Origin of the sequence: Mangrovicella endophytica, from assembly GCF_002893625.1 — a bacterium.
Lineage (GTDB): Bacteria > Pseudomonadota > Alphaproteobacteria > Rhizobiales > Rhizobiaceae > Mangrovicella > Mangrovicella endophytica.
The window spans coordinates 453687-564746 of record NZ_PKMZ01000003.1; the positions used below are offsets into that span (position 1 = coordinate 453687).

Annotated in this window: 111 protein-coding genes, 2 tRNA genes and 1 pseudogene (2 of these 114 running past the window's edge); 50 read left to right on the forward strand and 64 right to left on the reverse strand. The window is 65.6% G+C overall.

Annotated elements, in window-relative coordinates; all coding sequences use genetic code 11:
- The 4 genes in view from C0R46_RS10970 to C0R46_RS10985 are tightly spaced (at most 58 nt apart) and all read right to left on the reverse strand, a layout consistent with a single transcriptional unit that may run on beyond the window.
- On the reverse strand, positions 1-717 hold the 5' portion of the coding sequence (locus C0R46_RS10970; protein ID WP_102959642.1) for an ABC transporter permease. The gene continues 135 nt to the left of window position 1, outside the view; only the first 717 of its 852 coding nucleotides appear in the window; its start codon is at positions 715-717; the stop codon falls past the left edge of the window.
- A complete protein-coding gene (locus C0R46_RS10975) occupies positions 714-1637 on the reverse strand; it encodes an ABC transporter permease (protein ID WP_102959643.1) in 924 nt (307 codons plus the stop codon). The genes C0R46_RS10970 and C0R46_RS10975 overlap by 4 nt, the downstream gene beginning before the upstream one ends.
- 58 nt (positions 1638-1695) lie before the next feature.
- Positions 1696-3246 (reverse strand): ABC transporter substrate-binding protein, encoded by a 1551-nt coding sequence (locus C0R46_RS10980; protein ID WP_102959644.1) that lies wholly within the window; start codon positions 3244-3246, stop codon positions 1696-1698.
- Positions 3247-3287: 41 nt separating this feature from the next.
- Entirely contained in the window at positions 3288-4709 is a 1422-nt protein-coding gene (locus C0R46_RS10985; protein WP_102959787.1) for an amidase, read from the reverse strand.
- A 234-nt stretch (positions 4710-4943) separates the two neighbouring features.
- Here C0R46_RS10985 and C0R46_RS21105 point away from each other — a divergent pair, with 234 nt between their 5' ends.
- Positions 4944-7460 carry a winged helix-turn-helix domain-containing protein gene (locus C0R46_RS21105; RefSeq protein WP_245413525.1) on the forward strand — a complete coding sequence of 839 codons (2517 nt, stop codon included), beginning with the start codon at positions 4944-4946 and terminating at the stop codon, positions 7458-7460.
- A gap of 215 nt (positions 7461-7675) precedes the next feature.
- Here C0R46_RS21105 and C0R46_RS10995 read toward each other — a convergent pair.
- Positions 7676-7749 (reverse strand) — tRNA-Gln (locus C0R46_RS10995).
- Between the two features lie 572 nt (positions 7750-8321).
- On the opposite strand from C0R46_RS10995, the gene C0R46_RS11005 reads away from it, so the two are divergent.
- A complete protein-coding gene (locus tag C0R46_RS11005) occupies positions 8322-9752 on the forward strand; it encodes a Ppx/GppA phosphatase family protein (protein ID WP_483428505.1) in 1431 nt (476 codons plus the stop codon).
- Positions 9749-10480 carry an RlmE family RNA methyltransferase gene (locus tag C0R46_RS11010; RefSeq protein ID WP_102959647.1) on the forward strand — a complete coding sequence of 244 codons (732 nt, stop codon included), beginning with the start codon at positions 9749-9751 and terminating at the stop codon, positions 10478-10480. The genes C0R46_RS11005 and C0R46_RS11010 overlap by 4 nt, the downstream gene beginning before the upstream one ends.
- A gap of 30 nt (positions 10481-10510) precedes the next feature.
- Here the strand turns inward: C0R46_RS11010 and C0R46_RS11015 are convergent, their stop codons facing one another.
- Positions 10511-11902: an MFS transporter gene (locus C0R46_RS11015; protein ID WP_102959789.1), complete on the reverse strand. Its 1392-nt coding sequence runs from the start codon at positions 11900-11902 to the stop codon at positions 10511-10513.
- Between the two features lie 195 nt (positions 11903-12097).
- Between C0R46_RS11015 and C0R46_RS11020 the strand changes: the two genes are divergently transcribed.
- From C0R46_RS11020 to C0R46_RS11030, 3 genes are all read left to right on the forward strand, one after another.
- On the forward strand, positions 12098-13117 hold the full coding sequence (locus tag C0R46_RS11020; RefSeq protein WP_102959648.1) for an MBL fold metallo-hydrolase: 1020 nt from the start codon (positions 12098-12100) through the stop codon (positions 13115-13117).
- A gap of 210 nt (positions 13118-13327) precedes the next feature.
- Positions 13328-13750, forward strand: a complete 423-nt coding sequence (locus C0R46_RS11025; protein ID WP_102959649.1) for a VOC family protein — start codon at positions 13328-13330, stop codon at positions 13748-13750.
- 283 nt (positions 13751-14033) lie between these two features.
- The gene (locus C0R46_RS11030; protein ID WP_245413527.1) at positions 14034-15017 is read left to right on the forward strand and encodes a helix-turn-helix domain-containing protein; all 984 of its coding nucleotides are present in this window, start codon (positions 14034-14036) and stop codon (positions 15015-15017) included.
- Here C0R46_RS11030 and C0R46_RS11035 read toward each other — a convergent pair.
- Positions 14983-16041, reverse strand: coding sequence for an alpha/beta hydrolase family protein (locus tag C0R46_RS11035; RefSeq protein ID WP_157944621.1), 1059 nt, complete (start codon positions 16039-16041; stop codon positions 14983-14985). The two genes, C0R46_RS11030 and C0R46_RS11035, sit on opposite strands and share 35 nt — an antisense overlap.
- Positions 16042-16307: 266 nt before the next feature.
- Here C0R46_RS11035 and guaB point away from each other — a divergent pair, with 266 nt between their 5' ends.
- The 3 genes from guaB to C0R46_RS11050 all read left to right on the forward strand — a co-directional run bounded on the left by guaB (position 16308) and on the right by C0R46_RS11050 (position 19570).
- Positions 16308-17813, forward strand: a complete 1506-nt coding sequence (guaB, locus tag C0R46_RS11040; protein ID WP_102959651.1) for an IMP dehydrogenase — start codon at positions 16308-16310, stop codon at positions 17811-17813.
- A 57-nt stretch (positions 17814-17870) separates the two neighbouring features.
- Entirely contained in the window at positions 17871-18317 is a 447-nt protein-coding gene (locus C0R46_RS11045; protein ID WP_102959652.1) for an MAPEG family protein, read from the forward strand.
- A 74-nt stretch (positions 18318-18391) separates the two neighbouring features.
- Entirely contained in the window at positions 18392-19570 is a 1179-nt protein-coding gene (locus C0R46_RS11050) for a Gfo/Idh/MocA family protein (RefSeq protein ID WP_102959653.1), read from the forward strand.
- Here C0R46_RS11050 and C0R46_RS11055 read toward each other — a convergent pair.
- Positions 19555-20604 carry a Gfo/Idh/MocA family protein gene (locus C0R46_RS11055; RefSeq protein ID WP_102959654.1) on the reverse strand — a complete coding sequence of 350 codons (1050 nt, stop codon included), beginning with the start codon at positions 20602-20604 and terminating at the stop codon, positions 19555-19557. The two genes, C0R46_RS11050 and C0R46_RS11055, sit on opposite strands and share 16 nt — an antisense overlap.
- Before the next feature lie 107 nt (positions 20605-20711).
- Positions 20712-21647: a hydrogen peroxide-inducible genes activator gene (locus C0R46_RS11060; RefSeq protein WP_245413528.1), complete on the reverse strand. Its 936-nt coding sequence runs from the start codon at positions 21645-21647 to the stop codon at positions 20712-20714.
- Positions 21648-21743: 96 nt separating this feature from the next.
- Between C0R46_RS11060 and C0R46_RS11065 the strand changes: the two genes are divergently transcribed.
- From C0R46_RS11065 to C0R46_RS11090, 6 genes are all read left to right on the forward strand, one after another.
- A complete protein-coding gene (locus C0R46_RS11065) occupies positions 21744-23297 on the forward strand; it encodes a catalase (protein ID WP_102959655.1) in 1554 nt (517 codons plus the stop codon).
- Between the two features lie 148 nt (positions 23298-23445).
- Entirely contained in the window at positions 23446-23715 is a 270-nt protein-coding gene (locus C0R46_RS11070; protein WP_102959656.1) for a type II toxin-antitoxin system prevent-host-death family antitoxin, read from the forward strand.
- Between the two features lie 118 nt (positions 23716-23833).
- Positions 23834-25123: an RsmB/NOP family class I SAM-dependent RNA methyltransferase gene (locus tag C0R46_RS11075; RefSeq protein WP_102959657.1), complete on the forward strand. Its 1290-nt coding sequence runs from the start codon at positions 23834-23836 to the stop codon at positions 25121-25123.
- Between the two features lie 76 nt (positions 25124-25199).
- Positions 25200-25862 (forward strand): 5'-methylthioadenosine/S-adenosylhomocysteine nucleosidase, encoded by a 663-nt coding sequence (locus C0R46_RS11080; protein ID WP_102959658.1) that lies wholly within the window; start codon positions 25200-25202, stop codon positions 25860-25862.
- Positions 25863-26017: 155 nt separating this feature from the next.
- Positions 26018-27574: a glutamine-hydrolyzing GMP synthase gene (guaA, locus tag C0R46_RS11085; RefSeq protein ID WP_102959659.1), complete on the forward strand. Its 1557-nt coding sequence runs from the start codon at positions 26018-26020 to the stop codon at positions 27572-27574.
- 293 nt (positions 27575-27867) lie between these two features.
- On the forward strand, positions 27868-29124 hold the full coding sequence (locus C0R46_RS11090) for a tyrosine-type recombinase/integrase (RefSeq protein ID WP_102959660.1): 1257 nt from the start codon (positions 27868-27870) through the stop codon (positions 29122-29124).
- Here C0R46_RS11090 and C0R46_RS11095 read toward each other — a convergent pair.
- Positions 29090-29374, reverse strand: coding sequence for a helix-turn-helix transcriptional regulator (locus C0R46_RS11095; protein ID WP_102959661.1), 285 nt, complete (start codon positions 29372-29374; stop codon positions 29090-29092). The two genes, C0R46_RS11090 and C0R46_RS11095, sit on opposite strands and share 35 nt — an antisense overlap.
- A gap of 453 nt (positions 29375-29827) precedes the next feature.
- Positions 29828-30202 carry a DUF5818 domain-containing protein gene (locus C0R46_RS21345; RefSeq protein ID WP_102959662.1) on the reverse strand — a complete coding sequence of 125 codons (375 nt, stop codon included), beginning with the start codon at positions 30200-30202 and terminating at the stop codon, positions 29828-29830.
- A 317-nt stretch (positions 30203-30519) separates the two neighbouring features.
- Between C0R46_RS21345 and C0R46_RS11105 the strand changes: the two genes are divergently transcribed.
- Positions 30520-30780 carry a DksA/TraR family C4-type zinc finger protein gene (locus C0R46_RS11105; RefSeq protein ID WP_102959791.1) on the forward strand — a complete coding sequence of 87 codons (261 nt, stop codon included), beginning with the start codon at positions 30520-30522 and terminating at the stop codon, positions 30778-30780.
- Positions 30777-30944 carry a hypothetical protein gene (locus C0R46_RS20785; protein ID WP_157944622.1) on the forward strand — a complete coding sequence of 56 codons (168 nt, stop codon included), beginning with the start codon at positions 30777-30779 and terminating at the stop codon, positions 30942-30944. The genes C0R46_RS11105 and C0R46_RS20785 overlap by 4 nt, the downstream gene beginning before the upstream one ends.
- A 140-nt stretch (positions 30945-31084) precedes the next feature.
- Here C0R46_RS20785 and C0R46_RS11110 read toward each other — a convergent pair whose 3' ends face one another.
- From C0R46_RS11110 to C0R46_RS11130, 5 genes are all read right to left on the reverse strand, one after another.
- Positions 31085-32194, reverse strand: a complete 1110-nt coding sequence (locus C0R46_RS11110; RefSeq protein ID WP_102959663.1) for an L-dopachrome tautomerase-related protein — start codon at positions 32192-32194, stop codon at positions 31085-31087.
- Entirely contained in the window at positions 32194-32868 is a 675-nt protein-coding gene (locus C0R46_RS21350; RefSeq protein WP_102959664.1) for a putative quinol monooxygenase, read from the reverse strand. The genes C0R46_RS11110 and C0R46_RS21350 overlap by 1 nt, the downstream gene beginning before the upstream one ends.
- A 57-nt stretch (positions 32869-32925) precedes the next feature.
- Positions 32926-33765 carry an aldo/keto reductase gene (locus C0R46_RS11120; RefSeq protein ID WP_102959665.1) on the reverse strand — a complete coding sequence of 280 codons (840 nt, stop codon included), beginning with the start codon at positions 33763-33765 and terminating at the stop codon, positions 32926-32928.
- Positions 33766-33963: 198 nt separating this feature from the next.
- Positions 33964-34272, reverse strand: a complete 309-nt coding sequence (locus tag C0R46_RS11125) for a putative quinol monooxygenase (RefSeq protein WP_102959666.1) — start codon at positions 34270-34272, stop codon at positions 33964-33966.
- Between the two features lie 39 nt (positions 34273-34311).
- Positions 34312-34725 carry a GlcG/HbpS family heme-binding protein gene (locus C0R46_RS11130; protein WP_102959667.1) on the reverse strand — a complete coding sequence of 138 codons (414 nt, stop codon included), beginning with the start codon at positions 34723-34725 and terminating at the stop codon, positions 34312-34314.
- Between the two features lie 216 nt (positions 34726-34941).
- On the opposite strand from C0R46_RS11130, the pseudogene C0R46_RS11135 reads away from it, so the two are divergent.
- The 3 genes and pseudogenes from C0R46_RS11135 to C0R46_RS11145 all read left to right on the forward strand — a co-directional run.
- Positions 34942-36108: pseudogene (locus C0R46_RS11135) on the forward strand (zinc-dependent alcohol dehydrogenase); the annotation flags it as partial.
- A gap of 261 nt (positions 36109-36369) precedes the next feature.
- A complete protein-coding gene (locus C0R46_RS11140) occupies positions 36370-37041 on the forward strand; it encodes a TMEM175 family protein (protein WP_102959669.1) in 672 nt (223 codons plus the stop codon).
- A gap of 226 nt (positions 37042-37267) precedes the next feature.
- Positions 37268-37352, forward strand: a tRNA-Leu gene (locus C0R46_RS11145).
- Between the two features lie 240 nt (positions 37353-37592).
- On the opposite strand, the gene C0R46_RS11150 is transcribed toward C0R46_RS11145, so the two are convergent.
- The gene (locus C0R46_RS11150; RefSeq protein ID WP_157944623.1) at positions 37593-38483 is read right to left on the reverse strand and encodes an NmrA family NAD(P)-binding protein; all 891 of its coding nucleotides are present in this window, start codon (positions 38481-38483) and stop codon (positions 37593-37595) included.
- Between the two features lie 146 nt (positions 38484-38629).
- Between C0R46_RS11150 and C0R46_RS11155 the strand changes: the two genes are divergently transcribed.
- Complete coding sequence (locus C0R46_RS11155) at positions 38630-39226, forward strand: TetR/AcrR family transcriptional regulator (RefSeq protein ID WP_102959671.1); 597 nt, start codon at positions 38630-38632, stop codon at positions 39224-39226.
- 398 nt (positions 39227-39624) lie between these two features.
- Here the strand turns inward: C0R46_RS11155 and C0R46_RS11160 are convergent, their stop codons facing one another.
- Positions 39625-40455, reverse strand: a complete 831-nt coding sequence (locus C0R46_RS11160) for an AraC family transcriptional regulator (RefSeq protein ID WP_102959672.1) — start codon at positions 40453-40455, stop codon at positions 39625-39627.
- 130 nt (positions 40456-40585) lie between these two features.
- Between C0R46_RS11160 and C0R46_RS11165 the strand changes: the two genes are divergently transcribed.
- Genes C0R46_RS11165 through C0R46_RS11175 form a run of 3 tightly spaced genes read left to right on the forward strand, consistent with a single transcriptional unit; the run spans position 40586 to position 43262 of the window.
- Positions 40586-41281, forward strand: a complete 696-nt coding sequence (locus C0R46_RS11165) for an O-methyltransferase (RefSeq protein WP_102959673.1) — start codon at positions 40586-40588, stop codon at positions 41279-41281.
- Positions 41281-42024: a siderophore-interacting protein gene (locus tag C0R46_RS11170; RefSeq protein WP_245413529.1), complete on the forward strand. Its 744-nt coding sequence runs from the start codon at positions 41281-41283 to the stop codon at positions 42022-42024. The genes C0R46_RS11165 and C0R46_RS11170 overlap by 1 nt, the downstream gene beginning before the upstream one ends.
- Before the next feature lie 38 nt (positions 42025-42062).
- Positions 42063-43262 carry an FAD-dependent monooxygenase gene (locus C0R46_RS11175; protein WP_102959674.1) on the forward strand — a complete coding sequence of 400 codons (1200 nt, stop codon included), beginning with the start codon at positions 42063-42065 and terminating at the stop codon, positions 43260-43262.
- 142 nt (positions 43263-43404) lie between these two features.
- Here C0R46_RS11175 and C0R46_RS11180 read toward each other — a convergent pair whose 3' ends face one another.
- The gene (locus tag C0R46_RS11180; protein ID WP_102959675.1) at positions 43405-44049 is read right to left on the reverse strand and encodes a TetR/AcrR family transcriptional regulator; all 645 of its coding nucleotides are present in this window, start codon (positions 44047-44049) and stop codon (positions 43405-43407) included.
- A gap of 133 nt (positions 44050-44182) precedes the next feature.
- Here C0R46_RS11180 and C0R46_RS11185 point away from each other — a divergent pair, with 133 nt between their 5' ends.
- From C0R46_RS11185 to C0R46_RS11195, 3 genes are all read left to right on the forward strand, one after another.
- Complete coding sequence (locus tag C0R46_RS11185; RefSeq protein ID WP_102959676.1) at positions 44183-44920, forward strand: SDR family NAD(P)-dependent oxidoreductase; 738 nt, start codon at positions 44183-44185, stop codon at positions 44918-44920.
- Complete coding sequence (locus C0R46_RS11190; protein WP_102959677.1) at positions 44917-46119, forward strand: TCR/Tet family MFS transporter; 1203 nt, start codon at positions 44917-44919, stop codon at positions 46117-46119. Before C0R46_RS11185 ends, C0R46_RS11190 begins: the two co-directional genes overlap by 4 nt.
- 210 nt (positions 46120-46329) lie before the next feature.
- The gene (locus C0R46_RS11195) at positions 46330-47241 is read left to right on the forward strand and encodes a LysR family transcriptional regulator (protein ID WP_102959793.1); all 912 of its coding nucleotides are present in this window, start codon (positions 46330-46332) and stop codon (positions 47239-47241) included.
- 104 nt (positions 47242-47345) lie between these two features.
- Here the strand turns inward: C0R46_RS11195 and C0R46_RS11200 are convergent, their stop codons facing one another.
- The 38 genes from C0R46_RS11200 to C0R46_RS11375 form a co-directional block, all read right to left on the reverse strand.
- A complete protein-coding gene (locus C0R46_RS11200) occupies positions 47346-47567 on the reverse strand; it encodes a DUF2274 domain-containing protein (RefSeq protein WP_102959678.1) in 222 nt (73 codons plus the stop codon).
- A gap of 1 nt (position 47568) precedes the next feature.
- Positions 47569-48777: a TraB/TrbI/VirB10 family type IV secretion system protein gene (locus tag C0R46_RS11205; protein ID WP_102959679.1), complete on the reverse strand. Its 1209-nt coding sequence runs from the start codon at positions 48775-48777 to the stop codon at positions 47569-47571.
- Positions 48774-49802: a P-type conjugative transfer protein TrbG gene (gene trbG, locus C0R46_RS11210; protein WP_102959680.1), complete on the reverse strand. Its 1029-nt coding sequence runs from the start codon at positions 49800-49802 to the stop codon at positions 48774-48776. Before trbG ends, C0R46_RS11205 begins: the two co-directional genes overlap by 4 nt.
- Complete coding sequence (trbF, locus tag C0R46_RS11215; RefSeq protein WP_102959681.1) at positions 49799-50482, reverse strand: conjugal transfer protein TrbF; 684 nt, start codon at positions 50480-50482, stop codon at positions 49799-49801. The genes trbG and trbF overlap by 4 nt, the downstream gene beginning before the upstream one ends.
- Positions 50482-51840, reverse strand: a complete 1359-nt coding sequence (gene trbL / locus C0R46_RS11220; protein ID WP_102959682.1) for a P-type conjugative transfer protein TrbL — start codon at positions 51838-51840, stop codon at positions 50482-50484. The genes trbF and trbL overlap by 1 nt, the downstream gene beginning before the upstream one ends.
- Before the next feature lie 4 nt (positions 51841-51844).
- A complete protein-coding gene (gene trbK-alt / locus C0R46_RS11225) occupies positions 51845-52231 on the reverse strand; it encodes a putative entry exclusion protein TrbK-alt (RefSeq protein ID WP_102959683.1) in 387 nt (128 codons plus the stop codon).
- 10 nt (positions 52232-52241) lie between these two features.
- Entirely contained in the window at positions 52242-53006 is a 765-nt protein-coding gene (gene trbJ / locus C0R46_RS11230; RefSeq protein WP_102959684.1) for a P-type conjugative transfer protein TrbJ, read from the reverse strand.
- Positions 53003-55441, reverse strand: coding sequence for a conjugal transfer protein TrbE (gene trbE / locus C0R46_RS11235; RefSeq protein WP_102959685.1), 2439 nt, complete (start codon positions 55439-55441; stop codon positions 53003-53005). The genes trbJ and trbE overlap by 4 nt, the downstream gene beginning before the upstream one ends.
- Before the next feature lie 8 nt (positions 55442-55449).
- Positions 55450-55731, reverse strand: a complete 282-nt coding sequence (locus tag C0R46_RS11240) for a VirB3 family type IV secretion system protein (protein WP_102959686.1) — start codon at positions 55729-55731, stop codon at positions 55450-55452.
- A complete protein-coding gene (locus C0R46_RS11245) occupies positions 55731-56063 on the reverse strand; it encodes a TrbC/VirB2 family type IV secretion system protein (RefSeq protein WP_102959687.1) in 333 nt (110 codons plus the stop codon). The genes C0R46_RS11240 and C0R46_RS11245 overlap by 1 nt, the downstream gene beginning before the upstream one ends.
- Positions 56060-56995 carry a P-type conjugative transfer ATPase TrbB gene (gene trbB / locus C0R46_RS11250; RefSeq protein ID WP_425349877.1) on the reverse strand — a complete coding sequence of 312 codons (936 nt, stop codon included), beginning with the start codon at positions 56993-56995 and terminating at the stop codon, positions 56060-56062. Before trbB ends, C0R46_RS11245 begins: the two co-directional genes overlap by 4 nt.
- A gap of 216 nt (positions 56996-57211) precedes the next feature.
- The gene (locus C0R46_RS11255) at positions 57212-57646 is read right to left on the reverse strand and encodes a ribbon-helix-helix protein, CopG family (RefSeq protein WP_102959689.1); all 435 of its coding nucleotides are present in this window, start codon (positions 57644-57646) and stop codon (positions 57212-57214) included.
- 7 nt (positions 57647-57653) lie between these two features.
- On the reverse strand, positions 57654-59648 hold the full coding sequence (locus C0R46_RS11260; protein WP_102959690.1) for a conjugal transfer protein TraG: 1995 nt from the start codon (positions 59646-59648) through the stop codon (positions 57654-57656).
- Positions 59649-59676: 28 nt separating this feature from the next.
- Complete coding sequence (locus tag C0R46_RS11265) at positions 59677-61413, reverse strand: relaxase/mobilization nuclease domain-containing protein (RefSeq protein WP_102959691.1); 1737 nt, start codon at positions 61411-61413, stop codon at positions 59677-59679.
- Positions 61414-61657: 244 nt separating this feature from the next.
- A complete protein-coding gene (locus C0R46_RS11270) occupies positions 61658-62434 on the reverse strand; it encodes a lytic transglycosylase domain-containing protein (protein ID WP_102959692.1) in 777 nt (258 codons plus the stop codon).
- Between the two features lie 3 nt (positions 62435-62437).
- Complete coding sequence (locus C0R46_RS11275; protein WP_102959693.1) at positions 62438-62788, reverse strand: DUF736 domain-containing protein; 351 nt, start codon at positions 62786-62788, stop codon at positions 62438-62440.
- Between the two features lie 35 nt (positions 62789-62823).
- Positions 62824-63369 carry a S26 family signal peptidase gene (locus C0R46_RS11280; RefSeq protein ID WP_102959694.1) on the reverse strand — a complete coding sequence of 182 codons (546 nt, stop codon included), beginning with the start codon at positions 63367-63369 and terminating at the stop codon, positions 62824-62826.
- Positions 63366-63887 carry a DUF2840 domain-containing protein gene (locus tag C0R46_RS11285; RefSeq protein WP_102959695.1) on the reverse strand — a complete coding sequence of 174 codons (522 nt, stop codon included), beginning with the start codon at positions 63885-63887 and terminating at the stop codon, positions 63366-63368. The genes C0R46_RS11280 and C0R46_RS11285 overlap by 4 nt, the downstream gene beginning before the upstream one ends.
- A complete protein-coding gene (locus tag C0R46_RS11290) occupies positions 63884-64138 on the reverse strand; it encodes a ribbon-helix-helix protein (RefSeq protein WP_102959696.1) in 255 nt (84 codons plus the stop codon). Before C0R46_RS11290 ends, C0R46_RS11285 begins: the two co-directional genes overlap by 4 nt.
- Positions 64135-64773 carry a ParA family partition ATPase gene (gene parA / locus C0R46_RS11295; RefSeq protein ID WP_102959697.1) on the reverse strand — a complete coding sequence of 213 codons (639 nt, stop codon included), beginning with the start codon at positions 64771-64773 and terminating at the stop codon, positions 64135-64137. The genes C0R46_RS11290 and parA overlap by 4 nt, the downstream gene beginning before the upstream one ends.
- Positions 64774-64981: 208 nt before the next feature.
- Complete coding sequence (locus C0R46_RS11300) at positions 64982-65866, reverse strand: replication initiator protein A (protein ID WP_102959698.1); 885 nt, start codon at positions 65864-65866, stop codon at positions 64982-64984.
- An 8-nt stretch (positions 65867-65874) separates the two neighbouring features.
- Positions 65875-66156 carry a helix-turn-helix transcriptional regulator gene (locus C0R46_RS11305; protein ID WP_102959699.1) on the reverse strand — a complete coding sequence of 94 codons (282 nt, stop codon included), beginning with the start codon at positions 66154-66156 and terminating at the stop codon, positions 65875-65877.
- Positions 66157-66282: 126 nt separating this feature from the next.
- Entirely contained in the window at positions 66283-66684 is a 402-nt protein-coding gene (locus C0R46_RS11310) for a DUF2285 domain-containing protein (RefSeq protein ID WP_245413530.1), read from the reverse strand.
- Positions 66685-66733: 49 nt separating this feature from the next.
- Positions 66734-67219: a transcriptional regulator domain-containing protein gene (locus C0R46_RS21310; protein ID WP_342586506.1), complete on the reverse strand. Its 486-nt coding sequence runs from the start codon at positions 67217-67219 to the stop codon at positions 66734-66736.
- Complete coding sequence (locus C0R46_RS11315; RefSeq protein WP_102959700.1) at positions 67168-67431, reverse strand: DNA -binding domain-containing protein; 264 nt, start codon at positions 67429-67431, stop codon at positions 67168-67170. The genes C0R46_RS21310 and C0R46_RS11315 overlap by 52 nt, the downstream gene beginning before the upstream one ends.
- Positions 67432-67551: 120 nt before the next feature.
- Positions 67552-67794 (reverse strand): helix-turn-helix domain-containing protein, encoded by a 243-nt coding sequence (locus C0R46_RS11320; RefSeq protein ID WP_102959701.1) that lies wholly within the window; start codon positions 67792-67794, stop codon positions 67552-67554.
- 186 nt (positions 67795-67980) lie between these two features.
- The gene (locus C0R46_RS11325) at positions 67981-68307 is read right to left on the reverse strand and encodes a DUF736 domain-containing protein (RefSeq protein ID WP_102959702.1); all 327 of its coding nucleotides are present in this window, start codon (positions 68305-68307) and stop codon (positions 67981-67983) included.
- A 561-nt stretch (positions 68308-68868) separates the two neighbouring features.
- Positions 68869-69312: a hypothetical protein gene (locus C0R46_RS11330; protein ID WP_102959795.1), complete on the reverse strand. Its 444-nt coding sequence runs from the start codon at positions 69310-69312 to the stop codon at positions 68869-68871.
- A 140-nt stretch (positions 69313-69452) separates the two neighbouring features.
- Positions 69453-69620 carry a hypothetical protein gene (locus tag C0R46_RS20950; protein WP_167713022.1) on the reverse strand — a complete coding sequence of 56 codons (168 nt, stop codon included), beginning with the start codon at positions 69618-69620 and terminating at the stop codon, positions 69453-69455.
- Positions 69621-69854: 234 nt separating this feature from the next.
- Positions 69855-70811, reverse strand: a complete 957-nt coding sequence (locus tag C0R46_RS20790; protein WP_157944624.1) for a hypothetical protein — start codon at positions 70809-70811, stop codon at positions 69855-69857.
- A gap of 115 nt (positions 70812-70926) precedes the next feature.
- Positions 70927-71850 (reverse strand): DUF2493 domain-containing protein, encoded by a 924-nt coding sequence (locus tag C0R46_RS11340; RefSeq protein ID WP_102959796.1) that lies wholly within the window; start codon positions 71848-71850, stop codon positions 70927-70929.
- Between the two features lie 298 nt (positions 71851-72148).
- Positions 72149-73183 carry a DUF7146 domain-containing protein gene (locus tag C0R46_RS11345; RefSeq protein ID WP_102959704.1) on the reverse strand — a complete coding sequence of 345 codons (1035 nt, stop codon included), beginning with the start codon at positions 73181-73183 and terminating at the stop codon, positions 72149-72151.
- A 64-nt stretch (positions 73184-73247) separates the two neighbouring features.
- Entirely contained in the window at positions 73248-75356 is a 2109-nt protein-coding gene (locus tag C0R46_RS11350; RefSeq protein ID WP_198598299.1) for a ParB/RepB/Spo0J family partition protein, read from the reverse strand.
- A 197-nt stretch (positions 75357-75553) separates the two neighbouring features.
- Positions 75554-76750, reverse strand: a complete 1197-nt coding sequence (locus tag C0R46_RS11355) for a DUF932 domain-containing protein (RefSeq protein WP_102959706.1) — start codon at positions 76748-76750, stop codon at positions 75554-75556.
- 182 nt (positions 76751-76932) lie between these two features.
- Complete coding sequence (locus C0R46_RS11360; protein ID WP_102959707.1) at positions 76933-77622, reverse strand: Fic family protein; 690 nt, start codon at positions 77620-77622, stop codon at positions 76933-76935.
- Between the two features lie 51 nt (positions 77623-77673).
- A complete protein-coding gene (locus tag C0R46_RS11365) occupies positions 77674-78174 on the reverse strand; it encodes a hypothetical protein (RefSeq protein WP_102959708.1) in 501 nt (166 codons plus the stop codon).
- 3 nt (positions 78175-78177) lie between these two features.
- Positions 78178-78519: a hypothetical protein gene (locus C0R46_RS11370; RefSeq protein WP_102959709.1), complete on the reverse strand. Its 342-nt coding sequence runs from the start codon at positions 78517-78519 to the stop codon at positions 78178-78180.
- Between the two features lie 28 nt (positions 78520-78547).
- On the reverse strand, positions 78548-79102 hold the full coding sequence (locus C0R46_RS11375; RefSeq protein ID WP_102959710.1) for a hypothetical protein: 555 nt from the start codon (positions 79100-79102) through the stop codon (positions 78548-78550).
- A 377-nt stretch (positions 79103-79479) separates the two neighbouring features.
- Here C0R46_RS11375 and C0R46_RS11380 point away from each other — a divergent pair, with 377 nt between their 5' ends.
- Together C0R46_RS11380 and C0R46_RS11385 are read left to right on the forward strand one after the other, a co-directional pair.
- Entirely contained in the window at positions 79480-80757 is a 1278-nt protein-coding gene (locus C0R46_RS11380) for a PDDEXK family nuclease (protein WP_157944625.1), read from the forward strand.
- A complete protein-coding gene (locus C0R46_RS11385; protein ID WP_102959712.1) occupies positions 80754-81440 on the forward strand; it encodes a hypothetical protein in 687 nt (228 codons plus the stop codon). The genes C0R46_RS11380 and C0R46_RS11385 overlap by 4 nt, the downstream gene beginning before the upstream one ends.
- A gap of 95 nt (positions 81441-81535) precedes the next feature.
- On the opposite strand, the gene C0R46_RS11390 is transcribed toward C0R46_RS11385, so the two are convergent.
- The 3 genes from C0R46_RS11390 to C0R46_RS11400 are packed head-to-tail and all read right to left on the reverse strand — an operon-like array spanning position 81536 to position 84907.
- The gene (locus tag C0R46_RS11390; RefSeq protein ID WP_102959713.1) at positions 81536-81994 is read right to left on the reverse strand and encodes a M67 family metallopeptidase; all 459 of its coding nucleotides are present in this window, start codon (positions 81992-81994) and stop codon (positions 81536-81538) included.
- Positions 81969-83693, reverse strand: coding sequence for a ThiF family adenylyltransferase (locus C0R46_RS11395; protein ID WP_102959714.1), 1725 nt, complete (start codon positions 83691-83693; stop codon positions 81969-81971). Before C0R46_RS11395 ends, C0R46_RS11390 begins: the two co-directional genes overlap by 26 nt.
- Positions 83690-84907, reverse strand: a complete 1218-nt coding sequence (locus C0R46_RS11400) for a nucleotidyltransferase domain-containing protein (RefSeq protein ID WP_198598301.1) — start codon at positions 84905-84907, stop codon at positions 83690-83692. Before C0R46_RS11400 ends, C0R46_RS11395 begins: the two co-directional genes overlap by 4 nt.
- Before the next feature lie 108 nt (positions 84908-85015).
- On the opposite strand from C0R46_RS11400, the gene C0R46_RS11405 reads away from it, so the two are divergent.
- From C0R46_RS11405 to C0R46_RS11430, 6 genes are all read left to right on the forward strand, one after another.
- Positions 85016-86149, forward strand: a complete 1134-nt coding sequence (locus C0R46_RS11405; protein WP_102959715.1) for an SAVED domain-containing protein — start codon at positions 85016-85018, stop codon at positions 86147-86149.
- 95 nt (positions 86150-86244) lie between these two features.
- Positions 86245-86838 (forward strand): DUF6088 family protein, encoded by a 594-nt coding sequence (locus C0R46_RS11410; RefSeq protein ID WP_102959798.1) that lies wholly within the window; start codon positions 86245-86247, stop codon positions 86836-86838.
- A complete protein-coding gene (locus tag C0R46_RS11415; RefSeq protein ID WP_102959716.1) occupies positions 86831-87850 on the forward strand; it encodes a nucleotidyl transferase AbiEii/AbiGii toxin family protein in 1020 nt (339 codons plus the stop codon). The genes C0R46_RS11410 and C0R46_RS11415 overlap by 8 nt, the downstream gene beginning before the upstream one ends.
- Before the next feature lie 20 nt (positions 87851-87870).
- Entirely contained in the window at positions 87871-89655 is a 1785-nt protein-coding gene (locus C0R46_RS11420) for an ATP-dependent nuclease (RefSeq protein ID WP_102959717.1), read from the forward strand.
- The gene (locus C0R46_RS11425) at positions 89642-91459 is read left to right on the forward strand and encodes an ATP-dependent helicase (protein ID WP_102959718.1); all 1818 of its coding nucleotides are present in this window, start codon (positions 89642-89644) and stop codon (positions 91457-91459) included. The genes C0R46_RS11420 and C0R46_RS11425 overlap by 14 nt, the downstream gene beginning before the upstream one ends.
- Before the next feature lie 2 nt (positions 91460-91461).
- A complete protein-coding gene (locus tag C0R46_RS11430) occupies positions 91462-92379 on the forward strand; it encodes a restriction endonuclease (protein ID WP_245413533.1) in 918 nt (305 codons plus the stop codon).
- A gap of 423 nt (positions 92380-92802) precedes the next feature.
- Here C0R46_RS11430 and C0R46_RS11435 read toward each other — a convergent pair whose 3' ends face one another.
- Positions 92803-93696 (reverse strand): LysR family transcriptional regulator, encoded by an 894-nt coding sequence (locus C0R46_RS11435; protein WP_102959719.1) that lies wholly within the window; start codon positions 93694-93696, stop codon positions 92803-92805.
- Positions 93697-93803: 107 nt separating this feature from the next.
- Here C0R46_RS11435 and C0R46_RS11440 point away from each other — a divergent pair, with 107 nt between their 5' ends.
- From C0R46_RS11440 to C0R46_RS11450, 3 genes are all read left to right on the forward strand, one after another.
- The gene (locus C0R46_RS11440) at positions 93804-94673 is read left to right on the forward strand and encodes an SDR family oxidoreductase (RefSeq protein WP_102959720.1); all 870 of its coding nucleotides are present in this window, start codon (positions 93804-93806) and stop codon (positions 94671-94673) included.
- A 43-nt stretch (positions 94674-94716) separates the two neighbouring features.
- Entirely contained in the window at positions 94717-95190 is a 474-nt protein-coding gene (locus C0R46_RS11445; RefSeq protein ID WP_102959721.1) for an SRPBCC family protein, read from the forward strand.
- A gap of 357 nt (positions 95191-95547) precedes the next feature.
- Positions 95548-96627, forward strand: coding sequence for an AbrB family transcriptional regulator (locus C0R46_RS11450; protein WP_280953020.1), 1080 nt, complete (start codon positions 95548-95550; stop codon positions 96625-96627).
- A 91-nt stretch (positions 96628-96718) separates the two neighbouring features.
- On the opposite strand, the gene C0R46_RS11455 is transcribed toward C0R46_RS11450, so the two are convergent.
- Positions 96719-97633, reverse strand: coding sequence for a dihydrodipicolinate synthase family protein (locus tag C0R46_RS11455; RefSeq protein WP_102959723.1), 915 nt, complete (start codon positions 97631-97633; stop codon positions 96719-96721).
- Positions 97634-97748: 115 nt separating this feature from the next.
- Here C0R46_RS11455 and C0R46_RS11460 point away from each other — a divergent pair, with 115 nt between their 5' ends.
- The 4 genes from C0R46_RS11460 to C0R46_RS11475 all read left to right on the forward strand — a co-directional run bounded on the left by C0R46_RS11460 (position 97749) and on the right by C0R46_RS11475 (position 102149).
- A complete protein-coding gene (locus C0R46_RS11460; protein WP_102959724.1) occupies positions 97749-98480 on the forward strand; it encodes a GntR family transcriptional regulator in 732 nt (243 codons plus the stop codon).
- A gap of 42 nt (positions 98481-98522) precedes the next feature.
- Complete coding sequence (locus tag C0R46_RS11465; protein WP_102959725.1) at positions 98523-99761, forward strand: NAD(P)/FAD-dependent oxidoreductase; 1239 nt, start codon at positions 98523-98525, stop codon at positions 99759-99761.
- An 11-nt stretch (positions 99762-99772) separates the two neighbouring features.
- Positions 99773-100774: a 4-hydroxyproline epimerase gene (locus tag C0R46_RS11470; protein ID WP_102959726.1), complete on the forward strand. Its 1002-nt coding sequence runs from the start codon at positions 99773-99775 to the stop codon at positions 100772-100774.
- 76 nt (positions 100775-100850) lie between these two features.
- Positions 100851-102149, forward strand: coding sequence for an alpha/beta fold hydrolase (locus tag C0R46_RS11475; protein WP_198598306.1), 1299 nt, complete (start codon positions 100851-100853; stop codon positions 102147-102149).
- Between the two features lie 29 nt (positions 102150-102178).
- Here C0R46_RS11475 and C0R46_RS11480 read toward each other — a convergent pair whose 3' ends face one another.
- Positions 102179-103111, reverse strand: a complete 933-nt coding sequence (locus C0R46_RS11480; protein WP_245413534.1) for a LysR family transcriptional regulator — start codon at positions 103109-103111, stop codon at positions 102179-102181.
- A 159-nt stretch (positions 103112-103270) separates the two neighbouring features.
- Here C0R46_RS11480 and C0R46_RS11485 point away from each other — a divergent pair, with 159 nt between their 5' ends.
- From C0R46_RS11485 to C0R46_RS11505, 5 genes are all read left to right on the forward strand, one after another.
- The gene (locus tag C0R46_RS11485) at positions 103271-104113 is read left to right on the forward strand and encodes a transporter substrate-binding domain-containing protein (RefSeq protein WP_102959728.1); all 843 of its coding nucleotides are present in this window, start codon (positions 103271-103273) and stop codon (positions 104111-104113) included.
- A 78-nt stretch (positions 104114-104191) separates the two neighbouring features.
- On the forward strand, positions 104192-105301 hold the full coding sequence (locus tag C0R46_RS11490; RefSeq protein WP_102959801.1) for an NAD(P)/FAD-dependent oxidoreductase: 1110 nt from the start codon (positions 104192-104194) through the stop codon (positions 105299-105301).
- On the forward strand, positions 105282-105593 hold the full coding sequence (locus tag C0R46_RS11495; RefSeq protein WP_102959729.1) for a (2Fe-2S)-binding protein: 312 nt from the start codon (positions 105282-105284) through the stop codon (positions 105591-105593). Before C0R46_RS11490 ends, C0R46_RS11495 begins: the two co-directional genes overlap by 20 nt.
- On the forward strand, positions 105590-107125 hold the full coding sequence (locus tag C0R46_RS11500) for an NAD(P)/FAD-dependent oxidoreductase (RefSeq protein WP_102959730.1): 1536 nt from the start codon (positions 105590-105592) through the stop codon (positions 107123-107125). The genes C0R46_RS11495 and C0R46_RS11500 overlap by 4 nt, the downstream gene beginning before the upstream one ends.
- On the forward strand, positions 107122-107466 hold the full coding sequence (locus C0R46_RS11505; protein ID WP_102959731.1) for a RidA family protein: 345 nt from the start codon (positions 107122-107124) through the stop codon (positions 107464-107466). Before C0R46_RS11500 ends, C0R46_RS11505 begins: the two co-directional genes overlap by 4 nt.
- A gap of 6 nt (positions 107467-107472) precedes the next feature.
- Here the strand turns inward: C0R46_RS11505 and C0R46_RS11510 are convergent, their stop codons facing one another.
- Entirely contained in the window at positions 107473-108171 is a 699-nt protein-coding gene (locus C0R46_RS11510) for a GntR family transcriptional regulator (protein WP_245413535.1), read from the reverse strand.
- 99 nt (positions 108172-108270) lie between these two features.
- Here C0R46_RS11510 and C0R46_RS11515 point away from each other — a divergent pair, with 99 nt between their 5' ends.
- The 3 genes in view from C0R46_RS11515 to C0R46_RS11525 are tightly spaced (at most 48 nt apart) and all read left to right on the forward strand, a layout consistent with a single transcriptional unit that may run on beyond the window.
- The gene (locus tag C0R46_RS11515; protein ID WP_102959803.1) at positions 108271-109695 is read left to right on the forward strand and encodes a M20 family metallopeptidase; all 1425 of its coding nucleotides are present in this window, start codon (positions 108271-108273) and stop codon (positions 109693-109695) included.
- Between the two features lie 48 nt (positions 109696-109743).
- Positions 109744-110463, forward strand: a complete 720-nt coding sequence (locus C0R46_RS11520; protein ID WP_102959732.1) for an ABC transporter permease — start codon at positions 109744-109746, stop codon at positions 110461-110463.
- A protein-coding gene (locus tag C0R46_RS11525; protein ID WP_102959733.1) for an ABC transporter permease crosses the window boundary here: on the forward strand, positions 110463-111060 show its 5' portion. 128 nt of this gene lie beyond the right edge of the window; the window shows 598 of its 726 coding nt (coding positions 1-598); it begins with the start codon at positions 110463-110465; its stop codon lies beyond the right edge, outside the window. The genes C0R46_RS11520 and C0R46_RS11525 overlap by 1 nt, the downstream gene beginning before the upstream one ends.

Here is a 111060-nt window from a genome sequence, read left to right on the forward strand (position 1 = left end):
TCCCGATGCGAGTATGGCGCCCCATTCCGGCGAGGGCGGCTGGACGCCGAGCCCGAGAAACGAAAGCCCGGCGGCCGACAGGATGGCCGAGGAGAAACCGAGCGTGCCCATGACGATGAGGCTCTGTCCGATATTCGGCATGACGTGGACGCGCACCAGGCGCCCCGAGTTGATGCCGGCAAGCCGAGCGGCCTCGATATAGGGCTTGGCCCGTTCGGCGGCGGCAAGGCCATAGGTGACGCGGGCGTAGAACGGCACCAGGCTGATGGCGATCGCCAGCGTGGCGTTCTCGATGCCAGGTCCCAGAAAAGCCACCAGCGCCAGGGCGATCAGCGTATCCGGAAACGAGTAGAGGACGTCGACCACACGCAGCAGCACCGCCTCGACGGCGCGGCCGGCAAAGGCGGCGAGGAGCCCGAGCAGGCCACCGACCACGAGCCCGCTGACCACCGCCGCGATGCCGATGCCGAGCGACAGGCGCCCGCCGGTCAGGACGCGGCTGAGGAGATCGCGGCCGAACTCGTCGGTCCCGAACGGGTGCGCGATCGAGGGCGCGGCGAGCCTTGGGCCCGCAGCCATGCGCATGGGATCGAACGGCGTCAGATACGGCGCCAGCAGCGAGGCGGCGGCGATCACGACCGCCAGCCCAAGTCCCAGAATGACGGTGACGGGCATGCGCCGCCGGCGCGGCTTGATCGTGGCAGTCGCGACGGTCATCTCTGCCTCATGCGCGGATCGAGGAAGCCGTAGAGGATGTCGATCAGCATCGAGACGATGACGACCGATGTGGCGAAGACGACAATGAAGCCCTGGATCATCGGATAGTCGCGCTCCAGCATCGCCTGCACGGCAAGGCGGCCGATGCCGTTCCAGGAGAAGACGTTCTCGATGATGACCTGACCGCCGAGCAGATAGGCGAAGACGAGCCCCACCACCGTGACGATGCTGATCAAGGCCGGGCGCAGGGCATGGACGAGCAGCACCTGGCGCTCGCGCAGGCCGCGCGCCCGGGCCGTGCGGATGTAGTCCTCCGCCAGCACCTCGATGAGCGCCGAGCGCGTCATGCGCGCGACCAGCGCGCAATAGGTGAGGCCGAGCGTCAGCGCCGGAAGGATGATGTTGCGCCAGCTCGATCCGGCGACCGGAAGCCAGCCGAGCTTGAGCGAGAACACCTGGATCATGATGAGGCCGAGCCAGAAGGCCGGGATCGAGACGCCGAGAACGGCGATCACCATCACGGCCGTATCGGCGAGCCGGCCGCGCTTGATGGCGGCGAGGAAGCCGAGCGGTATGCCGATCGCCAGTGCGACGGTGAGGCCGCAGACCGCCAGCGAGAACGTGTTCGGCAGGCGCTGGAGGAGCAGCCAGGCGACCGATTCGTTCCCGCGGATGCTCCGCCCGAAATCACCCTGCAGGACGTGCCAGGCATAGAGGCCGACCTGCTGCCAGACCGGCAGGTCGAGGCCGAGGCGGGCACGCATGTCCGCCATCGCCTCCGGCGTCGCGCTGACCGACTGCGCCATCATGGCGGTGACGGGATCGCCGGGCACCACATGGATGAGGATGCCCGACAAGATGATCACCGCGATCACGGTCGCGAAGGCGGCGAGCACACGTTTGGAGATCAGGAACAGCATCGCAAGCCGGGTTCGTGGACGACGGGCCGCTCCGCCCGGAGGCGGAGCGGGACGATCGTCATTCTGCGACGGTGACGTCGTTGAAGAGCAGCGACACCATGAAGCCCAGCTTGAAGCCGTCGACCTTGGCGGTCGAGGCCATCAGCCATCCCCAGCCGGGCGAGACGAGCGGGACGGTGTAGGCGTTCTCCAGGAGATACTTCTCGATCTCGTGGATCTTGGCGGCACGGGCCTCGCCGGACAGCCGGCGCTGCTCGTCGACCATGGCGTCGACCTGCTCGTTCAGGCCCATATTGACGAAACCGGGCCGCTTCCACAGGAAGTTGAGGTAGTCCGGATCGACGCCCGACATGCCCATCGTCCAGACGAACGGCTCTCCGTCCGTGCGGCCGTTCTCGCCCGACATGTGATCGAAATGGGCCGCGACCTCGCGGGTCTCGATCTCCGTCTGGACGTTGATGGCGGCGAGGTCCTGCTGCATGATCTGATGCATCTGATCCCAGCCGGCCAGCTTGTGAGCCAGCAGCTTGATCTTCAGCGGCTTGTCGGCGGTGTAGCCGGCCGCTTCCATGATCGCCTTGGCGCCATCGGGATCGTATTTCACGCCCCAGCCGGCGCAGAGCTCCTGGTCCGTCGCGAAGAGGTTCGGCGCAACCGGGCAGTTGGCGGTGTTGACGAGACCCTCGAAGGCGATCGAGGCATAGGCATCGCGGTTCATCGCCATGCCGATCGCCTTGCGGATCTCGGGATTGTCGAGCGGCTTGATCTTCCAGGAGAAGGCCGCCAGCACCTGCTGGCCCGAAAGCTCGGCGGCATAGACCTTGAAGTCGCTGTTGCTCTTCAGGTCGGCCGTTTCCTCCAGCGACGGCTCGACGAGATCGGCCTCGCCCGAGCGCAGGGCCGCCATGCGCGCGACCGCTTCCGGGATTACCTTGAACGTCAGCGTATCGACATGCGGCTTGCCCGGATTTTCGATCAGCGGATTGAAGTTCTTGTAGTCGGCATTCGCCTCAAGCTGCAGGCTGTCGTTGCGTGTCCAGCTGACGAACTTGAAGGGGCCGGTCCCGATCGGCTTGAAGTCAGCCGTGGCGAACGAGGACGGGCAGACGAAGCCCGCCTGGATGCCGGTCAGGAATGAGGGAAACGGGCTGTAGGGTTCCGACATCGACACCGTCAGCACCTTGCCGTCGACGCTGGTCCCGGTGATCGGCCCCCAAAGCGAGCGGTCCGGATTGACCGTGGCCGGATCGATGGCGCGATCCACGCGTGCCTTGGCGGCGGCCGCGTCGAAGGTGCTGCCGTCATGGCACTTCACGCCGTCGCGGATGGTGAAGGAGTAGGCCTTGCCGTCGTCGGAGACGGACCATTCGCTTGCAAGGCCCGGATGCAGCGAGCCGTCCTTGCTCATGGTCAGCAGGGTGTCGAAGATCAGATTGGTCATCTGCAGCGACTGCGTGGTGCTGGTCTTGTCGGGGTCGAGGCTGTCGGCATCGACGGCGCGGGCGACGGTGAGGTCCGCAGCTGCGGCGATGGAGAGGCCGAGGCCGGTGGTAAATGCGACTGCGGCCAACAGCCTCTGGGTATGCCGGCGGCGATGATTCTGACTCATGCTGTATTCCCCTCTACTCTGTGATTGGACTGCATGCGGTATCAGGCGATGGATACGGGCGGCCGCTTCTGGCTCCAGGGCCGGACGGCTTCGAGCTGCGATGCCAGTCTGAAGAGCAGCCCTTCCGCCGCGGGCGCTGCGGCAAACTGGACGCCGATCGGCAGACCGTCGGCATTCCAGACGAGCGGCACCGACATGGCCGGCGAGCCGTTGACGTTGAAGATGTGGGTAAAGGGCATCCACGACAGGTAGAATTCGTAGTGCCCGCGCATGCTCGTCGATTGCGGGAAGGCACCGTGCGGCAGCGGCGGCTGCGCCAGCGTCGGCGACAGAAACGCATCGTAGCGGTTGAAGGTCGAGGTCACGGCAGCGGCGACGGCATGCAGGCGGGTCGTCGCGACATTGACCTCCACGGCCGAGATGCGATTGCCGGCTTCGATCATCTCCCAGAGCATGGGCGGGAAGTCGTCGGCCGACAGCTTGCGACCGAGGACGCCCTCCTCGAGCCGCATGTCCGTGGCGTATTCCGCCAGGATGAACGTCTCGAAGGCGCTCCAGCCGTCCTGCGGCAGCTCGATGTCGTAGGGCTCGCAGATGTGTCCGAGATCCTCCAGCAGCTTCACCGTCTGGTCGACGGCGGCGATGCAGTCGGGATGCGTCGGTGCGCCATAGGGGGCCCTGGTCGACACGGCGATGCGCAGCTTGCCGGGATCGCGGCCAATCTCGGCGGCGAAGTCGCCGCCGGCGGGGCTGTTGAAGAACTGGCCGGCGACGCTGCCGGCGGTGGCGTCCAACATGGCGGCGCTGTCGCGGACGGAGCGCGACAGCACATGCTCCACCAGCATGCCCTGCCACGTGCTGCCGGACGGGGCGACCGGATTGCGGCCGCGCGTCGGCTTGAGGCCGAAGCAGCCGCAGACGGAAGAGGGAACGCGGATTGATCCGCCGCCATCGTTGCCATGTGCCATCGGAACGATACCGGCGGCGACGGCCGCCGCCGTGCCGCCGCTGGAAGTTCCGGCGGTCCGGCTCGTATCCCAGGGATTGTTGGTCACGCCGTGGGCCCGTGAGCGCGTGGTCCAGTCCATCGCGAGCTCAGGAACGGCGGTCTTGCCGAAGATCACCGCGCCGGACTGCTTGAACCGGCGCACGAGCTCGGCGTCGCTGTCCGGCTTCACCGAGGCGCGCGGCGGCCATCCGGCACCCGTCGGCTGCCCGCCGTAATGCGCCGTCAGATCCTTCAGGAGAAACGGAACGCCGCGGAACGGGCCATCGCCAAGATCCTGCTTGATGAAGCGCCGCGCCTCGTCCTCGAAGGTCGCGACGACAGCGTTGAGTTCCCCGTTGACCGCCGCCGTCGCGGCGAGGGCGGTGTCGAGCAACTCGTCGGCCGTGACTTCGCCCGTTGCGATGAGCTGTGCCAGGCCCGTGGCGTCGTAGTTCCGGTATTCGCTCAACTGCAAGTTCATCATCCTTGCCTATGGACTGCCCAAATCTACGGCAGGTCCAGAATGGCAGCATGATCCGGAGGGGTGACGCGGACGAAACTTCTTCATCTCACCTGAAAGGGTGATATGCCTGTGGCGACTTCAGCAGCTGCGGTTATCTCCTTGTCGGATCGGACCAGCTTCAGCAACCGTCATATTCTACCGCCGAGGCCGCCGCAGGGCGTCATCGACCGCCCGCGGCTCACGACCTTGGCTGCGGTCCTGCTGCAATATCGGCTGGTTCTCGTGCATGCCCCGGCCGGATCGGGCAAGACGACGCTGCTCTCGCAATGGCACGAGATGCTGGCCGGCACCGGCGTCCTGACGGTGTGGTATTCCACGAACGATGCCGATGGGGAGCTTCTCGGCTTCGGGGATGGCCTGATCCGCGCCATTGATGCGGGCCTCAGCCGCGACGGCGATCCGGTTCTCTCACTCGACGGTCGGGACGCGCTCTCGCAACTGATCCCGCTCCTCTCGGCTCGGGCGGCACGCGAGCCGATCACCCTCTTCATCGACGACTACCATCTGGCCGAGGCAGGCAATGGCGCCGATACGCTGAACCGCCTGCTGGCGGCGCGCATACCCCAACTGACCATCGTACTGGCCAGCCGCAACCGCCCGGCCATGCCGGTCAGCCGCCTGCGTGTCAGCGGCGAACTGCTGGAAGTGCCGGTCGAGGAGCTCTTCTTCAGCGAGGCCGAAACCGAGGACTTCTTCCGCGCCGCCACCGCCACCGCCCTCAGCGCGCAGGAATCGCGGCAGATGCATCGCTACACCGAGGGCTGGGCCGCCGGGCTCCGGCTTGCCGCATTGGTAGCGGGACGGATGCCGGGCGCGCTCAGCGCCTCGCCGACGGTGGGAAGCCACCGGGCGGTCGCCGAGTACTTCCTGGAGGAGGTGATCCTCGGTCTTCCCGAGGAGGTCTACCGCTTCCTCACCATGACTTCGATCCTCGACACGCTCAGTGCCGGCCTCTGCAATGCCGTGACGGGCCGGAGCGATGGCGGCGAGATGCTGTCGTTCCTGGAGGAGGCGCAGCTGTTCCTCAGCGCGCTGCCTGGGTCGCAGCGCTGGTACAAGTACCATCACCTGTTCCAGGAGTTCCTGCAGGCGCGCCTCTACAGCGACGGGAGGGACGAGATTGCCGAGCTTCATTCCCGCGCGGCGCAATGGTTCATCGCCAACACCTCGCCGATGGATGCGGTGCGACACGCCTTCCTGGCACGCAAGCCGGCCTGGGCCGCGGAGCTGATCGAAGACTACTGCCTCTACGATTATCTCAGCCACGGCCGCTTCGAGGTCTTCTCACGCTGGATGCAGCAGCTGCCACGCGGCGCCCGGGAGGAGCGGCCGCTGCTCTTGTTCCTGCAGGTGTGGCGATCGATCAACCTGCGGCGCTTCCTCAAGGCCGAGCAGACCTTGCGCACGATCGAGCAGGCGGCGAGCGACCCGACGAGCCGCATGTCGGTCATCTCGCGTGAAACCGGGCTGGACATCGAAGGGCGTCTGCATCTGATGCGGGCGCTGATCGGCGCCTATGGTGGCGATCTGGCAGGCGCCCTCGGTCATATCGAGGCGCTCGAGGGCCGCGAACTCGATCGCCTGGCCTTCGGTCAGGTCGACCTCGACTCCATCCACAGCTACCTTGCCCTGCAAGTCGGCGATCTCGCTCTGGCTGAAAAGCTGACCTGGCGGGCGAAGGGCGTTTATCATGAGATCGCCGTGCATTGGGGCGGTCTCCATTCCCGCTCCATCGCGGCCATGTGCTATATCGCGCGGGGATTGTTGCACGAAGCCGAGCACGTGGCGGCCGATGCGCTGCGGATCGCACGCACCAACTTCGCCGAACATTCCTACATGGTCGCCCTGCCATCCGTGCTGCTGGGGATCGTCGCATTCGACCGCGGCGAGTTCCTGGAGGCCGAACGGCTCTGGGAGCGCGCGATCCCGCCCGAACATGCAACCGATGTTTCGGGCCTCTGCGAGCGCATCCTCTTCGCCACGATCGGCCTCGTCCGCCTCCATGATGTGACCGGCTGTTCGGACAAGGGAACCAACGTGCTGGTGCGAGCCAGCCGTCGAGCCTATGAGGCGGAGGATTTCCGACTCGAGTTCCAGCTCGCCATCGAGCGCGCCGACCGCGCCTTCCGGCTTGCAAATCCCGCTGAGGGCATGCGGGAATGGGAACGGCTGTGCCTGCATCTCCCGGAAGCGCGGCGCCGCTTTCCTGCCTCCGCCTGGCAGATCTGGGATGCGTTTCAGGTCGTTGAAGCGCGCATGCTGATCGAGGCCGGGAATCGTCCGGCGGCTCTTGCGACCTTGGGCGGGATCGCACGCGCTGCCCACGACAGCGGGCGCCTCCTCAGCGCGCTCCAGGTCGAACGTCTGCTGCATGCGCTGGAGGGCACGAGCCCTGCGCCTCATGCGGAACTCGGCTGTCTCCTCGATGTCTATCTGCCGCCGCAGCCCCCGAGCGCCACGGCCGCGACAGCCGCTCGTCGGCTGCCTGATCCGGTCGCCGTGTCGCCGGAGGGGCTGACGGCCAGGGAGGACGAGGTTCTCGCCTTGATGCAGCGTGGCCTGTCGAACAAGGACATCGCCGCGCGGCTGGACGTCAACATCAACACAGTGAAATCGCATATCCGCAACATCTTCTCCAAACTCGGCGTGAACACGCGCACGCAAGCCGTCTTGAAGAAGATCCGTCCCGGCCTGAACGACTGACGCCTGCTTCAGCCGGTCGAGACGGCCTGCGGCAGGCGCGGAGCGGCCGGAGGCCGGCCCAAGTCCGCGGCGCAGCAATCCCGCCGTTCGGACGAGGTTCTGTGCGCTTGCGTCTGGATATGGAATGGTGTGCAGGTTCTTACGGCGCCAATGCGGCGCTCGTTCCGTATCGTCCGATCTCGGATGGGGAAAGCCTGTAAATTCAGGCTTGAGAGTGGCTGGGGGACCTGGATTCGAACCAAGACTAACGGAGTCAGAGTCCGCTGTTCTACCCTTAAACTATCCCCCAGCAGGGAAGAGCGATGCGCCATGGCATCGGCTCGGCGGGCTATATATCGTCGTCGGCCGCCGATGGGAAGCCCCGAAATCACATTGCGCGCGATGGCCTTCGCACAAGCCCGTGCGGATCTCCCTGCCAGCAGGCCCGGCAGCATCTGAATCTACCTCCTCGGCGCCGGGTCTCCCGTTCGGCAGGCGTCTGACTGGTCCCGTCCGCGCAGCTCCGAAGCCGCGCCTCGATCAGCCCTCGCTGCAGCCGCGCTCTTGTGCTGACGCGCTCGTTGACTACACTTGCCGCAACTTCAGGACAGCAAGGCTCGGCATACGGCCTCAGCGGCCGCTCCGCGCCGGAGAGACAGTGTGAACATCCATGACGGCAAGGGACAGCAGCATAGCTCCGCGACCTTAAGCCCAGACGAGCGCACCTTCGGGCACCGCCGCAGCGCCGATGCGGCGGGTGGGCCAGCCGGAGCGTCGAAGCCATTCGAACAGGATCGCGCGCGCCGTCGTGATGCTTCGGCCGCGAGCGAGACGACAGCGGGTGACGCCGCCGAGGGCCGCGATGGGCAGGATGGCGGACGGCTGACCAAGCGCCAGAAGCGGCGCCGACGCAGGGCGCCGCTGCCCGGCGAGGGCGGTCATGCCGCGCTGTCCGCAGACGCAACATCATCGCCACAGCCGTCCGCCGACACTGCGGCGAAGGCCAAGGACGCTGCCGGAGAAGCGGCTGGGAAGGCGGCTGTGCAGGCGAGCGGGCAGCCGGATCGGCGCAGCCGCCGTGGCGGCCGCCGGCGCAGGCGTGGACCGAAGACGGCCGCGCCATCCACTCCACCGGCGAGTGCAGAGATCGGCCCGCCGCCGCTGGTTCAGCCGGCCGACGAGGTCGCGCGCCTTGCGGCCGAAGCCGAGCGGCGCATGGCCGAGCGTCTTGGGTCACGTGTCGCGGCGTCGCCAGTCCCGCCCATTCTCGCCGCACCGAGCCCACCGGCGGATGGCGAACGCGTGCGCCCGCCGGTGTATGCCGCGCTCGATCTCGGCACCAACAACTGCCGGCTGCTCGTCGCCGTGCCAACCCGTCCTGGCCAGTTCCGCGTCATCGACGCTTTCTCGCGCATCGTCCGGCTCGGCGAGGGTCTGAGCCGCACCGGCCGGCTTGCTGCGCCCGCGATGGACCGCGCCGTTGCGGCGCTCGCCATCTGCAGCCAGAAGCTCGCGGCCCGGCAAGTCGCCGGGGCCCGGCTGATTGCGACGGAAGCGTGCCGGGCGGCTGACAACGGCTACGAGTTCATCGAGCGCGTCCGGGCGGAAACCGGCCTGAAGCTCGAGATCGTCAGCCGCGAGACCGAAGCGCGCCTTGCCGTGTCCGGCTGTGGCTCGCTCGTCGATCGCTCGGCCGACGGTGCGGTTCTCTTCGACATCGGCGGCGGCTCGTCGGAGATCGCCCTCCTCGATCTGCGCTCCGGCTATTCCCGCCGCCTGTCCAACGCGATTGTCGGCTGGACCTCGCTTCCCGTCGGCGTCGTGACGCTGGCGGAGCGCTATGGCGGCCGCAACGTCACGCCGGCGGTGTTCCGCGACATGATCGACGAGGTGAGCGGACTGATCGCGGGATTTGCCGGCCGCGGCCGGCTGGACGAAGTCGTCGGCGGTGAGCGCTTCCACCTTCTGGGGACGTCCGGCACGGTCACCACGCTGGCCGGCGTGCATCTCGGTCTGGAGCGCTACGATCGCAGGCAGGTGGATGGGCTCTGGCTCACCTCGGCCGAGGTCGACGAACTGGTCGGGCGGATTGCCGGCTGGAGCTTCGAGGAGCGCGTTGCCAATCCCTGCATCGGCAGCGACCGGGCGGACCTGGTGCTGGCCGGCTGCGCCATCCTCGAGGCAATCCGCATCGCCTGGCCGGCGCGCTCATTGCGCGTTGCCGACCGTGGCCTGAGGGAAGGCCTGTTGACGGAAATGATGGTGGCCGACGGCGTCTGGCGCAGCGGCTCGCAGGCAAGGAACAGCGCATGAGCGGCGGCGGACGTGGCGATGATCGCGGCCTGACGGTGCGCGTCAAGAAGAACCGGGGGCTCAAGGCCTCGTCCCGCCGCTGGCTGGAGCGGCAGCTGAACGACCCCTATGTGCGCCGCGCCAAGGCGGACGGCTTCCGGTCGCGCGCGGCCTACAAGCTGATCGAGATCGACGAGCGCTACAAGCTTCTGAAGAAGGGCATGCGGATCGTCGACCTCGGCGCGGCGCCCGGCGGCTGGTGCCAGGTGGCGGTGGAGCGGACCGGCTCGACGGAGGCGGATCTGCGCGTCGTCGGCATCGACTACCTGCCCGTCGATCCGATGCCGGGCGCGACCATCTTAGAGATGGATTTTCTCGACGATGCAGCTCCGGCCCGGCTCCTGGAGGTGCTCGGCGGCGCGGCGCCTGACATCGTCCTCTCCGACATGGCCGCGCCGACGACCGGCCATCGCCGTACCGATCATCTGCGGACGATGCATCTCTGCGAGGTGGCGGCCGATTTCGCCGTCCGCACGCTGAAACCCGGCGGTCACTTCCTGACCAAGACCTTCCAAGGCGGCACCGAAGGCGACCTCCTTGCCATGCTGAAGCGCAATTTTGCGGCCGTCCACCACGTCAAGCCGCCGGCCTCGCGCGAGGATTCGGTCGAGCTCTATCTCCTTGCCAAGGGCTTCAAGGGCCGGCGGGAGGAACTCGGTGCCGAGGACGAGGCGCCGGAGACGCTCTGATCCTCAGCGGCACTCGCGGGCGGTTCGCGATCACTCCGCCGGCTGCGCCCGCCGACCGGAGATCTCGGCGCCGGCCTCAGACGGCAGTCGCAGGAACGGGATGGCCGCTGCCGCGCTGATCAGGCCGACAATGGCGAAGGCGACGGTGAAGTCGCCCGGCATCGGGCTTGTGCGTCCGGTGGTGACGAGAAACAGCTCCAGTATGCCGCCGGCCACCGCCACGCCCGTGGCGATCGAGACCTGCTGCACCGCCGCCAGCATCGCCGTGCCGTCACCGGCGCGCGTGTGCGGAATGTCGGCGAAACCGAGCGTGTTGATGCCGGTGAAGAACAGCGAGCGGAAGAAGCCGCCGGAGAGCAGAAGCACGATCAGGACGGCCAGCGGCATGTCCTGCGTGAACAGGCCGACGCAGGCGGTCAAGAGGCCGCCGACCAGCGATGTGCCGATCAGCGTCCCCTTGAAGCCGAAGCGCCTTAGCGCCGGCCGCACCAGGAACTTCATGACCATGGCGCCGCCGATGGATGCGATCGTGATCATGCCGGACTGGAACGGCGAGTAGCCGAAGCCGAGCTGCAGCATCAGCGGCAGCAGGAACGGCAGGGCGCCGGTGCCGATCCGGAAGAGGATGCCGCCTGACAAGGCCGCCCGGAAGGTGCGGACCTTCAACAGCGAGAGATCGAGGACGGGCCGCTCCGTCCGCCGCGCATGCCGGATGTAGACGAGCGCCGCGAGCGCGCCGGCGCCGGCGAGGAACAGGCCGAGGATCGGCGGCAGTGCCGGAAGCGAGACGACGGACAGGCCGAACACGATGCCGGCGCAGGCAAGGCCTGACAGGACGAAGCCCTTCCAGTCGAAATGGACGTCCGGCACGCCATCGACATGCGGCAGGTACTTCGTGGCGAGCGCGATGCCGATGATGCCGATCGGCAGGTTGATCAAGAAAATGTAGCGCCAGTGCCAGAAGGTGGTGATGGCGCCGCCGACCGGCGGGCCGACGAGGGGGCCGATCATGGCCGGGATCGAGAACCACGCCATGGCCGAGACAAGATCGGACTTCGGCACCGCGCGCACCAGGAGAAGGCGCCCGACCGGCGTCATCATCGCGCCGCCCATGCCTTGGAGGAAGCGCGCTGCAACGAAACCTTCCAGCGAGCTGGCGGCGCCGCAGGCGAGAGACCCCGCCACGAAGGTCGCGATCGCCAGCCGGAACACCATCTTCGGGCCGTAGCGATCGGCAAGCCGTCCGGAAATCGGGATGAAGATGGCCAGCGCCACATAATAGCTGGTCAGCGCCAGCTTCAGGGCGATGGGGCTGGTGCCGATATCGGCGGCGATCGTCGGCAGCGAGGTCGCGATCACCGTCGAGTCCATGTTTTCCATGAACAGGGCGACGGCAAGGACGACGGGAACGATGCGGTTCACAGGCAGGACCTCGGGGGCGCCGGAGACAACCATGCTAAGGGGAGCTTAGGTCCCCTCAAAACAGCATCCGTGCGCTTTGGCAAGCCGCAGGGTGACGCAGATCGACTGGCCAAGCGGTGCCGCTCTTGTTCGGGGCGGCGTCGCTCCCATTTCGGGGCGCAGCCGATCCGCAATCCGAACTGCCGGAGAAAAGCCATGATCAAGAAGCCAGCCACGGACCGCCGGTCCGCTCTCAAGCTAGCGGCCGCGGCGGCGGCGCTGGCCGCGGGCGCCGTGTCGACGTCACGCGCGGGCGCGCAGGCGCAGAAGACTGCAGCGCCGGACGAAGACGAGAGCCCGAACAAGGGCCGCTCGCCCAATTTTCAGAAGATCCCGTTCGGCGACGCGCGTCTGACGGTGATTTCGGACGGCATCCGCGAGGGCGAGGGGCCTCATCCGACCTTCGGCGCCAACCAGCCTGCCGAGGCCGTCGCGGCGTTGATGCGCGAGAACTATCTGCCGGAGACGCGCTTCTCCAACGGCTTCAACCCTGTCCTGATCGAGCTCGGGGATCAGCTGATCCTGATCGACACCGGAATGGGTGCGATGGGGCGCGAGAACGGCATGGGCCGGCTCACCAGGCGTATGCAGCGCGCGGGCCACAAGCCGGAAGATGTGGATGTCGTGGTGCTGACGCATCTCCACGGCGATCATATCGGCGGGCTGATGGAGGATGGCCAACCGGCCTTTCCCAATGCCCGCTACGTCGTCGGCAAGGCGGAATACGACTTCTGGACGTCAGATGCGGCCAGGAGCGGCAAGTCGGCCGGCAATGCCGAGCTGGTGACCAAGAACGTTGTGCCGCTGAAGGACAAGATCACCTTCATCGCCGAGGGCGACGAGGTCGTGCCGGGGCTGACCGCCATGGAGGCCTTCGGCCACACGCCGGGACACATGATCTTCGAACTGAAGACCGGGGACAAGCGTCTGTGGCTGACGGCGGATACGGCGAACCACTTCGTCGCCTCACTGCAGCGACCGGACTGGGAGGTCGCCTTCGACATGGACAAGGCGATGGCGGCCGAAACGCGCCACAAGGTGTTCGACAGAGTAGCCGAAGAGCGCATCCCCTTCATCGGCTACCACATGCCGTTCCCCTCGATCGGCTTTGCCGCCAGGCAAGGCGAGGGCTACCGCTTCATTCCGCTGACCTATCAGTTCGACGTCAAGGCGTGATCCAATCGGCCCTCGCCGAACCTGCCCGGTGCGGCGATGTCGCTTGCCATTCCAGGTCAGCGGGGTGATGATCGCACCGTCTGAAACAGGTTAGGTCGGTGCGGTTGGCCCGGCCCCGCTGAAGCGGTCCTTTCGCCTCGCTGGTGCGACGCGTCCCAAGACCTTCAACGCCCGCGCACTCCCGTGCGGGCGAGCGAAAGGTCCTGAGCCATGCAACAGCACGTCTCCGTCATCACCCTCGGCATCGACGATCTGCCGCGATCCCGACGCTTCTATGCCGAGGGTTTCGGCTGGACGCCGGTCTTCGACAATGACGAAATCGTCTTCTACCAAATGAACGGCTTCATCCTGGGCACTTGGCTGCAGCACGCACTGGAAGGCGACATGCAGCGATCCGGTCTCGTGCGGCCAGGCGCCTTCGCGCTGGCCCACAATGTCGGGACGAAGAAGGAGGTCCAGCCGTTGATCGACCGCCTGGCAGCGGCCGGCGGCGACGTCCTTCGCCCTGGCGATGCCCCGGTGCATGGTGGCTTCCGCGGCTACGTCGCCGATCCCGACGGCCATGCCTGGGAGATCGCCTGGAATCCGTCCTTCGCCATGGACGAACACGGCCACATCACGTTCGGTCTTTGAGCGTCAGCCGGGTCTGCGTCTCTGCGAGGCGGGCCTGGCGTCCTGTCTGACAATTTACGGTTGACGGGAGGACGCCGGCGAATTGGCTGCACAGCTGGCTGTCCATCTCTGGCCAGGTGGGGCGGCCGGGCTCGCGATCCTTGGTAAGCCTATGGCGGTCGATTAGAACACCTCACTGCGATGCCGTCCGTTCCGCTGCCCTTCGTGGTCTCCCTCCTCCTCTCCATCCTGCTCGCCCGGCTGGCGCAGCGGGGGGGACCGAAGCCGCGTCGGCCTCCTGTTTGTGGCGCTGGTCGGCCTCTGCGCCATCCAGTCCGCGATCGTCGGCTTGCGCTGGAGTCTCGCCTTTGCACCCGCGGGCCTCCTGCAGCCGGTGATCGCCTCGCTCATTCCCGTGCTGGCCTGGCTCTCCTTTGCGGGCCTGAGGAGCGAACGCGCCGGCGCTGCCACCGCGCGGCCCTGGCTGCATGGCCTGGCGCCCGTCGTGATTGCCCTGCTCGTGATGGGGTGGCGCCCGCTCATCGATCCCGTATTGTTTCTCATCTTCGGCGGTTACGGCGCAGCGCTGCTGCGCCTCGCCTGGCGCGGACCGGATATGCTGGCGGCCACGCGCCTCGGCGACGAGACGACGGCCCATCGGGCGCTCGTTGCGACAGCGCTGATGCTGATCCTGTCGGGCGCGGTGGATCTCGCGGTAGCCGCGGCGCTGGCGGGTGGGCAGTCCGGCCGGGCGGCTTCGATCGTCGCCATCGCCGATCTCCTGGCGCTGCTGGCCGCGGCCGGGGCGGCGGCTGTCGGCGGACGCAGCCACCCGCCCACTGCGGCCGCGGCGATCGAGCAGCCTCCCCCTTCGCCAGTCCGCCCGGAGCCCGCCTTGTTGGCCGCGGACGATGCTGCTGTGCTGCAGGCGATCGACACGCTGATGCGCGAGCGCAGGCTCTACCGCGATCCGGATCTGACACTCGATCGCCTGGCGCGCCGTGCCGGTATCCCGGCGCGGCAGATCTCCGGTGCGGTCAACCGCAGCCTCGGCCGCAACGTCTCGCAACTCGTCAACGAATATCGTGTCGAAGAGGCCAAGCGCCGGCTCGCGGCGACGGACGAGCCGGTGACGGCCGTTATGCTGGAGTCCGGCTTCGGGACGAAGTCGAACTTCAATCGCGAGTTCCTGCGCGTCGCCGGCATGAGCCCGAGCGCGTGGCGGCGGATGAGCGGCCGACTTGCGGCGGACGCTAGCGAGACGGCAGCGCCTTTGCCAGGAAGCTGAGGATCTCGGCCGCGACCGCATGATGAATTGCGGGGCGGGACCGGCCGCCGCCATCGGCGCAGACATAGCTTTCGCCGGGATTCTCCGCCTCGATCAGCGCGGCCGCCCCAGGCCTGCAGAGCTGCACGAAGCTGAAATGGCTGGTGTCGCCGATCTCGGCGACATGCGACGCGGGCGCCGTCATATTCGCGGCGAGATGCCGGGCGTCGTCGTGGCTGGCGGCGATCATGGCCGTCTCATGCCCGGCCGTCATGACGAGGGCCGGAACTTTCAGAGCGGCGAGACTCTCCGGCGTCAGGCCACGCGCCGGACCCGGATCGAGCCCGACAACCGCGCCGATCCGCCGGTCGCGCAGATCGTCGCCGAGTTGCTCCGACGGCTGGTCGCTCGCCAGGAGGCCGAGCTCTTGCAGGGCCGCGCAGAGCGGCGTCGCCATCGCCGATGCTGGGCAGTCGGAAGCATAGACGCGGGGATCAAAGCGAGCGCCGGCAAGTTCGAGCGCGGTCCAGCCGCCAAGCGAATGGCCAACCACGGCGATGCGCTTCGGATCGATATCGCCGAGAAGCGACGCGTCGGCAGAAACCGCATCGATGACGCGGCTCACATCCTTCGGCCGCTCCCAGAGCCGCCGTGCCTTGGCAGGGTCGCGGTCGGCCCTCGTCGTGCCGGGATGATCGGGGGCGGCCACGACATATCCGGCGTGCACCAATTCGGCGGCCAGCCAGGATAGATTGCGCCAGGTGCCACCGAGCCCGTGCGACAGGACGACCAGAGGGTGGACGCCATCGGCTGGCTTGGCGCCGACCCTGACCCCGATGCCTTCGAAGGCAGGGTTGCCGGCGACGAGCGTCGACGTGCCGGCGCCTTCTTCAGCCGAATAGAACAGGCTGACATGCATCGGGCGCTCACCGGCGCGATCTGTCAGCGTTGTCTCCTTGAAGCCGATGCGAGGCTCGGCCAGCGCAGGCGCAGGTGACGGGTGCAAGACGGCGAAGAGGATGAACAGCAGGGCGCGTTTCGACATGGCGGGTTCCGTTGGATGATGAGACCCGGTCGTCATGCCTGAAGTGCTCGTCGAGGGAGACCTCGAACGCGATCGAGGACCTTGGCAGCCCGCGATCTGCCGCCGAACCGCGTCGCATGTGCATTGCGGGATGGGTGACGAGACCGTTTCCCGCATCGCCCTTCCCATGGCACGGCCCCCGTGCTAGCAGCCCTTGCCATTCCTTTTTCCGCCCCGCGCGCCGCTCCTCCACCGCGCCGGGCGTCTCAAAAGCGCAAGGACTGGCCATGGCCCGCATCATCGAGACCGCTACCGGCGCCATGGCGCTGACCTTCGACGACGTGCTGCTCCAGCCCGGCCATTCCGAAGTCATGCCCGGGCAGGTTGACGTGCGCACCCGCATCACCCGTCAGCTCCGCCTGAACATCCCGATCCTTTCCGCCGCCATGGATACGGTGACGGAGTCGCGGCTCGCCATCGCCATGGCGCAGGCCGGCGGCATCGGCGTCATCCATCGCAACCTTTCGCCCGCCGAGCAGGCCGAGGAGGTGCGGCAGGTGAAGAAGTTCGAGAGCGGCATGGTCGTCAATCCCGTCACCATCGGACCGGATGCAACTCTTGGCGACGCCCTGAAGCTGATGGTGCAGCATCGCATCTCCGGCATCCCGGTCGTCGAGAACGGCGGCACCGGCGGCCAGACCAAGGGCCGGCTTGTCGGAATCCTCACCAATCGCGACGTGCGCTTTGCCTCGGACGAGCGCCAGACGATCCACGAGCTGATGACGAGGGACAATCTCGTCACGGTGCGCGAGACGGTGGACCAAAGCGAGGCCAAGCGCCTGCTCCACCAGCACCGCATCGAGAAGCTCCTCGTCGTCGACGATGAAGGCCAATGCATCGGCCTCATCACCGTCAAGGACATCGAGAAGTCGCAGCTCAACCCGAACGCCGCCAAGGACGCACAGGGGCGGCTGCTGGCGGCCGCGGCGACCAGCGTTGGCGATGACGGCTTCGAGCGGGCCGAGCGCCTCATCGATGCCGGCATCGACCTCATCGTCGTCGATACCGCCCACGGCCACTCGCAGCGCGTGCTGGAGGCGGTTACCCGCGTCAAGCGCATGTCGAACGAGGTGCAGGTGATCGCCGGCAACGTCGCGACGCCGGAGGGGACGAGGGCACTGATCGATGCCGGCGCCGACGGCATCAAGGTCGGCATCGGCCCCGGCTCGATCTGCACCACCCGTATCGTCGCCGGCGTCGGCGTGCCGCAGCTCTCCGCCATCATGGGCGCCGTCGAGGCCGCCGCGGATGCCGACGTACCGGTGATCGCCGATGGCGGCATCAAGTTCTCCGGCGACCTTGCCAAGGCGCTCGCGGCCGGCGCGTCCGCCGCGATGGTCGGCTCGCTGCTGGCCGGCACGGAGGAGAGCCCCGGCGAGGTCTACCTGCATCAGGGCCGCTCCTATAAAGCCTATCGCGGCATGGGCTCGGTCGGCGCGATGGCGCGTGGCTCGGCCGACCGCTATTTCCAGGCCGAGGTGCGCGACACGCTGAAGCTGGTGCCGGAGGGCATCGAGGGGCAGGTCGCCTACAAGGGTCCGGTCGGGGCCGTGATCCACCAGTTGACCGGCGGCCTGCGCGCGGCCATGGGCTATACGGGCGCCGCCACCTTGCAGGACTTCCGCGAGCGGGCGACCTTTGTGCGCATCACCAATGCGGGCCTGCGCGAAAGCCATGCCCATGACGTGACGATTACGCGCGAGAGCCCCAACTATCCCGGCGCCGGCGTCTGAGGCAGCATCCCGCCGGAGCCTCCGGTCCGGCGGGCACAGGACGGGAGGAGGGAACCCATGCAGGGCAATATCGCGATCTTCTGGCCGATGATCGTCCAGGCGGCCCTGACGCTCTGCGTCTACCCGCTCCTGACGATCCGCCGCCGGCGGGTCGCCGCGCGCGGCGAGGCGCGGTTCGAGGACATCGCCAACGGTCACCCTGAGCCGGAGGAGAGCCGGGTCGTCAGCCGCAACATCGCCAATCAGTACGAGCTGCCGGTTCTCTTCTTCGTCGTCTGTCTGTCGCTCTATGTCACCAATGGCGCGTCCTGGCTTGCCGTGGTGCTGGCCTGGATCTTTGCGCTCTCGCGCATCGTCCACGCAGTCATCCATCTCGGGCCGAATGTCGTCATCCATCGCGGCCTTGCCTTCATCATCGGCTTCATCGTCGTCGCCGTGCTTTGGATCATGCTGGCGCTGCACGTCCTGAACGTCGGCGCGGTTGTCGGCGCACCGCTCGCCTGAGGCGGCGGCTGGCTGCTTTACGGAATCTTGGCGCCTCCATGCGCCTGATGCCTTAGCATCTCGCGGAGACCGTCATGAAGATCGCCATCGTCGGATGCGGCTTCGTCGCCGACTACTACATGCTGACGCTTGCAAACCATCCGGAGCTCGAGCTGGTCGGCGCCTATGACCGCGATCCGGTTGCTGCCGCGCGCTTCGGCCGCCATTTCGGCGTCGCCATGGCCGACAGCCTCGACGCGCTGCTCGCCCTGCCGGGTTTCGAACTCGTCCTGAACCTCACCAATCCCGGCAGCCACTTCGCAGTGTCGAAGGCCGCGCTCGACGCCGGCCGGCATGTCTATTCCGAAAAACCCTTGGCGATGAGCGTCGAGGACGCCGAGACGCTGGTGCGCCTTGCGGCCGACAAGGGGCTGGAGATCGCCGCCGCGCCCTGTTCCTATCTCGGCGAAGCGGCCGAGACGGTGCGCGGCGCGATCGAGCGGTCCGACGTCGGGGCGGTGAAGCTCGTCTATGCCGAGATGGAGGACTCGATGGTTTTCCACGAGAACTACCGCTCCTGGACCAGCCCGTCCGGTGCGCCCTGGCCGGCGGAGGACGAGTTCGCCGTCGGTGCGACGCTGGAGCATGCCGGCTACTTCCTCACCTGGCTCTGCGCCTTCTTCGGTCCGGTGGAGGAGGTCACCGCCTTTGCGGCCCGATGCTTCGACGACAAGGGCACGAAGCAGCCGCCACAGGCGCTTGCCAACGACTTCTCGGTCTCGTGCCTGCGTTTCCGCTCCGGCATCGTTGCGCGCCTCACCTGCGGCCTGGCGGCGCCGCGCGACCGCTCGCTGCATGTGATCGGCACGGACGGGGTCCTGTCGCTGACGGATGGCTGGGACTACCAGTCGCCCGTTTACCTCCGCGAGCCGGACGGCGCCTGGGGCTCAAGCCCCGCGATCCTCGGCAAGGTGCTGCGCCGGCTGGAGCGCGGCCGGCCGTTTCGGCAGTGGTTCGGCCGGCGGCTCCCTGTGAAGCCGAGCACTGCCAAGGTGCCGGGCACCTCGTCACGCATGGATTTCGCGCGCGGCCCGGCGGCGCTGGCCGCGTCGATTAAAGCCAAGCGGGCACACGATTTCGGCGGCGACTTCGCCCTTCACATCACCGAGCTTGCGCTGGTTGCCCAGCATGCCGAGCGCTACCCGATGCCCTATCGGCCGCGCTCCACCTTCGCCCATGATGGCAAGGCGCCGAAGGCTCAGGCCGCGGTCTGAGCCAGCGCCCTCTCGATCATCTCCAGCACCGCGATCGATTCGGCCAGCGGCATCACGGGGCTGTCGGCGAGCCCCTTCGCCAGGCAGTGGGCAAAGTGGTCGGCCTGGTAGTGCAGCCCGCTGCCGACATAGACGGTCGGGATGCGCCGTACCTTTGCCGCGCGGGCGAGCGTCTTCAGCGCCGGCAGGGCGGCGAACCGCTCCGGCTTCGGCGGCAGGGCGTCCGCCACTTCCGAGACCACCGTTCCGGCCGATCCCGTCCGGCGCAGCGACAGCATCGGCGGGCACAGCACCGGGCGATGCGCCGTGACGATCCCTCTCGTGCCGGTAATCACCGCCTGGTTGAGGCCTTCCGCGTCGAAGCCGCAGGAGAGGGTGGCGAGCGCATTTCGGTATGAAAGCACGAGGCTCGCCGCGGCGGGCGCCCCGCTCGGCGATTGCACGGCGAGGGCGCGTATGTCCGTCGGCCGTCCCGCCAGCTGCAGCGCCAGCGACACGGGATAAACGCCAAGGTCGGTGAGTGCGCCACCGCCCTCCGGCGCGTAGAGGGCGCTGCCGGGGTCGAACGAATGATCGAAGGACAGCGACGCTTCGATGCGGCGGATATCGCCAATGGCACCGGAGCGCACGATCTCCACCAGCCGGACGATGCCGGGCGTGAAGCGCATCCACATGGCTTCCATGGCGAGGAGCCCGGCTGCCGCGGCGGCCTGCGCAATGTCGCGCGCATCGCTCGCGCTGGACGCCAGCGGCTTCTCCACCAGCACCGGCTTGCCTGCTGCAAGAGCGGCCAGCGCGTGCTCCCGGTGGAGCGCATTCGGCGTCGCGACATAGACGGCGTCGACATCGGGCCGGTGCAGCACCGCATCGATCGTACCGCCGGGGATTTCGGTATGGATGGCGGCGGCGAAGCGCCGGGCCTTGTCCGTCGAGCGCGAGCCGATGGCGGTGATCCGACCGGTCCTCGAATGGCGCATGTCCGCGGCAAAGCGCGCCGCGATCGCGCCCGCTCCCAGGATCGCCCAGCGTATCATCGCGGCCTCCGTGTCGTTCCACCGTTGAGCCCGACTATCGAAGAAAACTCCTCGCAAAGGCTGAAGGGACGCTGCGCCTCAACTGCTGGGCGCGGCGTCCGGCCGCTTCACGCCAGCGCGGTTTGGTCCGGCTCGGACGTCGCGGCATGGAGCGCTGCCGGCGCGCAGGCGATCGCCGCCAGCGCTTCAAAATCGCGGCGCCGCGCCGTCGAGGGCCGGAAGGCGAGGGCAAGCGTGCGCATCGGCGCAGGCGCCTCGAAGGGCAGCACGCGGATGCCGCTGCCGCGTGCCTCGTCCGCAATCGCCATCTGCGGGATCAGCGTTGCGCCGAGGCCGCCTGCCACCATGCGCAGGATCGTCGTCAGGCTCGTCGCGCCAAGCGAGGACATCTGTCCGGCGCCGGCGATCTGGCAGACCTGCAAGGCCTGATCCCTCAGGCAATGACCCTCCTCCAGGAGGATCAGCCGCTCGCCCTTCAACGCATCGAGCGGCACGCTCGCGGCAAAACGCGATGCCTCGGCATCCGGCACGGCGAAGAAGAACGGGTCGTCGAAGAGGGTAATCGTTTCGAGGCCCGGTTCCTCCACCGGCAGCGCCACGATGGCGCAGTCGAGCTCGCCGCCGAGAAGGTCGTCGATCAGCGTTCGCGTCACGCTTTCGCGGATCTCGCAGTCCAGCGACGGGTGCTCGGCGGCGAGCCGGGCGAGAAGCTGCGGCAGGAGATAGGGTGCGACCGAGGCGATGAGGCCGAGCCGCAGCCGGCCGCTCAGGATGCCGGTGCCGGCCGCCGTCAGGCTTTCGAGCTCGGCCACCTCGTTGAGGATGCGACGTATCCGTTCGCGCACCAGGAGCCCGTCGCTCGTCAGCGACACGCCGCTCGCGCGACGCTGGAACAAGGCGCCGCCGAAATGAACTTCCATGGCTGCAATCTGCGCCGAAAGGGCGGGCTGGCTGATATTCAGCCGCTTGGCGGCGCGGCCGAAATGCAGCGTCTCGGACAAGGCATCGAAGTAGCGCATTTGGCGAAGGGTCAGCATGCCCATAGGATAAACTGATCGGCGATGTCTGCAATTCCGATTTGAATTGATCGGCCGGCTATGGTGGAACCGTTCCAAATTCCCTCAGCACAGGAGCGGACCATGGCCGACGAACGCACACTCCTCACCACTTCGGCGGGCGCGCCGATCGGTGACAACCAGAACGCCATGACGGTTGGGCCGCGCGGGCCGCTGCTGGTGCAGGACTATCAGCTGTTCGAGAAGCTGGCGCACCAGAATCGCGAGCGCATCCCGGAACGCGTCGTCCATGCCAAGGGCTGGGGCGCCTTCGGTGAGCTGACCGTCACCAACGACATCACGAAATACACCAACGCCAAGCTGTTCTCGGAAGTCGGCAAGAAGACGCCGCTCCTGATCCGCTTCTCGACCGTTGCCGGCGAGCAGGGTGCGGCCGACGCCGAGCGCGACGTGCGCGGCTTCTCGATTAAGTTCTACACCGAGGAAGGCAACTGGGACATCGTCGGCAACAACACGCCGGTGTTCTTCGTCCGCGATCCCTACAAGTTCCCCGACTTCATCCGGACCCAGAAGCGCCATCCGAAGACCAATCTGCGCTCGCCGACGGCGATGTGGGACTTCTGGTCGCTCTCGCCGGAGTCGATCCATCAGATCACCATCCTGATGTCCGATCGCGGCCTGCCGATCGGTCCCCAGTACATGAACGGCTACGGCTCGCACACCTTCTCGTTCTGGAACGACGCGGGCGAGCGCTACTACGTCAAGTTCCACTTCAAGACCCGCCAGGGTCACAAGCACTACACCAACGAGGAAGCGCAGAACGTCGTCGGCCGCTCCCGCGAAAGCTACCAGGAGGAGCTCTACGGCACGATCGACCGCGGCGAGTTCCCCAAGTGGGACTTCAAGGTCCAGATCATGACGGAGGCGCAGGCCGAGGCCTACGACAAGTTCAATCCGTTCGACCTGACAAAGGTCTGGCCGCATGCCGAGTTCCCGCTGATCGACGTCGGCACGGTTGAGCTGAACCGAAATCCGGAGAACTACTTCGCCGAGGTCGAGCAGGCGGCCTTCTCGCCGTCCAACATCGTGCGCGGCATCTCCTTCTCGCCGGACAAGATGCTGCAGGCGCGCATCTTCTCCTATGCGGACGCGCATCGTCACCGTCTTGGCGCCCACTACGAGGCACTGCCGGTGAACCGCCCGCATTCGCCGGTGAATCACTACCACAAGGACGGATTGCTGCGCTTCTTTGCGGACAACAACCCGAAGGACGCCTATTACGAGCCGAACTCCTTCAACGGCCCGACGCAGGACCCGCGCTACCTCGAGCCGCCGCTGAAGGTCTCGGGCGAGGCGAAGCGTTGGGACCACCGCGAGGGCAATGACGACTACATGCAGGCCCGCGCGCTCTTCGAACTCTTCGACGAGGGCGAGAAGGAGCGGCTGTTCCTGAACATCGCGGAGGCCATGTACGGCATTCCGCAGTTCATCATCGACCGTCAGCTCGGCCACTTCGATAAGGTCCATGCCGACTACGGTGCGGGCGTGCGCAAGGCGCTTGCAGGCGTCGCGGCACGCGGCGGCGACGATGCCACGCAGATCACCGAGAAGAAGATGGACCAGATGGCAATGGACCAGACCGACGCCGCGCCGCTGCCGAACGAGGCGGCGGAGTAAAGCGTTTCCTTTTCGACGAACTGGAAGGCCGGGAGCGATCCCGGCCTTTTGCATTCAAAGCGATGGTGACCTTCTTTGAGGCCTCCCAAGCTTGAGCCTTGTTGTCGCTCGGCCTGCAGCCTACTCTCCGGCAACCATGGAGCTGGCGATGGACAGGATCTGGACGCTGCAGGAGGCCGAGACGCAGTTCGCTGGGATCGCCGACGCCGCGCCGGCCGGCGAGCCGCAGCGCGTCGCGACCGAAGGTGCCGAGGCGGTGATCGTCCTGTCCGCCGAGGATTACGAGCCGCTGGCCAAGCGGCCGAAAACCCTGGTTCAGCATCTCATGGACGCGCCGGTATTCCCGGACGCGTTCCATGATCTGTTCGACAAGCGCGAGCCGATGGTGATCGAAATCCGCGACATTGCTCTTTGCTGAGCCACCGGCTTCTAAGGCGTCGACCGGCGCCAAGAGCCTTAACCCCTACGAAGTCTGATCGATTGTCTCACTTGCTGATTGCCACGCCGTCCGAGATCCGCGCCGGAGGCGCTTCGTCATGCGTCTAGGCGGACGGATGGGGGCCGCCATCGAGGTGCTGGCGGACATGGAGTCGCGCCGCCGGCCCGTTGCCGACGCGCTGAAGGACTGGGGCCTGTCGCATCGCTTTGCCGGCTCGGGCGATCGTGCCGCCATCGGCAACCTCGTCTACGACGTGCTTAGGCGCAGGCGCTCGCTCGGCTGGCGCATGGATGACGCCTCGCCGCGCGCGCTCGTCGTTGCGGCGCTTCTGGATGCCGGCTCGGCCGAAGCGCTCAGCGCGCAACTCGCCGGCGATCGCTTTGCTCCGGAACTTCCGGAAGAGGCACAGCTGCAAGCCTTCGCCGACCGTGATCTCGCGTTGGCGCCCGACCCCGTGCGGGCCGACGTGCCGGACTGGCTGGCAGGGCCGCTGCGCGAAAGCCTCGGACACGACTGGGTCGAAGAGGCCGCGGCGCTGAGCCGGCGCCCGCCGCTCGACATGCGCGCCAACACGCTGAAGGCCGACCGCGCCAAGGTGCTGAAGGCGCTGGAGCCGTTTGCGCCGGAGCCGACGCCGCTCGCCCCCGAGGGCCTGCGCGTCCCGCCGATCGCTGGTGACGGGCGCCACCCCAACGTCCAGGTGGAAGCGGCCTTCCAGAAGGGCTGGTTCGAAATCCAGGACGAGGGCTCGCAGCTCGCCGCCCGCCTCGCCGGTGCGACTCCGGGCGCCCAGATCCTCGATCTCTGCGCCGGGGCCGGCGGCAAGACGCTGGCGCTCGCCGCCGCCATGGAAGGTCGCGGCCAGGTGCATGCCTATGATGCCGACCGCCAGCGGCTCGCGCCCATCTACGATCGCCTGCAGCGCGCCGAGGCGCGCAACGTGCAGGTCCATGCGCCCCGCGATGATCTTTCTGCGCTGGACGGGGCGATGGATCTCGTCCTGGTGGATGCGCCCTGCACCGGTAGCGGCACCTGGCGCCGACGCCCCGATGCCAAATGGCGCTTGTCCGAGACCGCACTCGCCAAGCGCATCATTGAGCAGGACGCAGTGCTGGATCGTGCCGCGCCCTTCGTCAAGCCGGGCGGACGGCTCGTCTATATCACCTGCTCGGTGCTCGCGGCGGAGAACGCCGACCGCGTCAAAGCCTTCACCCACCGCCACCCGGAGTTCCAGGTCCTCGATGCCGAAGCCCTCTGGCGGGAGGCGCTGCCGGATCGTCCGACGGCCTACCGGGCGAGCGCCCTTGAGGGTGGCGCCGTACTGACGCTGACGCCGCGCACCTCCGGCACCGACGGCTTCTTTTTCGCGAGCTTGGAGCGGAAGTGACCCTCGTGCCATTGATGGTGCTCGGAACGGCCGGAGCGGCCGGCCCACATTACGCACTCCAGCCAGCGGAGCGGCCTTGAGCGACTTCGATCCCGGTAAGAGCGATCTCGTCACCGACGAGGTCGCCGGACTGAAGGTGCTGTTCGTCATGGCCGCGGTGCCGGAATACGGCCCGGCACTGCAAAAGCGCATCCGGCCGCTTCTGACCGGCGTCGGGCCGATCGAGGCGGCGCTCGGCACCGGCATCGCGCTGAACGCGCTCGCCTCCGCCGGCTATGCGCCCGACCTCGTCGTGTCGCTCGGTTCGGCCGGATCGCGGACGCTGGAGCAGGGGGCGGTCTACCAGGTCGCCTCCGTGTCATGGCGGGACATCGACGCCTCGCCGCTCGGCTTCACCAAGGGCGTCACGCCCTTCCTCGACCATCCCGTCGACACGCCGCTGCAGACGCCGATCCCGAGCATCGACGCGGTACGCCTGTCGACCGGCTCCGACATCGTTTCGGGTCTGAAGTACCACGCGATCGACGCCGACATGGTGGATATGGAGACCTTTGCGGTGCTCCGGGCCTGCCAACGCTTCGGCATCCCGATGGTTGGCCTGCGCGGTATCTCCGATGGCGCTGCCGAGCTTCACCACTACGACGACTGGACGACGCTCCTCCACGTCATCGACGAGCGGCTCGCAGATGCCGTCGACCGGCTGGAAGTGGCGATCGAAGCAGGCCTTCTCGCCCGCTGACCGCATTCGCCTGCCACTCATCCAGCGCTCGCCGGCGGAGCCGACACAACCGGATGACGGACCCGATCCTTCGGGCGTTCACACGCATGAAACGGGCTGTATGCTGACGCGCGCGATCCCTTCCCAATCGGGTTGAAAGGCTCTAAAGCCTCGCCATGACAGCGCATCCAGACACCGTCCTCATCGTCGACTTCGGCAGCCAGGTCACGCAGCTCATCGCCCGCCGCGTGCGCGAGGCCGGCGTCTATTCCGAGATCGTGCCTTTCCAGTCCGCCGCCGAGGGCTTTCAGCGCCTCAGGCCGAGAGCCGTGATCCTGTCGGGCTCACCAGCCTCCACCACGGAAGCCGATGCGCCCCGGGCGCCGGATGCGATCTTCGACGCCAACGTTCCCGTGCTCGGCATCTGTTACGGCCAGCAGACCATGTGCGCGCAGCTTGGCGGGCGCATCGAGGGCGGCCTGCACCGCGAGTTCGGCCGCGCCTTCATGGAGGTCCGCCAGCCCTCGCCGCTGTTCGATGGGATCTGGGCGGAGGGAACGCGTCACCAGGTCTGGATGAGCCATGGCGACCGCGTCACCGCCCTGCCTGAAGGCTTTGAGGTGATCGGCACCTCGCCCGGCGCGCCCTTCGCGGCAATCGCCGATGAGGTCCGGCGCTTTTACGGCGTTCAGTTCCACCCCGAAGTGATCCACACGCCGGACGGGGCGAAACTCCTGTCCAATTTCGTCCATCGCATCGCTGGCCTGCGCGGCGACTGGACTATGGCCGCCTTCAAGGATCAGGCGATCGAGGAGATCCGCGCCAAGGTCGGCTCCGGCCGGGTGATCTGTGGCCTCTCCGGTGGCGTCGATTCCTCTGTCGCAGCCGTGCTGATCCATGAGGCGATCGGTGAGCAGCTGACCTGCATCTTCGTCGATCACGGCCTGATGCGGATGAACGAGGCGGAGGAGGTGGTCGCCATGTTCCGCGACCACTACAACATCCCGCTCGTGCATGTTGAGGCGCAGGACCTCTTCATCGACGCCTTGACCGGCGAGATGGATCCCGAGGTCAAGCGCAAGACGATCGGCCGCCTGTTCATCGAGACCTTCGAGGCCGAGGCGAAGAAGCTCGGCGGCGCCGACTTCCTGGCGCAGGGCACGCTCTATCCCGACGTCATCGAGAGCGTCTCCTTCACCGGCGGCCCGTCGGTGACGATCAAGTCGCACCACAATGTCGGCGGCCTGCCCGAGCGCATGAACATGAAGCTCGTGGAACCCTTACGCGAGCTCTTCAAGGACGAGGTGAGGGCGCTTGGCCGCGAGCTCGGCCTCCCCGAGCATTTCGTCGGCCGCCAGCCGTTTCCGGGTCCGGGCCTCGCCATCCGCTGCCCCGGCGGCGTGACGCGCGAGAAGCTCGACATCCTGCGCCAGGCCGACGCGATCTATCTCGACGAGATCCGCAAGGCCGGTCTCTACGACGCCATCTGGCAGGCCTTCGCGGTGCTCCTGCCCGTTCAGACCGTCGGCGTCATGGGCGACGGACGCACCTACGAGTTCGTCTGTGCGCTCAGGGCTGTGACCTCCGTCGACGGCATGACGGCCGACTTCTATCCCTTCGACATGGAGTTCCTCGGTAGAGCCGCGACCCGCATCATCAACGAGGTGCGCGGCATCAACCGCGTCGTCTACGACGTGACCTCGAAGCCGCCCGGCACGATCGAGTGGGAATGATTTTGGCCTGTTCGGGCGTATCCAAAACTACGCTACGGCGCGATCTAACCCACTGATAAAAATAAATATTCCCTTCGATATCTGTCGATACCTATCGGTGGGCAGAGATCGGGGCTGTCGGCCCTGTTGACGGTCCTCGCCCATATTGATCGCGGCGAAATTTGAAAGTACCGTCAGGGCAGATGAGGCTCCTGACGGTACTTTTTTAACCCTAAGCTGCTGACAATACGCAGACTTTTCCGACAAGAGCCCCCCGAAACCGCGTGACGGTACTTTTTTGGAGGTGGCCTACCATGTTGACGGACGCAGCGATCAAGGCGCTGAAACCCAAAGAGAAAATGTACAAGGTGACGGACCGCGACGGCATGTATGTGCGCGTCGCGCCGTCGGGCGCTCTCTCGTTCAGGCTGGACTATCGGCTCAGTGGACGACGCGAGACGGTTTACCTCGGCAAATACGGGCGAGATGGAATCTCGTTGGCGCGAGCCCGGGAGCTGTGCCTGGACGCGAGGCGAGCGATCAGCGAGGGCCGGTCGCCGGCCATTGAGAAGCAGCGCGAGAAGCGCCGTATCAAGGAAGCGAAGAGCTTCGGTGAGTTCGGCGAAAAATGGCTGGTGAACGCGCCAATGGCCGATAGCACCCGAGCGATGCGTCGTTCCATCTTTGAACGAGAGCTACTGCCGGTGTGGCGCAATCGCTTGCTCACCGAGATCACCCCGGACGATCTTCGTGCCCAATGCGGCAAAATTGTCGATCGCGGCGCGCCAGCGACGGCGATCCACGTCCGGGATATCCTGAAGCAGATCTACGGCTTCGCGATCTTGCACGGCGAGAAGGTTGCTAATCCGGCCGATGATGTCGGACCAGCATCGATCGCGACGTTCACGCCAAAAGATCGGGCTCTTTCGCCAGCGGAAATTCGCGTGATGCTGAAAGAGTTGGAGAAGGTCGCGACGCTGCCGACGATCCGCTTGGGGATGCGGCTCTTCTTACTTACGATGGTGCGTAAGAGCGAATTGCAGGACGCGGTATGGGATGAGGTCGACTTCGAGAACGCCGTTTGGACGATTCCCAAGGAGCGAATGAAGCGCTCCAAAGCGCACAACGTCTATCTGTGCCGCCAGACCCTCGACATTATGATCGCGCTCAAGACCTGCGCAGGCAACTCCCGCTATCTGCTGCCCTCACGCTATGACGCCGATGCCCCAATGTCTCGAGCGACGTTCAACCGGGTCACCTATTCGGTCGTTGAGCAGGCCAAACAAGATGATCTGCCGCTCGAGCCGTTCACAGTCCACGACCTGCGGCGGACAGGGTCAACCCTGTTGAACGAACTTGGTTTCAATCGGGATTGGATCGAAAAGTGCCTCGCGCACGAGGATGGGCGCTCGTCGCGCGGCGTTTACAACAAGGCGGAATATGAGGTGCAGCGCCGCCATATGATGCAGGAGTGGGCCGACATCGTGGACGCCTGGGTAGATGGTCGGAAGCATGTCCCGACTTTGCTGCCACCGGCTATGCCTCTGATCGAGCTTGACCCCGCCTTTTAACCGAACGCGATTTTCGCTTGGATACGTCTGGATGTTGTGCGCGGCGGACCGGAGAAGCCCGCCGCGCCATCAACCAAGCTTCGACTTCTTCCAAGTCCCAAACAATACAACGCGGCGATAGCGCAAATCGGCGGGGAAAATCGCCGCGTTGTTCCATTTCGTAAATCGTGCTGTCAGCCATTGGCACCATCTCGCGCAATTGGTGGCGCCGGATTGTCCGCCTGATTTGGTTAGCTTCGGGCTTTGGCATTCTCAATCTCCTTCATTGCTGAGGCGATTGAGACCGATAGGTATCGGTACTGGAAGTCCCCTCAAACTGCCGTGCGGCATTTTCGGGCCATGGCGTACACATCGGCGGGTTCGCTCTGATCTGTAGGTGCGGCATAGGAGCGAACAGATGCTGCTGAACGAACTCGAATAGGGATAAGCTCGCCCCACGAAGGAGGCATTCGGTAGACTCGACTCCCTTCAAAAAAGCGGTTTGTCTACCATGCGACAGATTGCCGCGACGAGCTAAAACCGGCCTGAAAACAAAGACTTGCATTAGTGGGATTTCAGGCGAAGTTGCGCGAGAAAACTTGCTAGGTGCCGAATAGGTGCAGAGACAGCGAGTGCAATCGGCCACAGCGGCGAGCGTTCGGCAGCTTTACCTTCACGTCCGTCAGCCGAGCTGACCATCGCGTCTCAGCCATGACTACTCGAGTTATTGAAGTGCGCGTTCGCGTGGTCGACGCGTTCTGTTAGAGGAGACGGAACGTGGTCGGTTCCAATTAGCCCACGTCGGCGACCGAGCCTGAGCTACGCCCACACGAGCTGAGCCATAACGTGTGCGCCGCTGAACGGCCGTCACGAGCCGCGCCCACCAAGGTTCCGAAAAGTCCTGCCCCGCTGTGACCACCGCGGTCACGTCGAGAAGGTCGAAGCCCGAGCGGATACCACGAACCCGGACGCGGCGACCCAGGAGACGTCGCGGTGGCCGAAGCAAGTCGAGACGCCAGTGGCCGCCGTCGTCGGCGCGCAGGCACCATCCCGCCCTGTCGATAAGCAGCAGGCCTTCCAGTTCGCGGCGCGACCCCATCGGCGTGCGCCTCACCGTCAGTCGAACCTAGGATGCAGCAACGGTTGGCCGGACGCCGAGTGGCAGCTTGCGGGTGATCAATTCTTCGTTCAGCTAACGCCCGCAGCGGCAAAGGACCCATTCTCGGTCACTCGCCGGCTCTAATCCGCACCCTGGAACCGCCACTCGTTCACCTTTGTCAGTGCAGGTTTGTGGCTTCCAGGGCCTGTAACGCCGTGCCGAGTATTCCAGCGCGCCTCGGCAATGGTGCCATCGATGCGTTCACGATGGCGTTGACGCGTGCCACTTCCCATATCGTTCGCGACGAGGAGAGGCGGATGGCTGGCGGTTGGACGCGCGACGGCGCAGTGCAGGATCAGATTGAGGATACGGTAGTGGACGCGGTTCTCGCCGCTCGGGCCAGCATGCCTAGCTGTGAGAGCGAGCCCTTCTGCGCGATCTGCGGGGACGACATCCCTGAGGGTCGCCGCCGGGCCATTCCTGGCGTACGCACCTGTGTGACGTGCCAGAGCGGGCGTGACCGGCCGCTGACCTCAGCGTTCAACCGGCGGGGCAGCAAGGACAGCCAGCTGCGGTGATCGCGCCAGTCATTGACGGTGCCGCACCCAGCTTCGTCGTGATCATCGTCAAGGCGGCGTACGCGCAGGTCATCAATATTTTTCAGCTCGGTATTGTCGGCTTCCACGACGAACGCGAGGTCTTCGCCTGGGAGATGCAGTCGCTAGCGGGCGGGACTCCATGATGCCGCGTCCGGCACGTTCAGCGACGAACCCACACGGCGGGCGTCAATCACGCAACAGATGACCTAGGTTAGCTTTTCGGTCGTGCTTCGGCTTGACTAACTACATCAAGACACTGGTCGTTAAAACCGACCGCGTCGCGTCACCGCTGAAAGGAAAAAAGCGCGGTTGGCAGCGAAGCGGGGGCGCCCGGCTTATACCAGTTCGTATCCTGGATATGCGAGGCAGTGACGTAGATCGTCCCGTCCGGCCCTTCCGACAGCGTATCGGGCCAGCGCAATCTCTTGTCGGTTACCACCGGCTCCAGCGCATCGCCCGTCCAATACTTCACGGAATTGTCGGTTGGTGAGGTGACATAGAGCGTGTCGTCGCTGCCCATCCAGAGGCCGTCCGCAACATTGGTCGTGCCGACGGTCTTCACCGCCGCTTCAACGTCCGAGGCAGAAGTGCCCTTGCTGAGTTTCGATGTATCGATCGAATAGAGCGTTCGGCCGGTCAGCGCCTGCCAGTAAAGCGTCTCTCTGTCGTTGGAGATCGCAAGGCCGTCGGACGAGAAGCTGGGCTGGCGACCATCGGGCCGACGAAGCGGCTTGCCATCGATTTCGACGATCACGTCCTTCTCGACCTGCGTGGACTTATGGCCGTCGAGCGCGCGGAAGGCGTCACCGGTGTCAAGGTTGACGACTATGATCGCGCCGCGTGTGCCCGAATCAGTAATGTAACCGGTCTTGCCGTCAGCGCTGAAGCGGATGTCATTGAGATAGGTGCCCTGAAGCGCCACCGTCTCGTCGAACAGGATCGTCTTGGTGACTTGGTCGGTCGCGAGGTCGACACGGACCAGCTTGGGGCCGCCGGGCAGGATCTTTTCGTTGCCGGGCGCGGCGGGATCGAGCACCCACAAGGCGCCCCGACCATCCGCCACGATCGATTGCACGCAGACGAAATACTCGCCGACCGGCATTTCGCTCGCCTTCGCGTTGCGCCAGGAATTCCATCTCTCGTCCGGATAGGCCTTGAGCTTTCCGCTCGGCAGCAACTCGGCGACTGAGATCGGGGCGTCGTCGGTCCAGCGCGGGAAACAGACGAAGATCCGCCCGTCCTCGGTGACGCTTACGCCGGTCACCTGATGGTCGAAATCCGCGACCTTGGTGAGTTTCGAATCCGTGCCCGCGAACTTGAACGCGAACGCGGCTCCGGCTGCTGCGGTGCCGGCAACGGCGGCTCCGACGAGCGCCTTCTGCTTCGTGTCCATCAGACTGTCCCTCCCTCAAGCGGCCGCGCGACCGACGTGTTCCTGCTCGTCCTCTCCTCATCACCAGCGGATGCAATCTTGAACGCCAAGATTTGTGCGCGGTGGATCTGGGGAGGCTCGGCGAACAGCGAAGCAGCGCTTCCGGATAGCGCCGTGCCGATTTCGCCCGACAGATGCGCCTCGCGCCCTGCCTCGTCGGCGAAGGTATCGACGATGGCGAACCGAGTCTTTCCGAGACGCAGAGCGTACCACGACAGGGTGCCCGGCTCCCGCTCCACGGCCGATCGGGCTCCTTGCAGGAAGCGGGCAACCTCTTCCTCCGCACCATCCCGTGCTTCAAGCGGAACGTGCAGGGCCAAGCGCGGCAGGGCGTCCGCCGCCGGCACCTTGAGGGCGAGGATGTCGGCCGGCTCGATCTCCGGCAATCCGTTGAGGATGGTGAAGGTCTTCACCACCAGCGCCCGGCCGACCGTGCCGAACAGATGCTTCAGCCGGCCGGCATTGCCGGGGAAGGTATCGAAGATGGCGAAGTCGGCGGGGCCAAAGCGCAGCGCGTACCAGTGCCGCGTGTCCTGCTCATGCTCGACCGGCTCCAGCGCACCCCGGAGGAATTCAGCGGCATCTTCCTGGTGGGTCGGCCCGGCTTCAATGCCTACGAACAGTGCCTTGTGCATCTTTTCTCTCCTTGTTCCGATGGTAGCGCCTCGAGCTCTGGGGAAGGCGTCCTGGGCCTAAATCATGGGAAGTTCGCGCGGCCGGTCGCCAAGCGGGAACGCCGCGTCGATCATGGCGAGTTCGGCGTCCGTCAGCCGCAGCGCGCCGGCGCCCGCATTGTCGGCAGCGTGCTCCGCGCTGGACGCCTTGGGGATAGCGAACAGCGATGGCCGACGCACAAGGAAGCGCAGCGCCACCTGGCGTGCTGTCGCGCCATGGCTCGCTGCAATCTCCTCCAGCACGCGGCCGCCCGGCGTGTCCGGGCCAGGGAAATTGCCATGGCCGAACGGGCTGTAGGCGGTTACCGCGACTCCGTGCTCCTCGCACCAGGGGACCACGGCGTGCTCGATCGCGCGCTCACCTACGTTGTAGAGCACTTGGTTGCAGGCGATGCGGCCTTCGCCCCCCGCTTTCCACGCGGCCTCCAGGTCGGGCACGTCGAAGTTGCTCACCCCCCACGACAGGATCTTGCCCTGCTCGCGGAGCTGCTCGAAAGCGGCGAAAGTTTCCTCGAGCGGGTGTGAACCCGGCCAGTGCAGGAGGTAGCAGTCCAGCCGGTCGGTGCGCAGCCGCGCGAGCGACCGCTCGCAGGCAGCCACCGTCCCGTCGCGGGAGGCGTTGCTGGGGAGCACCTTGGAAACGAGGAAAACCTCGTCGCGCCGGCCGGCGACCGCCTCGCCGACCACATCCTCGGCGTCGCCATACATCTCGGCGGTGTCGATGTGGGTCATGCCGAGGTCGAGGCCCCGGCGCAGGGCGGCGATCGCCGTGGGACCGTGCGCGTCGTCGATGTACCAGGTCCCCTGGCCGATCACTGGGACGTAGTGCGGGACGACGCCGAACGGGCGCCGCTCCATGCCCTCCGGCCCCGGCGAAGATGGCGCGTGCTGCGCGGTGCCGGTCGCAGGAGCAGGCGTCACGCGGCTGTCGCCTCGTCGAGCGCCTTGCGCGGCTCGGTCATGTCGACCTGCTCGAAGCCGTCCGTCACCCAGATCACGACGGTCAGGACATTCAGAGTCTCACTCGCCATCTTCCCATCTCCAATGACGAATGGTCTACGCGGGCTGCTTCTCCGCGACGACGTCGAGCTGCTCAATCGTGGGCTCTTCGAAGAGCACACCCGTATTCTCACCGAGCGCTTTCGCGACCTCGCCCGACAGGTGCGCCTGGCGCCCGTCTTCGTCGGGAAAGGCGTCGAAGATCCCGAACGACGAGGGTCCGAACTGGATTCCGAACCACCTGACGGTTTTGGGCTCGCCTTCGACGATCGACAGCCCCTGGTTCAAGAAGCCGCGGACGTCGTCCTCCCTGCCGGGCAGTGCTTCCAGGCGCACCAGAAGCGCCTTGCTGACCTGTGTCGCCATCTCGGGTCTCTCCTCTGCTCGTTCCCGTTGTCGCGATGATCAGAACGCGGCTGCGGCCGCCTCGGCGACCGTCTGATCCTGCTCGCCTGTGCCCCCGCTCACTCCCACCGCCCCGACGACCTGGCCGTCCTGGCGGAGCGGGATGCCGCCGGCGAAAATCATCACCCGGCCGTGGTTGGAGTTCTGGATGCCGTAGAACGGCGCGCCGGGCTGAGCGTTCTCGGCCAGGTCCTTGGTCGCGATGTCGAACGCGCGCGCCGTGAAGGCCTTGTTGATCGAGATGTCGACGCTGCCCACCCACGCGTTGTCCATGCGGATGTGGGAGACGAGGTTGCCGCCCGCGTCGACCACGGCCACGTTGCTCGGCGACCCGATCTCGGCCGCCTTGGCCTGACCGGCGGCGATCACGCGTTGAGCGTCTTCGAGCGACACGGACTCTTGCTTAATGGTCATGAGACTCTCCTTGGCTTGCTCGCAAGCGCCTTCTGCTTCGTGTCCATCAGCTGTGCCTTCAGGTCATTTGGAGGCGTGATCGATAGCGTCAACAAGCCGGTGAGCAGCCGGGTTCCTGAACATTCCTCATAAAATAGCTTGCATAGCGTCATAACGACGGAACGTTCCGTCAGACGGCTGGTTCACCTGCCATCAACGAAAAAAGGGAGACCCAACATGCGCGCGCTCTGCTGGCACGGAAAAGGCGACGTTCGGGTGGACACTGTCCCCGACCCCGAAATCAAGCATCCGCGCGACGTCATCATCAAGATCACCGCCTGCGCGATCTGCGGCTCCGATCTGCATCTCCTCGACGGCTACCAGCCGACCATGGAGAGCGGCGACATCATGGGCCACGAGAATATGGGCGAGGTGGTCGAGGTCGGCTCCGAAATCACCACCCTGCAGAAGGGCGACCGGGTCGTCGTTCCGTTCACGATCAGCTGTGGCTCGTGCTGGTTCTGCAAGCAGGGTTTGTTTTCTTGCTGCGACACCACCAATCCCAATGCCGCGATGGCGATCAAGGCGATGGGCCATTCGCCCGCCGGCCTCTTCGGCTTCAGCCACATGATGGGCGGCTATTGCGGCGGTCAGGCCGAATATCTGCGGGTGCCGATGGCCGATGTGGGCCCGATCAAGATTCCGGACAACATCACGGACGAACAGGCCTTGTTCCTGTCGGACATCTTCCCGACCGGCTACATGGCCGCCGAGAACGCCCAGATAAAGCCGGGCGACACCGTGGCGATCTGGGGCTGTGGCCCGGTCGGCCAATTCGCAATCCGTTCGGCCCTGATGATGGGCGCCGGCCGCGTCATCGCGATAGACGAAGTCCCGGAGCGGCTGGCGATGGCCGAGGCCGGCGGAGCCGAGACGATCAACTTCGCCGACGTCGATGTCTATGACGAGCTGATGGCGCGCACCGACAATCGCGGGCCCGATAGCGCGATCGACTGCGTGGGCTGCGAAGCCTCCGCGCACGGGTCGGCCGACGCCGTGCTCGACAAAGCCAAGGCGACCGTCTTCCTCGCCACCGACCGCGTGCATGTTCTGCGCGAAGCGATCATGAGCGTGCGCAAGGCGGGGACGATCTCTATCCCTGGCGTCTATGTCGGCATGGGCGACAAGATCCCGATTGGGGCCGCGATGAACAAAGGCCTGACTCTCAAGATGGGGCAGACCCACGTCCAGGCCTACACCAAACCGCTGCTCGACAAGATCGTCGCCGGCGAGATCGATCCGAGCTTCGTCGTCACCCACCCGGCCAGCCTCGAAGACGCCCCGGACATGTACAAGCAGTTCCGCGACAAGAAGAACGGCGTAATCAAGGTCGTGCTGCGGCCCGGAGACGCAGCAAGCTCAATGCGATCTGGATCGACCTCGTCGATGGAACCCACATCTCCGATGCCGGAGCATGATGGTTAGGCCGATCTGAGGGCCTCTTTGGGACGAGTCAGCGTCAAGGTACGACTCTATCTGAGCGAGAGATGGGACATGAAGTCGCGGCCGCAGGCATCCCGCGTCACCGGCCGGACCTCGCCTGCTACCGAGCAGCTGCAGCGGACGCTCGTATCCGCGAGCTAGGAGTTTGGCAGGGACAGGCTGATGGCTTTCACGCACGGTGCTGAGCAAGGCTTGAAGCGCTTCGTAGGGTTCACTGACGCGGTCTTCGCGATCGCGCTGACGTTGCTGTTCGTCGAGATCCAGCCGCCCGGCAGCCCGGATGGGCCGCCCGCCGCTGCGGACGCGGCGCGGGCGGTCGCCGAACAGTGGCGGGATCATCTGGCGCTGATCGTAAGCTTCCTCGGCATCGGCATCTACTGGCTTCAACATTATTACAGCGACCGTCTCTACGCCAAGAGCGACCATGTCTTCAGTTTGTTCAACCTCGGCTTCCTGTTCGGCATCATGGCTTTGCCATACCCGGCGCGGCTTTGGGCTTTTCACCTGGGCGGACCAGGTGAGGCTGAGGCGACTGCGATCCTCGCGGCCGCGCTACTGCTTCCATCGCTGTTTTGGCTGATGAAGTGGTTCTACGCGAGTTGGCACCGGCGGCTGATCGATCGTCGCCTCGCGCCCGATTACGTCAGCCAGATGACGCGGCGCTATGTGGTGGGAACAACGGTTCTGGCGCTTGCGGTGCTGATCGCGCTGGTCGCTCCTCGGCTCGGCCTTGCCCTTAGCTTTGCCGCCACGGCCTACTGGATACTGCCGCAGCCCAGCCCCCGCTACCAACCTGGCGAGGAGCCCGACGAAGAGGAGCGGACCGGAGATTGAGGAGCTGCGATAGACGTCTCAGCGAGTAGGCAGGACTCTAAGGTGCGGCATAGGTGCAGCGAGATGAAACCGTCAGTTGGAGAGGAGGGCCGCGCGGAGCATCGCAAACGCAGTCGGCTACAAGCCTCTAGACGAAAATCGCGTGTCGTGGCATCGCGACTCCTAGGTGCTGCATAGGAGCAGCGAGGTGCAAACAGACCCACGCTTCGTTCGTATGCCGCCCTGCGCGGGCGTGGTGGAATTGGTAGACGCGCCGGATTCAAAATCTGGTTCCGAAAGGAGTGTCGATTCGATTCCGACGGCCCGCACCATCATTCAATATCAACCTTAGGGACTTGTCCCAGTTGGTGAGCGCTGCGGCTCGATCGCCGATCGCGCCGATGAACTTGCGGCGGCCGAGAGCCGAAGGCTGTTGATCGCGCATCACGCGCTCTGAGTGGAGTGTTTGCTTTTTCGTTGGGCGCCATGCCGGTCAGGGCCGGCGCAATTCGATCCGCATTGGCAATCTCCGAAAACGTCACAGTTGACCTGGTAGCCACCCAGCATGACGCCTAACACCCATGCTTCTCTGCCCACTGCCGGAGCGTCATGGTCTTCAAGCCAAAGGAATGCGCGACTTCGGGGCGCGCGGGCAGTCCAACCTCATTATGCCACTCCTGCGCTTCCACCATCGGCACCATGAATCCCACCGCGATGACTTGCTCAGGGCTCATGGCTGGTGCCTCGATCGTCCGCCCCCACGCTGATGAAAGGATCGTGGCGACTTCGGGCATCGTCAGGAAATCGCCCGCCAGCTCGACGGTAGCACGGTTAAACCGGTCGCGCTCACGGAAGGCAGTCGCAGCGGCACCACCGATATCGTCCACTGCGATCAGCGGAACAGGAGCGCAGGGATCATAAGCTGTCACCAAACGGTCGCCTCGCAGAATATAAGGTATGTTCTCCATGAAGAAGGCCGGGCGCAGGATAGTCCAGAAGGGAAAGCCTGCCGCGCGAACGCAATCCTCAAGTTGCCCCTTTATAACGACGCTGTTGTTATCAGTCCGCCTCTCGGCCCAGCCCGATTGACGATAATAGTCTCCGACCCCCGTCGCCGTCGTCTGGATGAAATGCGTCACCCCTGCGATTTTGGACGCATCGACCAGGTTGCGGCCCCTCACGCCTTCCGTGTCGGCTTCCAAATTGTCGAAATCCGGGTTTTGGACCGAGAATACGCCATAGGCGCCGGAACAAGCCGAAATCAGCGTCCCGCGATCATCGAGATCGCCAACGACCAACGTGGCCCCTAGGGCTTCCAGCGCGCCTGCCGCCTCGGCCTTTGGGTTGCGAACCAGCGCATGAACCAGCGCCCCCTCGGCGAGAAGCGCGCGGGCGGTCGCGCCGCCCTGCTTTCCCGTCGCTCCTGTCACCAGGATCGGACCGAGTTCCTTGAGAGCTGTCATGCTATCTCCCCTACCAACGAGCCCCTGGAACGACATGGTGATCGAGCGGCTTGCAGCGGGTGCTAGCGCGCTCACAACATTATTGCAACGTGTTTGTTGCTTTAATTGACTTTATTCTGGCAGGTCTTCGGGATAAGAGTGCCCCGATGACAACGAAACCGTTGACGAAACGGAAGCGCGGCGCGCCGTTGATCGCGCAGATCCTGGACGCGGCGCTCGCGGAAATTGCGCGCGTCGGGCCTAATGACCTGTCTATCGACGAGGTCGCCAAGCGCGCTAACGTCAACAAAACAACCATCTATCGCCGATGGCCTAGCCCCGAGGCGCTCGTGTTCGCGGCCTTCGAACACGGCTCGACGACCGCGCCGATGCCGAACACGGGATCCTTGAGAACCGATGTCATTGAAAGCCTGAAGCTGATGCGTGAAGTCTGCAAGACACCGGCCATGCTCTCGTTGGCGCGCATGCAACTTACCGGCGAGTTTACCGGAGAGCTTGGTGCGATGGTCAGGGCGCGCATCGAATGCGGTGACTGCGACACGTTGATCATGTTCAAGCGTGCGCTGGCGCGCGGGGAGCTGCCGCCCAGCACGGATATCGGACTCGTGCGCGATGTGGTTCTCGGCAGCGCACAGTATCAACTTTACTTTCGGGATGCCATGCTTCCGGACTACAAGCTCGAGCAGATCGTCGGCATGACGTTGGCCGGCGCGGGCTACACGCCTCCTACGGCAGACCGCTAGGTCGCATAACGCGCCTCACTTCAAGGTGCGCCTGCGTGAGCGTGGCGACCTCCGTTACTGGGCGGCAATATATTTGGCGCGTGCGGCGAGCTGGACCTGAAAGCGTTCGCCGAAGCGCAACGGGGTTGGAGCCTCACCGGCCTTGATCCATCGGCGCATATGCTTGAGCTGGCGCGAGACGTGCTGGGCCGCTCGTTACCCGTATCACTTTGCAGGAGGGCTTCATCGACTATGCTCCGGCGGGGCCATTCGATGGTGCTACCCGCCTGCTGACGATGCACCTCCTTGGCCGGACAGATCGGTTCGGTTGCACGTCCTTCCGGAGGTGCGCCACCGGCTATAATCGGGCCATTCGCAATTCGATCAAGGCCGCGGGGACTACGCCATCGCAACGACAGTTATCTCGCGCTTGTGGCTGCATCTTTAGCAACGTACCTCTCGGCCATGTAACGACCTGGCGACGCGCCCAACGCTTTCCTGAACATGGTGACGAAGCTTGGCACGCTCTCATAGCCGAGGCCAGCGGCGACCTGCTGGATCGTCATGCCGCCCGCCATCCATTTCACCGCCAGCACAATCCCCATCTGCTGGCGCCAGCGGCCGAAGCTCATGCCGGTCTCGCGGCGAATGAGGCGCAGTAGCGTGCGCTCGCTGAGGCCTGCGCGGCTCGCCCAGCTCTCCACCGTATCCCGGTTGGAGGGCGCCTCTAACATCGCATCGAGAATCTGACGCAGGCGCGGGTCCGCCGGCACCGGCAAGTGGAGGTCTTCGACCCGCGCTGAGGCCAGCTCGTCGAACAGTACCGAGACGAGGCGCGAATTGGCGCCCGCTTCCTCATAGAGCAGCGGAAAATTGGCGGCGCGAATCAGCAACTCGCGCAGCAACGGTGTGACCGCGACGGCGCAGCAGCTTGTCGGCAGACCAACGTCGAGGCCGCCGGCGAAGAAGGCGCCGTAGCCCTCGACCGCGCCGGTCACTTTGATGGCGTGGACCGACCCGCCTGGAATCCAGATCGCACTGCGCGGCGGCACGATCCAGAGCCCGCTCTCGACCTCGCAGCTGAGAGCGCCACGCTGAACCAGCAGCAACTGGCTTTTGGCATGATGGTGCATTTCCAGTTCGAAGTCCCCGAATGTCTCCGACGCGAAGCCATAGGTGACGAGCGGGCGCGGCACGTCATCGGGCTCGATCCAGTCGTCTTCGGCGGACAAGTCCGTCAGCAGCGGCATGGCGCCTCAAGCGGTTTGGCGGATTTGAGTAACAAATTATCAGTCCTTCGGAATGACGCCAGAGGCTCCAGCCTGTATTTTCGAAAAGCGGCCTGTCAAGTGATCGCCAGCGGCCGCGGAAAGGACAGTCGTGAATACTCTGAACATCCAGCCAGTCGCCGACCTCCTCGCTAAGCTTCACCAGGAGGCCGAAGTCACCGACGCGCCCTTCATCGAAGAAATGATGACTCGCCTGCAGGCGTCCGGCGATACGCTCGAACATGCAGCGGCCGAGTTGGTGGCACAGGAGCGCGACGATTACCGGCACGCCTATCGCGAGCATGCCGACCACTTCCTGTCGATCACGCCGCAATATGGCCGGTTCCTCTACGCGATCGCGCGAGCTTGTCGGGCTGCGCGCATTGTCGAATTCGGCACCTCGATGGGCATCTCCACCATCTATCTCGCCGCCGCGCTGCGCGACAATGGTGGCGGCCAGTTGATCGGCTCCGAATTGGAACCGGCCAAGGTGGCGCGGGCGCGGGGACACATCCAAGCCGCAGGTCTGTCGGACTTGGTCGAAATCCGCGAAGGCGAGGCACTGGAGACCTTGCAGGATGTCGGCGGGACGGTCGATCTGGCTCTCATCGATGGCGCATGGTCGCTCTATCTCCCCGTGCTCAAGCTGATCGAGCCGCGCTTGCGCCCCGGCGCGGTGGTGCTCGGCGAGAATGGTTTCGCGGCGGACTATCGCGACTATGTCCGCGATCCCTCCAACGGCTATGTGGCGCACACGCTGCCGATCGACGAGGGGCGCGGCAACGAATTCGCCGTGCGGGTCGGCTGATGACCAGCCCGGACATGGGCGGCGCGCTCGCCAAGGCACCCGGCCGTCTCAGCCAGGCGATCACCCGCCTTTTCATGCGGGCCGCCACGGTCGCAGCGATTAACGATGTCGCGGATCGTTTCCGTCTGGTGACGCTTCAAGACGACAGCCTGGCCCGCGTCGCGTGGACGCCGGGTCAGAAGGTCCAGATCACGATGGGCTCTGCGTTCGTCGCGCGGAGCTACACGCCGATCGACTGGGACGCTCAGCGCGGACGCGGCCGGATACTTGGCTATGCGCATGGCGACGGGCCCGGCAGCGCGTGGCTGCTCGGCTTGCGGGTCGGCGATGGCTGCAACCTGTTCGGGCCGCGCCGGTCGCTCGACGTCGCGGGCCTCCGCGGCCCGCTCGCCGTCTTCGGCGACGAAACCTCGATCGGGCTGGGTTACGCGCTGGCGCAGGCGGACCAGACGCGATCGGTTGCGTGCTACTTCGAGGTCAGTGACGAGGTGAGCACCGGGCAGGCGGTCACAGCGCTCGGCATCGGAAGGGTCCGGCTCTTTGCCCGGCGCAGTGACGAAACCCAGATCGCGCGGATGGAAGCCGAGCTGCCCGGCCTCGCCGAGGCCGGCGCATCCTTCGTGCTAACCGGAAAGGCCGGAACGGTCCAGCGGCTGCGACAAGCGCTCAAGCGCCATCAGGTTGCGGCAAACCGCATTGCCGCCAAGGCCTATTGGGCGCCCGGCAAGACCGGACTGGACTGAGATATGCCGCGTCGCGGTCGATCAACGAGAGATGCGTTATGGAAATCGCGAAGAAGATCCTGATCTGCGGGGCTGGCATCGCTGGCCCAACCTGCGCCTATTGGCTTCACCGCTACGGCTACTCGGTCGTGATCGCCGAGCGCGCCAAGACCCTGCGTGACGGCGGGCAGAATGTCGACATCAAAGGTGCTGGCCAGGAGGTCATCAGGAAGATGGGGCTCGCCGAGAAAATCGAGGCGCGCAACACGCAGGAGCAAGGGCAAAAATATTTCGATGCAGCCGGCGAGCTCGTCGCGACCTTCCCCAAGGGCGCTTTCGGCGGCCTCACTGCCGACTTCGAGATCCTGCGCGGCGACTTCGCGCAGATTCTTTATGAGGCCACGCGAGATATCTGCGACTATCGCTTCAGCACCTTCGTCACCGGCCTCACCGAGACGGCCGATGGTGTCTCGGTCACGTTCAACGACGGCACGGCAGAAGACTTCGAACTGGTGATTTGCGCCGAGGGGCTTAATTCCGTGACGCGCGCGATGATCCTGGGGGACAAGACGGAGCTTCGCTACTTCGGCGCCTATATGGCGTTCTTCAACATCCCACGTTGTCCCGAGGACGACAATTGGGCATGGACAGTCAACGGCATCGGCGGAACGTTCATCACGCTGCGGCCGGGCACCGAGAGCCACACGACCGTGCTCATGACCTTCCTTCGCGAGAAGCCCGACATCGCGGCCGACGACAATGCGGCGCGCAAGACAGTGCTGCTGCGGGCCTTGGAGGGGCGCGGCACGATCGCCGACCGCATCAGCGCAGCGCTCGGCTCCGTCGACGACTTTTACTTCGGCCCGATGAGCCAGGTTCACGCGTCGACTTGGTCGAAGGGTCGCTTCGTGATGATCGGCGATGCGGCGCACAGCCCGACGCCGTTCACCGGCGAGGGTACGGCGCTGGCGCTGGTCGGCGCCTATGTGCTCGCCGGCGAAATCAAAGGCCGCGCCGATCACCGCGCCGCGTTCGAGGCGTATGAATCGCTTGTGCGACCCTATGCCGAGGCGTCGCAGCGTAAGATGAATCCGACACTCATTCGCCTGATGCACGTCAAGAGCGGCTTTGGCGTGGCCGTCACCCGCTTGATCCAGCGCTTTTTCGCGAACAGCAGCGTTCAGAAGATGCTCAAGCCGAGCGACGCCACGCGGGCCAAGCGGAGGCGGAAGGATTTCCACCTCTCAGATTATGCGTGAACTTGGTAGCCATTTAAGCGACCGTCCCAGGGCACAGCCCGCGACATCGTCGCCGGCTCGCGCGACGCCTTTTTGGCGTAGTGCGTGAGAGTGCTAGAGGCGGGAAAACACACATTCTACGTGGCTTCAGAGGCGGGACGGCCTATGGTTTCGTGTAGGGCGTATCGACCATTGCCGCTTGAACGCCAAGCGCCCCCTTGTCGGCGATTGCAAGAAAGACGGCTTTTGCTGCCTCGCAATCTTGCCGTTGCTGGAAGACCCGATGCGCCTCGAGGAACGCCGTGGACCACGTCGCTATCAGCATGGCGGCAGCCAAGCGCGCGTCAGAGTCTGCAGGGTCATTTCCAAGGCATTCGGCGAGAGACTCAGCCACCGCCTGCGTGAGTTCGTCACGTATCGCCCTCGCTCTAGCTTTCAGGGTTTCGCTGCGCTCTACCGTTTTGACGAAGTCTTGGCTGCGTCCTGAGAATTCGAGGTAAGGCGCCTGTTCCGCAATCAGCCGGTGGAGGAGCAGGCGTAGCGTCTCAATTGGAGATACGCTCAAATCGCGCTGGCGTATGGCTTCCCGCACCGCTTCGCGACCCTCTTCGTCGCGATCAAAGAACATATCTTCCTTTCGGGGAAAGTAATTGAAGACCGTCATCCGCCCGACATCCGCCGCGGCGGCAATTTCGTCCACCGTCACATTGTCGAAGCCCCGCTCCAGAAACAGGCGATCGGCAACTTGCGAGATCGCTCGCCGCATCGCGCGGCGCTTTCGAGATCGGATATCGGATGACTCTGGCATACCGCTATCCGTACCTCAGATCGTATACCGAGTACATAATTTATTGACGCGGTAGCGTGCTGCGTGTAGAGAAATATATACTCGGTACAAAATTGTACCACGAAGTTGGTTATCTGATGCGCGTGGAAGTGTCATGGATATGAAAACTGCTTTGATCACCGGCGTCAGTCGCCCACTCGGGCTCGGGTTTGCCGTCGGTCGCCAACTCGCTGAGTTGGGATATCATGTGATTCTGACTGCCAGAGACATCGGCCAGGCGGAGCTTCTCGCTGCGGAGTTGCGCCATGCGGGCTTTAGCGCCAGCGCCCTACGTCTAGATCTCGCTGACCGCGCCAGCATCGAGGAACTTTCTGCTCGTCTGACCAAAACAGTCGCCTGTCTCGACGTGCTGGTGAACAACGCCAGTGCCATGCCGGACTTTCAAACGCGATCGGCGTTCGAGGTTGATCTCGAAGCCCTTCAGACGTTGTTCGCGGTCAATGTGATTGGCTGTTGGGGGCTCATCCAGGCCCTGCTGCCGCTGCTCCAGCGAGCGCCCGCTGCTCGCATTGTCAACGTCACGAGTGCGGCCGCACAGCAAATCGGAAAACATGCTCCAGGTCCATTGTTCGCACCGGCCTATTCGCTCGCCAAATACACCCTCAACGCGTTGACGGCCACGCTCGCCAATTCGCTTGTCGACACGCCTATCCTGATCAACGCCGTTGATCCCGGATCGGTCGCCAGCCATCCCGAACGGGGCGACGACGAGAATGATCGCCCTCCGGCCGAGGCCGCTAAAGACATCGTCTGGGCTGCAACGCTCGATGCGAATGGCGCCAGCGGCTGCGCCTTCTCTGACAGAAAGCCCGTGAGCGTGAATCCGTTGTGAACAGGCCTCTTATCGTTATTTTCGTCGCCATCTGCCTCGATGCGATCGGGATCGGCCTGATATTCCCGATCCTGCCCCGTCTCATTGAGGAGGTGACGCACGCTTCCAACGTAGCGGCCTATATCGGAATCCTCTCCGCCCTCTACGCAGCGATGCAGTTCATCTTTGCGCCGGTTCTTGGCGCTTTGAGCGATCGCGTGGGCCGGCGGCCGGTACTGCTGACCTCACTGGCCGGAGCGGCCATCAACTACGTATTGATGGCGTTCGCGCCGTCGCTATGGCTGTTGGTCATAGGTCGTGCCATCGCTGGATTGACCAGCGCGAATATATCCGTCGCGACGGCCTACCTTACCGACATCTCCCCTGAGGAAATGCGGGCTAAGCGCTTCGGCGTGTTCAACGCCATGTTTGGCATAGGCTTTATACTTGGTCCGGTCCTTGGCGGCGTCCTCGGCGACTATTGGCTGAGGCTGCCGTTCATTATTGCGGCTCTGCTGAACGCGGGCAATCTGCTCCTCGCTTTTTTCGTGCTCCCGGAGTCGCGCGTACCAAGCGGCGAGAAGATCGATTTCGTATCACTCAACCCACTTCGGCCGCTGCGTTGGGCCTTCTCGATGAAGGCACTGATGCCGGTAGTCGGATTGTTTTTTGTCCTGAGCGCCACCGGAGAGGTGTACGGGACGTGTTGGGCCCTTTGGGGACGCGACGTCTTCGGATGGAATGGCCTATGGATCGGGCTGTCGCTTGGCGCATTCGGCGTGTGCCAGACACTCTCCCAAGCATTTCTGCCAGGGCCGGCCGTCAAACTCCTAGGAGAGCGGGGTGCGGTTTTGACCGGCATCGTAGGGGCGTGTGCCGCCTTGATGGTGATGTCGTTTGCCGACGAGGGATGGATCGTTTTTGCGATCATGCCTGTGGTCGCGCTAGCAGGCATTGGTACTCCGGCTCTGCAATCGCTCGCAACCCGCCTCGTTGACGAGAGCCGACAAGGCCAGTTCCAAGGGGTCTTGGCGTCCGCTATGAGCCTTGCATCGATCGTAGGACCGCTCGTCTTCTCGAGCTTCTATTTCGTTGTCCGCAGCCAGTGGCCGGGAGCGATCTGGCTTTCGGCCGTTGTCGTCAATGCGGTCGCGGTACCTCTCGTGTTCAGCCTACGATTTCAGTCCCCGGCATATAAAAGCCTAGGAAAGACGGCGTAATGGACGGCGTCGGCACTACGGCGCAGCGGTCTATACTCGCGCTTCGTCTTGGCATGCAGTTGGTTGCGGAAGCGCCTTCCGGTCGTCCGGCGACGCAGCCCAAATCAGATTCAATGTTTCCACCGACTGGACCGGGCACCACACGTTGTCGCGTCGCGGGCCAGCCGAGCGGATGGGCGAAGACAGCCGTCTGCCGCGAAAGTGGTGATCGTGCCAGATCTCGCGCTTGATCTGCGATATCTTAAATACGCTATGCTCGCCGCACAGCACGGGAGCTTCCGGCGGACTGCCGAACTGCTGAACGTCCCCCAATCTACAGTCACCAGGCGCATCCAATTGCTGGAGCGTCGTATTGGTATCTCGCTTTTTGAGCGGAGCCGGTCCGGCGCACGTGTTACGGCGGCCGGCAATCGATTCCTTAAAGAAGCCGCCATAGGCGCAGAGCATCTTCAGCAAGCCGTAAAGGATTTAGCGCTTATCAAGCGTGGCCATTCTGGTCAGCTCTGCATCGGCATTATGTCATCGTTGGCGAGTGGCTTCCTTGCGGAGTTATTCGCGAGCTTCCACCGTCAGTTTCCCGCGATCGACATTAAGTTCGAAGAAGCAACGTCCCAAGCCAATGCCGGCAGCGTCCTCAATGGCCGGCTTGATGCAGCGTTCCTCCCGGGCGAACCAAGATTGCCGGGGTGCCGTGCAGAAAGGCTATGGGAGGAGAGGATCTATGTTGTGCTTCGTGATGCACCCGAAATCGCCTCCAAAAGATCGATGGCCTGGACCGAGATAAAAGATGAAGTATTTCTTACCTCCGCAGACTGTGCAGGGCCGGAGATACAAGACTATCTTGTGAGGATCCTATCTAGCTCTGGCTTTCATCCTCGGATTTCCATTCAGCACGTTGGGCGCGAGAATCTAATCAATATGGTAGGCCGGGGTTTCGGAATCACGCTAACGACATCTTCCACTCTAGGGGCGGCCTATGCCGGTGTCCGGTTCCTCCCCGTGATCAGCTGTGAAGACACGGTCGCATCCAGCATGATCTGGTCTTTATCGAATACCAACCCTGCTCTTAAGCTTCTGGTCCAACTCGGTCTGGAGCACTCACGTCAGGCGCGAACCCTTTAATCCCAGTCTGCAAGAAGGTATGCAAAGCGCCGAGCTTATCGGCAGTAACAGGATTGCTCATCTTGAGTGCATCCAACTGGGGCGGAAAATATAGTTAATGATAATTAACGAATAGCGCGTCGCGCTTTAGCAAAAGCGCGGTCGGTCGCGATGAAACGCTGGACCATCGGAGCGATCAGCTTCGCCGGCTCGGTCACCGGCTGTCCAGTTTCGCGGGCAAGAACCTCCGCATAGGCGACGAGATCCCGGTGCAGCGGCGCCGGCAGCTCTACCATCACCTTGATGGGCTTGTGGTCAGTAAATGTGCCGAGCTTGAGCTTGGTCATCTCAACCTCCATAGGGTTCGAGTAACAGGTCGCGGGTGACTATCACACGCACGGGGAAGCCGGGGCGGATCGTCAGCGTCGGGGCAATGTTGAGCTGGCGGCGAATGATCTGTTGGCCCGCATCGTTGATCGTGTCCTGGCCGCCATTGCGGATCGCCTGGATCAGCCTGTCGTCGTCGCTGGTTGCCAGCTCGGCGCCGACGCTCAGCAGCGTCGACAGGCCGGCCGCCTTGGCGAGATCCCACCAATGGTAGTCGACACCGTCCTGGAGGCCGGCATAGCCCTCCGCGTCCGCGCCAGGTTGCCGCTCGAGCACGATGCTCCGGCCATTCGGGAAGATGAGGCGGTTCCACACCAGGAGGACGCGGCTTTGTCCAAACTGTACGTTGTTGTCGTACTGGCCGATGACTCGCGTGCCCTGCGGGACGAGAAGGATGCGGCCGGTCGGGCTGTCGTAGATGTTCTCGGTGACCTGGGCGGTGATCTGACCCGGGAGGTCCGAACGGATACCGGTGATCAGCGCCGCCGAGATGACCGCGCCTGCCTGCAGGATGTTCGGCGACGCCGGCGCGGCGACGCGATCGGCCGCGACAGTGCGCCGGTCGACCGGAGCGTCGAGGAACGCCTGCTGCCGCTCCTGAGGCGTTGGTGTCGCCGCCGGCGGCGCGAGGCCAAGGCTCGTTAGATCGGGCTGTGCCAGCGTCTGCGTGCTCGTCGTCGCCGACGTCGTGGTGCGCGCTTCCGAGGCCGCAAACAGCCGGCTAGTCCGCGCCGTCTCGATCTCCTGTAGGCGGCGCTGCTCTTCCGGGCTGATGCCGGGCTGCACAAGCGCGACGCCGGGCGTCGGCACGGGCTGGCCGCGGTTCTGAGCGCTAACGATCGGCCGGCCGAGATCGCCGGGCAATGGCGGCCCTAGCTGCGGCACGCCGGTATAGTCGCGTGGCAGGCCTTGGAGGCCGTCCGCCGTCGAGCGGTTGTCGGTCGAATAGAGTTCCTCGGGCGGCCGCCCACCGTTGCGGGTCTGGAGCGCAAAGATCAGCGCGCCGCCGAGGCCGAGGCTCGCTATCAGGCCGAGCCCGGCAAGCACCTTACGTGACAGCCGCGTGACGCGCGGGGCCTCGGCGCGCAGCCGCATCGGTGCGGCCGCCTCGGGCGCCGATCCTGTCAGCGGCGCGGCGGCTTCCTCTTCCTCGTTCCGGTCGTCGCTCACGATGCGGGCCTCCCGTCGGTGCGGGTGATCCGGACGCGCTTTTGCGTGTGGCCGGAGCCGAAGCGCAGTTCGGCGGCTGCGAACAAGCGGTCGACGATCATGTAGTTGTTCCGGACCCGGTAATTGACGAGTTCCGAGGTGGTGCCCTCGGCGCCGACGACGAAGAGCGGCGGCATTTCGCCCTGACCGATGCCCCGGGGGAATTCGATGAAGACCTGCCGGCCGTCGTCATAGGCGCGTAGCGGCCGCCACGCGGCGCGGTCCCCGGTCACCTCGTAGCGGAAGTTGATGCGCGCGAGGTCGACGCCCGTAGCCACCGGCTGGGTCGCCTGCGCCTCGGCGTTCTGACGGCGTAGTGCGATGAGCTGGTCCTGCGGATATTGCCAGGAGACCGAGGCCATATAGGTGCGCTCGGTCGAGCGCAGCTCCATGTGGTAGGTGCGCAGATTGGTGTTGATGACGAGATTCGTCATCAGCTCGGCGCGGGCCGGCTTCACCAGGATGTGCACCTGTAACGTCGCGCCCGAGCCACTCTGAGTATCGCCGATGATCCAGCGCACCGTGTCGCCGGCCGCGACCGGCCCGGAGCCGACGAGCTGCTCGCCGGGCTGGAGCGCGATATCCGTGATCTGCCCGACGGCGGTGTAAACCTGATAGAGCGCGCCCTGCGTGAAGGGGTAGACCTGCATCGAATTGATGAAGCCGTTGCGGACCGGTTGCATGCGCGCCGCCGCGTTCGCTTGGTTCACGCGCGCGGTCGGATCGGCGGGCTCTGGCGTCGAGCGCGAAGGCTCCACGCGCTGCAATTGTCCGGGCAGCGGAAGCGGTCGCGGCAGTTCGACCACCTGCACCGGCGCCGGAGGATCGACGGTCTGCACGGCGGCCGGTGCGTCGTCGTAGCTGATCTCCGGCGGCTTCTGCGTCGTTGCGCACCCGGCAAGCGCCGTGCCGGCGAGCAGCAAAGCCGCCAATGTGTAAGAACGGAAAGCCGGTTCTCCGGCTTTACGGAAAATCGGCATCGTCATTGCCCCAGCTCCCGCGACCATGAAATTGCGTTGACGTAGATCCCCAGCGGATTGGCGCGCAGCCGGTCGGCGTTGCGCGGAAGTTGGACGACGATTGTGAGGATCGCCGTCCATCGGGTCGTGTCGGCGAGCTGGCCGTTCTCGTAGCGGCGCTCGATCCATGCGACCCGGAAACTGTCGGGAGACGCGCGGATCACGCTCGAGACGTCGACCGCAATCTGCTGGCGGCCGACCTTGGTGAAGGGGTCGTTCGAGCGCGCGTAGTCGTTGAGCGCGGCGGCTCCGCGGTCCGTCGTGAAGTCATAGGCGCGCAGCCAGTTCTGCCGGACGATGATCGCGTCCGCCGGGATCGAGCGGACCTGCTCGATGAAGCGTGCGAGGTGGAATGCGATCTGCGGGTCGGTCGGCTGATAGTCGGGCGTCGCCGGGGCGATCGCCTGCGCCTGACCGAGCCGGTCCGTCTGAACGACCCACGGAACGACGGTGCCGCGCGCCGATTGCCAGACCAGCGCCGCCGCGAACCCCGCCGACAGGAAGAGCGAGCCGAACGCCATGTAGCGCCAGTTGCGTGCCTGGACGCGCGCCGAGCCGATACGGTCGTCCCAAACCTGAGCGGCGCGCTGGTACGGTGTTTCGGGTTCGGGAGCTTTTCCATAGTGCGTCGAGGGTCGTCGAAACATCAGCGGTCACCTTCGGAGAGATTGATGGAGGAGCCGCCGCCGTGGCTGTCGCCGCTGCGCACCGCGTGGACGGTCGTCGAGACGGCGTGGCTCATCTGCTGCGAGCGCTTCATGCGGCGGGCCCAGGCGGGCGGTTGATCGCCGCCACCGGCAGGGCTTGGAGTGGCGTCGTTGGAAGCTTCACCGACGGTGCCCATGGTCGAGGAGCCGCCGGTGGCCTCGAAGGCGGATCGAGCTCCGTCAGCGAAGCTGGAGCGCATGTTCGACAACGCGCGCTCGGCGGCGCGTCGGAGCGGCGATGTCGCGGCGGATCCAGCGGCCCGGGCGATCCCGCCCAGGCCGCTCGCCACGCCCGAGGCACCCGTCTGCCCTGCGGCGCCCAGGCTGTATGCGGTGGAAGCTCCGCCCGCGAGGGCGGCGCCTCCGCGGGCAGCGGCCGCGGCGCCTCCTGCGAGCGCCGCACCGCCGGAAGCGACGGCGCCGACTGTGGCAGCTCCGGCCGCGACCATGCCACCTGCGGCAAGCCCGGTTCCGACCGCAGCGCCGGCGCCCAGCTGCGGGCCTCCGGACACGAGGCCGTTGGCGATGCCGGGGCCGAAGATACCGAGGCCGAGCAAGGTCAGTGCCGCGAGCACGATCGCCATCGCCTCGTCGATCGTCGGTGTGCGGCCGCCGAAGCCGGCGGTGAACTCGGAGAAGAGGCTCGATCCGATGCCGATGATGACTCCGAGGACCAGCACCTTGATGCCGGAGGAGATGACGTTGCCGAGCACGCGTTCGGCCATGAAAGCGCTCTTGCCGAAGAGACCGAAGGGAATGAGCACGAAGCCGGCGAGCGTCGTCAGCTTGAATTCGATCAGGGTGACGAAGAGCTGGATGGCGAGGATGAAGAAGGCGAGCAGCACCAGCGCCCAGGCGAGCAGCATCACCGCGATCTGGATGAAGTTCTCGAAGAAGCTCCAGTAACCCATCAGGTCGGAGATGGAATCGAGCAGCGGCCTGCCGGCGTCGAGCCCGGTTTGGGCGACCTTTCCGGGCCTCATCATGTCGGCGACGGTGAAGCCGGTGCCGGACGCTTTCAGACCGAGCCCGGCGAAGCTCTCGAAGATGATCCGCGCCAGGTTGTTCCAGTTGCCGATCAGGTACGCGAACACGCCGACGAAGAGGGTCTTCTTGACCAGGCGCGCCACGATGTCGTCGTAGGCGCCCCAGCTCCAGAACAGCGCGGCAAGCGTCACGTCGATCACGATCAGCGTGGTGGCGATGAAGGCCACTTCGCCGCTGAGGAGGCCGAAGCCGCTATCGATGTAGCGGGTGAAGACCTCCAGAAAATGGTCGATGACGCCGGTGCCGCCCATGATCTCAACGCGCCGCGTTCGTGTGGGAGTCAACTGCCGGCGCAGTCTCATTGACGGCGGGGTCGCGGGCGGCCGGAGGATTCTGCGGCTGACCCTGCGGGCCCGGCCCCTGCGGAGCCGGCTGCGGCTGCAGGGTCTGCGACGGCTTCAGGAAACGGTCGCGGTTGTCCGCCCAAGCCTGAAGGCAGGCGGGATCACGCGTACCGGCTTCCCCAAGCTGCTGGCAGCGCCGCAGCTCGGTCTTCAGCGGGTCGATGCCCGTTTCGGTCCTCGCGGCGACGCTGCGATAGAGCGGCGGTTCGTCCTTGCGGGAGAGTTCGATGGCCGTCGCCGTGATCGCGAAGGTCACGAAGCCAATGGCGCCGACACGCGCGAGAATCTTTCCGTCCATCGCCGCGCCCTCAGTTGCTGCCTGGGAACATCTGCGCGTTGCCGGGCTGGTATCCGGTGCCCGGCGTTAGGAAGCGGCGGCGTTGTTCGCGGCCCTGTTCGGCTGCGGCCGACCGCTCGGCCTCGGCGAGCGCTTGGGCGCGGCCGTTGGCGGAGACGACGGCGGTGAGATCGGCGAGCTGCTGGGCCTGCAGCGCGAGGAGCTGGTTGCCGGCCTGTGTCGCCTGCAAGGCGCCGGTCGCGCCTTGGCTCTGGCCGACCAGCGCCGACATCTGCGTGCGGTTGGTGTCGATGTTGCCGACGACGCCGGCCTGGACGCGCATTGCGTCTTGGAGTCCTGAGACCGTATTGTTCCAGCGTTCCTTCGCCTGGGCGACGAGCTGCTGGTCGGACGCGCTCATCGAGGCGCTGCCGGCCCCGTAGTTCGTTCGGAAGGCCTGGTCGATGTTCTGGACGTTGTAGGCGATGCGCTGGGCCTCGCCGAGGAGCTGCTGGGTGCGCTGAACCGACTGCTGAAGCTGCTGGAGCGAGGAGAACGGCAGGCTCGTGAGGTTGCGCGCTTGGTTGATCAGCATCGTCGCTTCATTCTGAAGTGATGTGATCTGGTTGTTGATCTGCTGCAGCGCGCGGGTCGCCGACAGCAGGTTTTGGGCGTAGTTGGTGGGATCGTAGACGATCCACTGCGCCGAGGCCGGCGCGACCAGCACCGGCGACACCGACAGCGGCGCGGCGAGAATGGCGGCGGCGAGCGCCGCGCGGGGGACACGCAGTTTCATGGCTGGCTCTCCAGGTTGGTGAGGTTGGGAATGAGGTCCGCCGCCCAGTCGACGCCGCGATGGCGCAGCCACGCCGCGAGGAAGCCCTCGCGGCCGTGCTCGGTGACGAGACGGTCGATGGCGGCCTGGTCGGTCTTGGAGGACGCCGCACAGAGCGCGAGCGCGACGTCGGCGAGGCCGAGCTCGAACAGCCGGTTGCCGCGGCGGCTCTGGCAGTAATAGTCCCGCTTGGGCATCGCCCTTGCGAGGATCTCGATCTGCCGGTCGTTGAGGCCGAAGCGCCGGTAGATGGCGGTGATCTGCGGCTCGATCGCACGTTCGTTCGGCAGCAGGAGCCGGGTCTGGCAGCTCTCGATTATGGCCGGCGCGATCGCGGAGCCGTCGATGTCGGAGAGCGACTGGGTGGCGAAGACGACGCTGGCGTTCTTCTTGCGCAGAGTCTTCAGCCACTCCCGAAGCTGGCCGGCGAAACCCTCGTCGTCGAGGGCGAGCCAGCCTTCGTCGACGATGATCAGCGTCGGCTCGCCGTTCAGCCGGTCCTCGATGCGATGGAAGAGATAGGAGAGTACCGCCGGGGCCGCGGCCGTCCCGATCAAGCCTTCCGTTTCGAAGGCCTGGACGGTGGCGATGCCGAGGTGCTCGCTCTCGGCGTCGAGCAGCCGGCCGTAAGGGCCGCCGACGCAATATGGCCGTAGCGCCTGCTTGAGGTCATTGGACTGCAGCAGCACCGACAGGCCGGTCATGGTGCGCTCGGCCGTGGGCGCGCTGGCCAGCGACGACAGCGCCGTCCAGATCAGCTCCTTGACCTCGGGCGTGACCTGGATGCTCTCGCGCATCAGGCTGGCGACGATCCAGTCGGCGGCCCAGGCGCGTTCGGCTGCCTCGTCGATCCGGGAGAGCGGCTGCAGCGCGACACTGTCGGCCGAGCCCTCGGTCAACCCGCCGCCGAGATCGTGCCAGTCGCCGCCCATGGCGATGGCGGCGGCGCGGATCGAGCCGCCGAAGTCGAAGGCGAAGACCTGCGCGCCTGCGTAACGGCGGAACTGCAGCGCCATCAGCGCCAGCAGCACGGACTTGCCCGCGCCGGTCGGGCCGACCACCAGCGTGTGGCCGACGTCGCCGACGTGAATGGAGAACCGGAACGGGGTGGACCCTTCGGTCTTGCCGTATAGCAAGGGGGGCGCACCAAAGTGCTCATCCCGTTCCGGCCCCGCCCACACGGCACTCAGGGGGATCATGTGGGCGAGATTGAGCGTCGAGATCGGCGGCTGACGGACATTGGCGTAGACGTGGCCCGGCAGCGAGCCGAGCCAGGCGTCGGCCGCGTTGATCGTCTCGGGCATCGCGGTGAAGTCGCGGCCCTGAATCACCTTCTCGACGAGACGGAGCTTCTCCGACGCGACACGCGGATCGTTGTCCCAGACGGCGATCGTCGCTGTGACATAGGCCTGGCCGGCATAGTCTGCGCCGAGTTCCTGCAGGGCCAGATCGGCATCGGCGGCCTTGTTGGCGGCGTCCGTATCGACCAGGGCGCTCGCCTCGTTGGTCATCACCTCCTTGAGGATCGCGGCGATCGACTTGCGCTTGGAGAACCACTGCCGCCTGATCTTGGTCAGCAGCTTCGTCGCGTCGGTCTTGTCGAGCAGGATCGCTCGGGTCGACCAGCGATAGGGAAAGGCGAGCCGGTTGAGATCGTCGAGGATGCCGGGCGTCGTTGCGGTCGGAAATCCGACGATCGTCAGGATGCGCAGATGCGCATCGGCAAGGCGCGGCTCCAGGCCACCAGTCAGCGGCTGATCGGCGAGCAGCGCGTCGAGATACATCGGCGTCTCGGGGACGCGGACACGATAGCGCTTCGTCGAGACGGTCGAGTGCAGATAGGTCAGGGTCTCGACATCATCGAGCCACGCGCATTCCGGCATGAAGGCTTCGACGAGCTGCAGGATGCGATCGGTGCGGTCGACGAAGCCGCGAAGCGCCTCCCAAGCGTCGACACCGCGCTCGGCCTTGCCTTCGTAAAGCCAGCTCTCTGCGCGCGCGGCATCCTCGGCCGGCGGCAGGAAGGTGAAGGTCAGGAAATAGCTCGTCTCGTAATGGATGGCGTCCTCTTCGAAGTCGGCCTTGCGCTCGGCATCGACCATGGCCGAGGCGGCGTCGGGAAAACGGCTCGCCGGATAGCCGCCGACGCCATGGCGCTGCGCCTCGACGAAGATCGCCCAGCCGCTGCCGAGACGGCGGAAGGCGCTGTTGAGGCGGCCCGCGACCGCGACGAGCTCGGCCTGTACGGCGGAATCGAGATCGGGTCCGCGGAAGCGCGCGCTGCGCTGAAACGAGCCGTCCTTGTTGAGGACGACGCCGGGCGCGACCAGCGCCGCCCAGGGCAGGAAATCGGCGAGCCGAGTCGAGGTGCGGCGATATTCGGCGAGGTTCATCATGGCGCGCCTCAGACGTTCAGGTGGCCGGGGATGCGGAGGTGCCGGCGGCCGACGTCGACAAATTGCGGGTCGCGCTTGGCCGCCCAGACGGCGGCGAAATGGCCGATGGCCCAGAGACCGAGGCCGACCAGCCAGAGGCGAAGACCGAGACCGAGAGCGGCGGCGAGCGTGCCGTTGAGGATGGCGACGGCGCGAGGTGCGCCGCCGAGCAAGATGTGCTCGGTCAAGGCCCGATGGACCGGGACGGTGTAGCCCGGCACGTCGCCGCCGCTCTCGATCAGGCCCGCCATTAGACGAGCGCTCCGCCGCCGAACGAGAAGAACGACAGGAAGAAGCTCGACGCGGCGAAGGCGATCGACAGGCCGAAGACGATCTGGATCAGGCGGCGGAAGCCGCCCGAGGTGTCGCCGAACGCGAGCGTCAGGCCGGTGACGATGATGATGATCACCGCGATGATCTTGGCGACCGGCCCCTCGATGGATTCGAGGATCGATTGCAGCGGCGCTTCCCACGGCATCGAGGAGCCGGAGGCGTGGGCGGCCGGGGCGAGCAGGACACTGGCCAGGAGGACGGATGCGGTTGTCGCGACATGGCGACGAAAATGCAGGGCACGGCGGATCATGCGGGTTCTCCTTCGGGGGACTGGGTTGCGGGGCGGACGCGGTAGTCGCCGTCGGCGCTGAGGCCCTCGACGCGGCCGAGCTCGGCCAAGCGGCGGGTGGAGCCCCGCCCCGAGAGGACGGCGACGAGATCGATCGTCTCGGCGATCAGCGCGCGCGGGACGGTGATGACGGCTTCCTGGATGAGCTGCTCGAGGCGGCGGAGCGCACCGAGCGCGGTGCCGGCATGGATCGTGCCGATCCCGCCGGGGTGGCCGGTGCCCCAGGCTTTGAGCAGGTCGAGCGCCTCGGCGCCGCGTACCTCACCGATCGGGATGCGGTCGGGACGAAGGCGCAGCGAAGAGCGGACGAGATCGGAGAGCGTGGCGACGCCGTCCTTCGTGCGCATGGCGACGAGGTTCGGCGCGGAACATTGCAGCTCGCGGGTATCCTCGATCAGCACCACGCGGTCGGAGGTCTTCGACACCTCGGCGAGCAGCGCGTTGGTGAGAGTCGTCTTGCCGGTCGAGGTGCCGCCGGCCACGAGGATGTTGCGGCGATCGGCGACGGCCTGGCGCAGAATTTCGGCCTGCTCGGCGGTCATTGTGCCGGCGGTGACATAGTCCTGCAGCGTGAAGACGGCGACGGCGGGCTTGCGGATGGCAAAGGCCGGCGCCGTCACCACGGGCGGCAGAAGCCCCTCGAACCGCTCCCCCGTTTCCGGCAGCTCGGCCGAAACCCGGGGATTGCCGGCATGGACCTCGGCGCCGACATGGTGGGCGACCAGGCGCACGATGCGCTCGCCATCGGCCGCGGAGAGCCGCTCGCCCGTGTCCGACAAACCTTCCGAGAGCCGGTCGACCCAGAGACGGCCGTCGGGGTTGAGCATCACCTCGACTACGCTGACGTCCCCGAGGAATCCGGCAATGGCGGGACCGAGTGCGGTCCGCAGCATGCGGGCCCCGCGAAGTATCGCCTCAGATTTCTCGGAAGAACCGGCCACGTTGTCCCCGTTCTTTGCGGGACCGCGTCAGGCCGTCCCTGGATCGGGGATGATTAAGAGAACCGGAAATCGGCCGGCGGCAACAGGTTGTTTTGCTCGTCGTACCGTGGCGTACAAAGACAGGCGTTTGGCGGAATCGCCGAATACTTGAGTTGCCGCAATCGCTGCTTATTGCGCGTCGCGCGCGGGATCTATGTCCTCGGAAATCTCCTGCCGGAGCTTGGGACCCTTGGCGAGTCTGCGGCCGAGCGCTGCGACGAAGGCGTCGTAACGCTCACCCGCCTGCGCTCGGGCGGCGGCCTGCGCGGGCTCGGGCAGTGGCGGGTTGGTGGTCAGCCAGAACCGCACGAAGACGGCGAGCATCTCGATCGAGATGCCGACGTCGCGCTCCATGCGGGTCATGCGACGATCGAGCTGATCGAGGCGCTTGGTCGTGGCCGCCTCCTGGCGCTCGGCGGCGTCCGGTGACAGGAAGGACGCGATCGCCGCCTCGGCGATGAGCGAGCGCGACTGATCGCGCCGGGCCGCATGGGCCGCGAGGGCCTTCATCACCTCGGGTTCGAGATAGACCGACAGGCGCTGCTTCTTCGATGGATTGGGCATGGGCGCCTCACAGCTCCGTGCCGTCGTTCGGGTCGAGCGAGACTTGACGCGCCACGCCCTGCATGATCTGGTTGGCGCGGCTGATCCGCGCCGTGTCGTCGTCGGCCTCGTCGTCGAAGCCGCCGTCGAATTCATTCTCGATCGGCGCCTTCTTCTCGACCGGCGCGGCGCGTTCGAGTTCCGGCTGGTGACGCCGTTCCGATCCGGTCGGATCTTCGTCACCACCATCATCAACGATCACCGCACCGACCGACACCACGCTCGCCGGCCGTGCCGGAAGCGGCAGCCGGCTCCAGTCGTCCGCGCCAGGCTGCGTCGGTCTGGCGAGCGCTGGCGGCGCCATGATCCGATCCTTGAAGCGGCGATCCTGGTAATAGCGCGCCTTCTTCGCGCGGATCGGCGGCGTGCCCGCGACCATAACGATTTCGTCGGCGGGCGGGAGCTGCATGATCTCGCCGGGGGTAAGCAGCGGTCTGGCGGTCTCCGAGCGGGACACCATCAGGTGGCCGAGCCAGGGCGAGAGACGATGGCCGGCGTAGTTGCGCATGGCGCGCATCTCGGTCGCGGTGCCAAGCGCGTCGGAGACGCGCTTGGCGGTTCGCTCGTCGTTGGTCGCGAAGCTGACGCGGACGTGGCAGTTGTCGAGGATCGAGTTGTTGGGTCCGTAGGCCTTCTCGATCTGGTTCAGCGACTGCGCGATCAAGAACGCCTTCAACCCGTAGCCCGCCATGAAGGCGAGCGCGGATTCGAAGAAGTCGAGCCGACCGAGCGCGGGGAACTCGTCGAGCATGAGGAGCAGCCTGTGCCGGTTGCCTTTGGCCTTGAGGTCCTCCGTCAGGCGCCGACCGATCTGGTTGAGGATGAGCCGGATGAGCGGCTTGGTGCGGGCGATGTCGGATGGCGGCACGACCAGGTAGAGGCTGGTCGGCTGGCGGGCGCCGACAATGTCCGCGATGCGCCAGTCGCAACGGCGCGTCACCTCGGCGACGACGGGATCGCGATAGAGGCCCAGGAAAGACATTGCGGTTGAGAGCACGCCGGAGCGCTCGTTGTCGGACTTGTTCAGCAGCTCGCGGGCGGCCGACGCGATCACCGGGTGCGGGCCGCTTTCGCCGAGATGGGCGGTCTTCATCATCGCCGCCAAGGTGGATTCGATCGGCCGCTTCGGATCGGAGAGGAAGGCGGCGACGCCGGCGAGCGTCTTGTCCTCCTCGGCGTAGAGGACATGCAGGATCGCGCCGACGAGCAGCGCGTGGCTGGTCTTCTCCCAGTGGTTCCGCTTTTCGAGGCTGCCCTCCGGATCGACCAGGATGTCGGCGATGTTCTGCACGTCGCGGACCTCCCATTCACCGCGGCGCACCTCGAGCAATGGATTGTAGGCGGCCGACTTCGCGTTGGTCGGGTCGAACAGCAGCACCCGGCCATGCCGAGCGCGGAAACCGGCGGTCAGCGTCCAGTTCTCGCCCTTGATGTCGTGGACGATCGCCGAGCCCGGCCAGGTCAGCAGCGACGGCACGACCAGGCCGACGCCCTTGCCGGAGCGGGTCGGCGCGAAGCAGAGCACATGCTCGGGCCCGTCGTGCCGGAGGTAGGCGCGGTCATATTTGCCGAGCACCACGCCGTCCTCGCCGAGCAAGCCGGCGCCGCGCACTTCGTCATCATGCGCCCAACGCGCCGAGCCGAAGGTCTCGGCGTTCTTCGCCTCGCGGGCCCGCCAGACCGACATGCCGATGGCGACGGCGATTGAGATGAAACCGCCTGACGCGGCGATATAGGCGCCCTCGACGAAAATCGGCGGCGCATAGGCGTCGTAGAAATACCACCAGGGAAAGAAGGACCATGGGTAGTAGATCGGCCAGTCGCCGAGCATGAACCATGGCGCTCCGAGCTGAGGCTGGAAGCCGAGCCGGTAAGCCGTCCATTGCGTGGCGGCCCAGGTGGTCAACAGGACGATGGCGAAGACCGTGAGGATCTGGCCCCAGAGGATCTTTGTGGCGGACACGACGGGGTCCTTTCGCTTGGGATGGTGGTCACAGGCCGAGCCCCCGCTGGCGGCCGAAGCTCCAGTCGACGCCGCCGTCGCTGCGGGCGACGCCAGAGACGTGACGGCCGAGCTGTTTTTCGAGTGATGGCGTCCAGGGCACGAGGCTGAAGCCGAGCCCGTCGTCGATCATGGCGAAGCGGCCGCTCGCGAGGTTCAGCCGCCGCTGATAGATGCCGGTGACATATTCGTCGGGTTCCGGTTTGACCTGCGGCCGGCCGATGTCGGCGGCGATGCGTTCGGCGACCGCCTCCATCTCGCGACGCCGCAGCGTGTCGACCAGGCCGGGCTGGAAGCTGACGCCGCGCTTCTGGCGCTCGGCAAGGCCGTGGCCGACAAGATGCTCGGCCCGCCGATCCATGGCGTCGCGCACCTCGGCGCCGAAGCCGCCGCCGAGCGCTGCCGGCTCGCGGGCGATATTCTGCCGGTCGAGCCAGGTGGCGCCGGTCGCGGTGACCTGCCGCTCGATGTCGAGATCGGACCGCACCGCGATCGCCACGCGGCGCTGGCCGCGCGCGTCGTCGAATTTCCGAAGCTCGACGATCGAGCCCGGCGCGCTGTCGCCGGCCGCGTCGAGGTCAGGGAGCTTGATGTGGTGGGTTCGGCCGTCGACGCCGTCGACCACGGCGAAGGCGGTGCCCTTCAGCTCGTCGTCGAGGCCGCGGGCGACCAGGCGGCCGATGACCGGAGCGTTGAGGCTTTCTGACGCCAGCACATAGCCCGCCGCGCCGCGCTCGATGCCGCGCTCGGTCAGGCCGTGATGGATGCGCTTGATGATGTCGCCGCGTTCGCCGAGTTCGCGGAGCGTCGCCTCGGCCTTGTCCGAGATCGTCCATTGTCCCGGGCCGATCTCGTCGGCGAGGCCGAGGCCTTCGAGCTTGCGCAGCCGCCCGATCTTGAGGGCATGGAATTCGTCGGGCTGCCGATCGGGATGCGGTGCGAGATCGATGACGCCGGTCCGATAGGCGTCGCGGGCGAGCTGGCGATCGAGGTTGGTCCAGCGGTCGGCGTCGATCTGGCGCTCCAGCGTCCGCCGGATCTCCTGATCGGTGCGCGGCCCCAGCTCCTGGGTGATCAGGTCGCGCGCCCGATCGCGCATGCCCTCCTTTATGTAGTCGCGCGAGATGACCAGGTTCTCGCCGTCATCTCGCACGCCGCGCACGATCAGATGGACATGCGGATGCTCGGTGTTCCAGTGATCGACCGCGACCCATTCGAGCCGCGTGCCGAGATCCTTCTCCATCTGGCCGACCAGCTCGCGGGTGAAGCCCTTGAGGTCGGACATCTCCAGCGCGTCGTCCGGCGAGACGATGAACCGGAAGTGGTGGCGGTCGTCCTCGGACCGCTCCGCGAGGTCCTTGGCGTCGACGTCATCGCCGCCCGGACCGAACAACCGGGCCTTCTCCCCGTCGCGGGTGACGCCGTCGCGGCGGAGATAGTCGAGATGGGTCGAGAGCGGCGCGGACCGCCCCCCGTGACGGACGACCCGCGCCTTGATGACCGCACCGCGCGAGCGGGCGGTGATGAGGCGGTTCGCCTGGATGGAGGCGCGCTGGCCGCGCCCGAACCGGGACCGCGCGCCCGACCCGATTTTCCCTTGCCGGGAGACGCTGCCGCCGGCGCGCTGGGCGGCCGCCAGCGCCTGGGCGATGAAGGGCCGCGCCCGCTGCGCGCTGGTCGAGCGGATGCGGCCTGGCCGGATGCGGAAGTCGTGGTCGTCGGTCATGCCCGGCGCTCCACACATCGCGCCAACGCGATGATTTTGCTTGGGAATGGGCCGATGCGCAGGCTGCGCCGATCAGGCGCACCTCGCGAAATCGCGGCATAACCCCTTGAAAAAACACAACCGGACCGAAGCGCACATCGCGCCCCTTTATCCTGCCATCGTGCGGTTGTGTTTGCGGTCCTCCCTCCCAACGCCCTCCAAACTGCGCTGGGGTTCGCCATGCTGCGATGGACGGGAAAGGCGGTCATCGCGGGCCTGCAGGCTCCCGTCGGGAGACGAACAGGCCGCCGGTCGGGCTCGCATCGGCCGCGACATCACGCGGTGGAGCGGCTGTATTGCCGTCACGCGCCTGTGCGTCCGCCTGCACCGGAGCTGCGCCCGGCCCGCGATCCGATGCGCCGATGAAGAGCGGCGCGCGCGTCCAGGCCAGCGGGTCGGCGGCGGCAACGGTAACGATGGCCGGAAACGCTTCGCCGCCGACAAGGGGCGCGAGCTGGGCGACATAGGCGCGCGTCTCGGCCGGCAACGGGCGGCCATTCGCGAGGTGGTCGTCGTACCGTCCGGGTCCCGCATTGTAGGCCGCGAGAAAGCCCGGTGCGCCGTAGCGATCGTAGAGTTCGCGCATATAGGCCGTGCCCCCGATGATGTTGTCGCGGGGATCGAACGGATCGCTGCCAAGGCGATAGCGGGCGCGCAGATAGGCCCAGGTTTCGGGCATGATCTGCATCAGGCCCATCGCACCCTTGGGCGAGACGGCGCGCGCGTCGTTGGCGCTTTCAACACGCATGAGCGCGCGGATCCAGGCGACCGGAACGCCGAACCGCTGCGAGGCCTCGCTCACGAAGCCGGCGAGCTGGGTGCTCGCCTCGGCCGGAACCGGCGGCACGGCCTGAGCCTGCGCCGGCGACATTGGCGAAGCGGCGATCGGTAGGCCGGAAAGGAGAAGTAGGAGCAGCCGGGAGGCGGCACGGGACTTGTCCGTGCCGCTCCGATGATGCTGCGATCGATGCGGGCCGCGCACCGCTCAGTCCTCGCTGTCGCGCGTGTTGGGGCGCGGCTTGGCTGGCCGCGACCAGTGCAGACCCCAGGTGCCGTTGTCGTCGCCGGAGCGGAAGAGGTTGGCGCGCAGCGGACGCGGGAACAGCGGGCTGTCGAGCTGCACGGAGACGTAGTCGCCGGCACGTTCGCCGACATGCTTCCAGCCGGCGCCGATCTCGATGCCGTCGTCCCCGCCGAGCAGGACACGGTAGTCCGGCGCGTTCTCGGCCTCCGACGCCTCGGCCGGAACGAAGGCGAGTTCGGCGTCGATGCCGAGCGCGGTGAGCCGCCCGGAATAGCCGGACTTGGTGCGGGTGAGTTGGCCGATCTGGGTCATGTTCGTCTCCTTGGGTTGGGGGTGGAAGCGGCAGTTCAGCGGGTCGGCGCGCGCCAGACGTAGCCGCCGTTGCCGTGCTCATCGGTCCAGAGCGGCGTCGCCCGGCCGATCACATCGCTGGTCGGCAACGGTCCGAAATAGCGGCCGTCGAGGCTGTCGCGGACCGACCAGTTCATCAGGAAAAGCTCGCCCTCGGCGATGCGTCGGCAGCCGTGCCAGACCGGCAGCGAGCGGCCGAGATGGTCGCGATCGAGCGCATCGCCCATCGGCACGCCATCGACAGTGATGGCGTGATCGCGGCGGCAGACCTGTTGACCTGGAACGCCCGCGACCCGCTTCATCAAGGGCACCCCACTGCCGATATAGCCGCGTTCGACCATGAAGGCGGCGAGCGGTTCGGGCGCGCGCACGGCCACTAGATCGGTGACCTCGAAGCGGTCGGCTGGCGCGATGCTGTAGAGCCCGATCGGCGTACTCGCCGAGGCGTTCCAGATCAGCTTTGTCGGGAAATCGACGAAGGCGGCGATCGCCATGCCCATGGTCAGGACATAGGTGACCATGACGTAGCCGAAGCGGCTCATGATCCGGCCCTCCGACGCAGCAGGAAGGCCTTGTGGTGCTCGGCCGTGTAGGATCGCGGCTGTTCGCCGGCGCTCATCCTGTTGTGGATGTGCCGCCAATGATCGGGCGACACGTCGCTCGGATCGATGCCGATCGCCTCGATCGCATCGATCATCTGCAGCACGCGCTCGACCTTGGGCCATCCTTCAACCTTGAGCAGGGCGTCACCGCCGGGGCGCACGAAGGGCACGGTCTGCTGCGGCTCGCCGGCGCAGACGGTGCGCAGCACGTCGAGATGTGAGGTGATGGTGCCGTAGTCGTTGGCGGCCCAGCGCACGAAGGCGAAGACGCTATCCGGCGCAAAGCGCAGCACGCGCCGACGGCGGTCGAGGATCTGTTCGCCGACCTCGCGGCCGAACCTGATCCAGTTCTCGACGCGCTTCTCGATCCAGGTGAGTTCGACTTCGGTCAGGTCGTGGGGCGGCGGCGAGGCCGGTCTCGGCTCGCCGCGCGCACGGATGGCGGCGGCGCCGGTCATGTCGCGTCTCCAGTGCTGTCGGGGAATTCGCGCGCGAGCAGCTCGCGCAGCATGTCGGCCACGGTGACGCCGCGCTGGAAGGCGGCGATCTTGATCCGGGCGCGCTGGTCAGGCGTGACGTCGATGGTCAGCCGCGCGGTGTAGATGGCCGCGTCGGGCGGGCGCGGCGCAGGCGCGTCAGCCGCCCTGATCCAGGTCTCCGCGTCGCCCGGTCGGGTGGCGAAGCCGCGCTTCGGAGGCGTCGCGGTCATGGCGCGATCCTCCCGATTTCGGTGACCAGCGCGGCGATCTCGCGGGCGGCGGCGCTGTCGCTGTCTAGCTCGCCGACAAGGCGGCCGGTCTGCGCGGTATCGGCGAAGGCGACGCGCTGGCCGATCGTGGCGGCAAGCAGCGGTGGGTCATGGTCGGCGAGCGTCTCGGCGGTCTCGCGGGCGATGACGGTGCGCGCGGCGCAGCGATTGAGAACGAAGCGCGCGACGAGCTGCTGCCGGTAGATCCGTGCTTCGCCGAGCAGCGACAGCATCTCGGCCGAGGCCCAGCCGTCGAAGGGCGACGGCTGCACAGGGATCAATACCAGATCGGCGGCGAGCAACGCCGAGCGCATCAGCCCGGCGACGCGTGGTGGCCCGTCGATGATAACGTGATCGACGTCGCGGGCGATCTCGGGCGCCTCGCGATGCAGCGTGTCGCGCGCCAGGCCGACCACCCCGAAAAGCCGAGGCAGGCTTTCACGCGCCCGCTGCTGCGACCAGTCGAGCGCCGAGCCCTGCGGGTCCGCATCGATGAGGGTCACGCGTTGGCCGCGCTTTGCCCATTCGCCGGCAAGGTGGAGCGCAATCGTCGTCTTGCCGACGCCGCCCTTCTGGTTGAGCAACGCGACGATCATGACGGTCTCCCGGCGATCGGGGACTCGTCCACACGCCGCGAAAATGCGGTTCGCGTTAGAAAGATTCCGAAGGAATCTAGGTTAGAGAAGTTACGGGGCTCGCAAGTTGCTGATTCAGCGAGCGGATTCGGCGATTCCGGTCCCCGATAGCACGAGGATCGGGTCCTCGATGGCACGATGGGTCCGGTCCCTGATAGCACGAGACGATTCACAGCTTATCCCCAGGGCGCTTGGTCCAGCGGCGGCGCTGGCGAGGGATGCCGAGCGCGTTCGGATCGATGGGTTTGAAGGAGAGGATTTCGGGCCCGCCGAGGCACTGCTCGATGGTCAGGCGATAGCCCGGCAGCGGCTGGCGGCGGACGATGTCGCGCAGGTCGTAGGCGAAGTGCTTGAGCGGCGAGAGCGAGCCGGACTTGGCGTGGAGATGCGGGAAATCGAAGCTCCAGCCGAACTCCTGCTTGCCGCCGTGCTTGCGCACGAGGCGATAGAGCCAGCGCTCCAGGCCGCCCGTCAGGCCGAAATAGTCGCGGTCGATGGTCAGCACGAGCGCGTCATCGAGAACGGCGGCGTAGAACCAGTCCGGCACGATCAGCTCGAGGCCGAGCGGCCGGCCTCTGCCGTCGGCGCGCTCCTTCCACTCGTTGATCCAGGAGAAGCGGTGCAGCCGCCGCTCGGTCGGCTGGCGAATGGATGTCGCCACCGTCGTCGACTGGAGACGGTCGAGCGCGGCCTTCAATCGGTCGTAGTCCCGCAGGCCGACGCCGCGGCCGATGAACTGCAGAATTTCGTAAGGCGTGGCCGCCATCAGGCGCGACGGGCGCAGGCCGTGATCACGCGCCTCGACGATCTGGGACGCGGCCCAGATCAGCACGTCGGCGTCCCAGATGGTGGCCATCCCGTGTTCGGGGACGGCTTCTACGCGGATCATGATCGAGCCCGCCTTGAAGTCGATCGGTGCGATCCGCTTCGACTTGCCAAGGGCGAAGAACGGGTACGCCATCAAGTCCTGCGCGTCGCGGGGCGCGAGATCACCAGGCAGCGCCCGGAAGAGATCGAGCTGCTCGCGTTCGCTGCTGTGAAGGCGCGCCGACATGCCGGGACTCAGCGCGGGAGGCGGCCGGCGACAGCAGGCGAAACCGCCTGGCGCTTGGCTGGAAGAACGGTGCCGCCGCGCGGGTCGGACGTTGAGGTGACGAGGCCGCGATCCGCCCAGGCTTGGAGGTCGTCGACGGAGTAGACGACGCGGCCGCCGAGCTTCCGGTAGGTCGGGCCGGTGCCGTAGGTACGATGCTTTTCGAGGGTGCGCTCAGAGAGGCCAAGGAAGCGGGCAGCCTCCTGCGTTCTCAGGTATCGTGGCGGTAGATTGGCGGCTTTTTCGGCCATGATCGAACCTCCGTGGTCTCGCGGGAGGCCGCTTCGGATGAGCGGCGGGTTGCGAGCACGGTGGCGCGAAGACGGCGCCTTGAACGATGTCGAAGTAAGAAGCTTAAATTCGACACCCGATGGGTGTCAGCGCTCGCGTCGGGGACGGCGCAGCAGCGCCCGGTATCCGCCGCGAACGAGCTTCATGCCGTCGCGGGCAAGACGAATGGTCGTTTCGCGGATGGCGCTGCCAACCCACGACGACGCGTCGTTCTCATGTTGGGGGAAAAGAAAGTGGGCGATGGCCCGGTAGGTGGCGCCCGTTTCGCGGGCATCGACGGCGCGTAGCATCTGTCGCGCCCGTTGAAGCCGCTGGGGCGTGATGCGCAGGTCCGCCGGCACCGCACGGCCTGTCGCGGCCGACCAGAACCGGCCCAATGCCGTCAGGCGGTCCGGGGTCATCTCGTCGAGCGGGATCACCGCGGCGAGCGCGTCGCCTTCTTTCGAACCTGAAAGGCTGACATCGAATCGCTTGCCGTGGAGGTTCAACCGCAGAAGCGCTGCTTCGCGCTCTCGGACAGCGTGAGCCCGAAGATCGTCAACGGTGAGATGAGAACCTACGGAAGGGGCGGGCCCGCTTTGGAGGATGATTGCCGCCGGATCGGTTTGCGGGGTCCAGAAGATCGGCTGCGCGAGGCCCGTGATGCGTGGGTCTGCTGCGAAAACATAACCCCCATTGCTGAGCAAACGCCGTCGCTGTTTCGTCGCTCAATCGCCTGGAGGACAACAATTCCTGAAAGGACCTCCTGTAATCCGGGTTTCGCCGTAGGAATTCCCAGGCAAGTTCGCTTGTCGTAAGCTGATCGATATAGTCATAGGCGGCCTCAGACCGCCAATTTTCTTCCTCGGACATCCTCCGCCGCCTCCGCGCAAATGTTACGCAACGCGAGTTGTGAAGCGATGACGATTCCAAGTTGAGTGATTGCTGGGAAGAACGAAGTCGGATCAACGTGATGCAAATCCTGCATCGCCTCAGTGGAGGCGGGGCCCCAGGAGTTCGCCGTAACCGCTTTGGGTCATCCATTTGGCGCGGGAGAGATGAGCGGTGTGGACGCGGGCGGCGCGTTCTGGATCGGTTTTGGCACAGATTCCGAAGAGCGCTTCGACGACTTCTTTCCAGTCCGCACCGTCAGCGTCAGCATCGAGAAGGCGCAGGTAAAGCTTCAGATGCGCCTGGTCATAGGCGGTGAGAGCTGCGCCATCAGGCGGCTGATCCAGAAAGTCTTCTTTGGTCACGGTATCCCCCGTTCATAGATGTATCCATTTTGAAGGGGATTGTTAACGCTGTTTTGAGAGCAGAGGCCATTGCCAGACCGTGTACACGGCGGCGGAGCGGGGCGATTGCCCGCCGACGCGTCAATCGTCTCTCTTCCTGTTGACAAGCATCACTCCCACACCCTGGTCGGAGTTCAGGAAGACGATCCCGCCGCCCTCGAACGCGCGCCGGACTTCATCGCGCGTGCTCTCATAGACCTCGAGGCCGCTTTCGGACTCGAGGCGCTTCAGCGCGGTCAAAGATACCCGGGCCCGGTCAGCGAGCGTCTCCTGTGTCCAACCCAGCAACGCGCGTGCGGCCCGAGATTGTCGGGCGGTGATCATGCATGATCACCTCCCATTCGGACCTACGCCCACGCCAGAACTACGACTATAATAGTCGCTCCAAGGCGCCAAGGCCAGCTTTAAGGCCCTCTGGCGGTCTTTGCTTGCATCCATGCGGCTCGAACTGATTCGGTCGCCCTAGACGTCGAAGACCCCGGCCTCCCGACCGGGGCCTTGCGCGGGGACTCAGTCGCCCCGCCGCCCGTTGGGCCGGGACCAAATCAGCGAGAACGTGTCGCCTTCCTCGTCGTCGAAGAGGTTGGCGTAGATCGGGGCGTTGAAGCTCGGATCGTCGAGCTTGAGGCCCAGATAGTCGCGGCCCTCGTTGGAGCGCTTGGACCAGGCCGCGCCGATCTCGGCACGGCCGACCAGGACCCGGTGGCTGGGGGCGTTCTCGCCGGTGGCGCGCTGGTCGGGGACGATGCGCACGTTCTTGGCCTGGACGCTGAGGGTGACGATTTCGCCGGTGAACTCGTTCGAGCCGGTCTTCTTGAAGGTGCCGATGGTCGCCATTGTAGGTCTCCGTTTTCCGTTCCCGAGCCCGCACCATTGCGGCCTCCATGGCGATCGGCAGGCCGGAGGCGATCGACGGCGCACCCCGGAGGGGCCTGACAGCTAAGGAGGGCTTTCTTGTCTCGCGAGGAATAGCGGCGCAGCCGGTAGGGGAAGAAAGTTCGACGCGGCTGTTGCGTCATAGGCGATCGAGGCGCAGCCGGCCTTCGGCCAGATCAGGCCATTGAAGAGGCCGTTTGGAGCGGTCGAGGCAAGGTCAGATAACGGAGAAGATGGCGGCCGTCCCGCAACGGCAACCGGCGCCACGGCATGCTCACCGACTTCGTCTCCTCCCGCCAGGCCGACGCTGCTGCATCCCGGCTTTCCACCGCCGCCACCGAGATCGCCGTGCCGATGTCCCGTGCCAGCCAAGACACGGCTCTGCTCCCGCAGCGCTCCAACGAGTACCGCCTTTCCGGACCAGCGTCGATCCGCGTCGGACACGCCCATCGTTCCGGCATCAGACGACGGGAGCGACCACGGCCACGGCTGCCCTGATCCTGCTGACGGCGATGACGAAGATCAGGCCCGTGCAAGGTCCCGGCCGGACGGGGCCGGAGCCGTCGCCATTCCAGCGACCCGCACGAAGGCGGTGATGCCCACCGCGACCGCGCCGATGACGGAGAAGGTGATCTGCCACGCGTTGGACGGCATAAGGTGCTGCACGATGCCATGGGTGGCATGGAAGCCGGCGATCGCCGCAGGCGCCACGAAGGCTGCGGCCACGATCAGCTTCAACCACATAGGCCGGACGAAGGTGATGAGCAGATGGCCGGCGGCGAGCGTGATCGCCGCCGCGACGGCGCCGACCACAATGGCGCCCGGGATGCCGGCCCCCGTACCGTGCGCCCAAGCGCCTGCGGTCACGCCGACGAACGCCGGCAGCGCGAAGACGGCCAGCGTGAACAGCAGCCAGCAAAGCAGGCCTATCGCTGCGACGGATGCAACTATTGCTAGGATGATCATGGCGGTGGTCTCCGTATGGACAAGGTCTGACGGCCGCGCCTCCACCACCACCACGGCGCGGCTGAAGTATAGCGCAAGAGCGCCCGTGCCGGGAGCGGAAATCAGCGGCGATTTCCGCTCCTGCGACCCGATCGCCCCGGTCAAGGGGCGAAGGGGTCGATCTCATGGACGATGGCGGCGATGTCGCCGTCATATTCGCTGGCGGGGGTGACCGACAGCGTGCCGTCGCCAGCCTGGAAGATGATGATGGCGGCCATCAGCGTGGTGGCGAGGCTGAAGGCGAAAGCGTGAGCGTCGTTGAGGGACATCGATCCGGCTCCTGTTCGAGCGGAGGGCCATCCCCCGCTAACAGGCGCCCGATGTGTCGGGCTGAGCGCTGCAATCACCGCGCAGGCGAAGCCGCAGCGGCGGCATGCTGGCATAGCCGACCCTTCACGGGTTGATGGCGTCAAGCGATCAGTCTGACCAAGGATCAGCGCAGAAAAGCGGGGTTGGTGCTGCCCCACGATTGGTGTCGGGACGACTATCGATCGGAACGAGCGTCATGGAGCCGATATCCCAGCACCCGGCATTTTGTCGTCCTCATCCTTCGCGGGCCATGGCCTGATCTGTCGTCCCATCTTCTCGACGATCGGAATAGGAGCGAGGGCTCCTCGTGTCGTGACAGACCATTGCGAACCGTCGATATAGGGTTGGTCGTCTCGCGTGTAGCCGGCGGACACGTTGCCGTCCTGACAACTCAGTTCGAGACGCTGCAGGACGCCGCCAATCGAGCCGAAATACTCATTTTCGATGTCCCGCAGCATTCCTTCTTCCACGAGCTTCTTGTCGGCCACATCGTGCTGAGCTACGCGTAGTTCGTGAATGTCGCGGTCCTGCGCATTGGCGGATTTGGCTCGGACGTCATCTCTGTGCTTATTCACTTTGCTTCTGAGTTTACTTGCATATTGCTCGAACAACGTGTCTCGGCCGATTGTCATGAGGGTATTTTCGTCGGCCCAAATCAATTCTTGACGGAGGCCCGTAGCGGCGCGCCACGTCAGCTTCGCGACCCACGGCCTTCCGTCGTCAAAGCCGAAGAGCAGGAAGAGCGCCACCGGCTTTCCATCCCCACTATGCTTGTCGAAGTAATCGGTGATGAGTGTTCCTGCCAAGTTCATCAGGCCTCCGGCTTCCGGTCTAGGTTCGTCGCCTTGCGGCGCGATCAGCGCGCCGAACGCTCGGGAGATGTGCGCAACGAGCGAGAGGCACTCAAAACATGACCCTGAGAAACCGAGCCCGACTTGAGTTTCGTAATAGGGATCATCCCAGGAGCCGATGCCGGGCGTCAGACCGTCCAGTCGGAAACAGCGGATAGGGAGGGCAAACAGCTTGGTTGTCGTGTCATTGACCGTTTTGAAAGTGCCGTCTTCGCGTCCAATCGAGGCTCGGCTATCTGCCAAGGCGGTGATGCGATGAATTCCAAAGCTGCTGTCTAGCCGAACGCTTACGAGTGTCATGATATAAGGGCTGCTCCGATAGGTGCTAAAGCCGCGATATTACGACAGAACTGACCCCTTTTACATTCGAGAGCTTCGACGGAAAGGTCACCAGTGCTTCAAGGTAGGGCGGCGCTTACGCGCCGCCGAACTTCCAGACAGGGATGCCGAGCTTCTTGGCCTTATCGGCGAGGTTGTCGTGGATGCCGGTGCCCGGGAAGTGCATCACGCCCTTGGGCACGATCTCCAGGATCTCGTCGTTGCGCTTGAAGGGTGCTGCCCGGCCGTGCTTCGTCCAGTCGGGCGCGAAGCCGATCTGCGGGACGTTTCGATTCTTTGCCCAGAGCGAGGCGATCTTCTCGGCGCCCTTCGGCGATTTGCCGTGGATCAGCACCATGTCGGGATGCTTCTCGTGGACCTGATCGAGCTTGGCCCAGATCAGCCGGTGGTCATCGAAGTCGAGCCCGCCGGTGACGACGATCTTCGGGCCCGGCGGCAGGAGTACCTCCTGGTCTGCGCGCTTCTTCGCCATCAGGAAGTCGCGGCTGTCGATCATCGCCGAGGTGAGATTGCGATGGTTGACCTTCGATCCGCTGCGCGGAAGCCAAGTCTTGCCGACGTGGCGCTCATAGTGTTCCGCGGCTTGGTCGCGCATTAGCTCGAAGGCGTTCTGGCGCTCGATCAGCGTCATGCCCTCGGCGATCAAGCGCTCCAGTTCGACGGATTTCACCTCGCTGCCGTCCTGTTCGCGCTGCGCCCGCTTCTGGGCCTGCTCGTTGTCGTCCAGTTCCCGGCCGATCCGGTCGGTGGCGCGGTGGAAGACGTTGACGGTCGACCAGAGGAGATCGTCGAGGTCGGGTTCGAGGCGTGTGTCCTCCAGGGTGCCGATCAGGGCGTCGAAGATGTCGGCGACAGCGCCTGCGACCTGGTTGCCGTCAGGCAGTAGCCGCTGGTCGGGCTCGTCGGTGAAGGGTCGGTAGCCGTGGAGCTGGAGTTCGTTGAGGGCATGGTCGGTGGGTGAGGATTCGTGGTGCGGTTCGAAGTCGTCGTGATCGCGCATGGGATGCTCCGTCGGTGGGACCGCGACCGTCGCGGCCTTCATGGCGACGAAGCCCACGGGCCGGACGGCCGGGCACCCGGAGCGCAAGCGCAGGGCTCGATGGCTAAGGCCGGCTATTTTGCCTCGCGATGGAAAGCGGCCGTCAGGCCGCGCCGGAAAATAGTCGGCCGCCGCCATTGCCCGGCTGGCCGGCTCGTGGGCCGATCGCCCTCTCGAAGGCCGAGGCGCGGTCCCCCTCCGACGGATTGACGCATCCTCCGGGCACGGCGGCGAACCGCAGGCCCGTTCTCCTGCCGGGCTATGCCGCTAACGCCATGAAGCGGGCGACGTCCTGCGGTGCGATCTGCAACCGGGCTTCCATGCGCAGGGCATCCAGGCCGAGGGTGCGCAGGTCCTCGTTGAAGTCGTCCAACTCGGGCGAGATGACGATCGCTTCGATCCCGGTCGCGTTCGCTCGTTCGATCAGGGTATCGCGCGCGCCGTCACCGGCCGGATCGTTGTCGCGGACGATGTAGAGCCGCCGTAGCGTGTCGGGGAACAGGATGGCGGCGAGATGAGCGGCTGAGAGCGCCGCCAGCATCGGCATGGAGGGAACAGCCTGCCGGAGCGACAGGACGGTCTCGATGCCTTCGCCGGCCGCCATCACCTCGCCACCGATGCCGAAGCGGACCGCGTTACCAAGAAGATCACCCATGGCCCGCCTCGGCGTGTCGATCGGCGCCTTGTCGCGTCGGCGGGGATCGAGCCAAGTGCGATGCGCCCCGGTGATCTTGCCGTCGAGGTCCGTGACGGCCGCGATCATCGCCGGCCAGGTCTCGGTCGGCGAATGCTCGTCGGGCCGATAGTAGCAGCGCGGGTGGAAATGCAGGCTTCCGGTTCCGCGTAAATCCGTAATGCCGCGTTCGCGTAAATACGCCTGTACGAGCGTGCCGTAGATCGGCTGCGACATGCGGACCAGCCGAAGGGAGGCCTCGGGCGACCCATGCGGCCCCGGGCTTTGCCGCGGTTGCTGGCGAGATTCCGGCTCCGGCGGTGGCATGCTGAGGAAGGTCCGCGCCTCGTCCGTGACGTCCTTGAAATCGAGCAGGCCGCAGCTTTCGCGGATGACGTCGAGGAGATCGCCATGCTCGCCGGTCGCTGCGTCGGTCCATTTGCCGGCTGGGCCTTTGGGCGTGTCCTTGAGCCGGACGTACATCGAGCGGCCGGGCGTGTTGCGCACATCGCCAACCAGCCAATAGCCGCCCTCGCGGCGTCCGCTGGAAAGGTAGTGCCGGCACACCGTCTCGGCACGATCGGCGAGGCGACGTGCAAGATCATGCGGATTTTGGTTCATGGTCGTATCCCATGCGAAAAGGCCCGCCGTCTCCGGCGGGCCAGTCTCGCAAGTCGTTGACGGTTTATTCTGCCGCGACCGCGTGGGGGATGTCGTCGGCTATCTCATCCTCCGCGAAGGGCTCGTCCTCGGCTATGGCCGTTTCGCCCTCGATTGCCGTCGATTGTGCGAACGCCTCAATGGTTTCGCCGATCGCGGCGGGTTCGACATTCGACGCGCTTCGCTCGGCGGTGCGAAGCGGCTCAGGCAACCAGCCGCTATCGCTGAGCAGCGTCTCCGCCTCCGCCGCCATGTCGCCCTTCTTCAGATGCTCGATCCGATCGGCGGCGCGCTGCCCCTTCGCCTGGGAAACCGCCTGAAGGATGCGAGCCTTCGTCACCCGGCCGAGGAAGTTGTCCACGGTGGGCTTCCAGCCCGCGGCGACCATGTCGAGGTCGACCGCCTGCGCCAGCCGGTCGGCATGGGCGGCCGCACGGGGCCGCCGGTTCCAGGGCTCGTACACCGCGTTGACCGAGAGGCTGACGATGTGGGCGAACAGGGCCGCCTGGCTGTCGCGGTCCCACTCCTGCAGGGTGTCCCAGAGTTCGGCCGATTCCTTGGGAAGTGCCTTCGACCAGCTCTCGTGACGCACGCGGATCGCCTCGGCCGATGCGCTGTCGTTGAGCCCCGGCGCCTGCGCCCCGAAGCTGACGCTCTTCAGATCGAGTTCGAGGCAGCTATCCGAGCCGTAGTGGTAGAAGGTCTTCAGCGTCAGGACGTGCAGCGCCGCGATGAAGGCGACGTCCGGTCGCTCGCCGAGCGCGTTGCGCAGGCCAAGCGTCCGATGCGAGGTCAGCTCGGTCATCAGGCGGTCGGAGATGGGCGAGAGACCCTCGTGCTCCTCCAGTTCGGCGTCGGGCTCCGCCGTCACGACGGCCTCGTCGCCCTCGTAGCTTGCGGCGACAGCGCGTTCATCGTCGCCGTCCTCGTCCGACTCGGACGCGGGTTCGGCCGCCAATTCGTCTTCCGGCCGGACATAGCCCCGTTCGACACGAAGCTGGCCGTCGGCACCGATGCTAACGAAAGCGCCGGCGCGAGCGATCTCGGCCACGTCGAACAGCACGGGACGGTTGTCGAAACCCTCGATCAGCGTCTCCAGCTCCGACAGGCGCTCATCCGCTTCATCCGGAAGCTCGTCGGGGTCCAGGTATTCCTCGGAAAGCCGGTCGAACTCGGCCTGGAGCGCGTCGCGGCTCGCTTCTTCTTCGGCGGTCAGCGGCATGGCCTCGCCGCGAAGCTGGCGCAGACCGAAGGCTTGGCCGTAGGCGAAGTCCGGCGCGACCTCGATCCACTTCCAGCCTTCGGCGGCGATCGCCTCGGCGTCCGCCTTCAGCTTGTCGGCCACCATCTGGTCGACGAGCGGCACATCCTGCAGCCAGCCGCCATCATCGCCCTGGAACAGGTCGCGCAGCACGGTGCCGCCCGCCGCCACATAGGCGTCGAGGCCGATGAACAGCGCCCGCTTGTCGGAGGCGCGGACCGCGCCTTCAGTCAGCATGCGGCGGATGACGTAGGGCTGCTTGTCGTAGGAGACCTTCAGGCGCTCGAAGACCTGTTCCTGGCGTTCCTGGTCGCCGGAGACGGTGAAGGCCATCAGCTGGTCGAGCGTCATGCCGTCCTCGGCATAGACGTCGAGCAGCGCCGGCGAGACCGAGGCGAGCTTCAGCCGCTGCTTCACCACGTTGACCGAGACGAAGAAGGCGGCGGCGATCTCCTCCTCGGACTGGCCTTTCTCGCGCAGCGCCAAGAACGCCCGGAACTGGTCGAGCGGGTGCAACGGCGCGCGCTGGACGTTCTCGGCGAGCGAGTCCTCCTCCGCGATGCCGCCGTCGCGGACGATGCACGGGACCGGCGCAGTCTTGGCGAGGCGCTTCTGCTTCACAAGCAGTTCCAGCGCCCGGTAACGCCGGCCACCGGCCGGGATTTCGAACATGCCGGTCTCGACGCCGGCTTGGTCGACGACAGCGCGCACGCTCAGGCCCTGCAAGAGGCCGCGGCGGGCGATATCGTCGGCCAGCTCCTCGACCGAGACGCCGGCCTTCACGCGCCGGACGTTCGACTGGGAGAGCAAGAGCTTGTTGAAGGGGATGTCGCGCGAGGGCGAGAGGGTGATCTTCTGAACAGGGGTAGCCATCGGGATGTACTCCGCGACGAGCGCCGAAAGCCTCTCTCTCGGCATCAACTCGTCACGAAGCGCAGCACCGCCCTCTCACTCTAGAGGGCAGCGCCGCAGAACCGATGACTTCCAATTAGCGCACCTTCGACTCCCAATTAGCCGGCATCGGCTGAAAGCCGGAAACACGCCTTTCCGCATCTCCGGCTTTCCGGGACTCAGGCCGCCCGGTCGAGCAGCTTCTTGGCCCGCGCCTCCAAGTCGAGCCGCGCGTCCTGCTGAGTCTTATCCCGCGCGATCGCGGTGATGCCCTGCACGAAGTCGAATACGCTCTCGGGCTTGCGGCCTTCCTCGGCCAAGACGGTCTCGATGATCTTCGCCGTCTCGGCCTTGGAGAAGCCGCGCTTGCGCAGGAAGTCGCTGCGGTCCTCGTCGGAGCGGGCGACGATCTTCTCCCGCGCCGCTCTGATGCCGTTGACGAAGGGGAGCGGCGAGGAATTGGCGAAGCGGGTCAGCGCCGGCGCCGCCTCATGCGCGAAGCGGGAAGCGGCGTATTTCGAGTGGCGGATGGTGATCTCCTCGAAATCCTCGACGCCCCACAGATTGCGATTCTGGCAGACGGCGCGGAGATAGAAGCTCGCCATGCCGAGCGTCTTGGCGCCGACCTCGGAATTCCAGCAGTAGAAGCCGCGGAAGTAGAGGTCGGGCGAACCGTCGGGCAGCCTGCCGGCCTCGATGGGATTCAGATCGTCGACCAGGAAGAGGAAAACGTCGCGATCAGAGGCGTAGAGTGTCGTGGTGCCCTGGGTGATGTCGACGCGCGGATTGTAGATGCCTGTCGACCAGTCGAGGACGCCCGGCACCTTCCAGCGGGTGTCGCCCGTGCCATTGCCCGCAATGCGCTGCACGGCTGCGACCAACTCATGGTCGAAGATGCGGCCATAGTCGGGCCCGGTGACGGCGCGCAGCTCGACGCGGCCATCTTCGATCTCGAGCGTCTTCACCTGCTCGGCGCGATGGGAGGTCAGCCCGTACTGCAGATTGATCCCGGCGAGTGGTGCGGGAAGCTGGCGCAGATAAGCCGCGGGCGCGCCGACCAAACCGGCGAGCTGGCCGAAGCTCCAATGCGTCGGAGTGACCGGCGCGTCGGACCCGGGCAGCATGAGCGCCAGGCGCTCGGCATCGTCGCGGCTCGCCTCGACCCGGATCGCCGCGCTCTCGACGGTTCGAGTGCGGCTGCGTTCGGTCCGTCCATGCACGGCGGCATAGAGGTCCGACAGGGACAGATAACGCTCGTCGGCCGGCCGCGAGAACCATTCCGACGATACACGGCCGATCCGCTCGCCGCGGCTCACATCCACCTTGTAGCCGCCAGCGCGGTCGCCAGCGGCGTCCAGAATCTCCACATGCGTCATGGCTAGTCTCCACGACGGGCGCCGGAGGCCTCTCCTCCAACCCTCAACCCGTCACGGAAAACGCGTCCGCACTCTCACTCTCGGGGGCGTTGCGGGGTCTCCCCGCAGAAGGGGTCGGACGAGACGCATGGCTCGGCCGCAGGGGAAGGCTTTCCCCTCAACGACCAGTCCGGAGGCTTCGTCTATGCGTAAGGCGACACCGTCCCGACATGCTTGCGCGGTGCGTTGAACGGACCGTCAAGAAAAAAGGCGAGATATTCGGCCACCAACCCGAGTTCGCCATTCTCCTCGCCAACGGGCGCTCTCGTGAAAATCTCCAGGGCGGTCGCCAGCAACCGGTCATAGGGCCGCGGATGAATGGCGAAGCGTGCAGAGAGCGGGTAGCCGAGTTCGGTTGCCATCGCCGCGAAGATGGCGCGCTGCACATGCCCATTGCCATCAAGGAACGGGTGGATCTTCCCGAACCAGCAGAATGTGTAGGTCAACGCTATCAGCTTGCCGAAGTCGTCAGTGCTCTCATCGCCAATCAGTTCACGGGTTTGCTGCAGAAGCTGATCCATGCGGGCGGGCACCTCGCCCGGCAGGCAGAATTCATACTGTTTTCCGGGCTCCATCTGGCTGTAGGCGGAAATTCTCCGATTGGACAGCGCAGTTCCAGCGGTGCCGCGATAGGCGCCGGCATATTCGCCGTGGTCCGGCGGCGCGAAAGACGCGAACAGCTCACGATGAAGATCGCGCGGATCTGAAAAGATCGCCTGTCGGCGATTGGGGTCGGCGACAATTTCCGCCAATAGCGCCGCGCATCGGGTCGTCATCGTGGAGTCGTAGGCGGCCGCGGCGTGAGCTTGCCAAAGCGGCGGTGATGAGGTCATTCGATCGCTCCGGCGTGCGAGGCACCTGCGTTTTTGATGGTTCAGCGCCGTCTAGTGCGGGGGTGCAGAGGTTTCACCAAAGGCGGCCTCGGCCTCCTTCAGGCAGCGATCCCAAAAGGCTATCGCGGCATGAAGCTTTGGCAGGACAGGTCTGCCCATGATGTCGCGAACCTCACGGGCATCGAATCCAGCGACGTGGGACACGCCACCTGGCACTGCCGGATCGGCGACCACCGCAATCGGACCGAACGCCTCGCTGCGCAGTTGCAGCCCGCCTTGGAACTCTTTCAGAAGAGCGTTGCGCGTCGGTTCGATGAAGTCGCCGAAGATCGGCTCCTGCTTCCAGGTCGACCACTGCGCCTTGCTCCAGGCGCGCCGGCCGGCGTCGCCGCAGTCCACTTTCTCGAACACATGACCGACGGAGCGGAGGAGGGCGATGATCGCCACATATTGGGATTGGTAGTCGGCGACCGGTCGCATCATGTTGTCGTCGCGCTCGAAGCGCGCGACGAGGTCGCGGATGAAGTTGAGCTGGGCGCGCGCGACGAGCATCGTTCAAAGCGCCCGAAAGGCCGCTTCGATATCGGCGGCCGTGTTGCTGTCGTCGAACGCGTGCAGCACCGCGCCGGTCTGGGTGCGGTCGCGGATTTCGATCTTCTCGGTCTCATGGTTGTAGGCGAAGACGTAGGTCTTACCCGCGATGTTCACCCATAGCATGTTGGCCGGGCTGCCGGCGAAGCGGCGAATCCGGATGGAATCGGGCTCGCCGCGCCAGATGATTCCGCCGAGCAGCGCCAAGGCGATACCCTTCACCTTGCCGGCATGATGATCGGCACGCCCCATCACGCCATTGGCGTAGGTGTGCAGTTCTTCGACGTCCTTGGCCGTGATCGCCATATGTCCTTCCCCTATGATGCTTCGCCGCTCAGGCGCGGCGGAGCATGCGTTCGATCCGCACGCGCTGATAGCCGTGAGAATGGACCTGCTGGCGCAGCTGCCGGATGTCGCGGATGTTGAAGGCCACGGCCGCTTTGAGTGGGCTGGCGAATGTCGCGTAGTAGGTCCAGCGGGTGTCGGTAGGCAGCGGCGCATTCTGCCGTCGGTCGGTGATGGCGACGTCGCGCGGGTCGCTGGTGCTGCGAAAAGCGTGGAACGTGACCCAATCCGGCCGCCGATAGCGCGCCGCCTTGCTGAACGGCACGGACTGAACCTTCACGTCGGCCTGGTCGAGGACCCAACCCTGCTGCTCCAGAATCTGGCGAACCATATGGCCGACCATCTGCTTGACGCGATCGGCCAGGATGTCCTCGCGGAATTCGGCGAGGAGCTGTTCTTCGATGCCTTCGACCGCGGGCTTGCTGAGTTGGGACGCCGTCTCCAGCCGAGCGACGTTTTCAGGCAGGGTGACGAAGGCCCAGATGCGCTGACCAAGCTCGGACGCATAGAGCGACGCAAATTTCTCGGGGCTATAGGCAAACATAACGGGGCCTCCTTCACCGGGCATATTTGCCCGGTTATAAGTGCCTGTCAATGGCTGTTGCGGATAATCCGCGACCAAGTGAGGAGGAAGGCGCGGCCATGCTTGAGGTTGGTGGTGCCATGCGGACGATATCGGGACCTGAAGCGAGGGCGCTGGTCGAAAGCCAGTTGGCCGCACACGGCAACGGCGTGCTTTCGGTTCTTGCCCAATATCGGCGCGATGATGCGATAGCCGCTTGGCACGAGACGATCCGAGCCGTGGAAGAATTCATCAATCTCCCGAAATTCGGGATCGCCGACGATGGGCTCCGGGCTTGGTTGTGCGCGATCCGGCTGGACGATGCGTTTGTTTCAAACCCGGGGCCGACATGGTTGGCGGTGCGCCAGGCGCTCGCACCCTATCTCGAGCTGTCCGTCGTCTCTCGCTTCACACGGGTCATGCTCTACGCCGGCGCCATGGGGGCGGCCTTTGCCCAGCACGGCCTCGACGCTCGCAGCGCAAGTATCACGCTCGACACGATCGGCAGCGCCGTCGACTATTTTCAGTCGCGGCGAAGGCACTTTGTCTCGCTGCTCTACACCATGCCCTACGCCTGTTCCGGTTCGCTTGTTCTCCAGCCCTACGATGCCCTGACCGTTCTCATGCCGCAGGTCGAGCATAGCTGCATCGCCATCACCGGCTTCCATCAGAAGCTTGCGCTGCTTGAGGCCCTGCCGGATTTCAGTCTGGAGGTCGACCACATCGGCGCTATGGCGAGCCACGGCTTCGAGACCTTGGACGACTATTTCCTCGAACCGGAGCGCGCATCGATCCATGTGATGGCGGAGCTGCGCGGCGACCAGTTCATGATGCCCGCCATGGAGCCGCTGGATCGAACGAAGATCTTTTCGGCCGCCGAACTGCGCAATGGCGTGAAGCTGATCGGGGCGACCTACGAGACCTTCGGCCTGAAGGACTCTGATTTTTCCGCCATGGGCCTGCTGGTGGTCGCCTTCGCACGCCATTGCCGCGACGACTATTACGTCGAGATCGGAAAGGAGAAGTTCCGCTCGATGCTTCGCGCGCAATCCGCGCTCGATCCCGCGGAGCTTGAGACGCTCCTCGTCAACAAGCCCTCGGACTATGCGACGAACACCAATGCCTATCAGCCGTTCCTGGACCTTGGGGACAGGGTCGTGTCGAACGTCAATCTTCTGTCGCGCTTCCTCTACGCGTTCAAGAATGTCCACCTCGGCAGCCGCCGGCGCTTCCAGATCCATGCCGGCTTCATTTTCGAGGACATGGTGAAGCGCGACCTCGACGGCTTGGGCTTCGCCGTGACGGACATCAAGCGGATCAATCGGAAGGAATTCGATGTCGTCGCCACGCGCGGCGGCGTCATCTTCAACATCCAGTGCAAGAATAACTGGGTTGATCTGTCGAAGATTGAGGCGGAGCGCGCGCTGTTCGTCCGATATAACCAATCCCTGACGAATTATTATGAGCGCGCCCTGAAGAAGGAGCGCGGCCGCGAGCATCTCCTGAAACAGGCACTAGGAATGGACAAGGTCGTGCATTACGTGGTCAGCCGATTTCCGGTGATCGGCGCCAACCCCGCGGTGATCAACTACAATCAGATCGATCGGCTTCGCTTCGCCGGCCAGGCGGCCTCATGATGAACCCTGCGGATATTCGCGACCTGCTCATACGGTTCACAGGCCCCGATCTGACGCAGACTCTTGCGCGGATTGAGAGCGCGGTACGCGGCGTTGCGGCGGAGGATTGCGCAAGCTTTCTTGAGGGCGCTGGGGTGGGTCGTGAGGCGCTGGCTGCGGCCGCCGAGATGAAGCGCCTGGCTGGCCAGATCAATGTCACCATCCATGCGCTCGGGATCCTGCTCTGCCTTCCGCACATCCTCGAGCCGGACGAGCGGGTCGAATACGTGTCGCTCGGCGCCGGAAATACCGGGCGCGATTTCGATTTGGAGACCAACCTTCGGGTCGCCGAGTTCAAATTCATACGATGGCGGGGCGGCGCGGAGTCGATCCGCCAGAATTCCGTGTTCAAGGATTATCTGCTGCTCGCCGAGCATCCGACAGCGAAGCGAAAATACCTCTATCTGCTCGGCACCGAACATGCGCTCAAGTTCCTGCGGGGCGGCCGCGCCCTGTCGAGTGTGCTAAGCCGGAACGACAAGCTGCAGAAGATGTTCGCGGATCGCTTTGGCGAGGTGTTCCGAACGGTCGGCGACTATTACGCGGTCCGCGCCGGCGCAGTGGAGATTGAGGATGTCTCGCCGTGGCTTTCGGAACTGGCGGAGGAGTTGATCGCGGAGCCGGACGCAGGCGCCGATGACTAGGTGAGCAGGGCGAGCGACGCGTGCGCGGCGTGCGTTGCGGCCACTGGCGGGCTTCCTTTCACAGGAAGTACAAGCTGAAGAGCTAGGAGCCGTCATCAGGTGGTGAGTGCGACGTGCCCAGGCACCCTATGTCGGATGAACATGTAAGCAGAGGCTTCCAGGAGGAGGAGGCATCGCAGTCTGACGATCATCAAAGCGGAAAAGTCTATGTCCCGCTCGCCGTCCACCAGACTTTGCATTGACGTCATGTCCTCCCGGCTTGGTCTCACGGGGAAGCTAGGATGAGAATGCCATTCGCCGAGATAGTTGAAGCGGCTGAAATCAGATCCGGTCTTTTGAAAGAAGGCCTCGAGAGCTTCGGTATGATGGTGAGGGCTGCGAACGAAGTGAGCAGCCGTTCCGGTCGTGGCGTCAACTGAGAAATCCACGATACGGAAATGGTCGGGTGCGACTTGCTCGCCCATCAGGATGCCGCCGATCTCGCGCCTTCCGGCACGCCTCAGACATTTGCGAAAGCGGGCCCGTTGGTCACTTGGAAGGCTGATCGTGACCATTGAACGCCGAAGGTAAGAGTTCACGAAGCAATTCCAGGCTCTCCGCTGCGGACGCGGAGTCTTGCTTGACTTTCCAAGGTTCAGATCCCACGAGCCTGATGGGCCACGTCTCGAATGGATCGGAGAAAATCCAAGCCCGACGGAGGCCGATTGCGTAGGCCGGAACGGGAAAAGCGCTTTCGTCAGGGCAGACAAGGACGTCCGTTGCGAAACGCGTCAGATGCCCCGCGATAATAGCAACTTCGGCATCGTCCGCTACGAGCGGCATGCCATCTCCCGCCGCCGCCGCATATGGCGCAGCAAGGCCTGCGAGTGGAGCAGGTATGCCATGGGCTTCGCACCACCCGTTGATCTGGTTACGAGCTGTCTGGGGCTCAGGTTCGTGACCCGATCGAACGCGTGCAACGAGGCCGCCGATCCCGCCAGCAAACACTTCTCCCCATATGAATGGTTTCAGACTCTCCCTGGCGACCGCGGCGCAAAAGTTGAAGCAATGCGCGTCGGCCGTTGCGTCGATAATCAGGTCGCAGGCACGCAAGGCCGACATAACGGAGTCGGTGGAATCTGCGCTTTCCTGTCCACCCAACGCGACGCGCCGCCCTATGATGTCGACCGTTCCTGCAATATCCGTGAGGCGGGCCTTGAGCGCATCGACCTTGTGGGCACCGACTGCGGCAGCACCAAGCTCGTTTCGGACGATGTTGGCCGCGAATAGGATGTCGTCGTCGACGAGCGTGAATTGGCTGACCCCCGCGCGCACCAGCATCGCGGCGACCTTGGATCCGAGGGAGCCGCATCCGACGATGGCGACACTTTTGCCCGCGAGAACAGCATAGCTCTCGGGGAGCCGGGTGCCGGCGCCGACGTTCAGGATCCGCGAGCGCCCGAAATAGCGCTTCTGACTGCCGTCATAGGCATAGAAGTGGCCGACATCGGTTCCGGATACCAGCACCAGGTCCATCTCGCCGCTTGCGGCCAAGACCTGCTCGCGGAGCGCTGCGAACCCGAGGTCGCCGAGCAGGTTCGCGATGCTGTCTTGTGTCGCCGCCGGCATGGCTGACCCAGCCGGGAGCCGAATGGCGTGGCCTCGCTTGGTCGTCTCACGAATCCCTGGCGGCCAAGCTCGGACGTCCGTGGCACCATCGATCTCGGCGATCATGACGGTGAACGTTTCAGCATGGTACTTTTCCGCAATGCCGATTTCTACGGATTGGCCAGGCTCAATCGCGTTCAGCCGCTCTGCGAGTGGCGACGTGAGCAGGAACCGGAAGTACGAGCCACGAACGCTTTGACCAAGCGAAACGGAATGGGCCGAGGGCAATTCGGGGCCATCGACATCGCGTTCACCGACGATCAGCCGATGAGCGCTTTCGATCATCATGGCGCCGGTGATCGTGGTCTGCCAGTTGTCCGCGCGATGTTCCAGGCAGAGATTTCCCCCGGCGCCGTACTGATGACTCGACAGCCGACTGCCATCGCGAGGGACCACGATCGGCGGGGCGTTGGGATGAAATTCGGCATAGGACATCGTGAGCGGAACGCTCTGGCCGTCATGGTCGATCTCGAAGTCGACGGCCAGCGCGGCGCTATTCGACAGATACCAGCGAACGTTTCTGAGCCAGCTCACGCGTTCGGCGAGCTCGGCGACGCCCTGACGTTCGGATCGGGCCCGTGCCGGGTTTTCGAGCCACCAAATCATTCCGCGCTGCCGAACCCCTGCGGCTTCGTTGGAACGCGGCTCTTGTCGGGAAAGGACAGACCTGCACTGGCCGGCGCCACCGATGCGGTTTTCAGTAGCGCAGGGCGTGCCGGCGGCTGACGGCGGCGCGCTGCGCGGTCGGCCAAGGAGCCTCCGACGCCCCGGCCCACCGTTTCAGTGATGAGTGTCCTGTCGTTCGAACGCGCGGCTTGAGCAAATTCCGTCCTGGCCTTCTGCAACCACTCGTAAAACGCCTTGGCCCGCTCCGGATGCTCCGCCCATTTGTCGGCAAAATTTTCCAAGGGGTCGGTCGGGTTCGGAATCCAATACTGGTTATTATGCCAGAGGATATGCTTATCCATGCCGGTCAGGATCGCGACCAAGGCCTGACCGATCGTTTCCTCGCCATTGTAGGAATGTGCCGCAAGCGTGGTGATAATCACCGATATCGGCCGTTCCTCCTTGCGGTGCTCGAAGCTATGATCACGGTGGCGTTTCAGGATCATGATGGCGGCCTGCAAGGGCGTGCGCACCTTGTAGTCCGGGATCTGCTCGACGCTGGCCCGTGTGCTCTCCGCCAACATGCGTTTGCGCCGTTCGAGAGCGGCGGCCATCCGGCTTTTGAACCACTCGCTGTAGCCTTTGGGGTTCGACCGCGGCCAATCGTCGGTGACGACAGTGTAGGTCGGGCATTCATTATCGGTGATGGCAATCGCCGTCGCGGTCCACCGCGCATCGAGACCCCGGGTTTCCAGGAGGATGCGGGCGCTTTGCGCATTGGGGACTGACGGCACCACGTCCATGTGGAACTGAGCGCCGTCGGCATAATCCAGAACCCAGCACCGACGACCCTCGCGCAGCGGCTTGTTCATGCTCTGCGCTTTGCGATAGGCCTCGATCTCTGCGCCGAGCAGGATCTTCAACTGCTGCTGGCTGAGGGATGCCTTGGACAGCTTTTGAAACTCACAGACCGAGTCGATGTCGTATTCCTCGGCCTCGTTGGCAGGACGGATAGTTATGCCGAGCCGAAACGAGCCCTGAACGTATACCTTGGGGCCGTATTGCCGGACGCTCGATGCGTCGCGATGGAGCCAATCCCCAAGCGACTTATAGCTGCGCTCTGCCTGCTCGTAGCGGCTGGGCGGCACGCTCAGCTCTTCGGCGAGGTCTTCCAGGAATTCCTCGCTCTCGCGAGTGAGCGTCTGCTGGTCCACAGGCGGTCTCCAAGTTTGCCCAGGAGCCGCGTGTGGATTGTCGAACTGCGCGGTTGAGCTTTGAGGATAAAACGTGAACACTATACAGAGTCGGATCGGAACTTCACTATGGCAAAAACGCAAATCCCCCACAAAATTCAGACCGCTCTCTGGGCCAAGGCCGGGGGTCGGTGCGAATACCGGGCATGCAATGAGGAACTGATCGGCGACCTGATGGCCGGTCGCGAGGACGGGAAGTTCGGTTTCATAGCCCACATCGTTGCCGACAGCGCCGATGGGCCCCGCGGGGACCCGGTTCGCTCACCCGCGCTCGCAAAAGATCTGAACAATCTGATGCTGCTTTGCGCCAAGCATCATAAGGGCGTGGACGTCGATTATCTCGCGGATCATCCGGAAGATGTCCTCCTCGAAATGAAGGCGGAGCATGAGGATCGAATTGCGATCGTCACCGGCATGGCGCAGGAGCGTGCCGCGCACGTGCTCCGCTTTGCGGCCGATATTGGCCAGCGGGACGCACTGGTTTCGACCCGTTCGATCTTCATGGCCATGCCGCCCGACAGGCACCCCGCTGAAGGGCGAACGATCGATATCGAACTGGTCGGAAGTGACTACGCTGATCACGAAGAGAGCTACTGGAGTGTTCAGCAGGATAATCTCCGCCGCGTTTTCGGTCGCAAGGTGAAGGAGCGCATTGAGCAGAAAGAGATCAAGCAGCTCAGTGTCTTCGCCTTGGCGCCGCAGCCGCTGCTCATCCAGCTAGGGCATCTCCTGGGTGACATCGTTCCGGTCATGGTTCACCAGCGACATCGCGAGCCTGCGACCTGGCGCTGGCAGCCCAACCAACCTGCGATAAACTTCCGCGTTGGGGAACATGCCGGACCAGCAGCCTCCAGCGTTGCGTTGAAGCTGGCGCTAAGCGCGACAGTGACGGATGATCGTATCCGCGCCGTGCTCGGCGATGATGTCGCCATCTGGTCTTTGACGGCGGAGAACCCGCATAACGACATTATGCGGCGGCCTGAGGATCTGGTGGAGTTCAAGCGTCATCTTCGGCGTCTGTTCGATCGGATCAAGGCCGTGCACGGCGAACAGGCCACCATCAACGTTTTCCCGGCGCTCCCGACATCGGCGGCGGTCGAGGTTGGACGGGTGCTGATGCCAAAGGCGGATTTGCCGCTTCATATTTATGACCAGAACCGTTCTGTCGGCGGCTTCATCCCGACCTTGAAAATAGGCGAGTAGCGCCGAGGAAGCTGCCCCACGGCTAGTGGTCGAGGCCAGCCTCCCGCTTGAAAACTGTCAGAAAACCGCGTATATTTCTGACAGGAGACATGGCCATGCAGCGCTTGAGCGAACAGATTCTTGAGCATGCGGAGGGGCTGCCGGAGGGCGCGCCCGTCGCCGCTAAGAGCTTGCTTCATCTCGGCAATCGTGCCGCGGTGGATCAGGCCTTGTCGCGCCTGACCGAGCGGGGCCAACTGATCCGGGCGGGTCGCGGCGTCTATCTGCGCCCGATCACGAGCCGGTTCGGCACAAGGGCGCCGTCTGTGGATCAGGCGGTCGAGGCGCTAGCCGCGCAGCGCGGCGAGGTTATCGTCTCTAGCGGCGCCACCGCCGCCAATAGCCTTGGCCTCACCACGCAAGTGCCGGTCCGGTCGGTTTATCTAACATCCGGCCGCAGCCGGAAGATGAGCCTTGGCAAGCAGATCGTCGAACTTCGCCATGCCCCGCGCTGGCAACTCGCCATGCCGCACCGGCCTGCAGGCCAGGCGGTGCGGGCGCTGGCCTGGCTCGGACCGGAGAAGGCCGAGGCCGCTCTTCACACCCTGAAGCGGAAGCTTCCGGCCGCTGCGTTCAGCGAGCTGGTCGCAGCCGCCCCGCAGCTTCCGACCTGGCTCGCGCGCAGCGTGGGGAAGGTCGCGCATGGCTGACGCCTTCCTCCTCCTTCCGGCCGCTGATCGTCGGGAAGCATTGAGCGTCGCTGCCGACCGCTCGGGGCGGCCTGCGCATCTTCTGGAGAAGGATGCGTGGGTGGTTTGGGCGCTGGCGACGCTCTACGGCTCGTCTCTCGGCGAGCATCTGGTGTTCAAGGGCGGCACGTCGCTCTCGAAGGCTTACGGCGTGATCCGGCGGTTTTCCGAGGACGTCGATCTGACCTACGACATCCGCGTGCTGGCGCCTGATCTCGTCGGTGACAATGGCGAAGCGCTGCCGACGTCGCGAAGCGAAGAGAAGCGCTGGACGAGCGAGGTGCGCAAGCGCCTGCCGGAATGGATAGCGGAGGCCGTTCAGCCGGTGATCGCTGAAGCCCTGGCGGCCGGACCGCTGGCGGCGTCGATCCGGATCGACGTTGACAAGCTCTTCATCGACTATGAGGCGATGACGACGGGCTCGGGGTATGTGGCGCCGAGCGTCATGCTCGAATTCGGCGCGCGTTCTACCGGCGAGCCGGCGAGCCTGCGCGATGTCACCTGCGACGCCGCCGGGATGGTGGACGGCGTGGTCTTTCCGACCGCTCGGCCACGCGTGATGCACGCCGAGCGGACGTTCTGGGAAAAGGCGACCGCGATCCACGTCTTCTGCCTGCAACAGCGCCTTCGTGGCGAGCGCTTTGCCCGTCATTGGCATGACGTCGTGCGATTGGACGATGCAGGTCTTGCGCAAGCTGCGTTCGACGACCGCGAGCTGGCGAACGCCGTCGCGCGTCACAAGGCAATGTTCTTCGCCGAGAAGGCGGTCGACCGCGAACCGATCGATTATGCGGCAGCAGTCAATGGAGGCCTCTGCCTCGTACCGGCTGGCGAGGCGCTGAAGACCCTCAGCGACGACTATGCCCGCATGGTCGATGATGGTCTGCTTCTCGATGACGCGGAATCTTTCGATGCGCTCATGGCGCGATGCGCGGAGATCGCTGACCGGGTCAACCGGCGCGACCAATCATAAAAAAATGGGGGGAGAGAAGTGTGCGCATCTCACGCATAAAAATAAGCAACTTCGCAAACTTCTCGGAGATCGATGTCGAAACGGGCGACAGCATCGTCATCGTCGGTGAGAACAAGGTCGGCAAGAGTAACTTCATTCGCGCCCTCCAACTGATCCTCGATCCCGGGTTATCGGAACGCGACCGCCAGCTTGGGCTCGAACATTTCTGGGATGGCCTGGGTGAGGACAAGCTCGGTCAGACGATCGAAATCTCTGTCGATCTGACGGATTTCACCGGCGACCCGCGCTTGATGGCGCATCTCAACGACTGCGTGGTGGACCCGGGTCCGCCCATGGTCGCGCGCCTCACATACCGATTCCAGCCCAAGGCAAATCTCGGTCGCGATCCGGAAAGCCTGGCCGACTACGAGTACGTCATTTTCGGCGGCGACGATCCCGACATGGCGATCGGGTCGTCCTTGCGCCGGATGTTGCCGCTCGACGTGCAAGTTGCGCTGCGCGATGCCGAGAAGGACTTGTCGAGTTGGCGCAACTCGCCACTGAGACCGTTGATCGAGCAGTTGGCGACTTCTCTCGACGAAGATGCTCGCGAGGAAATTCAGCAACAGGTCAACGAGGCTCAAGCCGAACTTGCCGGCCATGCCGAGGTGGTTACCACGGCACAACGCATCAGCGACCGGCTGATCGCAATTGCGGGCGAGCAGCACGCCGTCCCGCTCACGCTCGGCCTGGCTCCGACGCGAGTCGATGCGCTGCTGCGCAGCCTGCGTCTGCTGATCGACAATGGAGCGCGCGGCGTTGGCGACGCCAGCCTCGGAACCGCCAACCTGATCTTCCTGGCGTTGAAGAGCCTCGAGCTCGATCGTTTGGTGACTGATGGCGAGCGCGACCACACCTTCTTCGTGGTCGAAGAGCCCGAGGCGCATCTTCACCCGCATGTGCAGCGGCTTGTTTATCGCTACTTCCTCGGCGGTACTGCAAATGACCAAGAAGACACGCCGCCTCTCACGACCATCCTCACTACACACTCGCCGCATATCGCCAGCGTCACACCGATCCGATCGATCGTCCTGCTCCGTCACGACGCCGCCGAGGATGCCACGACCGCCGTCTCGACGGCGACGGCTCCGCTGACCGAACGCGATGAGGCCGACCTCCAGCGTTACATCGATGTCAGCCGCGGCGAGATCTTCTTCGCGCGCGGCGTCATCCTGGTCGAAGGCGATGCTGAGCGGTTTCTCATCCCGGCATTCGCTGAGGCGCTGGGCATTCCGCTCGACATGCTGGGCATTACGGTCTGCTCGGTAAGCGGCACTAACTTCACGCCATACGTGAAGTTGCTCGGTCCGCAAGGCCTGAATATTCCGCACGTCATCCTGACTGATCGTGATCCGAACGGAGCGAACCCACCGTTGGTGCGGCGCCGTCTGATTAATGTGCTGCGCTTGGTCGAGAACGGCGTGAACTACACGCCGCTAGACGCGGATGCTGTGATCGCCCGCGCCGAGCCGTTCGGCTATTTCGTCAACAGCAACACGCTTGAGCCGGAGCTGTTCTGTGGCGGGCTAGCGGAAGCGATGCAGGGAGTGATCGAGGAGGAGTTGTCGATCAATCAGGCCACCCGCGACCTGATTCAGGGCTGGGTCGACGACACCGATACGCTCGATGAGGAGCGCTTGATCAAGCTCATCGAACGGATCGGCAAGGGGCGCTTCGCCCAGGCGCTTGCGCCTCACGTCGATGAAGATACGTGCCCGGATTACATTCGGCAGGCGCTGGAGCACATCCGCGATGCCATTGCGTAGTGTCAGCGCTGCATATCTCGCCCAAGCGGCTGACCTGGCCAGCAATCCGGGCCAACAGGCGGCATATGACTCGACGGGACATTGCGTTGTGCTTGCTGGCCCCGGCAGCGGCAAAACCAAAACGCTGGTTCTCAAGCTCGCCCGGATCATGGCTGAAGATGTGCACGCGCCGCGCGGTGCGGCATGCATCACCTATAGCCAGGAGTGCGCCCGCGAGTTGACGCGTCGGCTCGAACGGCTGGGCCTGCGAGAGGCGCCGAACCTTTTCATCGGCACCGTCCATGGTTTTTGTCTGAGGCATCTGTTGATGCCCTATGGCCGTCTTGCCGATCTGCCGGTTCCATTTCCGCTTGCGGTCGCCACGCAACGGCAGAGTGACCAGGCTATGAAACGGATCGGAGACAGGCTCTTCGGCGTAGGTCATCCGAACAAGCCGATGGACCTGGGGCGTCATCGGCGATCGATTTTGGATAGGGCGTCGGAAGCCTGGACAGATGAGGAGGAGCTTGCTGCCTGGGCCGAGGGCTATGAAGCCGAGCTGCGGCGAACAGGTCTCGTCGATTTCGATGACCTTGTGATTTTTGGCCAACGGCTGGTCTCGGAGCACGATTGGGTGCTCCCGCTGCTTCAGGCGAAATTCCCTGTCCTGGCGGTCGATGAGTATCAGGATCTCGGCGTGGCGTTGCATCGCATCGTCAAGCGCGTGGCCTTTGACGGAGGTGTCCGCCTCTTTGCGGTCGGAGACCCGGACCAATCGATCTACGGCTTCACCGGCGCGGACGGAGCCTTGCTGCAGGAACTGGCCGAGCGCGACGATGTCGAGCGCGTTCAGCTTCAGCTTAACTATCGCTCAGCCTCGCGGATCGTCAGCGCCTCGGAAATGGCGCTCGGCGAGGTTCGGGGCTACCAATCGAACGACCCGGATCGCCAGGCGGTGATCGCCTTCGTTGAATGCAATGATGGCTTGGAAGGTCAGGCCGCGCATGCGGTTGCCGAGATCATTCCGGCGGCGCTTGCCGCCAAACCGGGACGTGCGCTCGGCGACATCGCCATCCTCTACCGGGACTATCGAGCCGGCGACGTGGTGGCGGAAGCTGTCGCGGCCGCGGGCCTTGACTTTGTGCGCGTCGACACGGCGGCGCCTTATCGAAAGGTCGCACTCACGAGCTGGATTGAAGACTGCGCCGCTTGGTGCGCGGGTGGCTGGCGCGAGGCGCGGCCGCAGTTGCGTGGCCTTTTGGATCGGTGGATCGGTTTCCATCGCGCTCGGATTTCGGATGCGGAGGCCCGCGCAGAGTTGCAAAGCCTCACTCGGCTTCTTTGGTCGCTCCGGGTTGAAGAAGGGCTCGCCCGAGACTTCTTAGCCGCGCTGCGAGCGGGAATGCTCGACGCATTGATGGCGGCCGAGCCGAGCGTGGCGGATCAGCGCGAACAGGTCGACCGCATGTCGGCCGCGCTTGCTCTTGGTGGGCCGCTGGCGGATCTCGATCTCGCGAGCCTTGGCGGTCGTGACGGCTCCCCGCTCCATCTGAATCTTCTGACGCTGCACTCCGCCAAGGGCTGCGAATACGACGTGGTGATCATGGTAGGCCTCGATCTGGGCAGCTTGCCGTGGCGCAACGAACTACCAGCGGCTCGGCGCGAAAGCCGGCGCCTGTTCTATGTGGGTCTGACGCGGGCCCGGGATGAAATCCACATGCTGTATTCCGGATATGTCGATACGCGCAGCGGGAGGATGCATTGGGGGCGCTCCCCGTTCCTGAACGAGCTTGAAGCGCGGATGCAGGAGGCTGAGGGCGACTAACAATGCTGTCATTCCGCGAAGCGCAGACCGTCGAAGACCTGGCCGACCTCTTTTATGATTTCCTGCCGGGGAGTGGAAACAACAGGACCGCCTTTCCGCTGGCGGCGGCACAGGCTGGCGTTGGCGAGCTGTGGGTGCCGGGTAGCAAGAGGCCGGCGATTGTTCAGCTTCTCACATCGACGCTTGAACATCGGCGCTCGTATTTCACGAAGCTGATCATGGCGATCGTCCGACAGGCGATGACCTATCGGCGCGGCAAAGGAAATCCACTGACCCGCGCCGAAATCGATCGCCTGAACAGCCTCCTTCCCGGCGTGGAGTTCAAGATACCGGAGCTGCTTGATCCGGGTTTCCTCAATAGCTTTGGCCAGCCGAGGGCCGAGGAGGCGGCGGCACCGCAGGCGTCCGCCACTTTGAGTGCTTCCAAAGCGCAGGAGCTTGCGACGCTCCTCATTGAAATTACGAAGCTGGACCCACAGACGCGGGGCCTCCGCTTCGAGGGATTCCTGAATGAACTGTTTGCCGGATTCGGCCTGGCGCCGCGCGGCGCGTTTCGGCTTGTGGGCGAGCAGATCGACGGCAGCTTCAGGCTTGGGGGTCAGACTTATCTGGTCGAGGCTAAGTGGCACGGGCCACAGATTGGGTTCGCGGATCTGATGACGTTCTCTGGGAAGGTCGCGGGCAAGGCCTCGTGGTCGCGTGGCTTGTTCGTCAGCAATTCCGGATTCACCGTAGACGGCTTGGAAGCGTTTTCGCGCGGACGGCAAACTAATCTGATTTGCGCTGACGGACTCGATCTATACGAGGTGCTCTCGCGCAAGGTGTCGCTGATCGATGTGCTGGAGGAGAAGGCCCGTCGTGCCGCGGAGACTAATCGCGCATTCATCGCCGTCCGTGATCTCAATCTGCGCGGCAGCTAATCTCTCGAACGTCGGTGGCAATAGCCCGCGACAGCAGCGCATGCTACAGGTGCCTGACGGTACTTTGCTGAAGATGAATCAGCGGCATGCATTTCGAGTGCAGAAGGTTTTTTTTGCCCGATCGATCTCGATAGATGCCGACACTACGCAAAAATATTTCGGGAAGTTTTCCCTTTAAAATCAACACCGTAGGTTTTTGACGGCCCGAGCGTCGGCTTTCGATGCTCTCGACGATAAAAAATCGAACATTATCACGTGTTTAGGATGCCTTTGAACAATCGAGTGGGAATGAGGCTGTCGATAGCCGCAGGAGCTTGATGCGCTGAAGCGGGCCCGCTGACGCAACCGGCCACGATGTGATACCCGCGCCGTGTATCCGATGCTTCTCGACGCACACAGCGACGCCCGCCTAATGGGCCGTCGTCACCCATCGATATAGGCGGCGAGTTCGTCGGGTGTTCCCTGAGGGAAGGCCTTTCTCAGATGATCGAGGAAGGCCGAGACGCGGGCGCTCAGCAGCCGTCGCGACGGGTAGAGCGTCCAGAGCGCGATCTCCGGGCCGTCGACGTCGCCCCAATGCACCAACGTTCCGGCCGTCAGGTCGTGGCTGACGAGTGAAATCGGCAGCCGTGCCGCGCCGACGCCCGCGCGAACGGCATCGCGCACCATCAGCAGCGACGACAGCGACAGGACGGGTTCGGCCGCGATGCGGGTCTGTCCGCCGGGCGATATGACGGTCCAGTGCGCGATGCGGTCGGCCGCTCCTCTTACGACCGCGGGAACGGGGCGGTCGCCGTCAGGCCGCGCCAAGGCGGGACTGGCGACCACGACGAGGCGGTCCCGCAGGAAGATCCGCCCGACGAGGCGCTCGTCCGGATCCGGATTGACCCGGATCACTAGGTCGTAGCCTTCCTCGATCATGTCGACCGCCCGGTCTTCGGTGGTGATCTCCAGCCGCACCTCGGGATAGTCCAGCGCGAAGGCAGCGGCGAGCTTGCCCATGGCCGTCTGCGAGAAGAGCAGCGGCGCGCTGATGCGCAGCCGGCCGCGCGGCGTCTCGCCGCCAGATGCGATGGCCGCCGCCGTCTCATCCAATTCGGTCAAGAGGGCGCCTGTCCGCTCGAACAAAGCGCGGCCCTCCTCGGTGAGCTTCAGGGCGCGAGCGCCGCGCTCGAACAGGCGCAGGTTGAGAGCGGCTTCGAGTTCGGTGACCCGGCGCGACAGGGTCGCCTTGGGTCGCCCAGCTTCGCGAGCGGCTTTGCCGAAGCCGCCATGCCGGGCGACGAGGTTGAAATCGGCGAGGGCAAGGAGATCCATGTCGTTCCACCAGTGAGACGGGCAGTCCAGATATAGCGGCTATTAGGGCGGCCGTGGATCACTCATCTTCGGGACAGCCAAACGGCTCAACCAAGGAGTGGATCCCCATGACCATCCTCGTTATCGGCGCCACCGGGCGCATCGGCCGCCACCTCGTCGATCAGCTGGTCCAGCGCGGCGCCGCTGTGCGCGTGCTGACCCGCGATCCCGCCAAGGCGAACTTCCCCGCCGGCGTCGACGTCGCTCAGGGCGAACTGCTCGACATCGACGCGTCGCGCCGCGCTCTTGCCGGCGTGCGCACGCTCTTTCTCCTCAATGCAGTAACCGGCGACGAATTCACGCAAGCCATCATCACCCTGAACCTCGCCCGCGAGGCCGGCGTCGAGCGCGTCGTCTATCTCTCGGTGTTCGAGGCCGATCGTGCGGTCAACGTGCCGCACTTCGCGGTGAAATACGGCGCCGAGCGCATGCTGCATGAGATGGGCTTCAGCGCCACCATCCTGCGCCCGACCTACTTCATTGATAACGAGCTGATGATCAAGGACGTCATCCTCAACCACGGTGTGTATCCGATGCCGATCGGCGGCAAAGGCGTCGCCATGGTTGACGCGCGCGACATCGCCGAAGTGGCGGCGATCGAGCTGATCCGCCGCGACCAAGCGCCGGGCAAGCTGCCGATCGAGACGATCAATGTCGTTGGCCCCGAGACGCTGACCGGCACGGAACTGGCCGCGATCTGGTCCGACATCCTCGGACGGCCGGTCGTCTATGGCGGCGATGATCCGAGCGGCTTCGAGCAGACCATGGCGAGCTTCATGCCGAAATGGACAGCCTATGAGATGCGCCTGATGGCGGAGCGCTATGTCAGCGACGGCATGATCCCCGACGCCGGCGATGTTGAGCGGCTGACCACGATCCTCGGTCGCCCGCTGCACAGCTATCGCGATTTCGCGGCAGCCATCGTGGCCGCAGCCTGAGGGCGGGGCCGATAGCCGCTCGCGACAACAAGGAACATCACCCATGATCTATTCGACCGCGACCGTGCCGGTGAATCCGGCTGGCGAAACCAGACTGACCCGGGCTGAGGCCTGGGCGGGCCTCGAGCTCAAAGCCCGAGATGCCCGTGAATTCCTGCCGCCGAACCTCTGCACCCGCTGCGAGGTCGTGGAGGAAAGCGCCTCCCATATCGTGCGTGAAGCAACCATCGCCGGTGCTGATCTCCGCGAGATCATCACCTTCGAACCCGGGAGCAAGGTCACCTTCTTCCAGGCGACCGGCCCGAGGGAAGGCGCGATCATCAACGAGCTCTTCGAGGACGAAACGGGCGCGCTGCAGCTCCGCTTCTACTGTTACCTGGGACTTCGCGGCAAAGAGCCGAACGGCCCCGAAGAGCAGGCGGAGCAGGCGCAGTTCGACAGCGACAAGGGCTATAAGGCGGCGCTCTTGTCCACGCTGAAGCGCACCCGCGAACTGGTGGGCGAGGGCAGGCTCTGACCTCTGCAACTGGATCGGCAGCGCAAGGCGGGGCATCTCTCCGGGAGGTGCCCCGCCTTGCCGGCTCTTCGGCTATTGCGCCGCGTCCTCCCGACATTATTCGCCCGTTCCGGAAACCTCGCGTTCACCTCCAGGGCAAGCGATGGTAAGGCGGACGAACGAGCGCCGGCTATGCAAAGCCGGTGGCCGCAACCTTGACGGGACAGCCAAGGTTCGGGAGGGGGAGCGTGATGAGGCCGTGGCAATGCGGAGGCCCGCCGGCGGAGGCTGCGGTGCCCGGTGTCGAGACCGGTCGTCCGGCCGTGGCGTTTCGGCAGTGTCGCGCCCCTGACTTGTGTTTTGCGGGCTGACGCGGCCGTGTCACACGCCTGGTTCGCACAACGCTCCGGTCTGATGCTGACCACCCTCGCCGCAGCGGCGGCCGGAGCCTTTCTGTTCCGCCTCCTGCATCTGCCGCTCGCCTATATTCTGGGATCCCTGGTCGGCGCGACGCTGGTGGCCAACCTGATCGGACCGATGCGAGGTGGGCGACATCTGCGCCGCGTCAGCCAGCTCTTCGTCGGCGCCTCCGTCGGGGTGCTGCTCGATGGCGGTGTCATCGAGGCGCTGGTCCGCCTGTTCCCGCTGATGCTCGTCATTGCGGTTGCCGGCAGCCTCCTGGGGCTTGTTCTGGCGGTCCCGATCGCCTGGCTCAGCGGCATCGATCGGCTGTCCGGCCTGCTCTCCTGCCTGCCGGCGGGTATGGCCGAGATGGCGACGCTCGCCCATGAGGTGAATGCCGACGAGCAGAGTGTTGCGATCATCCACACGCTGCGGGTGATCGTCGTGCTGACACTCGTGCCGCTCTGGCTTGTGGTGACGGGCCATCCCGTCACGCCGGTGCGCATGTTGCTCGAAGCCGACGCGGTGAGGCTGATCACTCTCGGCGCGCTGATCGTCGCCTCGCTGCTCCTGGCCGTCATCGCGACGCGGCTGCGCGTCATCAACGCCTTTATCGTCACGCCGACGCTGGTCGCGGTGCTCTTCGTCGCCCTCGGCTTCGAGGTCCCGGCCGTGCCGCAACCACTGCTGATCGCCGCGCAGATCGGTATCGGCACATCGCTGGGCTTACGCTTCCGCTTCGATCGCATGCGCCGGCTGCCGCGAACGGTCGCCGGCGGGCTGATCTCGGGGCTGATCCTCGTCAGCCTGTCGATCTTCGGGCTCGGCACGATCATCGAGCGGCTGACCGATCTCGATCATCTGTCGAGCCTTCTGGCCGCGGCGCCGGGCGGGCTCGGCGAGATGATCGCCACCGCCAATGCGCTGGGCGTCGCGGCCGCCGCAGTGGCGGGATTTCAGCTGACGCGCTCGATCTTCACCAATGTCATCGTTGCGCCGCTGATCCGCCGGCACGTGCTTCGACGCAGGCCGGACGGGTTGCCGCCGTCCTCATGAGCGCTGACGGCGGCCGACCTTCAACTGCACTGCCGCAGCGCAGCTTGCGGGCAAGGTCTGGGTGTGGCCGGCCGACCCCCGGCGAAAGGGCTCAGGCGGCCGCCTTGACCGGGAGGGACGGCCGCGTTGCCGCAGCTGTCTCGACCATAGCGGTGACCTCGGCACGGCGGGCGCCAGAGAGCGGCAGGCGCGGCATGCGTACCCGCTCCGAGCCGCGGCCCATGATCTGTTCGGCGAGCTTGATCGACTGCACGAGGTCGTGCTCGGCGTCGAGATGCAGAAGCGGCATGAACCAGCGATAGATGCGCCGTGCCTCTTCCCAGTCGCCGCGCTCGGCTGCGGCGACAAGTGCGACCGATTCCTGCGGGAAGGCGCTGGTGAGGCCGGAGACCCAGCCTTTGGCACCGAGCATCAGACCTTCCAGGGCGATGTCGTCGAGGCCGGCAAAAAGGTCGAAGCGCTCGCCGAAGGCATTGAGGAGGTCGGTGAAGCGCCGCGGATCCGGTGCGCTTTCCTTCACCGCCTTGATGTTGGCGACGTCCTCCAGCGCGCGCAGCACGTCCGTGCCGATGTTCACGCGATAGGCCGGAGGATTGTTGTAGAGCATGATCGGCAGCGACGTCGCTTCCGCCACGGCGCGGAAATGGGCGGCAAGCTCCTCGGGCTTGGGCACATAGACCATCGCCGGCAGCACCATCAACCCGTCGGCGCCGAGGCGCTCGGCATCGCGCGCATAGGCAATGGCGCGTCGCGTATCGAACTCCGAGACGCCCGTGACGACCGGCACGCGGCCGTTCACCACTTCGACGGCGGCCTTCAGAATGGTACGCTTCTCGTCCGGGTCGAGCGAGTTGTTCTCCCCGCAGGTGCCCATGACGATGAGGCCGTGGACGCCGTCATTGACCAGCGCGTCCTGCACGCCCTGGGTCGCGTCGAGATCCACCGACAGGTCGGGTTTGAACTGGGTGGTCACTGCAGGGAAGACGCCCCGCCATCCGGTGGTCATGACAGTTGTCCTTCTCTCGTTATCAATGACAATATACAGACTGTCGACAGACAGCAAGTTTGCAGCTAAACCAAGATTACCGGCTCCCTCACAGAGCCACCATCGGGACGACCGTATGCTGCAAAGCGGGCAGGCTGCATCGCCGGCGGAACCCGGAAGAACGGGCGAGGCACTGCGGGTCCGCGGCTCCGGCTCGCGCGTCGTCTATGACACTCTGCGCCAGGAGATCCTGTCGCTGACCCTGCAGCCGGGGAGCCCACTCGACGAGACGGCGCTGTCGGAGCGCTTCGGCATGTCGCGCACTCCGGTCCGGGAGGGGCTGCAGCGCCTCGTCGCGGACGATCTCGCAACGACCCTGCCCAACCGAAATACCGTGGTGACGCCGATCGACTTCGCCGGTTTGCCGGCTTATTTTGAAGCCTTGTCGCTGATGTACCGCGTCACGACCCGGGGCGCGGCCCTGCGCGACCGGCGCGATCTCGCCGCGGTTCGAGCCCGCCAGGCGGAGTTCGCCGCCGCGGTGGGCGCGCAGGATGCGCTGGCGATGATCGAGGCCAACCGGGAATTCCACGTCGCCATCGCCGAGATCCACGGCAATCCGCACTTCATCGCTTTGTTCGCACGCCTCCTCGATCAGGGCCGGCGGATCCTGCGCCTCTACTACTCCTCCTTCGACGACCGCCTGCCGCGCCAGTATGTGGAGGAGCATGAGGCGATGATGGCGGCCATCGAAGCAGGCGAAGCTGCAGCAGCGGACCGGCTCGCCGCCGCCCATGCCGCGCAAATCGTGCGGCAGATCCAGGAGTTTCTCGCCCGCGACCTCGCTGATCCGATCGAGCTGCCATGACGTTCCAGTTCCATCCTCAGCATCTCGGCCAGGAGCATCCGTATGGTGGCTGACGTCGCGATCATCGGCGCTGGCATTGTCGGCATCGCCACCGCCCATGCGCTTCTCGATGATGGGCGCCGAGTCGTCCTGATCGAGCGGGGCGAGATCGCCCGCGGCGCCAGCTTCGGCAATGCCGGTGCGCTCGCCTTTTCCGACGTGCTGCCGCTCGCCTCACCCGGCATCATGCGCAAGGCGCCGCGTTGGCTGCTTGATCCGCTCGGACCTTTGAGCGTGCCGCCGGCCTATGCGCTCGGCATCGCGCCCTGGCTCTATCGTTTCTGGCGCGCGAGCTCGGCCGTGGCGGCGCAGCATTCCATGGCGGCGCAGGTTGCGCTGATGCGGCTGGCGCGCTCGGAGACCCACCGGCTGATCGCCGCCACCGGCCTGCAGCACATGCTGCTCTCCGATGGCGAGCTGGAGCTCTACGAATCCGCCGCCGAGCTCGAGGCGTCGCTGCCGAACTGGGACGCGCGAGCGAAAGAGGGGATCGAGTTCCGGCACGTGGCCGGCGAAGAGATCGCGGCGCTGCAGCCCGGCCTGTCACCGCGCTTCACCCATGCGACCTTCGTGCCAGGCTGGCAGTCGGTGAGCGACCCCTATGAGTACGCCTGCGCGCTGGCGGACAAGGCGCGCCAGCGCGGCGCCGAGGTCAGCCAGGGCGAGGTGGCGGCGATCGAGCCCATCGAAGGTGGGGTCAGCCTGCGCCTCGCCAGCGGCTCCACGGTGAGAGCCCGGCAGGCGGTGGTTGCCTGCGGCGCCTGGTCGAAGGCGCTGGCAGCACAGCTCGGCGACCCCGTCCCGCTCGATACCGAGCGCGGCTACAACACCACCCTGCCGCCCGGCAGCTTCGACCTGAAGCGCCAGCTCACCTTCGGCGGCCACGGCTTCGTGGTGACGCGCCTGTCGTCCGGCATTCGCGTCGGCGGCGCCGTCGAACTCGGCGGTCTGAAGCTGAAGCCGAACTTCAGGCGCTCAGAGGCGATGCTCGCCAAGGCCAAAGCCTTCCTGCCGGACCTCAAGACCGAAGGCGGCCGGCAGTGGATGGGATTCCGCCCGTCCATGCCGGATTCGCTGCCCGTCATCGGGCCGGCCAGCGCCACGCGCGATGTTGTCTATGCCTTCGGCCACGGCCATCTCGGCCTGACGCAATCCGCGGCCACCGGGCGTCTCGTCGCCGACCTGCTTGCCGGCCGGCCGCCCGCGATCGATCTTGGCGCCTTTAGTCCGACGCGCTTTTGAAAGGATAGCCCATGGCCCGCCACACCTTCTCCTGCATCGACGGCCACACCTGCGGCAATCCGGTGCGCCTCGTCTCCGGCGGCGGCCCGCGCCTCGAGGGCGCCACGATGATCGAGAAGCGCGCCCACTTCCTGCGCGATTTCGACTGGATCCGCACCGGCCTGATGTTCGAGCCGCGCGGCCACGACATGATGTCCGGCTCAATCCTCTATCCGCCGACTCGGGAGGATTGCGACGTCGCCATCCTCTTCATCGAGACCTCGGGCTGCCTGCCGATGTGCGGCCATGGCACCATCGGCACCGTCACCATGGCGCTGGAAAACGGCTTGGTCACGCCGCGCGAGCCAGGAGTTCTGAGGCTCGATACGCCGGCCGGCCTTGTCACCGCGACCTACCGGCAGGAGGGCCCATACGTGGAGGAGGTGCGGCTGACCAACGTCCCCGCCTTCCTCCATTCCGAAGGGCTGGAGGTGGAATCGCCGGCCCTCGGCACGCTGCATGTCGACGTCGCCTATGGCGGCAATTTCTACGCCATCGTCGATGCGCAGGAGAACTTCCGCGATATGGCGGATTTCACGGCCTCGCAGCTCGTCTCGATGTCCGGCCAACTCCGCACGGCGCTGAACCAGCGCTACGAGTTCGTCCATCCCGAGATGCCGGAGATCAAGGGGCTGAGCCATATCCTGTGGACCGGCGCGCCGACCGTCGAAGGCGCCACCGCGCGCAACGCCGTCTTCTATGGCGACAAGGCAATCGACCGCTCGCCCTGCGGCACCGGCACCTCGGCGCGGATCGCGCAATGGGCCGCCAAGGGGAAGCTGAAGCCGGGCGACGACTTCATCCACGAGAGCATCATCGGCTCGCTGTTCAAGGGCCGGGTGGAGCGTGAGGTCCATGTCGGCAACAAGCTGGGCGTCATCCCGTCGATCGCCGGCTGGGCGCGGCAGACCGGCTTCAACACCATCTTCATCGACGACCGCGACCCGTTCGCGCACGGTTTTCAGGTGATCTGACGCCGTCGGCGGCTGGACGATGAGCCGTGCCGGGCGGGATAAGCCGTTAAGCCGTCATGATGGAGCAAGACCCGTGATCCTGTCCGAATACGTCATCCCCGGTATGCGCATCCGCGACCATCAGATCACCGTGCCGCTCGATTGGAACCGGCCGGACGATGGACGTAGCATCGAGATCTTCGCGCGCGAGGTCGTCGATCCCGTCCGCGACGGCGAGGCATTGCCGAAGCTGCTCTTCCTGCAGGGCGGCCCCGGCGGCAAGGGGCCGCGGCCGGTCGATGGACCGCCCTGGCTGAAGGAGGCGTTGAAGTCCTACCGCGTCATCCTGCTCGACCAGCGTGGTACCGGCCGCTCCAGCCGCATCGACGCCCATCGCATCTCCGGCTTCGGGACGGGGGAGGCTGCGGCGGACTACCTCTCGCTGTTTCGCGCCGACAGCATCGTGCGCGACGCCGAACATCTGCGGACGACGGTTTTCGGCGGCACCCGCTGGGAGACGCTTGGTCAGAGCTATGGCGGCTTCATCACCATGACCTACCTGTCGCTCGCGCCGGAAGGGCTGTCCGCCTGCTACGTCACCGGCGGTCTGCCGGGCCTTCGCGCCAGCGCCGAGGAGGTCTATCGCCGCACCTTTCCGCGCGCCGCCGCCAAGACGAAGCGATTCTACGAGCGTTACCCGGACGATCGCACCCGCATCACCCGCGTCGCCGACCTGATCGAGGGCAGCGATATCCGGCTGCCGGACGGCGACCGGCTGACGGTGAAGCGTCTTCAGATCGTCGGCATTGACTTCGGCGTGGGGCCCGGCTTCGAGAACGTCCACTGGCTGTTCGACGAGGCCTTTGCGAACACGCACGAAGATCGGCTGTCGGAGCAGTTCCTCTGGCAGCTGACCGGGCTAACCTCCTATGACGGCAATCCGCTCTATGCCGTTCTGCAGGAATGCATCTACGGCCACGGCGAGGGCGCGACGGCCTGGGCGGCGCAGCGCATTGCAAACGAGCATCCGGAGTTCGGCCCGGAAGAGCGACCGCTGCTGTTCCACGGGGAGATGATCTATCCCTGGATGTTCAGCGAAATCCGCTCGCTGAGGCCCTTCCAGCGGGCGGCGGAGGCACTGGCGGCGCGTCCCTTCCACACGCCGCTCGTCGATCATGCCAGGCTGGCGGCGAATGAGGTGCCGCTCGCGGCAGCCGTCTATTTCGACGATCTCTATGTCGATGCCGGCCTATCGCTGGAAACAGCGGCCCAGCTCGGCAACGCGCAAGCCTGGGTCACCAACGAATACGAGCATGACGGGGTGCGCGCCTCGCCCGCCGTCTTCACGCGGCTGCAGGGTATGGTCCGCGACCGTGGCGGTCCGCTGCCGGCCTGAGCCGCCCGGCCAGGGGTGCGTCGTCCGCCTCAGGGCGTGACGGCGACGGAAGTCCCGCCCGCCGTAGCTGCTAGACCCGCTTCGCGGTAGACGTCGCGGAAGCCGCTTTCGAACCGTTCCTCCAGTTCGGAGCGCGGGCGGGAGGCGAGGCGGATCGAGACGCAGCCGGCATCGATCAAGGCGCCGAGCGGCCGGGCGACGAGGCCGCGGCCGATATAATCGGCGGCGGTGGCGGCATCGATGATCGAAAGGCCGGCGCCGGCGGCGACCATGGCGCAGGCCGTGTGCGACAGCGAGGTCTCGGCGACGACCACTGGCGACACCGATCCGAGCACGGCTTCGATGCGCGCGGCGAAGACCGTACCCCGTCCGAGGCTCACGAAGCGCTCCTGCGCGAGGTCCGCCGGCTGAACAACCGCCTGGTCCGCAAGCCGGTGGCTTTCCGGCATGACCACCACGGCCGCAGACTCCAGCGCAGTGATGGTAAAGCCGGATCGCTCCCACGGGCCTTCGGCAAAGCCGAGATCCGCCTGGCCGGAGGCGACGGCCTCGATAACGAGGTGGGACGGCAGGCCGCGCAGCACGATATGCAGCCCCGGCCGCTCCAGCTGGAAGACGGCGGCAAACCTTGCCAATACGCCGCTCGCCAAGGCCGGCATCGCAGCGATGCGCAGCGACCCGGCGGAGTGCCGGGCAATGCCCTCGGCCATGGCGGCGATCTGGCCGATGCCGACGAAGGAGCGCTCCACCTCCGCCATCAGTGCCACCGCCGCTGGCCGCGGCACGAGCTGGTTGCCGCGCCGGTCGAACAAGGAGAGGCCGGTTGCGTCCTCGAAGTCGCGGATCAGGCGGGAGACCGCGGGCTGCGTGATCGACAGGAACGTGCCTGCGGCCGTCATGCCGCCGGTCAGCATGACCGCGCGAAACGCCTCGATCTGCCGCAGGTTCAGCTTGCCTCGCATAACATTCTCTGATGCTGACGGTCGGATAAGCTATTTGACGGCATGAAGATGCCGATGCAACAAATTTTGGCAGAAGCCGGGTTCGATCAGCTTTGCCGCAATGATGGGCAGCAGGCTTCAGGCGCATGTTCCTCCAACTGAAGACCAGAGGTCCCCATCATGAAGACGGCATTGCTCTCCGCCACTCTCGTCCTGGCGGGCCTGGGTTCCCCGTCGGCAGCCCTTGCCCAGGACACCGTCCGCATCGCGACGGAAGGTGCCTATGCGCCGTGGAACTTCTCCGGCCCCGGCGGCAAGCTCGACGGCTTCGAGATCGACCTCGCCAATGACCTCTGCAAGCGCATGGAGGTCACCTGCGAGATCACCGCGCAGAACTGGGACGGTCTCATCCCCTCGCTGAACGCGGGCAAGTTCGACGCCATCATGGCGGGCATGAGCATCACGCCCAAGCGTCAGGAGGTGATCGGCTTCTCGGTTCCCTATGCGGCGCCCTACAACACCTTCGCGGTCCTGAAGAGCGGTCCGCTCGCCGAGCTGCCGGGCACCGGTGAGACGATCGACCTCACCAGGGACGAAGCCGCCGGGCGGGCCAGCGCCAGCGCGATGAAGGACCTCCTGTCCGGCAAGAGCATCGGCGTCCAGGGCTCCACCACCGCATCCTCCTTCGCCGACGACTACCTCAAGGGCCTCGCCGACATTCGCGAGTACAAGACAACCGACGAGCACAATCTCGATCTCGTCAGCGGCCGCATCGACGCCGTGCTCGGCAACGCTACCGTGCTGATGGCGGCGATCGAGAAGCCCGGCATGGAGGACGCCAAGCTCGCCGGTCCGATCTTCTCCGGCGGCCCCTTCGGTCCGGGCATCGCTGTCGGCATGCGCAAGGATGACACGGCGCTGAAGGCCAAGTTCGACAAGGCCATTCAGGCGGCGAGCGCCGACGGCACGGTGAAGAAGCTCGCCGAGAAGTGGTTCAAGATCGACGTTACCCCGAAGAACTGAGGGCATGGGCGGGCGGCACGTGCCGCCCGCTATTCCACGCGGCATCGCACCCGGATGAGCATGACGGCAGAGACAAGCATGCGCGACGCCGTGGTCATCGGCGGTGGCCTCGTCGGTGCGGCGATCGCCTGGGGGCTTGCGCGGCAGGGCCTGAAGCCGCTCGTGCTCGACGAAGACGATCTGGCGCGGCGTGCCAGCCGGGCGAACTTCGCGCTGATCTGGGTGCAGGGGAAGGGTGCCCGCGCGCCGCACTATGCCCGCTGGACGCTCGGCTCCGCGCGGAGCTGGCCGGGCTTTGCGGAGGAGCTGACGCAGCTCAGCGGCATCGACATCAAGCTGCGCCAGCCCGGCGGCTTCACCCTGTGCCTGTCCGATGCCGAACTGGAGGACAATGCGGCGACGCTCGCCGGCATTCGGCGCGACACGGGCGGCGAGGGTGCCAGCTTCGAGATCCTGGACCATCGCCGCACGGCCGAGCTGCTGCCGGGTCTTGGACGCGCCGTCGTCGGCTCGACCTACTCGTCCGAGGATGGCGACGTGAACTCGCTCCGTCTCTTCCGCGCGCTGCATGTCGCGATGGCCCGCAGCGGCGTCAGCTACCGCGCGCATAGCCGCGTCGAGACCATTCACTATTCCGGCGGCCTGTTCCGACTCGAAGGTCCGTGGGGCACTGTCGAGGCGCAGAAGCTGATCCTGGCAGGCGGCATCGACAATGGCCGCCTCGCATCGATGGTGGGCCTCAATGTGCCGCTCCAGCACAGCAAGGGACAGATCGTGGTAACGGAGAAGCTAGCGCCGTTCCTCGCCTATCCCTTGGGAACGCTCCGCCAGACCGATGAGGGTGGCGTGATGATCGGCGACAGCGAGGACACGGTCGACACCTCGCCACGCGCCGACCCTGCCATCAACGCCGTGATGGTGCGGCGGGCGATCCAGATGTTTCCGGGGCTCGCCGACGTCAACATGGTCCGTAGCTGGGCCGGCTTCCGGGTCAAGAGCCGCGACGGGCTGCCGGTCTACGAGCAGTCCGCCGCCTGTCCCGGCGCCTTCGTCGCCGTCGCCCATTCCGGTGTGACGCTTGCCGCCGCGCATGCGCTGGCGCTGGCGCCGCAGATTGCCGCGGGCCCGCTCTCACGCGAACTGTCCCCATTCAGCACCGCGAGGTTCCATGTTCAGGCGGCTGCGTGAGGCGGCGCCGGCGCTGCGGTTTCGCTTTGACGGCGAGCCGCTGACAGGCGTCCCAGGCGACACGATCGCGGCGGCGCTGCTCGCCTCGGGCCGGCTGGCCTTGCGCAAGAGCGTCGTCGGCGGCGAGCCGCGTGCGCCATACTGCATGATGGGCGTCTGCTTCGAGTGCCTCGTCGAGGTCGATGGCGTCGCCAATCGCCAGGCCTGCCTGACGCCGCTCACCGACGGCATGGAGGTGCGCTCGCAGAGCGGCGCAAGGACCATTCGCCCGGCCGCAGGGCAGGAACCATGAGCGGACCGTCGCTTGAGACCGCCAGTGCCCTGGCGAGCCGCTACGAGGCTGTCGTGATCGGCGCCGGGCCTGCCGGCCTCACTGCGGCCGCGCGCCTCGCGGAAGGCGGCGCGTCGACGCTGCTTCTCGACGAGAACCCGGCGCCCGGTGGGCAGATCTACCGCAGCATCGAGGCGGCCGGAGCCGGCGACCTCCGGCGGCTCGGCCCGGATTACGCCCACGGCCGCGCGGTTGCCGAGCGCTTCCGCGCCTCCGGTGCGGCCTATGCGCCGCGTGCCACCGTGTGGGACGTCGGCCCGGCGACCGGGCCCGTCGCCGGCGGCGCAGCAGACCGGGCCTCGACCTCGAACCGCCTCGTCAGCCTGACGCTCGGTGGCGCCGGGCGCGCGATCGAGGCTGGCCATGTGATCCTCGCCACCGGCGCCATCGAGCGGCCGATGCCCTTTCCGGGTTGGACGCTGCCGGGCGTCATGACCGCCGGCGCGGCGCAGATCGCGCTGAAGACGGCCGGTCTCGTCCCGACGGGGCGGGTCATCGTCGCAGGTTGCGGACCGCTGCTCTACCTCCTGACGTCGCAGCTTCTGGACGCCGGCGCCGAGATCGCCGCGGTTCTCGATACGACGCCCCGCGGCAACTGGCTGCGCGCCGCGCCGCATGCGCCAGGCTTCCTCGCCTCCGCCTATATGGGCAAGGGCTTGAAACTGCTGCGGACGGTGCGCACGCGCACACGGGTGATCGGCGGGGTCACGGCGCTGGCCACCGAGGGCACCGGCGCGCTGCGCGCGGTCCGCTACGGGACGGGCTCAGGCAAGGGTGCACTCGAGGCCGACCTCCTGCTTGTCCATCAAGGCGTCGTGCCAAACGCCAACTTCTCCAATGCGATCGGCTGCGCCCATCACTTTGACGAGGCACAGCGCGCCTTCGTGCCGGACCTCGACGACTGGTTCGCCAGTTCCCTCGACGGCGTGTCGATCCCCGGTGACGGCGGCGGCATCGCCGGGGCTGCGGCCGCCGAAGTGTCGGGCGAGATCGCCGCGCTCGGCGCCCTCCGGCGGCTCGGCCGTCTCGGCGAGGCGCCGGCCATGGAGGCGGCGCTCCCGCTCCGCCGCCGGTGGAAGAGCTTGCAGCGTGGCCGGGCCTTCCTCGACCGCCTCTATGCGCCTTCGCCTGCTTTCCTTGCGCCGCCGGATGACGACACGATCGTCTGCCGCTGCGAGGAGGTGCGCGCGGGCGCCGTGCGTGAGGCGATCGGCCTCGGCGTCGCCGGTCCGAACCAGCTGAAGACCTTCCTGCGCTGCGGCATGGGCCCGTGTCAGGGTCGCTTTTGTGCCGGCACCGTCACCGAGATGATCGCGGCCGGGCGTGGCGAGAGCCCTGCGGCCGTCGGCACCTACCGCCTGCGGGCGCCGGTCAAGCCCGTGCGCCTGTCCGAACTTGCCAGCTTCCCCGAAACGCCGGAGGCGGTACTCGCCGTCACCGGCAGCCATTCGACCGACCGGATCGAACCGCTCTCGACAGGAGACATGCAATGACCAATCGCCATATCCGCACGCCGATCATGCACCGCGTCGTCGAGCGCAACGGCCTCGTCTTCGTCGGCGGGACCGTCGCGGACGACGAGAGCCTCGGCATGGGCGGACAGACCGAACAGATCCTGAAGAAGTTCGACGCCTATCTCGCGGAAGCCGGCAGCGACAAGACCAAGCTCCTCTCCGCCACGATCTTCGTCACCGACCTGTCGCTGAAGCCGGAGCTCGACGCCGCCTGGAAGGCCTGGGTCGGACCGGAAGACCTTCCGGCGCGTGCCACGGTCGGCGTCGCCGATCTCGGCGGCGACACGCTCGTCGAGATCACCCTTGTCGCGCACACCTGAACTCGGTCAGCCATCCGGCTGCAGGATGTGACGCCGGATCGCCGCCTTCAGATCCTCCGACGCCCCCGCCTTGATCGCCGCGACCATCTGATGGTGCTCGGCGGCCGAGCGCCGGATGCGCCCGGGACTGATCCACTGCGATACGGGGGCGGAGGACATGCGCTGGCGCAACTCGTCCACCAGCTGGACCAACTCGTCATTGCCGGCGATGGAGAGGAGGAAGCGATGGAAGCTGAGATTGGCCTCGTAGAGCGCCACCATCGGCCCATCCTCGATCAAAGCGTCGAAGCCCACGGCAAGTCGCTCCAGCTCCGCGGCCGCCTCCGGCGTCGCCTGTTCGACGATCCGGTCGGCGGCCCCGACCTCCAGATACAGGCGAATGGCCAGGAGGTCGCTCGTCTGCTGCCCATCCGGCCGATGGACGTGGTAGCCACGATTGCGGACATGACCGATGAGCCGCTTTTCCGCCAGCCGCTCCAGTGCCTGGCGGATCGCCGGTCGACCGGCGCCGTAGCGCTCCTCGAGGTCGATCTGCTTCAGCCAGGTTCCAGGCGAGAGCGCGCCGGAGCGGATGTCGGTGAGAAGCCGCTCCATCACCTGCGAAGCAGCCACGCGACCGGGCTCAGGCCTGTCGCTCGGGCGGTCCATGGCGTCCATGCCTGAGATGCGTCCCGTCATCGCCAATGGCAGTGCGTTTACTCTCATATTGCGTTGCACACTTCTTGATCAACGAAGCCGATTGCGCAATGGATCGCCTTTCCATAGGATTGGCGCCAATCCTGGTGCATATCATGGACATGCATGATGCAGAACACGCATTCCGTCTGGCCGATCATCGATTCCAAGCGCGAGGCCTTTGTCGAGCTCAGCGACCGCGTCTGGGAGACGCCGGAGCTGAACTATCGTGAGGAGCGTTCGGCGGCGGAGCACGAGCGGCTGCTGCGGGAGGAAGGTTTCCGCGTCCAGCGCGGCATCGCCGGCCTTCCGACCGCCGTCATGGGTGAGGCGGGCGAGGGCGGTCCGGTCATCGCGATCCTTGGCGAGTACGATGCGCTGCCGGGTCTCAGCCAAGAGGCTGGCGTGGCCGAGGAGCGGCCGGTTGTGGATGGCGGCAACGGCCATGGCTGCGGCCACAATCTGCTCGGCGCCGGCTCGATGCTGGCCGCCGCGGCGCTGAAGGACTTCTTGGCCGAAAGCGGCCTGCCGGGCCGCGTTCGCTACTATGGCTGCCCGGCGGAGGAAGGCGGTTCCTCCAAAGGCTTCATGGTCCGCTCTGGCGTCTTCGACGATGTCGACATCGCGATCTCATGGCATCCGGCGCCGTTCGCCGGCGTCAACAATCCGATCTCGCTCGCCTGCAACGAGATCGATTTCACCTTCCACGGCCGCGCCTCGCACGCGGCCGCGACGCCCCATCTCGGCCGCAGCGCCCTCGACGCCGTCGAGCTGATGAATATCGGCGTCAACTACATGCGCGAGCACATGCCCTCCTCGGCGCGCGTCCACTATGCCATCATCGACGGCGGCGGCATCGCGCCCAACGTGGTGCAGGCGCGGGCGACCGTCCGTCATCTGGTGCGCGCCCGAACGCTGCCGGAGCTCTTGGAACTCGTGGCGCGGGTGAAGAAGATCGCCGAGGGCGCCGCTCTGATGACCGAGACGACGGTGCGCGCCCAGATCATCAGCGGCGATGCCAACCTCGTCGGCAACGCCCCGCTGGAGGCGCTGATGCACCGCCAGCTGGAGCAGCTGGGCCCGCCGCAATTCGACGATGCCGACCGCGAAATCGCGGCGAAGTTCCAGGCGACCTTGTCGCGCGAGGATATCCGCTCCTCCTACGCCCGCTTCGGCGTCACGCCGAAGGGCGACTCGCCGCTCTGCGACATCATCTTCCCGCCGGAGAGCGGCGACGGCACCTTTGTCGGCTCCACCGACGTTGGCACGGTGAGCTGGGTGGTGCCCACCGTGCAGATGCGCGGCGCGACCTATGCCATCGGCACCCCGGGTCATTCCTGGCAGCTGGTGGCGCAGGGCAAGCTGCCGGCGGCGCATAAGGGCATGGAACATGCCGCCAAGGTCATGGCGGCGACAGGCGCCGAGCTCTTTCGCGACCCGTCCCTGATCGAGGCGGCAAAGGCCGATCATCGCGCCCGGCTCGAGGGAACGCCCTTCGTCAATCCGATCCCTGACGACGTCGAGCCGCCGCTGCCCGATCGCGCCGCCGCCTGATATCCGCCTCTCCGGGCCTCCTCTTTTCGGACGATCGACCATCTATCCATGACGCGACAGAGCCTTCTCGATCTCCTGAGCTTCGGCCCTGATGGCTGGGGCACCGTCCTGGCCTGGGCCACTCTGACGACGGTGCTGATCGCGCTCTCGGGCTATGCCATCGGCGCGGTGATCGGCGTCGTCGGTGCCTATGCCAAGGTGTCCGGCGGCCGCATCGCGCGCAGCCTTGCCGACGCCTACACGACTGTCCTGCGCGGCATCCCCGACCTCCTCGTCATCTACCTCTTCTATTTCGGCGGCAGCGCCGTCGTCACATGGGTCGGCCGGCTGATGGGCGCCGAGGGCTTCGTCGGCTTTCCCGGCTTCCTCGCCGGTGCGCTCGCCATCGGCATCACCTCCGGCGCTCAGCAGACCGAGGTGCTGCGCGGCGGCTTCCACGCCGTCGCCAAAGGCGAGCTCGAGGCGGCCAAGGCCTGCGGCATGAGCCGCAGCCTGATGGCCCGGCGCATCGTCGCGCCGCTGACGCTGCGCCATGCGCTGCCGGGCCTCGGCAATGTCTGGCAGGTGGTGCTGAAGGAGTCCGCACTCGTGTCCGTCACCGGCGTCGTGGAACTGATGCGGCAGGCACAGATCGGCGCCGGCTCGACGCGCCTGCCCTTCGACTTCTACCTCATCGCCGCCTGCATCTTCCTCTTGATCTCCTCGATCTCCGGCTTCCTGTTCGGTCGCTCCGAGGCTCGTCTCTCCCGTGGCGTGAGGCGCGGCTGATGGATTTCGCCTTCGCCTACGACACCCTGCTGACCTTGCTGCCGGCTGTCCCGCTGACGCTGCTGCTTGCCTTCAACGCCATCCTCTTCGGCGCGGTCCTGGCGCTTGGGCTGGCGCTGTGCCGCATCTCGGGCCTTGCCATCCTCGACTGGCCGGCGCGGGCCTATATCTTTGCCTTCCGCGGCACGCCGCTCCTGGTGCAGCTGTTCCTGATCTATTACGGCCTCGGCCAGTTTCCGGCCGTGCGCCACAGCATCCTCTGGCCGATCCTGCGTGAGCCCTATTGGTGCGCGGTGATCGCCCTGACGCTGAACACGGCCGCCTATGCCTCGGAGATCATCCGCGGCGGCCTCTTGTCTGTCCCGCACGGCCAGATCGAGGCCGCCAAGGCCTGCGGCATGTCGCGTCTCCTGATGGCGCGGCGCATCGTCCTGCCGCTGGCCATCCGCCAGGCGCTGCCAGGCTACGGCAACGAGATGATCACCATGGTGAAGGCGACGTCGCTCGCCTCCATCATCACGCTGATGGAGATCACCGGCGTCGCGGCCAAGCTGATCTCGGAGACCTACCGGGTGATGGAGGTCTTCATCGTCGCCG

What these genes read in the sequence shown, in the direction of transcription:
- C0R46_RS11510 (WP_245413535.1), bottom strand. Translation starts at nt 108,171, where the DNA reads ATGAGAGTAAACGCACTGCCATTGGCGATGACGGGACGCATCTCAGGC.
- C0R46_RS11395 (WP_102959714.1), bottom strand. Translation starts at nt 83,693, where the DNA reads ATGATTTGGTGGCTCGAAAACCCGGCACGGGCCCGATCCGAACGTCAG.
- C0R46_RS11185 (WP_102959676.1), top strand. Translation starts at nt 44,183, where the DNA reads ATGGATATGAAAACTGCTTTGATCACCGGCGTCAGTCGCCCACTCGGG.
- C0R46_RS11325 (WP_102959702.1), bottom strand. Translation starts at nt 68,307, where the DNA reads ATGGCGACCATCGGCACCTTCAAGAAGACCGGCTCGAACGAGTTCACC.
- C0R46_RS11410 (WP_102959798.1), top strand. Translation starts at nt 86,245, where the DNA reads ATGCAGCGCTTGAGCGAACAGATTCTTGAGCATGCGGAGGGGCTGCCG.
- C0R46_RS11035 (WP_157944621.1), bottom strand. Translation starts at nt 16,041, where the DNA reads ATGTCGAAACGCGCCCTGCTGTTCATCCTCTTCGCCGTCTTGCACCCG.
- C0R46_RS11275 (WP_102959693.1), bottom strand. Translation starts at nt 62,788, where the DNA reads ATGACCCAGATCGGCCAACTCACCCGCACCAAGTCCGGCTATTCCGGG.
- trbJ (WP_102959684.1), bottom strand. Translation starts at nt 53,006, where the DNA reads ATGAAACTGCGTGTCCCCCGCGCGGCGCTCGCCGCCGCCATTCTCGCC.
- C0R46_RS11175 (WP_102959674.1), top strand. Translation starts at nt 42,063, where the DNA reads ATGGAAATCGCGAAGAAGATCCTGATCTGCGGGGCTGGCATCGCTGGC.
- C0R46_RS11155 (WP_102959671.1), top strand. Translation starts at nt 38,630, where the DNA reads ATGACAACGAAACCGTTGACGAAACGGAAGCGCGGCGCGCCGTTGATC.
- C0R46_RS11430 (WP_245413533.1), top strand. Translation starts at nt 91,462, where the DNA reads ATGCTGTCATTCCGCGAAGCGCAGACCGTCGAAGACCTGGCCGACCTC.
- C0R46_RS11255 (WP_102959689.1), bottom strand. Translation starts at nt 57,646, where the DNA reads ATGCCCAATCCATCGAAGAAGCAGCGCCTGTCGGTCTATCTCGAACCC.
- C0R46_RS11095 (WP_102959661.1), bottom strand. Translation starts at nt 29,374, where the DNA reads ATGCCAAAGCCCGAAGCTAACCAAATCAGGCGGACAATCCGGCGCCAC.
- C0R46_RS11025 (WP_102959649.1), top strand. Translation starts at nt 13,328, where the DNA reads ATGCAACAGCACGTCTCCGTCATCACCCTCGGCATCGACGATCTGCCG.
- guaA (WP_102959659.1), top strand. Translation starts at nt 26,018, where the DNA reads ATGACAGCGCATCCAGACACCGTCCTCATCGTCGACTTCGGCAGCCAG.
- C0R46_RS11105 (WP_102959791.1), top strand. Translation starts at nt 30,520, where the DNA reads ATGGCTGGCGGTTGGACGCGCGACGGCGCAGTGCAGGATCAGATTGAG.
- C0R46_RS11110 (WP_102959663.1), bottom strand. Translation starts at nt 32,194, where the DNA reads ATGGACACGAAGCAGAAGGCGCTCGTCGGAGCCGCCGTTGCCGGCACC.
- C0R46_RS10975 (WP_102959643.1), bottom strand. Translation starts at nt 1,637, where the DNA reads ATGCTGTTCCTGATCTCCAAACGTGTGCTCGCCGCCTTCGCGACCGTG.
- C0R46_RS11075 (WP_102959657.1), top strand. Translation starts at nt 23,834, where the DNA reads ATGCGTCTAGGCGGACGGATGGGGGCCGCCATCGAGGTGCTGGCGGAC.
- C0R46_RS11355 (WP_102959706.1), bottom strand. Translation starts at nt 76,750, where the DNA reads ATGACGCATGTGGAGATTCTGGACGCCGCTGGCGACCGCGCTGGCGGC.
- C0R46_RS11265 (WP_102959691.1), bottom strand. Translation starts at nt 61,413, where the DNA reads ATGACCGACGACCACGACTTCCGCATCCGGCCAGGCCGCATCCGCTCG.
- C0R46_RS20950 (WP_167713022.1), bottom strand. Translation starts at nt 69,620, where the DNA reads ATGTCCCTCAACGACGCTCACGCTTTCGCCTTCAGCCTCGCCACCACG.
- C0R46_RS11290 (WP_102959696.1), bottom strand. Translation starts at nt 64,138, where the DNA reads ATGACCGCGACGCCTCCGAAGCGCGGCTTCGCCACCCGACCGGGCGAC.
- C0R46_RS11065 (WP_102959655.1), top strand. Translation starts at nt 21,744, where the DNA reads ATGGCCGACGAACGCACACTCCTCACCACTTCGGCGGGCGCGCCGATC.
- C0R46_RS11055 (WP_102959654.1), bottom strand. Translation starts at nt 20,604, where the DNA reads ATGATACGCTGGGCGATCCTGGGAGCGGGCGCGATCGCGGCGCGCTTT.
- parA (WP_102959697.1), bottom strand. Translation starts at nt 64,773, where the DNA reads ATGATCGTCGCGTTGCTCAACCAGAAGGGCGGCGTCGGCAAGACGACG.
- C0R46_RS11120 (WP_102959665.1), bottom strand. Translation starts at nt 33,765, where the DNA reads ATGGAGCGGCGCCCGTTCGGCGTCGTCCCGCACTACGTCCCAGTGATC.
- C0R46_RS11140 (WP_102959669.1), top strand. Translation starts at nt 36,370, where the DNA reads ATGGCTTTCACGCACGGTGCTGAGCAAGGCTTGAAGCGCTTCGTAGGG.
- C0R46_RS11440 (WP_102959720.1), top strand. Translation starts at nt 93,804, where the DNA reads ATGACCATCCTCGTTATCGGCGCCACCGGGCGCATCGGCCGCCACCTC.
- trbE (WP_102959685.1), bottom strand. Translation starts at nt 55,441, where the DNA reads ATGATGAACCTCGCCGAATATCGCCGCACCTCGACTCGGCTCGCCGAT.
- C0R46_RS11300 (WP_102959698.1), bottom strand. Translation starts at nt 65,866, where the DNA reads ATGTCGGCGCGCCTTCACAGCAGCGAACGCGAGCAGCTCGATCTCTTC.
- C0R46_RS11370 (WP_102959709.1), bottom strand. Translation starts at nt 78,519, where the DNA reads ATGGCGATCACGGCCAAGGACGTCGAAGAACTGCACACCTACGCCAAT.
- C0R46_RS21310 (WP_342586506.1), bottom strand. Translation starts at nt 67,219, where the DNA reads ATGGATGACCCAAAGCGGTTACGGCGAACTCCTGGGGCCCCGCCTCCA.
- C0R46_RS11470 (WP_102959726.1), top strand. Translation starts at nt 99,773, where the DNA reads ATGGCCCGCCACACCTTCTCCTGCATCGACGGCCACACCTGCGGCAAT.
- C0R46_RS11180 (WP_102959675.1), bottom strand. Translation starts at nt 44,049, where the DNA reads ATGCCAGAGTCATCCGATATCCGATCTCGAAAGCGCCGCGCGATGCGG.
- C0R46_RS11340 (WP_102959796.1), bottom strand. Translation starts at nt 71,850, where the DNA reads ATGCGCGATCACGACGACTTCGAACCGCACCACGAATCCTCACCCACC.
- C0R46_RS11090 (WP_102959660.1), top strand. Translation starts at nt 27,868, where the DNA reads ATGTTGACGGACGCAGCGATCAAGGCGCTGAAACCCAAAGAGAAAATG.
- C0R46_RS11170 (WP_245413529.1), top strand. Translation starts at nt 41,281, where the DNA reads ATGACCAGCCCGGACATGGGCGGCGCGCTCGCCAAGGCACCCGGCCGT.
- C0R46_RS11375 (WP_102959710.1), bottom strand. Translation starts at nt 79,102, where the DNA reads ATGTTTGCCTATAGCCCCGAGAAATTTGCGTCGCTCTATGCGTCCGAG.
- C0R46_RS11390 (WP_102959713.1), bottom strand. Translation starts at nt 81,994, where the DNA reads ATGGTCACGATCAGCCTTCCAAGTGACCAACGGGCCCGCTTTCGCAAA.
- C0R46_RS11455 (WP_102959723.1), bottom strand. Translation starts at nt 97,633, where the DNA reads ATGACCACCGGATGGCGGGGCGTCTTCCCTGCAGTGACCACCCAGTTC.
- guaB (WP_102959651.1), top strand. Translation starts at nt 16,308, where the DNA reads ATGGCCCGCATCATCGAGACCGCTACCGGCGCCATGGCGCTGACCTTC.
- C0R46_RS11520 (WP_102959732.1), top strand. Translation starts at nt 109,744, where the DNA reads ATGACGCGACAGAGCCTTCTCGATCTCCTGAGCTTCGGCCCTGATGGC.
- C0R46_RS11490 (WP_102959801.1), top strand. Translation starts at nt 104,192, where the DNA reads ATGCGCGACGCCGTGGTCATCGGCGGTGGCCTCGTCGGTGCGGCGATC.
- C0R46_RS11460 (WP_102959724.1), top strand. Translation starts at nt 97,749, where the DNA reads ATGCTGCAAAGCGGGCAGGCTGCATCGCCGGCGGAACCCGGAAGAACG.
- C0R46_RS11495 (WP_102959729.1), top strand. Translation starts at nt 105,282, where the DNA reads ATGTTCAGGCGGCTGCGTGAGGCGGCGCCGGCGCTGCGGTTTCGCTTT.
- trbL (WP_102959682.1), bottom strand. Translation starts at nt 51,840, where the DNA reads ATGGGCGGCACCGGCGTCATCGACCATTTTCTGGAGGTCTTCACCCGC.
- C0R46_RS11050 (WP_102959653.1), top strand. Translation starts at nt 18,392, where the DNA reads ATGAAGATCGCCATCGTCGGATGCGGCTTCGTCGCCGACTACTACATG.
- trbG (WP_102959680.1), bottom strand. Translation starts at nt 49,802, where the DNA reads ATGACGATGCCGATTTTCCGTAAAGCCGGAGAACCGGCTTTCCGTTCT.
- C0R46_RS21345 (WP_102959662.1), bottom strand. Translation starts at nt 30,202, where the DNA reads ATGGGGTCGCGCCGCGAACTGGAAGGCCTGCTGCTTATCGACAGGGCG.
- C0R46_RS11130 (WP_102959667.1), bottom strand. Translation starts at nt 34,725, where the DNA reads ATGACCATTAAGCAAGAGTCCGTGTCGCTCGAAGACGCTCAACGCGTG.
- C0R46_RS11280 (WP_102959694.1), bottom strand. Translation starts at nt 63,369, where the DNA reads ATGAGCCGCTTCGGCTACGTCATGGTCACCTATGTCCTGACCATGGGC.
- C0R46_RS11010 (WP_102959647.1), top strand. Translation starts at nt 9,749, where the DNA reads ATGAGCGGCGGCGGACGTGGCGATGATCGCGGCCTGACGGTGCGCGTC.
- trbK-alt (WP_102959683.1), bottom strand. Translation starts at nt 52,231, where the DNA reads ATGGACGGAAAGATTCTCGCGCGTGTCGGCGCCATTGGCTTCGTGACC.
- C0R46_RS11200 (WP_102959678.1), bottom strand. Translation starts at nt 47,567, where the DNA reads ATGACCAAGCTCAAGCTCGGCACATTTACTGACCACAAGCCCATCAAG.
- C0R46_RS11125 (WP_102959666.1), bottom strand. Translation starts at nt 34,272, where the DNA reads ATGGCGACACAGGTCAGCAAGGCGCTTCTGGTGCGCCTGGAAGCACTG.
- trbF (WP_102959681.1), bottom strand. Translation starts at nt 50,482, where the DNA reads ATGTTTCGACGACCCTCGACGCACTATGGAAAAGCTCCCGAACCCGAA.
- C0R46_RS11345 (WP_102959704.1), bottom strand. Translation starts at nt 73,183, where the DNA reads ATGAACCAAAATCCGCATGATCTTGCACGTCGCCTCGCCGATCGTGCC.
- C0R46_RS11150 (WP_157944623.1), bottom strand. Translation starts at nt 38,483, where the DNA reads ATGACAGCTCTCAAGGAACTCGGTCCGATCCTGGTGACAGGAGCGACG.
- C0R46_RS11360 (WP_102959707.1), bottom strand. Translation starts at nt 77,622, where the DNA reads ATGACCTCATCACCGCCGCTTTGGCAAGCTCACGCCGCGGCCGCCTAC.
- C0R46_RS11405 (WP_102959715.1), top strand. Translation starts at nt 85,016, where the DNA reads ATGGCAAAAACGCAAATCCCCCACAAAATTCAGACCGCTCTCTGGGCC.
- C0R46_RS21350 (WP_102959664.1), bottom strand. Translation starts at nt 32,868, where the DNA reads ATGCACAAGGCACTGTTCGTAGGCATTGAAGCCGGGCCGACCCACCAG.
- C0R46_RS11435 (WP_102959719.1), bottom strand. Translation starts at nt 93,696, where the DNA reads ATGGATCTCCTTGCCCTCGCCGATTTCAACCTCGTCGCCCGGCATGGC.
- C0R46_RS11045 (WP_102959652.1), top strand. Translation starts at nt 17,871, where the DNA reads ATGCAGGGCAATATCGCGATCTTCTGGCCGATGATCGTCCAGGCGGCC.
- C0R46_RS11465 (WP_102959725.1), top strand. Translation starts at nt 98,523, where the DNA reads ATGGTGGCTGACGTCGCGATCATCGGCGCTGGCATTGTCGGCATCGCC.
- C0R46_RS11305 (WP_102959699.1), bottom strand. Translation starts at nt 66,156, where the DNA reads ATGGCCGAAAAAGCCGCCAATCTACCGCCACGATACCTGAGAACGCAG.
- C0R46_RS20790 (WP_157944624.1), bottom strand. Translation starts at nt 70,811, where the DNA reads ATGACACTCGTAAGCGTTCGGCTAGACAGCAGCTTTGGAATTCATCGC.
- C0R46_RS11160 (WP_102959672.1), bottom strand. Translation starts at nt 40,455, where the DNA reads ATGCCGCTGCTGACGGACTTGTCCGCCGAAGACGACTGGATCGAGCCC.
- C0R46_RS11445 (WP_102959721.1), top strand. Translation starts at nt 94,717, where the DNA reads ATGATCTATTCGACCGCGACCGTGCCGGTGAATCCGGCTGGCGAAACC.
- C0R46_RS11500 (WP_102959730.1), top strand. Translation starts at nt 105,590, where the DNA reads ATGAGCGGACCGTCGCTTGAGACCGCCAGTGCCCTGGCGAGCCGCTAC.
- C0R46_RS11245 (WP_102959687.1), bottom strand. Translation starts at nt 56,063, where the DNA reads ATGATCCGCCGTGCCCTGCATTTTCGTCGCCATGTCGCGACAACCGCA.
- C0R46_RS11070 (WP_102959656.1), top strand. Translation starts at nt 23,446, where the DNA reads ATGGACAGGATCTGGACGCTGCAGGAGGCCGAGACGCAGTTCGCTGGG.
- C0R46_RS11505 (WP_102959731.1), top strand. Translation starts at nt 107,122, where the DNA reads ATGACCAATCGCCATATCCGCACGCCGATCATGCACCGCGTCGTCGAG.
- C0R46_RS11285 (WP_102959695.1), bottom strand. Translation starts at nt 63,887, where the DNA reads ATGACCGGCGCCGCCGCCATCCGTGCGCGCGGCGAGCCGAGACCGGCC.
- C0R46_RS11330 (WP_102959795.1), bottom strand. Translation starts at nt 69,312, where the DNA reads ATGATCATCCTAGCAATAGTTGCATCCGTCGCAGCGATAGGCCTGCTT.
- C0R46_RS11385 (WP_102959712.1), top strand. Translation starts at nt 80,754, where the DNA reads ATGATGAACCCTGCGGATATTCGCGACCTGCTCATACGGTTCACAGGC.
- trbB (WP_425349877.1), bottom strand. Translation starts at nt 56,995, where the DNA reads ATGCTGCGGACCGCACTCGGTCCCGCCATTGCCGGATTCCTCGGGGAC.
- C0R46_RS11240 (WP_102959686.1), bottom strand. Translation starts at nt 55,731, where the DNA reads ATGGCGGGCCTGATCGAGAGCGGCGGCGACGTGCCGGGCTACACCGTC.
- C0R46_RS11320 (WP_102959701.1), bottom strand. Translation starts at nt 67,794, where the DNA reads ATGATCACCGCCCGACAATCTCGGGCCGCACGCGCGTTGCTGGGTTGG.
- C0R46_RS11485 (WP_102959728.1), top strand. Translation starts at nt 103,271, where the DNA reads ATGAAGACGGCATTGCTCTCCGCCACTCTCGTCCTGGCGGGCCTGGGT.
- C0R46_RS11350 (WP_198598299.1), bottom strand. Translation starts at nt 75,356, where the DNA reads ATGGCTACCCCTGTTCAGAAGATCACCCTCTCGCCCTCGCGCGACATC.
- C0R46_RS11365 (WP_102959708.1), bottom strand. Translation starts at nt 78,174, where the DNA reads ATGCTCGTCGCGCGCGCCCAGCTCAACTTCATCCGCGACCTCGTCGCG.
- C0R46_RS11020 (WP_102959648.1), top strand. Translation starts at nt 12,098, where the DNA reads ATGATCAAGAAGCCAGCCACGGACCGCCGGTCCGCTCTCAAGCTAGCG.
- C0R46_RS11060 (WP_245413528.1), bottom strand. Translation starts at nt 21,647, where the DNA reads ATGGGCATGCTGACCCTTCGCCAAATGCGCTACTTCGATGCCTTGTCC.
- C0R46_RS11415 (WP_102959716.1), top strand. Translation starts at nt 86,831, where the DNA reads ATGGCTGACGCCTTCCTCCTCCTTCCGGCCGCTGATCGTCGGGAAGCA.
- C0R46_RS11425 (WP_102959718.1), top strand. Translation starts at nt 89,642, where the DNA reads ATGCCATTGCGTAGTGTCAGCGCTGCATATCTCGCCCAAGCGGCTGAC.
- C0R46_RS10980 (WP_102959644.1), bottom strand. Translation starts at nt 3,246, where the DNA reads ATGAGTCAGAATCATCGCCGCCGGCATACCCAGAGGCTGTTGGCCGCA.
- C0R46_RS11515 (WP_102959803.1), top strand. Translation starts at nt 108,271, where the DNA reads ATGCAGAACACGCATTCCGTCTGGCCGATCATCGATTCCAAGCGCGAG.
- C0R46_RS11480 (WP_245413534.1), bottom strand. Translation starts at nt 103,111, where the DNA reads ATGCGAGGCAAGCTGAACCTGCGGCAGATCGAGGCGTTTCGCGCGGTC.